Annotated in this window: 85 protein-coding genes and 2 pseudogenes (1 of these 87 running past the window's edge); 37 read left to right on the top strand and 50 right to left on the bottom strand. The window is 56.0% G+C overall.

Annotated elements, in window-relative coordinates; genetic code table 11:
- Positions 1-347: the start of a helix-turn-helix transcriptional regulator gene (locus tag P0D96_RS27605; RefSeq protein ID WP_408316588.1), read on the bottom strand. It extends 601 nt beyond the left edge of the window; the window shows 347 of its 948 coding nt (coding positions 1-347); the start codon lies at positions 345-347; its stop codon lies beyond the left edge, outside the window.
- A gap of 184 nt (positions 348-531) precedes the next feature.
- Between P0D96_RS27605 and P0D96_RS27600 the strand changes: the two genes are divergently transcribed.
- From P0D96_RS27600 to P0D96_RS27580, 5 genes and pseudogenes are all read left to right on the top strand, one after another.
- Entirely contained in the window at positions 532-999 is a 468-nt protein-coding gene (locus P0D96_RS27600) for a DUF4863 family protein (protein ID WP_408316586.1), read from the top strand.
- Positions 1000-1008: 9 nt separating this feature from the next.
- Positions 1009-2606, top strand: a pseudogene (locus P0D96_RS27595) (3,4-dehydroadipyl-CoA semialdehyde dehydrogenase).
- A 1023-nt stretch (positions 2607-3629) separates the two neighbouring features.
- Complete coding sequence (locus tag P0D96_RS27590; protein WP_408316584.1) at positions 3630-5084, top strand: hypothetical protein; 1455 nt, start codon at positions 3630-3632, stop codon at positions 5082-5084.
- A gap of 2 nt (positions 5085-5086) precedes the next feature.
- Positions 5087-6568: a hypothetical protein gene (locus P0D96_RS27585; protein ID WP_408316582.1), complete on the top strand. Its 1482-nt coding sequence runs from the start codon at positions 5087-5089 to the stop codon at positions 6566-6568.
- Positions 6569-6651: 83 nt separating this feature from the next.
- Positions 6652-7245: a hypothetical protein gene (locus tag P0D96_RS27580; protein ID WP_408316580.1), complete on the top strand. Its 594-nt coding sequence runs from the start codon at positions 6652-6654 to the stop codon at positions 7243-7245.
- A gap of 288 nt (positions 7246-7533) precedes the next feature.
- Here the strand turns inward: P0D96_RS27580 and P0D96_RS27575 are convergent, their stop codons facing one another.
- The 3 genes from P0D96_RS27575 to P0D96_RS27565 all read right to left on the bottom strand — a co-directional run bounded on the left by P0D96_RS27575 (position 7534) and on the right by P0D96_RS27565 (position 10165).
- Positions 7534-8205 (bottom strand): hypothetical protein, encoded by a 672-nt coding sequence (locus P0D96_RS27575; protein ID WP_408316578.1) that lies wholly within the window; start codon positions 8203-8205, stop codon positions 7534-7536.
- A 15-nt stretch (positions 8206-8220) separates the two neighbouring features.
- Positions 8221-8607 (bottom strand): DUF4430 domain-containing protein, encoded by a 387-nt coding sequence (locus tag P0D96_RS27570; protein WP_408316576.1) that lies wholly within the window; start codon positions 8605-8607, stop codon positions 8221-8223.
- 1360 nt (positions 8608-9967) lie between these two features.
- Positions 9968-10165, bottom strand: coding sequence for a hypothetical protein (locus tag P0D96_RS27565; RefSeq protein ID WP_408316574.1), 198 nt, complete (start codon positions 10163-10165; stop codon positions 9968-9970).
- Between the two features lie 784 nt (positions 10166-10949).
- Here P0D96_RS27565 and P0D96_RS27560 point away from each other — a divergent pair.
- Genes P0D96_RS27560 through P0D96_RS27550 form a run of 3 tightly spaced genes read left to right on the top strand, consistent with a single transcriptional unit; the run spans position 10950 to position 14187 of the window.
- Complete coding sequence (locus P0D96_RS27560; RefSeq protein WP_408316572.1) at positions 10950-11792, top strand: HTD2 family dehydratase; 843 nt, start codon at positions 10950-10952, stop codon at positions 11790-11792.
- Between the two features lie 37 nt (positions 11793-11829).
- Positions 11830-12993 carry an acyl-CoA dehydrogenase family protein gene (locus P0D96_RS27555; RefSeq protein ID WP_408316570.1) on the top strand — a complete coding sequence of 388 codons (1164 nt, stop codon included), beginning with the start codon at positions 11830-11832 and terminating at the stop codon, positions 12991-12993.
- 15 nt (positions 12994-13008) lie between these two features.
- On the top strand, positions 13009-14187 hold the full coding sequence (locus P0D96_RS27550) for a CaiB/BaiF CoA transferase family protein (protein ID WP_408316568.1): 1179 nt from the start codon (positions 13009-13011) through the stop codon (positions 14185-14187).
- Positions 14188-14560: 373 nt separating this feature from the next.
- Here P0D96_RS27550 and P0D96_RS27545 read toward each other — a convergent pair whose 3' ends face one another.
- The 5 genes from P0D96_RS27545 to P0D96_RS27525 form a co-directional block, all read right to left on the bottom strand.
- Positions 14561-15511, bottom strand: coding sequence for a LysR substrate-binding domain-containing protein (locus tag P0D96_RS27545; RefSeq protein WP_408316566.1), 951 nt, complete (start codon positions 15509-15511; stop codon positions 14561-14563).
- Positions 15512-15692: 181 nt separating this feature from the next.
- Complete coding sequence (locus P0D96_RS27540; RefSeq protein ID WP_408316564.1) at positions 15693-17369, bottom strand: electron transfer flavoprotein-ubiquinone oxidoreductase; 1677 nt, start codon at positions 17367-17369, stop codon at positions 15693-15695.
- Positions 17370-17636: 267 nt separating this feature from the next.
- Complete coding sequence (locus tag P0D96_RS27535; protein ID WP_408316562.1) at positions 17637-18455, bottom strand: HpcH/HpaI aldolase/citrate lyase family protein; 819 nt, start codon at positions 18453-18455, stop codon at positions 17637-17639.
- 37 nt (positions 18456-18492) lie between these two features.
- Positions 18493-19437, bottom strand: coding sequence for an electron transfer flavoprotein subunit alpha/FixB family protein (locus P0D96_RS27530; RefSeq protein WP_408316560.1), 945 nt, complete (start codon positions 19435-19437; stop codon positions 18493-18495).
- 13 nt (positions 19438-19450) lie between these two features.
- Positions 19451-20200 carry an electron transfer flavoprotein subunit beta/FixA family protein gene (locus P0D96_RS27525; protein WP_408316558.1) on the bottom strand — a complete coding sequence of 250 codons (750 nt, stop codon included), beginning with the start codon at positions 20198-20200 and terminating at the stop codon, positions 19451-19453.
- Positions 20201-21323: 1123 nt separating this feature from the next.
- Between P0D96_RS27525 and P0D96_RS27520 the strand changes: the two genes are divergently transcribed.
- On the top strand, positions 21324-22088 hold the full coding sequence (locus tag P0D96_RS27520; protein WP_408316556.1) for an SDR family NAD(P)-dependent oxidoreductase: 765 nt from the start codon (positions 21324-21326) through the stop codon (positions 22086-22088).
- Here the strand turns inward: P0D96_RS27520 and P0D96_RS27515 are convergent.
- The 13 genes from P0D96_RS27515 to P0D96_RS27455 all read right to left on the bottom strand — a co-directional run bounded on the left by P0D96_RS27515 (position 22032) and on the right by P0D96_RS27455 (position 39328).
- Complete coding sequence (locus P0D96_RS27515) at positions 22032-23024, bottom strand: AraC family transcriptional regulator (protein WP_408316554.1); 993 nt, start codon at positions 23022-23024, stop codon at positions 22032-22034. The genes P0D96_RS27520 and P0D96_RS27515 overlap by 57 nt on opposite strands.
- 78 nt (positions 23025-23102) lie before the next feature.
- Positions 23103-24131 (bottom strand): zinc-dependent alcohol dehydrogenase family protein, encoded by a 1029-nt coding sequence (locus P0D96_RS27510; RefSeq protein ID WP_408316552.1) that lies wholly within the window; start codon positions 24129-24131, stop codon positions 23103-23105.
- 32 nt (positions 24132-24163) lie between these two features.
- Entirely contained in the window at positions 24164-25081 is a 918-nt protein-coding gene (locus P0D96_RS27505; RefSeq protein ID WP_408316550.1) for a LysR family transcriptional regulator, read from the bottom strand.
- Positions 25082-25156: 75 nt separating this feature from the next.
- Positions 25157-25948 carry an enoyl-CoA hydratase-related protein gene (locus tag P0D96_RS27500; RefSeq protein WP_408316548.1) on the bottom strand — a complete coding sequence of 264 codons (792 nt, stop codon included), beginning with the start codon at positions 25946-25948 and terminating at the stop codon, positions 25157-25159.
- Positions 25949-26038: 90 nt separating this feature from the next.
- Positions 26039-27631, bottom strand: a complete 1593-nt coding sequence (locus tag P0D96_RS27495) for a class I adenylate-forming enzyme family protein (RefSeq protein ID WP_408316546.1) — start codon at positions 27629-27631, stop codon at positions 26039-26041.
- Between the two features lie 184 nt (positions 27632-27815).
- On the bottom strand, positions 27816-29240 hold the full coding sequence (locus P0D96_RS27490; protein WP_408316544.1) for an aldehyde dehydrogenase family protein: 1425 nt from the start codon (positions 29238-29240) through the stop codon (positions 27816-27818).
- Positions 29241-29349: 109 nt separating this feature from the next.
- Positions 29350-30849: an aldehyde dehydrogenase family protein gene (locus tag P0D96_RS27485; protein WP_408316542.1), complete on the bottom strand. Its 1500-nt coding sequence runs from the start codon at positions 30847-30849 to the stop codon at positions 29350-29352.
- A 14-nt stretch (positions 30850-30863) separates the two neighbouring features.
- Positions 30864-31775 carry a 3-hydroxyisobutyrate dehydrogenase gene (mmsB, locus tag P0D96_RS27480; RefSeq protein ID WP_408316540.1) on the bottom strand — a complete coding sequence of 304 codons (912 nt, stop codon included), beginning with the start codon at positions 31773-31775 and terminating at the stop codon, positions 30864-30866.
- Positions 31776-31835: 60 nt separating this feature from the next.
- Positions 31836-32936 (bottom strand): CaiB/BaiF CoA transferase family protein, encoded by a 1101-nt coding sequence (locus tag P0D96_RS27475; RefSeq protein ID WP_408316538.1) that lies wholly within the window; start codon positions 32934-32936, stop codon positions 31836-31838.
- Between the two features lie 12 nt (positions 32937-32948).
- Positions 32949-34154, bottom strand: a complete 1206-nt coding sequence (locus tag P0D96_RS27470) for a CaiB/BaiF CoA transferase family protein (protein WP_408316536.1) — start codon at positions 34152-34154, stop codon at positions 32949-32951.
- A gap of 88 nt (positions 34155-34242) precedes the next feature.
- Entirely contained in the window at positions 34243-35103 is an 861-nt protein-coding gene (locus tag P0D96_RS27465; RefSeq protein ID WP_408316534.1) for a patatin-like phospholipase family protein, read from the bottom strand.
- Positions 35104-35182: 79 nt separating this feature from the next.
- On the bottom strand, positions 35183-37246 hold the full coding sequence (locus tag P0D96_RS27460; protein WP_408316532.1) for a flavin-containing monooxygenase: 2064 nt from the start codon (positions 37244-37246) through the stop codon (positions 35183-35185).
- A gap of 903 nt (positions 37247-38149) precedes the next feature.
- Positions 38150-39328, bottom strand: a complete 1179-nt coding sequence (locus P0D96_RS27455) for a porin (protein WP_408316530.1) — start codon at positions 39326-39328, stop codon at positions 38150-38152.
- 659 nt (positions 39329-39987) lie between these two features.
- On the opposite strand from P0D96_RS27455, the gene P0D96_RS27450 reads away from it, so the two are divergent.
- The 9 genes from P0D96_RS27450 (at position 39988) to P0D96_RS27410 (ending at position 49005) form a co-directional block, all read left to right on the top strand.
- Positions 39988-41094 carry a Zn-dependent alcohol dehydrogenase gene (locus tag P0D96_RS27450; protein WP_408316528.1) on the top strand — a complete coding sequence of 369 codons (1107 nt, stop codon included), beginning with the start codon at positions 39988-39990 and terminating at the stop codon, positions 41092-41094.
- Between the two features lie 55 nt (positions 41095-41149).
- The gene (locus tag P0D96_RS27445; RefSeq protein WP_408316526.1) at positions 41150-42307 is read left to right on the top strand and encodes a 4Fe-4S binding protein; all 1158 of its coding nucleotides are present in this window, start codon (positions 41150-41152) and stop codon (positions 42305-42307) included.
- Between the two features lie 244 nt (positions 42308-42551).
- Positions 42552-42791 carry a hypothetical protein gene (locus P0D96_RS27440; RefSeq protein WP_408316524.1) on the top strand — a complete coding sequence of 80 codons (240 nt, stop codon included), beginning with the start codon at positions 42552-42554 and terminating at the stop codon, positions 42789-42791.
- A gap of 98 nt (positions 42792-42889) precedes the next feature.
- Positions 42890-44086, top strand: coding sequence for a cytochrome P450 (locus tag P0D96_RS27435; RefSeq protein WP_408316522.1), 1197 nt, complete (start codon positions 42890-42892; stop codon positions 44084-44086).
- A gap of 52 nt (positions 44087-44138) precedes the next feature.
- Positions 44139-44990, top strand: a complete 852-nt coding sequence (locus P0D96_RS27430) for an enoyl-CoA hydratase/isomerase family protein (RefSeq protein WP_408316520.1) — start codon at positions 44139-44141, stop codon at positions 44988-44990.
- Between the two features lie 120 nt (positions 44991-45110).
- Complete coding sequence (locus tag P0D96_RS27425) at positions 45111-45938, top strand: enoyl-CoA hydratase-related protein (RefSeq protein ID WP_408316636.1); 828 nt, start codon at positions 45111-45113, stop codon at positions 45936-45938.
- A gap of 139 nt (positions 45939-46077) precedes the next feature.
- Positions 46078-47271 (top strand): CaiB/BaiF CoA transferase family protein, encoded by a 1194-nt coding sequence (locus P0D96_RS27420; RefSeq protein WP_408316518.1) that lies wholly within the window; start codon positions 46078-46080, stop codon positions 47269-47271.
- 42 nt (positions 47272-47313) lie between these two features.
- Positions 47314-47526, top strand: coding sequence for a ferredoxin (locus P0D96_RS27415; RefSeq protein ID WP_408316516.1), 213 nt, complete (start codon positions 47314-47316; stop codon positions 47524-47526).
- 216 nt (positions 47527-47742) lie between these two features.
- Complete coding sequence (locus P0D96_RS27410) at positions 47743-49005, top strand: MFS transporter (RefSeq protein ID WP_408316514.1); 1263 nt, start codon at positions 47743-47745, stop codon at positions 49003-49005.
- 173 nt (positions 49006-49178) lie between these two features.
- Here the strand turns inward: P0D96_RS27410 and P0D96_RS27405 are convergent.
- Positions 49179-49778 (bottom strand): annotated as a pseudogene (locus P0D96_RS27405) (GntT/GntP/DsdX family permease); the annotation flags it as partial.
- Positions 49779-50302: 524 nt separating this feature from the next.
- On the opposite strand from P0D96_RS27405, the gene P0D96_RS27400 reads away from it, so the two are divergent.
- The 3 genes from P0D96_RS27400 (at position 50303) to P0D96_RS27390 (ending at position 54891) form a co-directional block, all read left to right on the top strand.
- The gene (locus P0D96_RS27400) at positions 50303-50770 is read left to right on the top strand and encodes a tripartite tricarboxylate transporter TctB family protein (protein WP_408316512.1); all 468 of its coding nucleotides are present in this window, start codon (positions 50303-50305) and stop codon (positions 50768-50770) included.
- Positions 50771-50773: 3 nt separating this feature from the next.
- A complete protein-coding gene (locus P0D96_RS27395) occupies positions 50774-52339 on the top strand; it encodes a tripartite tricarboxylate transporter permease (RefSeq protein WP_408316510.1) in 1566 nt (521 codons plus the stop codon).
- 1130 nt (positions 52340-53469) lie between these two features.
- On the top strand, positions 53470-54891 hold the full coding sequence (locus P0D96_RS27390; RefSeq protein ID WP_408316508.1) for an MFS transporter: 1422 nt from the start codon (positions 53470-53472) through the stop codon (positions 54889-54891).
- A 15-nt stretch (positions 54892-54906) separates the two neighbouring features.
- On the opposite strand, the gene P0D96_RS27385 is transcribed toward P0D96_RS27390, so the two are convergent.
- Entirely contained in the window at positions 54907-55950 is a 1044-nt protein-coding gene (locus P0D96_RS27385; RefSeq protein WP_408316506.1) for a hypothetical protein, read from the bottom strand.
- A 571-nt stretch (positions 55951-56521) separates the two neighbouring features.
- Between P0D96_RS27385 and P0D96_RS27380 the strand changes: the two genes are divergently transcribed.
- The 5 genes from P0D96_RS27380 to P0D96_RS27360 all read left to right on the top strand — a co-directional run bounded on the left by P0D96_RS27380 (position 56522) and on the right by P0D96_RS27360 (position 63638).
- Positions 56522-57388: an enoyl-CoA hydratase/isomerase family protein gene (locus tag P0D96_RS27380; protein WP_408316504.1), complete on the top strand. Its 867-nt coding sequence runs from the start codon at positions 56522-56524 to the stop codon at positions 57386-57388.
- A gap of 223 nt (positions 57389-57611) precedes the next feature.
- Complete coding sequence (locus P0D96_RS27375; RefSeq protein WP_408316502.1) at positions 57612-58178, top strand: MaoC family dehydratase; 567 nt, start codon at positions 57612-57614, stop codon at positions 58176-58178.
- A 1494-nt stretch (positions 58179-59672) separates the two neighbouring features.
- Entirely contained in the window at positions 59673-60473 is an 801-nt protein-coding gene (locus P0D96_RS27370) for an HpcH/HpaI aldolase family protein (protein ID WP_408316500.1), read from the top strand.
- 322 nt (positions 60474-60795) lie between these two features.
- A complete protein-coding gene (locus tag P0D96_RS27365; protein ID WP_408316498.1) occupies positions 60796-62217 on the top strand; it encodes an MFS transporter in 1422 nt (473 codons plus the stop codon).
- Positions 62218-62744: 527 nt separating this feature from the next.
- Complete coding sequence (locus tag P0D96_RS27360; RefSeq protein ID WP_408316496.1) at positions 62745-63638, top strand: helix-turn-helix transcriptional regulator; 894 nt, start codon at positions 62745-62747, stop codon at positions 63636-63638.
- Positions 63639-64748: 1110 nt separating this feature from the next.
- Here the strand turns inward: P0D96_RS27360 and P0D96_RS27355 are convergent.
- The 5 genes from P0D96_RS27355 to P0D96_RS27335 all read right to left on the bottom strand — a co-directional run bounded on the left by P0D96_RS27355 (position 64749) and on the right by P0D96_RS27335 (position 70254).
- Positions 64749-65990: a porin gene (locus P0D96_RS27355; protein ID WP_408316494.1), complete on the bottom strand. Its 1242-nt coding sequence runs from the start codon at positions 65988-65990 to the stop codon at positions 64749-64751.
- Positions 65991-66252: 262 nt separating this feature from the next.
- Entirely contained in the window at positions 66253-67203 is a 951-nt protein-coding gene (locus P0D96_RS27350; RefSeq protein WP_408316492.1) for a TauD/TfdA dioxygenase family protein, read from the bottom strand.
- A 200-nt stretch (positions 67204-67403) separates the two neighbouring features.
- The gene (locus P0D96_RS27345) at positions 67404-68207 is read right to left on the bottom strand and encodes an SDR family NAD(P)-dependent oxidoreductase (protein ID WP_408316490.1); all 804 of its coding nucleotides are present in this window, start codon (positions 68205-68207) and stop codon (positions 67404-67406) included.
- A 146-nt stretch (positions 68208-68353) separates the two neighbouring features.
- Positions 68354-69406 carry a hypothetical protein gene (locus P0D96_RS27340; RefSeq protein ID WP_408316488.1) on the bottom strand — a complete coding sequence of 351 codons (1053 nt, stop codon included), beginning with the start codon at positions 69404-69406 and terminating at the stop codon, positions 68354-68356.
- 26 nt (positions 69407-69432) lie between these two features.
- The gene (locus P0D96_RS27335) at positions 69433-70254 is read right to left on the bottom strand and encodes a UGSC family (seleno)protein (protein WP_408316486.1); all 822 of its coding nucleotides are present in this window, start codon (positions 70252-70254) and stop codon (positions 69433-69435) included.
- 1059 nt (positions 70255-71313) lie between these two features.
- Here P0D96_RS27335 and P0D96_RS27330 point away from each other — a divergent pair.
- A complete protein-coding gene (locus P0D96_RS27330) occupies positions 71314-71595 on the top strand; it encodes a helix-turn-helix domain-containing protein (protein WP_408316484.1) in 282 nt (93 codons plus the stop codon).
- 253 nt (positions 71596-71848) lie between these two features.
- On the opposite strand, the gene P0D96_RS27325 is transcribed toward P0D96_RS27330, so the two are convergent.
- Positions 71849-73525 (bottom strand): GMC family oxidoreductase, encoded by a 1677-nt coding sequence (locus P0D96_RS27325; RefSeq protein ID WP_408316482.1) that lies wholly within the window; start codon positions 73523-73525, stop codon positions 71849-71851.
- 1059 nt (positions 73526-74584) lie between these two features.
- On the opposite strand from P0D96_RS27325, the gene P0D96_RS27320 reads away from it, so the two are divergent.
- The 4 genes from P0D96_RS27320 to P0D96_RS27305 all read left to right on the top strand — a co-directional run bounded on the left by P0D96_RS27320 (position 74585) and on the right by P0D96_RS27305 (position 79385).
- On the top strand, positions 74585-75829 hold the full coding sequence (locus P0D96_RS27320) for a cytochrome P450 (RefSeq protein ID WP_408316480.1): 1245 nt from the start codon (positions 74585-74587) through the stop codon (positions 75827-75829).
- A gap of 7 nt (positions 75830-75836) precedes the next feature.
- Entirely contained in the window at positions 75837-77066 is a 1230-nt protein-coding gene (locus tag P0D96_RS27315) for an NAD(P)/FAD-dependent oxidoreductase (RefSeq protein WP_408316478.1), read from the top strand.
- Between the two features lie 14 nt (positions 77067-77080).
- Positions 77081-77449: a 2Fe-2S iron-sulfur cluster-binding protein gene (locus tag P0D96_RS27310; RefSeq protein ID WP_408316476.1), complete on the top strand. Its 369-nt coding sequence runs from the start codon at positions 77081-77083 to the stop codon at positions 77447-77449.
- Between the two features lie 436 nt (positions 77450-77885).
- Positions 77886-79385, top strand: a complete 1500-nt coding sequence (locus P0D96_RS27305; RefSeq protein ID WP_408316474.1) for an aldehyde dehydrogenase family protein — start codon at positions 77886-77888, stop codon at positions 79383-79385.
- Positions 79386-80140: 755 nt separating this feature from the next.
- Here the strand turns inward: P0D96_RS27305 and P0D96_RS27300 are convergent.
- The 4 genes from P0D96_RS27300 to P0D96_RS27285 all read right to left on the bottom strand — a co-directional run bounded on the left by P0D96_RS27300 (position 80141) and on the right by P0D96_RS27285 (position 84680).
- Entirely contained in the window at positions 80141-80950 is an 810-nt protein-coding gene (locus tag P0D96_RS27300; protein WP_408316472.1) for an enoyl-CoA hydratase/isomerase family protein, read from the bottom strand.
- A gap of 196 nt (positions 80951-81146) precedes the next feature.
- Positions 81147-82295: an acyl-CoA dehydrogenase family protein gene (locus P0D96_RS27295; RefSeq protein ID WP_408316470.1), complete on the bottom strand. Its 1149-nt coding sequence runs from the start codon at positions 82293-82295 to the stop codon at positions 81147-81149.
- A gap of 410 nt (positions 82296-82705) precedes the next feature.
- Positions 82706-83485, bottom strand: coding sequence for an enoyl-CoA hydratase-related protein (locus P0D96_RS27290; RefSeq protein WP_408316468.1), 780 nt, complete (start codon positions 83483-83485; stop codon positions 82706-82708).
- Position 83486: 1 nt separating this feature from the next.
- Entirely contained in the window at positions 83487-84680 is a 1194-nt protein-coding gene (locus tag P0D96_RS27285) for a CaiB/BaiF CoA transferase family protein (protein ID WP_408316466.1), read from the bottom strand.
- A gap of 1115 nt (positions 84681-85795) precedes the next feature.
- Between P0D96_RS27285 and P0D96_RS27280 the strand changes: the two genes are divergently transcribed.
- Positions 85796-86827, top strand: coding sequence for a Bug family tripartite tricarboxylate transporter substrate binding protein (locus tag P0D96_RS27280; protein ID WP_408316464.1), 1032 nt, complete (start codon positions 85796-85798; stop codon positions 86825-86827).
- Positions 86828-87020: 193 nt separating this feature from the next.
- On the opposite strand, the gene P0D96_RS27275 is transcribed toward P0D96_RS27280, so the two are convergent.
- From P0D96_RS27275 to P0D96_RS27255, 5 genes are all read right to left on the bottom strand, one after another.
- Positions 87021-87791 (bottom strand): FadR/GntR family transcriptional regulator, encoded by a 771-nt coding sequence (locus P0D96_RS27275; RefSeq protein WP_408316462.1) that lies wholly within the window; start codon positions 87789-87791, stop codon positions 87021-87023.
- A gap of 539 nt (positions 87792-88330) precedes the next feature.
- Complete coding sequence (gene trxB, locus P0D96_RS27270; RefSeq protein WP_408316634.1) at positions 88331-89362, bottom strand: thioredoxin-disulfide reductase; 1032 nt, start codon at positions 89360-89362, stop codon at positions 88331-88333.
- A 73-nt stretch (positions 89363-89435) separates the two neighbouring features.
- Positions 89436-90197 carry an SDR family NAD(P)-dependent oxidoreductase gene (locus P0D96_RS27265; protein ID WP_408316460.1) on the bottom strand — a complete coding sequence of 254 codons (762 nt, stop codon included), beginning with the start codon at positions 90195-90197 and terminating at the stop codon, positions 89436-89438.
- A gap of 603 nt (positions 90198-90800) precedes the next feature.
- A complete protein-coding gene (locus tag P0D96_RS27260; protein ID WP_408316458.1) occupies positions 90801-91565 on the bottom strand; it encodes a FadR/GntR family transcriptional regulator in 765 nt (254 codons plus the stop codon).
- Positions 91566-92436: 871 nt separating this feature from the next.
- A complete protein-coding gene (locus P0D96_RS27255) occupies positions 92437-93603 on the bottom strand; it encodes a CaiB/BaiF CoA transferase family protein (protein ID WP_408316456.1) in 1167 nt (388 codons plus the stop codon).
- A gap of 274 nt (positions 93604-93877) precedes the next feature.
- On the opposite strand from P0D96_RS27255, the gene P0D96_RS27250 reads away from it, so the two are divergent.
- Positions 93878-94138 carry a hypothetical protein gene (locus P0D96_RS27250; protein WP_408316454.1) on the top strand — a complete coding sequence of 87 codons (261 nt, stop codon included), beginning with the start codon at positions 93878-93880 and terminating at the stop codon, positions 94136-94138.
- Between the two features lie 501 nt (positions 94139-94639).
- Here P0D96_RS27250 and P0D96_RS27245 read toward each other — a convergent pair.
- The 7 genes from P0D96_RS27245 to P0D96_RS27215 all read right to left on the bottom strand — a co-directional run bounded on the left by P0D96_RS27245 (position 94640) and on the right by P0D96_RS27215 (position 104694).
- Complete coding sequence (locus P0D96_RS27245) at positions 94640-95782, bottom strand: porin (RefSeq protein WP_408316452.1); 1143 nt, start codon at positions 95780-95782, stop codon at positions 94640-94642.
- Between the two features lie 273 nt (positions 95783-96055).
- Positions 96056-97156: a CaiB/BaiF CoA transferase family protein gene (locus P0D96_RS27240; RefSeq protein WP_408316450.1), complete on the bottom strand. Its 1101-nt coding sequence runs from the start codon at positions 97154-97156 to the stop codon at positions 96056-96058.
- A 91-nt stretch (positions 97157-97247) separates the two neighbouring features.
- Entirely contained in the window at positions 97248-98447 is a 1200-nt protein-coding gene (locus P0D96_RS27235; RefSeq protein ID WP_408316448.1) for a CaiB/BaiF CoA transferase family protein, read from the bottom strand.
- 80 nt (positions 98448-98527) lie between these two features.
- On the bottom strand, positions 98528-99442 hold the full coding sequence (locus P0D96_RS27230) for a patatin-like phospholipase family protein (RefSeq protein WP_408316446.1): 915 nt from the start codon (positions 99440-99442) through the stop codon (positions 98528-98530).
- A gap of 26 nt (positions 99443-99468) precedes the next feature.
- Positions 99469-101538, bottom strand: coding sequence for a flavin-containing monooxygenase (locus tag P0D96_RS27225; RefSeq protein WP_408316444.1), 2070 nt, complete (start codon positions 101536-101538; stop codon positions 99469-99471).
- Between the two features lie 833 nt (positions 101539-102371).
- Positions 102372-103046: a TetR/AcrR family transcriptional regulator gene (locus tag P0D96_RS27220; protein ID WP_408316442.1), complete on the bottom strand. Its 675-nt coding sequence runs from the start codon at positions 103044-103046 to the stop codon at positions 102372-102374.
- A 700-nt stretch (positions 103047-103746) separates the two neighbouring features.
- Positions 103747-104694 (bottom strand): AraC family transcriptional regulator, encoded by a 948-nt coding sequence (locus P0D96_RS27215; protein ID WP_408316441.1) that lies wholly within the window; start codon positions 104692-104694, stop codon positions 103747-103749.
- Positions 104695-104941: 247 nt separating this feature from the next.
- On the opposite strand from P0D96_RS27215, the gene P0D96_RS27210 reads away from it, so the two are divergent.
- Together P0D96_RS27210 and P0D96_RS27205 are read left to right on the top strand one after the other, a co-directional pair.
- Positions 104942-105679: an SDR family oxidoreductase gene (locus P0D96_RS27210; RefSeq protein WP_408316440.1), complete on the top strand. Its 738-nt coding sequence runs from the start codon at positions 104942-104944 to the stop codon at positions 105677-105679.
- Positions 105680-107139: 1460 nt separating this feature from the next.
- A complete protein-coding gene (locus P0D96_RS27205; protein WP_408316438.1) occupies positions 107140-107988 on the top strand; it encodes an EAL domain-containing protein in 849 nt (282 codons plus the stop codon).
- Positions 107989-108653: 665 nt separating this feature from the next.
- On the opposite strand, the gene P0D96_RS27200 is transcribed toward P0D96_RS27205, so the two are convergent.
- Both P0D96_RS27200 and P0D96_RS27195 read right to left on the bottom strand, forming a co-directional pair.
- Positions 108654-110114 (bottom strand): ammonium transporter, encoded by a 1461-nt coding sequence (locus P0D96_RS27200; protein ID WP_408316436.1) that lies wholly within the window; start codon positions 110112-110114, stop codon positions 108654-108656.
- 43 nt (positions 110115-110157) lie between these two features.
- On the bottom strand, positions 110158-110496 hold the full coding sequence (locus P0D96_RS27195; RefSeq protein WP_408316434.1) for a P-II family nitrogen regulator: 339 nt from the start codon (positions 110494-110496) through the stop codon (positions 110158-110160).
- Between the two features lie 963 nt (positions 110497-111459).
- Here P0D96_RS27195 and P0D96_RS27190 point away from each other — a divergent pair.
- Together P0D96_RS27190 and P0D96_RS27185 are read left to right on the top strand one after the other, a co-directional pair.
- The gene (locus P0D96_RS27190; RefSeq protein ID WP_408316432.1) at positions 111460-112749 is read left to right on the top strand and encodes an EAL domain-containing protein; all 1290 of its coding nucleotides are present in this window, start codon (positions 111460-111462) and stop codon (positions 112747-112749) included.
- Positions 112750-112980: 231 nt separating this feature from the next.
- A complete protein-coding gene (locus tag P0D96_RS27185) occupies positions 112981-114018 on the top strand; it encodes a methyl-accepting chemotaxis protein (protein ID WP_408316430.1) in 1038 nt (345 codons plus the stop codon).
- 592 nt (positions 114019-114610) lie between these two features.
- On the opposite strand, the gene P0D96_RS27180 is transcribed toward P0D96_RS27185, so the two are convergent.
- Both P0D96_RS27180 and P0D96_RS27175 read right to left on the bottom strand, forming a co-directional pair.
- Positions 114611-114880: a hypothetical protein gene (locus P0D96_RS27180; RefSeq protein WP_408316427.1), complete on the bottom strand. Its 270-nt coding sequence runs from the start codon at positions 114878-114880 to the stop codon at positions 114611-114613.
- Positions 114881-115180: 300 nt separating this feature from the next.
- Positions 115181-115343, bottom strand: a 163-nt coding sequence (locus P0D96_RS27175) for an aspartate 1-decarboxylase (RefSeq protein WP_408316631.1), incomplete at its 5' end; no start/stop codon positions are given.

Raw genomic sequence — 115343 nt, 5'->3', positions numbered from 1 at the left:
GCCCGCTGTAGCGCGGCCTGGTCACGCCCGCGCAGCAATTCGCGAATGAGTAACCATTCAGCAGACGCAGTGGTTTCGTCGCCGATCACCTCGGCAAGTGGGCAATTCAGCGTACTCGCAATCTGCCGCAACACCAGCACAGAAGCATTGCCCAAGCCCGTCTCAAGATTCGCAAGATGTCGTTCGGAAAGCCCAGTCTCGGCCGCCAACGTCTTGCGGGTCATACCGCGGCGCGCGCGCAGAAGTCGCACGCGCTCACCCATTGCTGTCAGGAAAGGATCACGCTCAACCCGCGTCGCGTCGTCGGGACGTTCGTCCAATGGTGCGCCGGCGTCACTTTGATTCATGTTTTCTGACCTATAACATCGATATATGTACTATAGTGCTTGACACACACTCGCTGAACGGTTAATTTTCGCCAAATATCGACCCCAGTCACAAACGCCGTCCAGGTTTTTCCTGCGGTATGTCGGAACAGCGGGCAGCCGCGCATGAAGTAGTGTGCCTGCCAGGCCTTTTTTTGAGGCTAGCATGACCCCACAAGACTTCCAGCGCCTCGTTGCAGGCGTTACCGAACAACTCGTCGATCGGGCGTTGAACAGCGAATTGGCGAGATGGTTGAACGACACTTTTCCCGCCAACGGTACGACTTTTCGGGAACTTGCCGGCGCCTGCCGCGATGGCGTCGCCCAAGGCTGGTTGTGCAATCGCGAAGGCGGCGGCATTCGCTACGGACGCATCTTCAGGGCGCTCCCCGAAACACACGGCTTTTCAGTCGACGTGGTCGATATGAAAGATATTGCCGGGCCACACCATGTGCATCCGCACGGCGAAATCGACCTGATTATTCCGCTTACCGACGGTGTGACCTTCGACGGTCACCCAGCTGGCTGGTGCGTCTATGGCCCCGGCAGCGCGCATCGCCCAACGGTCGCGAACGGCCAGGCGCTAGTCTTGTATCTGTTGCCGCAAGGCGCCATTGAATTCACCGCTGCTTGAGAGCCCACCATGACTGAATTGCTGAAGAACTACGTTGCGGGCCAATGGGTCTCAGGAAGTGGCGAAGGCAGCACGTTGACCGATCCGGTGACAGGAGAAGCGCTAGTACGCGTCTCGAGCCAAGGACTCGACCTCCCGCACATCTTCGATTTTGCCCGCGAAGAAGGCGCCACCGCGCTGCGTGCGCTAACTTATACGGCCCGTGCGGCCCTCCTTGCTAACATCGTCAAGTTGCTGCAATCAAAACGTGACGACTATTACGCAATCGCCACGTCGAACGCGGGGACCACCGGCAATGATTCGGCCGTCGATATCGACGGCGGCATTTTCACTCTCTCTTACTACGCAAAACTTGGCGCGGCGCTGGGCGATGTCCACGCGCTGCGCGACGCGCCGCCCGCCTCGCTCAGTAAAGACCAGTCCTTTAGCGTCCAGCACGTGCTCACGCCCACGCGTGGGGTCGCCCTTTTTATCAACGCGTTCAATTTCCCAGCATGGGGGCTGTGGGAGAAGGCTGCACCTGCGTTGCTATCCGGCGCCCCCGTAATCGTCAAACCGGCCACGGCAACAGCTTGGCTCACGCAACGCATGGTAAGCCGATGTGGTCAACGCAGGCATCCTGCCAACGGGATCGTTATCGGTCATCTGCGGCAGCTCTGCGGGCTTGCTCGATCAGGTGCACGCGTTCGACGTAGTGTCGTTCACCGGCTCCGCTGACACTGCTGCGATACTTCGTGCCCACCCAGCGTTCGTGGAGCACGGAGCACGCCTGAATGTCGAGGCAGACAGTCTCAACAGCGCGATCCTCTGCGCGGACGCGACGTCCTGAAACGCCGGCCTTCGAATTGTTCGTTAAGGAAGTCGTGCGGGAGATGACTGTCAAGTCAGGTCAGAAGTGCACGGCAATTCGCCGGGCATTCGTACCCCAAGCTTCCCTCGACGCCACGCTCGACGTCCTGAAAGCAAAGCTCGCGGAGATCACCGTTGGTAATCCGCGCAATGACGGTGTACGGATGGGCTCGCTTGTCAGCCGCGAGCAATATGAAAATGTACTCGCAGGTATCGCTGCTTTGCGCGAAGAGGCAGTTCTCGCTTACGATGGCTCGGCAACACCTCTGGTCGACGCCGATCCCGCTGTTGCGGCATGCGTCGCGCCACATCTCTTTGTCGTGACCGAGCCTGATAGCGCGACACAGTTGCATGACGTCGAAGTATTCGGCCCGGTTGCAACTGTGGCACCCTATCGCGCCGACAGCGACGCCACTGGGCTTCCCGAAGCACACGCCATCGCGTTGGCGCGACGCGGTCATGGCTCTCTCGTCGCCTCGGTTTATTCGAACGACGAGGCACACCTTGCCCGTGTTGCATTGGAACTCGCTGACACGCACGGCCGCGTCCATTTGGTATCGCCGTCCGTGCAAGCCAGCCATACCGGGCATGGCAACGTGATGCCGATGTCGGTGCATGGCGGCCCCGGCAGAGCGGGCGGCGGAGAAGAACTGGGAGGTCCGAGGGCGCTGGATTTCTATCACCGCCGCGCGGCAATCCAGGCCCCGTCAATAGCTATTGAAGCATTGGCCGGCGTGACAGCCCAACCGGCGAGTTAAGCAGGTCGCGCACTGTAAGTCCGGGTACCTTGACCCATCGCCTGTCGCGGCGCACCCAGGAATGACATGGATCACGAGGCGACCCGCGAACCCAATACAGATCGAGCCAATGTCGCCCCACTGTCGGAGGAGACATGGAAGTCGTCCCGGAAACGCGTCTAAATCAGCCGGCAACGAACGCCGAACTACCGCCGTTGCAATTTAATTTCGCTTCTTGGCTACTTGACCTCAACCAGCACCGAGCGAGCGAAGCCGCATATATCGACCATCTTGGCACGGCCCTGTGGCCAACTCCAAGACAGCGTGCGCCGCTTCGCATCTGTGCTGCGCAAGCTAGGCGTGCATGCGGAAGAACGCTTCCTCTCGTGATGCTCGACAGGCGGCCCATCGGCAACGTGCTCCATTCGGCCGGCACGCCATTCAGTGCATCGCGTGCTCGCGTGGAAGCTTTACGGCGGAAGCCGTGCTTCTGGAAAAAATTGTTCAGCCAAGTCATGTCGGCCTGGCTAACGTGCTCACGCCACCGATCTGTTCCCCGAACCATCGGGCCTCGGACTCCACCAGACCGTAGCGCGCTCCTTGAAACAAACCTCCTCCAATAGAGTTGTGTCTACATCTTCCTGCGTTCGTCCTTCTTGATTTCTTCAAACATCGGCATTTTCACCTGTCAGTAGGCATGCCAAGGTGATTGTTCAGTGCGGCAGGGGTTTCATACTATGTGCGCTAACGAACCAACGACTACACGGACCGCTGCCAATTGTGAAACTTGGTTCTATGATGATTCTGGTATTGGGATGTGCGTTCATGTCAATCTTCTTTCCGCAAGGCCGGGCGATCGGATAAGCACTACTCCTCCTAGCCTGAAAAGGTAAAAATTCTGTGCCTTGATTACCGACGATTTATCGCGTTTTGCGTAACTTTTGGCGGTTCGCAAAGTCTGTTGTCGTTGTGAAAATAACAGTGAAATAATGCTGTTACTTAATAGACTCGGAACATTTTCGATCCGCGCAGCCGAGACAAGATATGCCGAACATCCCAGTTTCTATAGTTGGGTTGAAGAAGAATATCGATATTGTCACTCCGATATTTCCAGTAATAGCCGGGGCTTTTGCGCCATTCGGGATTACGCTCACGCGCGTGATCGGCGAAGAACTCGATAGCGATCCAGAGACAACGACGGGCGGCTGGAGAGATCTCATCGCCCGGCTACAAGAAAAGTCGAAGGCACAATCAGTTGTTCATCTGGTTCTTACAGATGATTGTCCTGATCGAATCTGGACTATCAATGGGCAATTGCGTGATCCCGATTTTAGAAGCATCGCCGCAGTCTACTTTGGCGCAGATCTGTTTTGGAAAGATGGCGATCCCTTGACAAACATCAACCTCGTTACCCAAGTCTGTATTCACGAGATCGGCCATCTTTTCAATCTCATCCATGACGACGCCACCCCTCTCAAGTATTCCAGCGCGATGCTCCAGGCGACGCACAGGAATGATGAGGCATCGACCGTGGCCTGGCACGCAGCCATCGCAGAAGCCGCAGACAATCACGAAGCACCGCTCATCATTCCAGACCCAGTCACTTACTACCCCTTTAGCTCCATCTGTCGCGCAAATCTTCGCAGTGCGACGACCGGATCTCCATGGTTACCGTTTCAAAAAAATTTCAGAGATATGGGCGACGATACCGACGAAATTGGCGATGAGTACGTTAAAGTAGATGTCGCACGAAGAGATCGACACTCACGCATTCATATCGGTGGCGAGATTTATTTTACCCTGTCGATTACGAACCGCCGTGAAACCGCAATCGAAATCCCCTACGATATTGGACCTCAATACGGATCGCTGCGGGTGTGCGTCAAGCACAGTGATGGCAGTCAGACATACCATCGGCCGGCAGATTACTGCTGTAGCGGCGCGAGGCAAATCCTAAAGCCCGGGGAATCCACATTCCGGAGCCTGGCGTTGAGCGGACCGCTGACAGGCGGCCTTAGTCCCGGTTCTCACACGTGCGTGATCAAACTAGTTGATCCTCGCGCACAAGGCAACGCGGTGTTGGGGCGCACAGTGTTCAATGTAATCGCAACTGCCGATGTGAGCCTCGCGAAAAAGAGCGACGCGCTGCGAGGTTTGATGGCCGGTAAGCGAAAGTCCGCCTCGTACTCCAAAGACATCCGGGGTATTCCGAAGGAATGCCCTCTAGCGGCGCACTTTGCGCTGGAACATGCGATCAGGCTGAAAAGCAACAGGCGGCGACGGACGCTGCTACGAGATTGTCAGCGACCCATCGTGCCTCGAGCGATCCGTCACATGGCAGCCCGGCATGAATACAATTTGCGTATGCGCGACGGAGAGAACCGGGAGGAGATCTTGAGGGAGATTCGAAGCCGGTTTCGTTCGAAGCGCGACCTGGAACTGTTCGACCTGATTCAGCGCATAGACCGACCGGCGCGCGAAAAAAACCGGGAGCAGTAGCGATGAGCATCATGCGAGTCTTTCTCGTAGTGACACCGCTTGCGATGTGCGCTTGCGGAAACCTCAGGACACAAACGATTGATCTGTCGCAAGCAAGCGACGGTCGCGAGATCGCGGGTCTGCCGTTCATCCTGAATAAGCCGCAGTTTACTATTGCGCGCGTTCCCGCCGACGGGACTAGTGGCGCAGATACGTACCAGATGGCGATCGCCTATGTGCCCGACCCGGCCACGCGATATGCAGTCAACCTTCACCCTTCGCCAACGTCTTCGGTCGACTGGACAGTGCAATGGGACGAGAACGGAGCCCTTAGCGATACCAACGCGAAGACCACCGATCAGACGGTCGCCATCCTGACCAGTGTGGTAAAGCTCGCGGTGGCGGCAGCAGCATTCGATGTCAATCAGCCGTCTCAGAAAGATACGGTGGAGGCGATTGACAAGAGACTGACGGACAACCTTGCACTGCCCCAACCGAAAGTTTGGGACGAAACCGCGGGAGGATGGAGTATTGCCACCAGTGCCGAAAAAATCGATCTTTCACGCACATGGGCGCAGATGAAGCCGGCGCTTGAAACGCTCGCCAGTAGTGGCAAGCTCTCAAGCTACTTGTACGATACCGCAAGCGAAAGAAAGGTATTGGAAACCGCGCTTCATCTAGCAACGCCAAATCCGGCTCGACTCAATCGTGCTACCGACTATAAGGATCCAAAAGATTTTCCCGATCCGGTCCCGAATCCGGATCCAGTGGCAACCAAGGCTCTGAAAAAAAAGCTGTCGGAGAGCTGGAACAACACAGCTGATCATATCGAAGCCGCATACAAGATCCTTGACATCGACAGTCTGAACAAGATCAACGCCGATGCAGCAAAGGTGCGTCAGAAGAGGGAGTCGGACTTTGCTTCGTCAAATACCGTGCCGCAAGCGTACCGGAAGGATTACAACATCATGCTGCAAACTCAGGTCATCAAACTGTCCTTGGTCGCGCTGGACCTGTTGAAGACACCACCGAACGATTTCCTCCTCGGCAACGTCAACCTGACGCTTCAGCAATGGGAGTACAAAAAGATACAGGATCTGAATCGTCGAATCGACAAGGCGGCGCTGATCCAGCCCTCTCGATACGACACTCCCGGCGCCACGAATGCGGAGCTTCAGAAGCTCTATCGGATGAAGGCAGCCGTGCTCGGACAAGGCAAGACGTACGAGGATATCGTCGCGCTACAGAAGATGAAACCGGACGACCCGAAGCGCTTTCAGGCTGCACAGCAATCGATCGACGTACTCGCAAAGAAGCTTGCAGACGCCGAAGCTGCGGTCGCAACTTTGAATCCGGCAAAGAAGCCAGATGCGCCCGTTGTCGCCGATTTCTTCGTGGCATCACCTGAAGAGGCGATCGACGGCGCGTGGGTTGCCAGCCACGTACCCGGACATCCGAAATACATTGTGGTGCTGAAACAGGCCAAAACGAACTTGAATCATTAGCATTATGAGGCGCGCAGTCCCTGTGCCCTCCCAGTGCTGCGCGCCGCCCACGAGCAAACGGCTTCATCTGTCGGGGAAAGAAAATGAAAACCTCCCTTGGTCTATCGGTAACGCTTGTCATGGCCTTGGAGCTGGGCTGCTCGGCTAAACCAGCCATTGTGCGAGTGTCCAATGCGCCCGAGATCGGTAAACCATTCGACGGCGTGCCAATGAGAATCAGGACGCCCCAGGTCGCGCAGATTTATCAGCTCAACCTCGAAACGGACAAGTACGAGCTCGTCGCCTCTTCCCCGCAGAACATTGCTGATCAGGAGCATCTCTACGCTGTCGACGTAGTCGCCGGGCCATTCACCTCCCCTAGCTTGCACATCGCCGAGTATTCGGACAACACGCCGAAATCCATTCAAGTGACAAGTTCGAACAATTCCTCTGGAGCGATCGACGCTGCCACGACCGGCCTGACCAGTCTCGAGACCGCACGCAACACCCGAACGAGCAGTTGTCAAAGTTCCAATTCGGCGGTGCTCAGCGCCGATCAAGCATTGGCGTCCGCGCGCGCTTCGTACGACGGTTTGAGTGCCACTGCATCACCGCAATTGCGGGCGGCTTATCTGCAGGTAGTGACGAACGCTCAGGCCGCTGCGGACTACGCGCACAAAAATCCCTTGTGCGACTAGCACAACCACTCACGTCCAACGTTGCCTCGAAGTTTGTCGCGTTGCTCGGTAGCGTCCCGGGAATCCAATCGCTCCAGTTCAGACGACAAGTGCTTGCTTCACTGTCTTCGTCGACGGACCTGCATCGTCCTGCACGTCGGCGCTTACAACGCATGTACGCCGCTGTACTAAGGTGCTGGCAGAAAAAAATGATCAGTCGCTCATGCCCTTGCCGTGCAAAGCGGTAAGGCTGAAGCCGGTGTGCAAAACTCACTTTGGGTCTGATTTTCTCGGCTGCGCCGACGCAAATCACTCTAGATCATGCTCAAGTGGCGTGTCGTGTGCATAAGAATCGATTCTGCTGGGCCAAGCATCTGTGTGTTCATGAAAAGATTCACTGATGAGAAGGTCCGAGCAGTTCACGTGTCCGGCTGCGCATACATGCGGCTCCAGTTCGACAATCGAGGCCGATCGGTCTGGCTCAGATACGGGGCCATCTCGTTGAATGATGGGGCGCAAAAACGCAATGTGACCAGGTAACGCCATCGGCTGTCCGGTTTTGTCGTCTACGGTGGGGCGCTGCGCGTAGGATGCCACGACTAGTTTCCCCTTATTTGCGGCCATCTGTGCCGAATTGGTCACGCCTGCGTCGCCGCTCCTCCCGATGCGCACCCAACCTGCTTCGCTCGCCGTCTTCCCCTGGTAGCGTCTATAACCTCGCAGCCAATGATCCTGCGCACTCGCAAGCAAGACTTCGTTGTGAAAGGGCGGTCGCAGTATGTAAATGTCAAGGCGCATGCATGCCGCAGCGGCGAAGGCGCTGCAATGCGTATACCGGACGCGGCCAACGTCGATGGCAGCGTTTTGTTGCCCGGTTTGCCAAACGATGTGATGGCCTTTCAGCCAGTACCGGTCGACTTGAAGCCCATCTAGAAATTCGACCAATCTTTCAGCACCTGCGGGAATGTATTCTGCCGGCACGATGACACTCCATGGTCAGAGCGCATTGGTTTTGAGCGGCAAGGAGACTGACACCTGAGAACTCATGTCGGTATATTTCCATTCGACAAGCGACGACCGTTTGCTGGGATTTTCCAGGATTATTGCCTCACTGGCGCCGACCGACGACTCAACACCATCCACATACAGCAGCCAGTAATGATTTGGCTGGTCACCGTCTGCCAACCCATCAATGAGATCGATCTGTGCGCCGTAGATCGAGCGATACTCAACCCGGAACGAAAAATTCTTCGCGCAAAGTGCCTCTCCTATTATCATCGCCTGAAGCGCGGTCAGTCCTGCATACCAAGGGACTGGCGGCAACTTAAGCGATGGGGGTTTCGCTGGATCGGCATAAACGTTGATTTCAACTGTGTAGTTCATGCGATTCTCCATAATCGAAGTTTGCAACATGCGCGCGACTGACCGAACAAACAGTGTAACTTTTCGCGTCGTCTTCGGACTACGCGAGGTCTCTAATGGTAAGACCAAGACCCGGGCGAGGAAAATGGGCAGGCAACCAACGTGACAGGGGACATGATTGTTACCTTTCGGCTGACCGCTACAAACATGATAGCAGTCGCGCTCGCGACTTTTTCGAACATCGGCTACGCGAAATCGGTCTACCATGGCTTGGGCAGTCCGACAGCCTTGCGCACCTCTCTAAAGCAGTCGTTCGTTGTCGCGTGGACGTAGCAACGCTACCGATCGCGCGGACACACAACAACCAGGGATGCTGCTGTCGTCTCGAGATTCGCTGTCTTAGCAATCAGCAGTCGAAGACACCACACGCCAGCCACAGGCCGGCGGCCACTAAGGTAACCGCTCCCCCAAAGGCATCGCAAACATATCGAATCGCAAAGTGTTTATGACGAAGCGTTTTTGTTGCGAGCCGCCAACGGATTTAATTCCGCGTCGACGATAGCGTGTTGCGTATCGAATAACGCGGGCATCTGAATATTACAAAACCTTCAAAACCATACTTCTGCGCCAGTCCACACAAAGCAGACAGAAAACTCAGCTTTGCACACGCATGATGGCCGCCGCAACTGGGCTGTGGAATCTTCGCGGCACTTCCGCTCTGCGACGCGCTTCAAACCGCTAACTTAATGGTGCACAAATCTGTACGTGCAGATTTTTGTCGCAGGGGTAACGGTAGCCCCTGCTAAGGGGCATGGCGTTTGCGCCATGCCAGCGGTACGTTTTGCACTCCGGTGCGGCTCGCCACCCCGGGTGGCGAGCCAACGCTCGCGCACCACACCTCTGTACGCTGCATGAACACTGCGCCAGGCGGCCACACGCGAATCCCGGCTTTTCCTTGCAGGTAGCTCGAGGGCGTGATGACCTCCCCGCACCGGAACACGGAGAACCGTGCCGGCGCGTGGCAGACGTTCAGTCAACTTCTGTCCGCGACGGGCGATGACACGCGCTGCGGCAACATGCACACTCCAGCCCCGTCGCGCTGCGTATTTCACCGCACCGATGGTCGACGTATAGGCCGGGTCAATCAGGATCAGTTCGGCACCTGCCCGGAAGCACTTCGCCTCGCGCAGTTGCCTCGGCCGGGGTCCCTTTCGTATGAATAACCGGCGACGCGGCGGCCGCCCGGCGACGCGACGTTGAAATCCGGGCACGCGAGCAGACCGCTTGTCCTTAAACGGCGCGTGCCCGGCGATCGTGAACACATCGGTGCACAAAGCGGCACCAACTACATCAGCGCCAAACTGAAGCAACCGGCTGACGGCTATCGTCTCGGTTCGACCAAGTCGAAAAGTTCCTCCAGAGTCATGTCACCGACCAGATCCACAAGCAATCCGTAGAACACGCGATCGAAAAGTGCTTCCGCCTCTTCTTCCGTGAGTTTGTCGCCATGAGCCCTGACTATCGCCTCAGCTGCGGCGTCCGCCGAATCGAGCACGGCTTGCGCTTGTTCCTTGTTCATACAACGGATTTCGGCTTTTCACGCGATTACTTTAGGGTCGCCGCAGTCAGCTACAGAAGCCGGACCATGGGGCGAGGCCAAGCATGGAGTCACGCATTCGCATCGCTTTAGCCTTCTCCTACATACACGGAGCGTGCGGCCGCAAGCATGACTGACAAAATGAAAGACACCTGAGCAAGCTAGCAGACTTCGTGTAGCCAGGCTTTCATGCTGCGGTATGAGGCAGCCTTGAAACTTGCATCTCCAAACGCGCGGTTCGATATAGTGAAAAAAGGGCTTTGTGGGCCCTCAGCTACGTCGTCAGGTTACGAGACTTCTTGCAGTCCGGTTGCAGTCGCAGTTGAAGTCTGGCGCAGCCGTGGCAAACAGGTGTCGGAGACACCACCCGCCGGCCGAAGGCCGGCGGCCCCTTGAATAACAGTTCTCCCGCCAAAGGCATAGCAAACATATCGACCGTAGAGTTTCTATGAATGAAGAGTTTTTGATATGAGTAGCTACCAGATTTATCTTAAGACGTGCATGAGATGCGAAGCGGCTGGCAGCTCAATCCGCTCTACGGCAATGCCGACATCATCTGATTGAAGATAAATCATAACGCGCCGCAAAGGCAAGCCAGTCTTTTCTAGAAAACTCTTCCCGACCACCGCCGCCACACGCCTCGCGCCGGAATAGGTTCACCCTATGGCGGGCACATGTAACTCGTATTTCCGGCTCGCTACACCTTTCAAATAAAGTCCACGTACTGGATAAATGTTTGCTGGCGTAGCCAGTGACGGAGATGAGCATGACCGATTTCACCGCCCCGCCGACCAACCGCACCGACAGCGCAGCTGACTTTGTCACCCCTACATCGGTCGCCGCGCTCGCAGCAACACTTGACTACGATGCAGCCCCGGACGTTGGCAATCCAGTGCCGCACCTTTGGCATTGGATTTTTTTCCGTCCTGTAGTCCGTCAGTCGCAAATCGCGACGGACGGACATCCGGTTAAAGGTGGTTTCCTTCCCGACCTTGGCCTACCGCGGCGCATGTGGGCTGGCGGTCGGTTACGTTTCCACTCTCCATTGACGGTGGGAAGTCCAATCACGCGTGATTCGACCATTGCCAATGTGAGTGAAAAAGAAGGGCGAAGCGGCAAGCTCGCGTTCGTTACAGTCAAGCACGAAATTCGTTCCGGCGGTGCTTTGGCGATTCAGGAGGAGCAAGATATCGTCTACCGCGAGCCCGCAAGTCCCGGTGTTGGAAACCCGTCACCAACAGCGGCGCCAGCGAACGAGCTTTGGCATCGTGAGGTCATGCCAACAGAAGTGTTGCTCTTCCGTTACTCCGCCCTTGCTTTCATTGGACACCGCATTCACTACGACAAGTCTTACACAACCGAGGTTGAGGGCTATCCGGACCTCGTGGTCCATGGCCCGCTCATCGCGACATTGTTGATGGACCTCCTTCGCAGGAATCAGCCACAGGCCACGGTGCTCAATTTCTCCTTCAAGGCGGTACGCCCGAGTTTTCTGTGCAACGCACTACATCTCTGCGGACGCCCATCTCCGGACGGAAAGACAGTAGAACTCTGGTCGAGAGACCACGAGGGGTGGCTCACGATGTCTGCCAGCGCCACGCTTGCCTAATGCCCCATACGCTCATATAGCCAGGAAAAAACTTCTCATGATCAACATCTCAGCAGATCCGTATCAGGACATTCGGGAAGCGGTGCGCGACCTGTGCCAACAATTTCCCGCAGAGTACTTCCGCAAGATAGACGAAGAGCGCACCTACCCCGAAGCATTCGTCGAAGCGCTGACCAAGGCCGGCTGGTTATCCGCTCTGATCCCCCAGGAATACGGCGGCTCGGGCCTTGGCCTCACAGAAGCGTCTGTGATCATGGAGGAAATCAACCGCTCTGGTGGTAACTCTGGCGCATGTCACGGGCAAATGTACAACATGGGAACGCTGCTTCGTCACGGGTCGGCCGAACAGAAGCAACAATACCTCCCAAGAATCGCGTCAGGCGAGCTGCGTCTGCAATCCATGGGCGTTACCGAGCCGACGACTGGTACTGACACAACGAAGATCAAAACAACCGCAGAGCGCAAAGGCGACCGCTATGTCGTCAACGGACAGAAGGTCTGGATCTCCCGCATCCAGCATTCGGATCTGATGATCCTGCTCGCTCGCACAACCCCGCTTGCGGACGTGAAGAAGAAGAGCGAGGGTATGTCGATTTTCCTCGTCGACCTACGCGATGCAATTGGCAATGGCATGTCCGTCAGTCCGATTCCCAACATGGTGAACCATGAGACCAACGAACTGTTCTTCGACAATCTTGAAATCCCCGCCGAAAACCTGATCGGAGAAGAGGGCAAGGGTTTCAAGTACATTCTCGACGGCCTGAACGCTGAAAGGACATTAATCGCCGCTGAGTGTATCGGTGACGGATATTGGTTCATTGACAAGGTTTCCCAGTACGCGAAGGATCGCGTGGTGTTCGGGCGTCCGATCGGCCAGAACCAAGGCGTGCAGTTCCCGATTGCCCGCGCCCTCGTCAATGTCGAAGCAGCAAGCCTGATGCGATACAAGGCGTGCGAATTGTTCGATGCCCATCAACATTGCGGCGCGCAGGCGAACATGGCCAAGCTGCTTGCGGCGGATGCATCGTGGGAAGCTGCCAATGCTTGCCTCCAGTTCCACGGTGGTTTTGGATTCGCCTCCGAGTACGACGTCGAGCGCAAGTTTCGCGAGACACGTCTCTACCAGGTAGCGCCCATCTCGACGAATCTGATCCTGTCGTACGTCGCCGAGCATATTCTCGGTCTCCCCCGCTCGTTCTAACTGGGGAATTCCATCATGCGCCCACTCGAATCAATCAAGGTCATCACGTTTGAACACGCCATCGCAGCGCCGTTTTGTACGCGGCAACTCGCCGATCTCGGCGCACGCGTCATTAAAGTTGAACGACCCGGCACTGGCGACTTCGCTCGCAGTTACGATGAGCGCGTTTCCGGCCTCGCTTCACATTTTGTCTGGACGAATCGATCCAAGGAAAGCATCACGCTGGATGTAAAGCAGGATGAGGCAATTGATGTCGTGCACAGGTTACTGGCTGACGCCGATGTGTTCGTTCAAAATCTGGCACCCGGAGCAACTCAGCGTCTGGGACTCGACTACGAGACCCTGAGCAAAAAATATCCCCGCCTGATCGTCTGCGACATCTCCGGTTATGGTCTGAACGGTCCGTTTCGTGACAAAAAGGCCTATGACCTGCTGATTCAAAGTGAGTCCGGCTTTTTGAGCATAACCGGCTCCGAGAATCAGCCCGCCAAAGCTGGCTGTTCAATCGCCGACATCGCGGCAGGAATGTACGGCTATACCAACATTCTCGCCGCTCTTCTGGAGCGTGGGCGAACCGGTCGGGGAAAACACATCGACATCTCCATGCTGGAAAGCATGGTCGAATGGATGAGCTATCCGCTGTACTATGCAATTGACGGTCAGACGCCACCTCGCCAGGCAGGAGCATCGCACGCGACCATATTTCCGTATGGACCGTTCAAGGCCGGTGACGGAAAGACAGTCATGCTGGGTTTGCAAAATGAGCGCGAGTGGAAGAGCTTCTGCGAGACGGTCATCCAGAAGGCGCAACTTCAGACCGATGAGCGCTTCAGTTCAAACAGTCGTCGGGTCAAGAACCGCGATGAACTCTCGGACCTCATTCTGGAAGCTTTTTCATCCCTGAGCGCAGCGCAGGTCATCAAGCGTCTGGAAGAGGCGGGCATCGCTAACGCTAGCATGAACGACATGCAGGCCGTGTGGAATCACGAACAGCTCGCGGCCAGAGGAAGATGGACGAAAATTCAGACTCCGGCGGGAGAAATACCTGCGCTCTATCCACCCGGCGTGGATCCGACGGAAGAGCCACTCATGGGCAGTGTGCCGGCGCTTGGCCAGCACTCTGAAACCATTCTGCGTGAGCTCGGTTTCAACGATTCCGAGATCGTTGCAATGCGTGAGGCGGACGCAATCTGAGCCGAAAAAGCTCTCGTGTCCCGTGCAAGAAGACTCCACATATGTCGATTGCACAATAATCAACGGTCATACGCAGTGCGGGCGGGCGTCGGAACAGCCCCGCCCTCCTCCTCTCAAGTGCCAGCGTTTGATCTCAAGACGCCTTCCGATGGCCTGGCCCCGCTCTTATCCTACTCCAGCGAGTAGCGCCGATCGTGACGCCCCTGCCCGCATCCGGATCCATGTCACGGCGGCACGTCTCCTTAGATCGACACCCGGAGAAAGCGCATGCTGAACGCTGTAGGACGCGCAATGCCGGCATACATTGAAGAGGGCTTGGGGCGGTGGTATGCCAAGTGCAACACGCCTGCCTATGATTCGCCGCGAAGGATATTCAACCGGAAATACGTGCAACGTCCCGCAAAGTCACCCCCTTCCAAAGATCCAGCGCGACTTGCTCCGAAATTAGCTTGATCATTGTCTGGCGTACAGCGAACGTCGCTGCGTGGATGGGCGAGCCGTTCGGCCAGCATATGCTGGCCGGGCGCTCGATCGTCGGCTCGGTGATGCGTCGCATTTTGGGTAGTCGGGCCGTATCCCATTGCGCCACAGCCGACGCAGGCAGAATTGTGCAAGCTTTTCCTGAATGCGCAATCGCTATCATCGTAGGCAACGAATCGATGTCAGCTACGATATTTAGATCAAGGTTTTCCCGGAGAAAAGTGCGCTCTAGTAGAAGCCGTAGCCCATTAGATACCCCGGGAGCAACGAGCCGCACGCCGGAAAGCTTCGACAGCTTACAGGTCGTTGACCGAGCCGAGACCTCGCCGCCAGGTTCGCCCATGAGGTACAACGCTTCGTCGAGGACTGGTAACGCGGTAATACCGGGAGTATCGGACTCGCGAAAGAGGATCCCAAGATCCAGACGGCCATTAGCCAGCAGCTCGTTAAGATAGCCGCTCATACTTTCGAAAAATTGCAGCCTGATCCCTGGATATGTTTCCTGGATCCGGTCAAATAGAGGCACCGCCAGTACCGACGCCATGGTTGTCGGAAGGCCGACCGCCACTGTGCCTGACTCAGCACCAACGCCTTTGGTCACCTCTTGCTTAAGCTGTTCCATCTGGCGCAACACGAGCCGCGCGTGACGATACATCGCGTCTCCGGCAGATGTTGGAGTAACACCATGATTGCTGCGCAGCAAAAGAGGCACGCCTAGTTCCTCCTCGAGACGTGCCATTTGCTGGCTGAGCGAGGGCTGAGCAATGAAAAGCTTTTCAGCTGCTTTTCCAAGGCTACCGTAGTCGACAATACTGACGAAATAGCGAAGCTGCCTGACGTCCATAATGGAGCAATATTTTGTATGTCTTCATAGGATACACCTATGGGTGTTTATCCAAAGCTATCTCGCCCCTTATTTATCAGCATAGTTTCTGACCTGCTCACGTCGTGGCCATGCCAGCCGCGACAGGTTCACCGTGTTGACTTTAGGCATGACTCGCATGACAGTGGCGCCATGCGGCCGCTTACATGTTCGGATAGTTCGGACCGCCGCCACCTTCAGGCGTCACCCACACGATGTTCTGCGTCGGGTCCTTGATATCGCAGGTCTTGCAATGCACGCAGTTCTGCGCGTTGATCACGAGGCGCTCGTTGCCGTCGTCGTTCTTCACGAACTCGTACACCGCTGCCGGGCAATAGCGCGACTCCGGCCCGGCGTAGGTCTGCCAGTTCACGTTCACCGGCACCGACGGATCTTTCAGCGTCAGGTGAGCCGGCTGGTTCTCTTCGTGATTCGTGTTCGAGATGAACACGGAAGAAAGACGGTCGAACGTGAGCTTGCCATCGGGCTTTGGATACGTGATTGGCTTGCACTGCGACGCGGGCTTGAGCATCTCGTGATCCGAATGCTGGTGATGCAGCGTCCACGGCACATTGCCGCCCAGCAGCTTCTGCTCGATGCCGACCATCAGCGTGCCGAGGTACAGGCCCTTGCTCATCCACTGCTTGAAATTGCGCGCGCGATGCAGTTCAGTGTGCAGCCACGACGTCTTGAAGCTTTCCGGATAGGCGGTGAGTTCGTCACTGGTGCGTCCTGCCTGTACGGCTTCAAAAGCCGCTTCAGCAGCCAGCATGCCGGTCTTGATCGCCGCATGCGAGCCCTTGATCCGCGATGCGTTCAGGAAGCCCGCATCGTCGCCGACCAGCGCACCACCGGGGAACACCAGTTTCGGCAGCGACATCAGGCCGCCGGCGGTAATCGCCCGCGCGCCGTACGATACGCGCTTGCCACCTTCGAGCACCGCGCGAATCGCCGGATGCGTCTTGTAGCGCTGGAATTCCTCGAACGGCGACAGGTACGGGTTCGTGTAGCCAAGGCCCACCACGAAACCCACCACCACCTGGTTGTTATCCATGTGATAGAGGAACGAGCCGCCGTAGGTGTCGTTCTCCAGCGGCCAGCCGGCGGTGTGCATCACCAGACCCGGCTTGTGCTTCGCCGGATCGATTTCCCACAGTTCCTTGATGCCGATCCCGTAGACCTGCGGATCGGCGCCTTCGCGCAGCTTGAATTTGTCGTTCAGCTGGCGGCCGAGGTGACCACGCGCGCCTTCGCAGAACAGAGTGTACTTCGCGTGCAGCTCCATGCCGAGCTGGAAGTTCTCGGTCGGCTCGCCCTCCTTGCCGATGCCCAGGTTGCCGGTCGCAACGCCTTTGACCGAACCATCGTCGTTGTAGAGGATTTCAGCAGCAGGAAAGCCCGGGAAAATCTCGACACCCAGCGCTTCAGCCTGCTGACCCAGCCAGCGCGTGACGTTCGCGAGACTGATCACATAATTGCCGTGGTTCTTGAAATTGTCCGGCAGCGCCCAGGTCGGCACGCTCTTCGAACCGGTTTCCGTCAGGAACAGGAACTTGTCCTCGGTCACATCCACCGTCAGCGGCGCGCCTTTTTCTTTCCAGTCCGGGATCAGTTCGTTGATCGCGCGCGGATCCATCACTGCACCGGACAGGATATGAGCCCCGATCTCCGAGCCTTTTTCCAGTACGCACACGCCAATCTCGACGCCTTTTTCCGCTGCCAGCTGCTTCAGGCGGATCGCCGCGGACAGGCCAGCCGGGCCGCCCCCGACGATCACGACGTCGTATTCCATCGACTCGCGTGGACCGTATTTTTGCTGGAGAGTCGTACTATTGTTCATCAGCTTCAGGGAAAGAGATGGGGTTTGAGAGACGTCTGATCAGCAATCTCGGGGATTAGCATAGCATTGGCAAAATAGACGCGATGCACGCAGCGACGATGAGCACATCGATTAGTGCGTGAGGTCCTACACAACCTAAGCGTGGGGAACTGTCAAAGCTGCTGCTAACATTGAAAAATACGATGAGCAGACACCAAAAGGCTGGCGTGGAACGCTTCAAACAGGTCATTGGCACGACCTCCATGGCCGCCCATTGAGCGTCTAACGTCAGGCTCGTGCCAGGTTCATCACCCGCTGTGCCTGCAGGACAACGGGTCGGTCAACCATCTTGCCGTCAATCGAAATGGCTGCGCCATTTGCTTTCGCGGATTCGTCGAGGACACGTTGGGCCCACACTACCTCCGAATTGGATGGCATGTAGCACGCGTTCACGACCGATACCTGTTTGGGGTGAATGCACAGTTTTCCGCCAAAGCCCCATCGCTTTCCTGTCGTCGCCTCGGCAGTCAACCGATCGGTGTCGTCGATACTCGGCGTCACTCCGTCGACGGGAGGCTGGATCCCTGCAATTCGAGAAATCATGACCAACTGCGCGCGGAACGAGTCCAGTTCATGTCCGTCGGACGCCATTCCCATGTCAGCGATAAAATCAAGAGTACCGAACATGAGCTGCTGTACAAAAGGCGCTTTAGCAACTTCTAACGCGTTCCACATTCCTTTCGCAGTTTCTATTAACGGAAAAACGGGTAACTTGGCCCGAGTCACCGAAAGCAAGGCAACCACATCCGATGCACTTTCAGCTTTGGCCAAGATCACACCCGCGACGCCGCGGAGCTTTAACAATTGCGCATCCTCAGCAAACCACGGTGTACTCCGTGCGTTGACCCGGATGAGAATCGGCCGCTCCGGGCCTACCCATTCTGCCACTGCGTGACGGGCTTCCGCCTTTGCATCAGGTGCGACGGCATCTTCAAGATCGACAATTACAGCATCTGCACCGCTCCCAAGTGCCTTGTTGAAGCGATCCGGCTGGCTACCGGGTACAAACAGAAACGACCGGTGTTGCGGCTGATTCAACTGTGACATTTTTGGTTCTCATAGAGCAAAGTGGAGTGCACGCGCATCAGATCGCGTCAGCGAGTTCCGGCACTACCGCAAACAGATCGCCCACCAGACCATAATCGGCAACGCTGAAAATCGGCGCTTCTTCGTCCTTGTTGATCGCGACGATGACTTTGCTGTCCTTCATCCCGGCCAGATGCTGGATAGCGCCGGAGATACCGACCGCAACATAGAGTTGCGGTGCGACAATCTTGCCTGTTTGCCCGACTTGATAGTCGTTCGGTACGAAGCCGGCATCGACCGCTGCGCGCGACGCACCTAGTGCCGCATTTAACTTGTCGGCCAGTGGCTCGAGAACCTTCGTATAGTTCTCGCCGTTGCCCAGGCCTCGACCACCCGAGACAATAATCTTCGCCGAAGTCAGTTCCGGACGGTCCAGCTTCGTCACTTCACGACTCACGAACTGTGACAGGCCGGTGTCTGCTGCAGCTTCGATCTTTTCGACCGGCGCGCTGCCACCTTCGGCCGCGACCGCGTCGAAGCCGGTCGAACGGACCGTGATGACCTTGATCGGGTCAGACGATTGCACTGTAGCAATCGCATTGCCTGCGTAGATCGGGCGTTCGAACGTGTCAGCCGAGTCCACTGCGGTGATGTCGCTGATCTGCGCAACGTCGAGCTTCGCTGCGATACGCGGCGCGATGTTCTTGCCGTAGGCAGTTGCCGGTATGAGGATATGCGTGTAGTTCGACGCGATGTTCATAACCGTCGCTTCGACGTTCTCTGCTAAGCCCGCTTCGAGTTGCGGCGCATCGGCCAGCAGAACCTTGCTCACGCCTGCAATCTTTGCCGCAGCATCTGCTGCACCTTTTGCGTTGTGCCCTGCTACCAACACGTGAACGTCCCGAGTGCTAAGTGTGGCAATCAACGCAGCAGCAGCCACTGTATTAAACGTCGCAGGCTTCACCGACACGTTGTCGTGTTCCGCAATTACCAGAATCGTCATTTCGTCCGTCTCCTTAAAGCACCTTGGCTTCTGTCTTCAGCTTCTCGACCAGCGTCTTCACATCCGGCACCTTCACACCGGCGGAGCGCTTGGGCGGCTCGACAACCTTCAGCGTCTTCAGGCGCGGCGTGACGTCGACACCCAGATCTTCCGGCTTGACGACTTCCATCGGCTTTTTCTTCGCCTTCATGATGTTCGGCAGCGTCACGTAGCGCGGCTCGTTCAGGCGCAGGTCGGTGGTGATGACTGCGGGTAGCTTTAAAGACAGCGTTTCAGCGCCGCCATCGACTTCGCGCGAAACGGTCGCCTTGCCGTCAGCGACGACGACCTTCGAGGCAAACGTCGCCTGCGGCAAACCAGCCAGCGCAGCCAGCATCTGGCCGGTCTGGTTCGAATCGTCGTCGATGGCCTGCTTGCCGAGGATGACCAGTTGTGGCTGTTCCTTGTCGACCAGCGCCTTCAGCAGCTTCGCCACGGCCAACGGCTGTAGCTCTTGCGAAGACTCGATCAGGATCGCGCGATCCGCGCCGATCGCCAGCGCCGTGCGTAGCGTTTCCTGCGATTGCGTCACACCCGCCGACACAGTGATCACTTCTGTCGCCACGCCCGCTTCCTTCAAACGCACCGCTTCTTCAACCGCGATTTCGTCGAACGGATTCATCGCCATCTTCACGTTCGCGATGTCGACGCCCGTACCGTCCGACTTCGCACCGACCTTCATATTGGCATCGGCAACTCTTTTGACTGGGACCAAAATCTTCATCGTCTACTCCATATTTATTGGCCGCGCCACACAACCCGTGGCGCGATGATATTTCGGCCCGTCTACGATGGAAGCGGCATTTCGATCAGCCTTTAGCATAACGTCCCATCACCCGTGGGCGCTGCGATCCCATCGGTGAACCCACATTGGAACTGCAGAAGCCCAACGCTGCAAATACGAGTTAGCTTTGCCTGCCATAAGCTGCCCCTATGGCCGATGAAATCGGCATTTGCCGAAATCAAGCCAGAAGCGGGAAAGGCTTACCTAGGAATCGGTGAATGTCGCCCTGGTAACGAACCTAGAGTCTCTGAGCGGTAAAGTAGGTCAAAACTGTGGAGCCGTTCAGCGCGTTCGTACAATCTTGCTTCAACGCGAGAGTTTAGATCGATACTCACACCAACCATCACTGTGCGGTTCGTGCTGCAAGTGAAACGACCGAGTTCCCGGAACCAGAGACGCATCAAAAATGCGCCGTACGCTGAAAATCTTGTGGTCGGACGAACGCCGCGTGCCAAACGCGAGCCCCCAACAAGATCTTTGAACGAATACGCAGAATTTGTGAATGTTCGAGCATTCCCCCCCCGGGTACCACGACCCTATACTTTTCGTACCAGGCTGAGGCCCGCTGGAGAACTCCCAGCCCCCCCGATTCATACTATCGAAAGGAATTTCTTCATGTCGACGACTCGGGGTCGCTGCTTCGTTGCCTCTCCTTCGAAAGCACAGGCTCCGGACACGTCGAGAACACCACATCGACGGGCTTAAATGGTGGTGGCGAATCAAAAGTTCTAGTCTGGCATCAAGTTTGCATGCCATCTCCACACACTTACTGTACGAGGCCAATGACAACGTGCTCGTGACGCGAATCCTTTCCCGTGCTCGGTCCACATCACCTTCGCCGACCGCGTGACAAGCACCCAAGCAAAGCCTCAATCAGCGACCTAAAAGGCAGCTTCGCGATTCGCAGAGGCCTTCTTTTGTGCCGTAGAGTCCGCAGCCAAGCAAGCGTCCGTTGTCGAACTAGACAAGATTGTTATCCGCCTCATAGCGCAGGGCTAATTGCGCAACCCCGGGCGATACGTCGCCGAACAACTGGATTTCACCAAATCCATAGGAGTCTAAAATGAATTATTCACTGGAAGAAAAGGTCGCTGTGATCACAGGCGGCACGACCGGTATCGGCTTGGCGATTGCCAAGATGTTCATTGAACAAGGGGCCAAGGTCGTTGTGACAGGGCTCGAGCAGGAAGAGCTTGACCGGACCATCGAAGTACTCGGGCCGCACAGCTTCGGCGCCAAGGCGGATGCCGCAAGCCTCACCGAGATGGATGCGCTGCTCAGCGATGTGAAGGCAAGGTTTGGAAGGCTTGACGCCGTAGTCCTCAACGCCGTCAAGGACGAACACGCCCCACTGGGTAAGATCACCGAGGCACAGTTCGATAAGATGGTCAGCATCAACTTGAAGGGCGTGTTGTTCACAATTCAGTCTGCAATGCCGCTGATGCAAAACGACGGGTCGATCATCCTCATCGGATCGACCGCTTCCGTCGCGCCGCCCGCTGGCATGAGCATTTATGGCGCGATTAAAGCGAGCTTCCGCGGCATGGTGCGAGCCCTGATTCAGGACGCAAAGGGTACTGGTGTAAGGATTAACATCCTGAGCCCGGGTGCGGTCGACACGCCTTCGCTGCGCAGAGCGCTTGAAAAAGCAGCTGGCGGTCCGGAACAGGCCGACGCCATCGTCAAATCGATTTCGCAACGGAGCCCGTTGGGCAGAATCGGCGACGCGAGTGAAATCGCCAAGGCGACGGTGTTCCTCGCCAGCGATGCATCAAGCTACGTCAATGGTGTGGAACTGTTCGTCGACGGTGGGTTGACCCAGGTGTAAATCTGAGTCCGACCGATCCATCTTCGCAAAGATGGATCGGTAGCGCTTCGGCGCCATTCCCGCCGCCCGCTTGAACGCATTGCTAAACGCGCTTTCAGATGAGTAGCCCAAGGACCGGGCCAACTCAGACATCGACATGGCGCCATCGCGTAACTCATGCTCCGCATGGCGCATCCGCAAGGTCTGCAGATAGGTAAGTGGCGGGACACCTGCAATCGACTTGAAGCGAGTGGCAAAGCTGGTGCGCGACATCGCCACCTCTTTTGCCAGTTCACTGAGCTGCCACGCCCGTCCAGGCTCGCCGTGCATGAGACGCAGGGCCGGCGCGATGCGCTCATCTCCGAGGGCTCTGATCCATCCCACTACGTCAGGCCCAGAGGCCTCAAGGTACGAGCGAACAAACTGAACGCACAGGAGCTGCGCCAGTTGTCGCGATGCCAACATAGCTCCCGGCCGATCGGCAGCAACCTCGTTCACTAGCTGATCCAGCAGCCAGCGCATTGCCGAGGCTTCAGACGAGTCACTTCCGATGTGTATGAGGGGCGGCAACACCTCCGACAGGAGCTTGCCACGCTGCGGATCTAGTGCAATGTGGGCACCAACGGCGAAGAAATCGTCACCAATACCTGCGGTCGCCATTCCAGCCGTCGCATCCGCGAAGACTCCGAGACCGTCGAATTGAGGGGCGTTCAGATCACCGGCGAGCACGAAGACGCTCTTGGCCGGCAGCACGAATACATCGCCCGTCTTAACCCGAAGCGCTGCAGCCTGACCGTCAAGACGAAGCCAACAGTCACCTTTTACAACTGCAACGAGTTTGATCTTGTTTGGCGGAGGGAATCGCAGCGCCCAGGATCCGCCAGCCGCTAAGCTGCCGACCTCCACGCATCGGGCGCTGGTCAAAGTCAGGATGTCAGTAAGTGGGTCGTCCTGCATCCGTAAACTATGAGGTACATCTTTAGAAATTGCAAGCTGCCGTAGTCTGAGCTGCGAACGCAGGAGCCGCAGTCACATTCAGATCACGACACCTATTTTGCCGAAATGCTGGCCGCTTTGCTGATAGCGAAATGCCGCCGCCAACTGTTCGAGCGCGAAAGAGCGATCCAGTACCGGGCGCAACCGAATAGTTTCGATGGCACGGATCATGTCAAGTTGATCTCTGCGGCTACCTACCGTCAAGCCTTGCAATCGAATCTGGTTAAGCATTATGCGCGCCGTTGAGACCTTGCCCGCCAGCCCGGCAAGCACGCCGATCATCGCTATGTGCCCACCCATACGGCACGCGGTGATTGATTGGTCAAGGGTGTCCGCACCGCCGACCTCCACTACATGGTCCACTCCGCGGCCGCCAGTCCAGACCTTCGCCGCTTTACCCCACTTGGGCTCTCGCTTGTAATTGATCAAATAGTCTGCACCCAGCTCGCCCAATCGCGCCAGCTTCTCGTCAGAGGACGAGGTAGCGATCACCGACGCGCCTATGGCCTTCGCGAACTGCAGCGCAAATACCGAAACACCGCCGGTACCCTGCACAATTACTGTGTCGCCGGGCTTAAGTGCGCCGTTGCCAACAAGCGCGCGCCACGCCGTGAGGCCTGCGCAAGGCAGCGTGGCTGCTTCGGCGGGTGACAGACCGACGGGTGCCAGTGTCAGCGAAGTAGCGGGCACGACAGCAAACTCACGCGCGTAGCCGTCTACATGTTCGCCGGACACAATCGCCGCCTTCCAGTTCGTTGGATGACCTTCCAGCCAGCGACGAAAGAACGTGCCAAGCACCGCATCGCCGACGTTGAACTCGGTTGATGGCTCATGCACATTATTCAACGCTGGCGGTCCAACTTCGACCACTTCGCCCGCGCCGTCAGACATTGGCACTCGTCCCGGCTCCGTTGGAATGGCACCGACAGCAACGAGATAGTCGTGGTAGTTCAACGAACTGGCCCGCACGCGCACCAACACTTCGCCGGGCCCGGGTCGGCCGGGGTCGCACTGATCTATTCCGAGTGTGTCCAGGCCCGCCGGTGCTCCCATACGCATCGCTCTCATTCACTTCTCCAAGGACGTAGAGCAGTTGAGGACTACGCGGGCGGATGAGACGGGTCTTCAGTCCCCCCTTGCGGCAAAATTTCCGTGAGAAACTGAACGAACGCCCTTACCTTCGGATTCCTGCCTTGTGCCTGTGGGTAAACCGCCCATACAGTCTGCCCTTTGGCAACGTAGTTCGTGAGGACCTGTTCAAGACGGCCGCGTCGCACGTCAAAATCGAACAAGATCGAAGTGCCTTGCCCAAGCCCGAGACCAGCAAGGACCGCCTCACGATAATTGTCGCCGTTGTCTACCAGCAGATTGCCCTGGATGGGGACAAGACGCTCGCCTTCGGGCATCTGAAAAAGCCAGGCCCGGCCGCCGTGAAAGACTTCCGCTCGTAGGCAATTGTGAGCGGAAAGCTCTTCGATACTTTCGGGTCTTCCATGGCGATCGAGGTAAGCAGGCGTTGCGCACGTAACGCGTACATTGCGGGTCAGGGGGCGCGCCACGAGGCGTGAATCGGGAAGATCGCCGCCCCATACCGCCAGATCGATCCCCTGACTCACAAGATCCTGCAACCCATCTCTTTGAGTAATCCTGAGATCAACCCGTGGGTAGCGGCTCAGGAACATCTCCAGTCGCGGCACGACATGCAATCGAGCAACGACGACCGGCAGTTGAACGTGCAAACGTCCGACCGGCTGCGCGTTGCTCTCGGCGAGATCGAGTTCGACGTCCTCCAGGGACGAAAGGACCTCACGGCACCGAGCCAGATACGTTTGGCCAGCTGGCGTGAGCGCAAGCTGGCGCGTGTTACGCGCGAGCAGGGTCACATTCAATTCGTGCTCCAAACCAGCAACACGTCGTGTCAAGATCGAAGCAGTCACTCCGAGTTGGCGCGCGGCAGCAGCGAAGCTACCTTGCTCGGCGACGACAATAAACGATTGAATAGCGGAGAACTTGTCCAAGATAGGCGAAGTAATCGGAGTTAGGCTTTATCTCGGGAGATGCTCGAGAAACGATTGTGGGTTGCCTCGAATGCTTCATCGCCCCTTAAATACTGGCGCCCTCTTCTCTGTAAAGGCGTTACAGCCTTCAACGAAGTCTTCGCTGGCGAAGCAAGCCGCGATCGCATTGTCCCACAGTTCCACGTTCCGCTCGGCAGGATTTCGGTCCAGATCTCGATCAATAAGTTTGATGGCCCTCACGGTAAGCGGTGCAGCCTTGACAATGCTCGCAGCCATGCTCTCCGCCCGTTCAGTTAGCTCAGAAGTCGGAACGACCGCATTGACCAATCCCATGTGCAATGCCTCTTGCGCCGAAAACTGTCTGCCGGTAAGGAGAATCTCCTTCATGAAGGCGGGACCGACCAACGACCGGATTTTATACATGCTATCTGCAGGATAGCCCACGCCAAGCTTCACTGCGGGAATACCGAAAATAGCGTCGTCAGCCGCGATCCTCAGATCGCAACAAGTCGCCAAGGCCAAACCACCTCCCAGGCAATATCCGCGGATGACAGCAACCGTTGGTATGGGGCAGTCCCAAACAGCCCGGTACGCCTCAAGCGCGCTCCTTTCCACTGTGCGTACGGCGTCCGACTGCGACAGCCGGCTACGGAATTCGCGAATGTCTGCCCCAGACATGAAATCCCGGCCGCCATCGCCTTCAATCAGGATTACGCGAGCTTCCGGGTCGGCAACGAATTCAGCCAACGACGGCGAGAATGCCTGCCACATCTCGTTGGTACCTGCGTTGTGCCGGTTCACGTTGCTGACCAAAATTCTACCAACTGGACCGTCACGTTGGACAATCAGTTGTCCGCTAGTATCCATGTTGCCTCTGAGTAATAAGGTTCTTTAAAAAAGCGCACACACAATGCACCATTGCGACACTCCGCGCGCAACATCGAATTTGAGGTCGAGCTAAGCCTTCGAGCATTCAGTCTTCTGCCATTGCTCCAAAACTTCGCGCTTCGAAATCTTTCCTGTCGCGTTCGTCGGTAACGGTTCCAGGCGCAACCACCAGCGCGTCGGGACTTCGTGGCGTCCAAGGAGGCCGTTCGCGTGCGCACGCAACACATCTACCGTCACGACCATTCCCGGTCGGATTACCACTACGGCACCAACCTCTTCGCCAAGGTCAGGATGTGGCAATGGCAAAACCGCAACCTCGAGCACGCCTTCGTGTTGCAGCAGGCAGTGTTCGACGTGAGCACATGCAATGTTCTCGCCGCCGCGAATGATGATGTCCTTGGAACGCCCGAGTATATAAAGATACCCGTCAGGATCCAGCCGACCGCGATCACCAGTGCTTAACCAGCCGTCAGAGTCTACTATGGGTGTGGGATCACGAAAATAGCCACTGGTGATTGTCGGAGTGCGCACTTTTATCTCCCCGACGCCGTCCCCATCGGCATCGGCGACTTGCACCTCCACTACTGGCAAAAGTCGGCCTACACAGCCGGGACGACCTGCAACGTCTTCGCTCGAACCCGCCGCAAGCACACCCCCAGCCTCAGTCATTCCATACAAACTTCCGACGCGCTTTTTAATTGCTGGAAACGCTTTCTGCACTTTGGCCCGCAACTCGAGTGAAATGGCTGCCCCACCCATCGGTATCGAACGCACGCTGGACGTATCGAACTCCGCAAAACACTCATGCTCCACGACTCGCGAGACCATCGTCGGAACGCCACCCCACACACGCACCTTCTCTTTTTCAATCAGTTTCAATATGGACACCGGGTCAAACCGGCCTTCCAGTAAAACCAGCGTCCCGCCCGTCAACAAGGTGAGGATACTGATCTGAATTCCCCCCAGATGAAACAACGGCATGGACAAGAGGCTTACAGTACCTGCGGCGGAGAGCGAAAGCTGATCAGGCAGCCTTCCGGTCAATACCAGGAGATTCTGAATGTTGGCAATAATGGATCGATGCGAGATAACCACGCCTTTGGGGGCGCCTGTAGTACCTGACGTGAACATGATCAGCGCAGGCTCGTCCTCCATATCGCTTAAAGGCACTGGTGGCAAGAGCGGAGCCTCCGCACTCACCAGTTGCCGAATCTGCTCCATGCCAACGACTCGCTCGGCGCTTTGAATAGCAACCGAACTTTCGCGGTCGGTGATCACCATGGCTGGTTCAATAAGCTTCATGCAATTGCAGATTTCAGCTTCACTCCACATCGAGCTGCCCAGCACTGCGACAGCTCCAAGGCATTGCAGGGCCCAGAAAGAGACTAACCACTCGAGTCGGTTATAACTCAGGAGCATTACGCGATCGCCGCGGACGATGCCGCGTGCCGCCAGGAAATATGCCGTCCGGCTCACCGCGGTCTCAAACTCGCGATTCGTCAGACGCAACTCCCCTTGAACGACGACGGTCCGATCAACCCATCGCCTCGCGTCGACCAGGAGCTCAAAAAGTGACTTGGGGCGGTGCGAATAGACCAGCGAATTGTGATTCGCTACTCTTGCGCCAACGATCTCCCGAGACCAGCGTTGTGAAGTTTTCATGATTTCCGTGGTACTGACGAGCGTGGAATAGCATGTGAAAGACAACTGTACTATCTCCTCCGAGGGTGGCGCGCACAGGCGTCGACAAAAATAGCCGGCTCGGCTCAAATGACCAAAGGAACTCGGCCAATGAACTCACTCTGGCCTCTCCAGCCTCAATTGATCGGCCCGGCACCCGATAAAGTCACGTTGGAAACTGCATTGCCTTGTACTCGAGGAATTCCTCCATGCCGTAGATGCCATTCTCGCGCCCGCGACCGGACTGCTTATAGCCACCGAAGGGAGCGAGCGGATTCCAACGACCCCCGTTCACGTCGACCTGACCTGTGCGCAGTTGGCGCGCCACCTGCATGGCACGCTCATCAGTGCCCGCCCACACTGCGCCGGCAAGCCCGTAGATGGAGTCGTTGGCAATACGTACTGCGTCGACCTCGCTGTCGTATGGAATAATCGTCAGTACCGGACCGAAGATCTCCTCTTGCGCGACGGCGGCTTTCGGATCGTTGACGATGAAGACCGTCGGCTTGACGAAATAGCCGTTGCCGACGCCGACCGGCGGCTCCAAACCACCGGTAATGAGTTCAGCACCGTCGTCGATACCGCGCTTGATGCAGCCAAGGACGCGATCGCGTTGCGCGGCGGACACCAGGGGTCCCAGCTTGACACCATCGTTGAACGCCCCCCCGACGGCGTATGACTCGGCCACTAACTTCGCCATGCGACCAGCCTCTTCGAGCCGCGTTCGCGGCACAAGAAGTCGCGTCCAAGCCGCGCAAGTTTGCCCCGAGTTCAGATAGCAGCTCGACACCGAGGACTTCACCGCTCTCTCGAAATCCGCATCTTCAAGCACGAGTGAAGCACTTTTCCCCCCGAGCTCGAGTGAGATACGCTTGACCGATTGCGAACCGACCTCACTGATCCGCTTTCCAGCGGCCGTCGAACCAGTGAACGAAACCATGTCGACGTCAGGATGGCGAGCGAGTGCCTCACCAACAACGGGGCCGAACCCGGTCACAAGATTAAATACGCCCGGAGGCAGGCCAGCCTCGTGAATCACGTCAGCTAGCATGAAGGCGTTGATCGGCGCAACTTCGGACGGCTTGAGCACTACGGTACAACCGGCCGCGAGCGCCGGCGCAACTTTCATCGTAATCTGGTTCAGAGGGTAGTTCCAAGGCGTGATTGCGGCGACGACGCCGACTGGCTCGCGTACAACGACAGAGTTGCCCACTTGTTCCTGGTACGGAAACTCGCGCGCAAGTTTCGCGTAGTGGGACCACGACGCGATCGGACCTCCGACCTGGACCATGGTTGAGAACCGGAGCGGCATCCCCACCTCGGTCGCGATCGCCCGAGCCAATTCGTCCGTGCGCGCTTTCAATCCATCGGCAATCTTCTGCAGGAATTCGGCACGCCGCTCGGGAGGCATCTGCGACCAGTCGGCGAACGCGCTACGAGCTGCGTCGACCGCAGCATCAACATCTGCGGCCCCGCCCGCAGGGATCGTGGCATACAGCTCGGCAGTACTGGAGTCAGTGACCTCTGTCGTGTCAATGGATGAAGGCGCAACCCAGCGCCCGTCGATGTAAAAGTGCTTCCGTTCGATCACTGCGTGCCTCGTACAATCAGTCAGAGAGTAAATGGTGTGCCACTGCGGGGCGCGCTCAGCGCTTCGTCACGCGTTAGCGGGGGCAATAACCGCAGTGCCCCCCTCCTTGTTATTGCATGTTGAAGATCACTGTTTTCTTCTGCGTGAAGTGGTCGAGCATCGCTTCAAGAGATGCTTCCTTGCCCAACCCCGAGTTTTTTACTCCGCCATACGAGAGCCCTGGCTGGGCGACGATGTTCTGGTTGACCTGGACGAATCCTGCCTGCAACTTCTGGCTCGCATCGAGTGCGGTTTTCAAATCACGCGTCCATACCGACGCAGTCAAGCCATAACTGGTATCGTTGGCCAGACTCAAAGCCTCTTCGTAGTCGGAAAACTTGATGACACAGACCACCGGTCCAAAGATCTCTTCTCGCGCAAGCCGGCTATCGTTGGTTAGCCCAGTGAACATCACAGGTCGCACAAAGAGTCCACCACCCAGACCCGGATCCGTCGGCAACGTGCAACATTCGACGGCAGTCGCATCGGCGGTCGCACGGCCCGCTGCTATGTAGCTGCTCACCTTGTCGTACTGACCGCGAGATATGATGGTGCCAATGTCGGTGGCTTCGTCCATCGGATCACCGATTTTCATCGCGTCAACCAGCGCCTTCACCTTGGCGACGAACTCGTCATGCACGCTGCTATGCACAAGCATGCGACTGGATGCCGAACAGCTCTGCCCCTGGCGGGTAAAACGCATACCCGCCACCGCACCTGCCGCCGCTTTGTCGAGGTCGGCGTCAGGCATGACGATCATTGGACTCTTACCGCCTAGTTCAAGCGTCACGGGAATCAACTTATCCGCAGCCGTCCTGTAAATAATCTTTCCGGTCTCCACCGAGCCTGTAAAGGTAATTTTGCCCACCGCGGCATGAGCGACGAGCGGAGCTCCGCATTCGGGACCGTAGCCGGAGACAATGTTGAGCACACCTTTGGGCAGCACCTGATTCAGGATTTGGCAGACGCGCAGAACGGCCAGCGGTGCCTCCTCCGCGGACTTTACGACGACGGTATTGCCTGCCACCAGCGCCGGCGCGATTTTCATCGCCAGGATGTACATGGGCGCGTTCCACGGAAGGATGGCCCCGACCACACCGATCGGCTCTCGCAAGGTGATAGTGAGCATATCTGGGCGATGAGGGATTGTCTCGCCCTTCAACTCAGAACCGAGGCCACCGTAGAAGAGCAGCATGTCGGCAATGCCGGCGGCCTCCGTTCGGCTTTCCGTTCGGAGCGCCTTGCCCGTTTCAAGAGTCACCAGACGCGACAGTTCTTGGACATGCGCCTCGAGCAGACGCGCGCATTCCATCACCAATGCTCCACGCCTTCTCGCTGGCGTTCCGGCCCAATCCGGTTGAGCTCGTTGCGCTGCTTCGACCGCAGCATCCACGTCCTGCACAACGCTGAACGCGGCGGTGCTAATTTCCAGACCCGTAGCCGGGTTGACTATGGGAAAGGTGCGACCGGATAGAGCTGGGACGAGCGCTCCGTCAATGAGGTTGAAACCGCTCAGATTCTGCGCCAGCTTCTGGGCATCGAGAACGGGTACCAGTTTTCCATCGACCATGGTTGTCTCCATTGTTAATCGTATTGTTCAAGCGAGGGAAGCCCCTCTTCCAACACCTTACTGACGACGGTCCAGTCGTGTGCACCGTGCCCCGACGAACTCAGATGCCGGTACAGAGCTACCGCCTTGGCGCCAAAGGGTGAAGACGCGCCCACCTCTTCAGCCGCAGACGCGACCAGTTGCAGATCTTTCAACATCAGATCGGCAGCGAACCCTGGCATATATCCACGGCTGGACGGCGCGGTCGGCACGGGGCCTGGTACGGGACAGTTGTGGGTCAACGTCCAGCACTGGCCGGTTGATTGGGTAATAATGTCGTACATCGTCTGATACTCGACACCCAGCTTCTTGCCGAGGATGAACGCTTCGGAAACCGCTGCGCTGCTTACGCACGCAATGAGGTTATTGCAGAGCTTTGCGATTTGCCCGTTGCCGGAGGCGCCTGCATAAAGGACCTTCGTGCCCATTTGGAGCAAGACCGACTCGGCTCGATCAAAAGCCTCCCGCTCCCCCCCGACAATGAAGGTCAGCTTCGCGGCCTCAGCGCCGGCCTGTCCACCGGCTACTGGGGCGTCCAGCATTTGAAATCCGGCTTGCGAGACTTTCGCTTCAACGGCTCTTGCCCACTGGGGTCCGATGGTCGAACAGTCGATCAACAAAGCGCCTGGCGGCGCAAACTCAAGTACCCCGCCCTCGTCGCAATACAGGCTCATGACTTCGCCGCCCGATCGCACAACCGAAATTACAATGTCTGCTGATGCCACGGCTTCGGACAGAGCCTTTCTTGAATTACCACCTTTCGCCCGGAATACGGCGAGGGCTCTGTCGGAAATGTCAAACCCAGACACCGTATGTCCTGCTAGGACCAGGTTTGTGGCCATCGGCAAACCCATATTACCCAGACCGATGAATGCAATATTGCTCATAAAACCACCCCCTTTGTCATGACCTCTTCGCCCGCAATCAAGGGGCACATTACGACCCGGTCACAAGATGCTCGCAAACACCGCATCGCGATCATCCTGATTCGGAGTCAACATTTCAGGAACGCTGTTTGCCGTGCGCGAATATCTTGGTGCCGGACGGGGCTGCACCACGCCACCAATGTTCAGAAACACTTCACGAGCGACATTGTGAGGATGGTTCGGTGCCTCGCTCATGGAGAGGACCGGGGAAAAACATGACTCGCTGTTTTCGAAAATGTTGGACCATTCCTCTCGCGTCTTGGATCGGAATACTTCCGCCAGCTTTTCCTTCAAGTCGGGCCACGCAAGTGGGTCACGCTGACGTTCGAACTGGCTATCCCCGGTAATGCCGAGCTTTCCGAGAAGTACGGAATAGAACTCCGGTTCGACCGCTCCAATTGCAACGTACTTTCCGTCCAGCGTCTCGTAAGTCTCGTAGAAATGGGCACCTGTATCGAGAAGGTTGACCCCTCGTTCATCACGCCACACGCCTGCGGCACGAAGCGACCAGAGCATGCTCATCAGAAGCGCGGATCCATCGAGCATGGAACAGTCGACCACCTGACCCACGCCCGTTGCTCGCGCGTGGAGGATGGCGCTGACCATTCCAAACGCAAGCATCATTCCGCCGCCGCCAAAATCTCCGATTAGATTTGCAGGTGGGGTCGGTTTATCTCCGGCACGACCAAACGCATGAAGTGCCCCGGACAGTGCGATAAAGTTGATGTCGTGACCAGGGGCCTGCGAGTATGGACCATCCTGTCCCCAGCCTGTCATCCTCCCGTAGACGAGTTTCGGGTTGTCCGCGAGCAAGACATCCGGGCCAAGTCCCAGACGCTCCATCACTCCCGGCCGAAATCCTTCGACAATTCCGTCCGCTGTCCGCGCTAACGCCCTAGCCTCGTCAATACCGGCTGGCGTCTTCAGATCGACGTACACCACGCGACGCGACCGAGCGAGGATGTCTTTACTTGAATCCATAACGCCTTCACGCCACGCGGGGGGCCGGCGGGTAACCCTGATGACGTCTGCGCCGTTATCAGCGAGCATCATGCAAGCGAAAGGCGCCGGTCCAATCGCTCCAAATTCGATAATCCGCACGTCTTTCAAAGGCCCAGACATAACTCGTCCTCGCTAAGCAACCACGTTTGTTTTGAAGGCATCCGCTACCTCCTCCTCAGTCTTGCCAAATTCCTTCAGGATTTCGCGCGTGTCCTCACCGAGCGATGGCGCGCGTCGGCGGTACCCCACCGGAGACTTCTCGAATCTCACCGGATAGCTCAGTTGTCGGATCGTTCCAAGCCCCAAGTCCTCTGAGTCAAAATAAGTTCGGTTGTGTTTGACTTGCGGGTCATCAAAGAAATCGCCCATGTCGTTGACACGACCGATTGGCACGCTGAACTTCTCGGCCAACTCCACAATAAGCGCTGTTGGCATCTCGCTTGCCGTGGGTTTCATCTCTTCCCACATAGCCCCGTAATTAGTTCTTCGCGACTTGGTATCCGCAAAGCGCTGGTCATCAAGCAGATCCTCGCGCTCGAATAGTCGACACAGCCCCCGGAACTGCGCATCTGTATGGATATGGCCCATGACAAATCCATCGGCTACCGGGACTGAATAGTAGGTGTGGGGCACGGGGGCGGTCTCACGCGCACCATCCCCATCCTGGAAAAAGTGGTCTACCATCAGGTCGGGGAGCATAAAGGCCGAATATGAGTCAAGTAGTGACAGCGACACTTTCTGACCTTGACCTCCTTGGCGCTCCCTGCAAACGAGAGCAGCAAGAACCGCATTGGCGGCGGTGATCGCAGTCACCTTATCGGCGATCGAGTTACGGATCGGCGCAGGCTGCTCCTTGCTGCCGAATGCCGGCATTGTGCCGCTCATCGCCTGGATAACATGGTCGTATGCCGGGCGTGCAGCGTATGGCCCATCGACTCCGAAGCCGGATATCGAAACATATATGAGCCTGGGATTGTCTTTGCGAAGGTTTTCATAATCGAGTCCCAGGCGCTGCATCACGTCAGGGCGAAAGTTCTCGATCAGCACGTCTGAGGCCAACGCCAACTCGCGCGCCAGAGCCGATCCCTTCGACGACTTGAGATCTATTCCAATGCTCTTCTTGTTCCGGTTGAACTGGGCGAAGCCGGCCGCAACACCTTTGCGGCTCGGCTGGACCCCGCGCAGTGGATCCCCCGTTGTAGGCTCTACCTTGATGACCTCTGCACCAAGATCGGCCAGCATCTGGCCTGCGAATGGCCCAGAAACCATGGTGGCGAATTCCAGAACCCGTAATCCGCGACAAGGCCCTGACGATGACTCTCCGATCTCGATTTTCATTTCCATGCTCCAAGTGGTCGCCGTACGCTAAGTTCGCGTCGCTCAGGGTGCCGGTGTATACGTGATAGCTTTGTCGTGCGATTGCGCGTCAGCCGTCGCCCGCGGCAAGGTCCCATAGCGCGGCCAGATGCCGCGCAAAGCCTTCGCCTTGAACTCGACCGGCTTCTGCCGCCAGACTGCGCCTGCTCGGGTCAAAATGGTTTTCGCCGATTGCGGCCATGCTCCTCTCGTCGGGGACGATTAGAGCGCTAGCAGTTGTCCCCGAGAAGCTGTCCAGCTCTTCTTGCACGGAGACCCCCGAAAGACCAACCGGCATAGGAGATATGACGAGACATCTGTCAAAGCGCGAGGCGAGATGGGCATTCGTTGCCGACACGCTGCCTCCGTCTACCCAGCGCCTTCCGCCTGCCTCAATCACCGGCCAGATCCCCGGCGCCGCGCCACTTGCTCCAGCAGCGTGAACGATGTCGATGCCCGATGCCTGATCCAGTAGATAAAGGAGACCCGTGTCAGCATCAATCGCAGTAAATCGCAGCCGCTCTGACGGCCAGTCAGTGCGGTCCAGGCGCTGGCCAACCACCGCAAGACGGGTTGGCACATCAATGGTCAAGGCTCCGAGAGCGAACTTGCCTATCCGCCGTGCAGCCTCGACCTTGTTGCCAGCGCACTCCTGAAGGATCGTTGTCAACGTATCCATCACACCTGCAGGTGAAGCGATGGGGACCTCCTTGACGCGCGCAGATACCTGCCGCTCGTACGCCCAGGCGATTCCTCGCTCATCCATCAGGGCAGTGGCTGCGAAGGCTCCCGCCGACGTACCGATGACCTCGTCAACATCACAAACATCGACACCGTTGGAGACGAGCCCGTGAAGCACTCCGATCTCCCACGCCAAGCCGATGACGCCTCCACCCCCCAAGACAAGCCCACGACTTCTGCATTCGCTCATGATTAGCTCCAGCTATTGCCACCTATACGAATGCGCAAGATACCGGCCCTGCGCATCCGGCGATTCCTGGTCAATCGCGTTAGCGAATGACGAACGCCTCTTTCTTCGGTTTCCGAGTCATCTTCCAGAATTCCACGTGACGGAATGGCGTAGGCAAAATCGGGCGGCCTTTCTGATTTCGGTAGTAGGTATGCGCGCGACGCTCCCAAGCCCAGATCGATCCCGCCAATTTCTCATCGAGGAGTTGGTTGTGCTCGTCATAGGCCTCCTGTGTGACCTCGAGAGACTTGGAATCCTCTTCGACCAGCAACTGCAGGCACTCCATCGCAAAGTGGTTCACAACTTCCGCCATGAAGTTATGCCCCCCCGCGTGCCCCGCACCGGTATGCGGACCAGAATTGACGAACATGTTCGGAAACTTGGGCACCATCCCGCCGATGTATGAGGCCGGATTGTTGTCACGCCAGACGTCCGAAAGACGCACCCCATCACGGCCAACGACTTCGACAGGCGAGAGCCAGTCGAGCGTCAGTCCGGTTGCATAGATGATCACGTCCAACTCGACCAGCGTCCCATCGGCTGTGAGGATGCCGTCGGGGACTACTCGCGCAAGCTTGCTCGTTTCGAGCGCGACGTGGGGAAGCGACAACGCGTGATAGAACCCGCCGCTCTCGAAATCGTAGGGATCGCGCACACTGCGCTTACCCATCGGGGCGTAGTCAGGAGTCAACTTCCGGGCAAGTTCACTTCCCTCGCCAAAGCAGGAGTTGATGTAGTTCACGCAGAACTGCATCAGGCGGTCGTTCGCTGGGGAGATAGAAACATGGCTCTTGGCCCACTCGGGGTCGGCTCGAACAACCGGGTAGCCGAAATTGTCGCTGTAGGTCCAATAAGCCTTCAGGCGGTCCCAATGCAAAAAGTAAGGCAAGTGCTCCCGAGCCCAGCGCTTATTTGCAGGAATCTTTCCGTCACCGGCCTGGTTAGGAATGATCCACATGGGCTGGCGCATGAAAACAGTCAGATGACCAACGTCTTTTGCGATCTTCCCAATCACCTGCACGCCCGTTGCGCCCGTGCCGATGATGCCGACGCGCTTGCCCCGAAGGTCCACGTCGTGCTTCCATCGATTCGCATGGATGGAAGTGCCCTTGAAGGTCTCACGCCCTTGGAGGTCAGGATAGTTGGGCCGGTTCAGGTGGCCAAGGCAGGTCATGACGGCAGTGGCCCGAACCTTCGATGCGTCTCTACCATTCTTGACAACCGTAAGTTCCCACTCCTGGTCCTCGTCGATCCACTGCACTCTCAACACTTCGCTATTAAACTCAATCTGGTCGTGAAGCTTGTGTTTTTCGACGAGGCTTTCCAGGTAGAGGAGGTATTCAGAGCCAACCGGATAGTAGTTACTCCACGACGGATTCAATTCGAAAGACAATGAGTAGTAGGTCGCGGGCGTATCTACAGCGACACCCGGGTAGTCGTTGACGCTCCAAACTCCGCCTACCTTGCTACCGCTTTCAAAAATCCGGAAACCGAATCCGCGATCTTTAGCTTGAATTGCGGCTGCAAGCCCGGTCATCCCCGCCCCGATGATCGCAAGCTCAATGCGCTCCGTCGGGTACCGCCCGCTCTGCGGCAGCACTGGCATATTACGAACGAAACCCGCCTGTTCGAGAAACATGTCCGCGTACTCCGGGTCGATCGTCTCACCGGTCAGGACACTTGCCATCTTGATGAAGGTACCGACGTCGAGATCATATCCCGTGGTGTACTCCGTCTGCTCCTCCGGCGCCCTGTCCAACACAGCAACCGCGAGTTCCACCATCTCCTGCCGAAGCGCTGGGGCGATGGTGGGTACTTTTGCGAAGCCCTTGATAGTCTCTACGACCTTCACGCCGGGCCGCAGTTCAGCCTTGTCGGCGAACACCAACTCAGGGCCATAGCGATCAAGGAGGCTTGTATCGCGTGTGATATGAACGAGTGAGGCCAGCAACAGTGACGGGTCTACATCCGCCAGCTGCGCGCGAAGATCGTCACCCGCGACCCGATGTCGAGGAACGATATTGGTGAAGGTATCGCGAAGAGTGCTCTTCTTCAGAGGTTCGGTCCCACCTGCGACCGTTTCGAAATCACCTGTCCTGTACATTTTTGACTTTTCCTGGTTGATCTACATAGCGGGCTGATGTGATAGCCACATCATTCCGTCCAAGTGCAGAGTCAGTCTAGAAAGGGTGACGCTCTGATACAAGACCGAATCGTGAAGATTAGAACTTCGAAAACTGCACTGCTGTGACCTGTTCTCCTAAACGTTGCCCGTCTCGCTTCCACCGAGACATTGATTTTAATTGGAGAGACCACCTTGTTTGACGATGAGCATGAGAAATTGAGAGCACCGGGAATAGTCAACGGACGGCCGAGAGACGCACTTCTAGCCGATTCTAAATTGCAGAAATCGGTCTTGAGCATTCGACAGCTGGTCGTCGTAGACAAACACGACGTAGGCGATGAGAAAATGTCTATCATGGTTAGCCAAACGAAGTGCGTGGGCACATCGACGGTGGCCTCGAGACTGTATTGCGGCATGATTCAGGCCATCACCGCAGAATATGCGACCCAGTGCAGGCAGGATTTGATGGCAAAGCCGAAATGATGTCCGTCAGTTGGACGGGCGGCAGCCGCACGGATACCGTCCAATCCGAGGCTCCGGTATGCTGCCGGCACAGGCAACGACCACCGATTGTCCGGCCGAGCAATCGAGGAGATGCCGGGTGTAGGTTTCCGAATTGACAATGCGGCAGCGCAACCAAGCATGCTCTGGTGCGCTTCGGCGCTAGCGCGAACAGACGTGACCGGGGCTGGTCGCATACGCCCACCTTGAACGAGATCAGCAGACGTTGTGGTTCGCCAGCTTGGTTGCAGCGAACGAGGTGTCGCTGATGGCTGAGAGTGACACTCGCGTCACTCTCGCCAACGCATACGCCGCACGGCATCCGGCGCTCGTATCACGCCAGAGATCGACTTCGTGGTACTCCAGCCATTAAGTGCCTTTTCAGAACCGGTGACGGATTCCCACGTGGATGGTAGTTTGTGAAGCGGTCGTCGAAGGCGTCAAAAGGTTGATTGCCGCAACGGCTGGTTTATCTCTTGAATCGGTGCCCGTTGCGTGCTGGTAAATGCCTATCATGTAAAGAATGGTGCGCTTGGACAGGGAGTAATTGCATCCCAGCGAAGCCTGACTGTACTTCGCACCGCCGTTGCCATTGACTGAACTGCCCTTTGTATAGTCGTAGGCCACGCCCATCAGAAACGCTGGTGTCAATTGATATTTGAAGTTGACTTCAGCATTGTTAAAGTTGGCCGTTCCGCTATAGTGCAGCGGATTTGGGCCGGACGTGGTGTCACCCAAATCCCTGAACTGCGTATTCGCGTAGGTCGCGCCGACGGTTGCCGCGCCAAAAGCATAGGCGCCTCCAACGCTAATAATTTGCTCCGAGTGGGCGGATGCATAGCCGGAATAGACTGGCGAGCTCGTATTGTTGCCCGGCACCCCGCCAACGGTTGCGGCAACGGTACCGCCTGAGCCGAAGAACGACGCGTTCGGATTGTTGATATGTTCGTAGGCTGAAGCAAGCGTCAGCGGACCGTTTGTGTAGCCAGCGCCTAACGACCAGATTGCGTTGCGCGAGAAGTTGCCAGGGGTACCACCCAGGCTGTACAAGCCGCCAAAGGACAAGCCCGCATACGTAGCGCTCGTGTACTTCACTACGTTATTCAGACGGTTCAGGTTGTTGAATCCGTCCAGATCCCCCGGGTGGGCAGCGATGTATCCTCCCCATTGGTCCCCCACTTCCAACGGCCCGAGATAGTCAGCCTGGGAATCGTACTGGCGACCAAACGTCACCGTGCCGAACCTGTTCGACGATAGTCCAACAAATGCCCTGCGGCCGAACAATAGGCCGCCCTGGCTCGCCTTACCGCTGTTGACATCAAATCCGTTTTCCAGGGTGAAGATCGCTTTCAGACCGCCACCCAGATCCTCACTGCCCAGCAGCCCGAATCGGCTTCCAGAAAGTACTCCGCTCGACATGTTGTATTGATGCGAACCACCCGCATTGCTGGTGTAGCTCAACCCATTATCAACAATGCCGTAGAGCGTAACGCTGCTTTGAGCGTTGGCCACCCCAGCAAACGCACTCATGGTTGCGCATGCAAGAATCGACTTCTTCATTGACTTCGTCTCCTAAACGTTTTTCACCCTTGCGATATCGCAGTGTGCTTACGCATTTAAATTTGTAATTTGTATATTCGTCATCCCGAGCCGTAACACGGGATTTAACAAAAGACTTTGTTAGCCAGTAAAACTGGCATGGTTGCCCATGCATCCGCCTCCGTCTTCCGGTGCAAATTCGAACTCCGTCCTTATGGAGTGCCTGCTTCAGTACAGGACCGGAAATGCAGCCGGCGGCCACACCGTAGTCCATGGCGCGAGACCAATGGCGGCATATTTTTACGTTTTGTCAGACAGATTGTGTTTGTCCGTTATCGTCTTCGTGGTTATCAGCTTCATGAGCTAGTCCACCCTTATGTTTTCTACGCGCTCGATAGATTTACAACTTGCTTATGCGCAACCAGGACCGGTGGGACGAGCCGCAGCGAATTGCGCCGCCTTCGCGTTAACCCCATAAAAAAAACTGAATTTCGACACAGTCCAACTTTCGGTTCGAGGTGAAATTCGCAATAGTTCCCCTAGCGCACAGTCAATCTAGAAAGTCGCGGACCACAAGGCAAGGCTCGAATCGTGAAGGTTAGAACTTCGAAAATTGCCGTAAATGACTATCAATAGCTCCACTAGACTTCGAGAACATTCATGCATCAGGACACGGTCAAATGACAATCAAGGTCAAAGCCGCAGTAATGGTTCACGCTCGGGAAATCCAGGTGGAGTTGATCGATCTAGAGGAACCGCATGCGAATGAAGTGATGGTAGAAATCGCGGCCACCGGCGTTTGTCACTCCGACCTCTCGGTCTATCAAGGGGTATTGCCCACTCCATTGCCGGTAGTCTTGGGACACGAGAGCGCAGGGGTCATCGTCGGTATCGGGTCAAACGTATCTGGCCTGGATGTAGGCGACACCGTCGTGCTCAGTCTGCTTGCACAGTGCGGTTCCTGTTTTTACTGCACGCATGGTCAGCCAGTGCTTTGCGAGTCCGGTCAACCATCTATGCTGCGCGGCACAATGGCGGATGGGACGACCCGCTTCGCCTGGAATGGCACCCCGGTATTTCAGATGGCAGGTCTTGGCACATTCGCTCAACGGGTCGTGGTACCCGCGACGGCCGTCGTGCGCATACCATCAACGCTTCCGCTTGATCAGGCTGCGTTGTTAGGATGCGGCGTCATGACAGGATGGGGTGCCGCCGTCAACACAGCCAAAGTCACCGTCGGAGAAACGGTTGCCGTGCTTGGGTGCGGCGGTGTTGGACTGCACGCCATTCAAGGAGCTCGCATCAGCGGAGCCAGCACAATCATCGCGATCGATCCAGTTGAAGATCGCCTCGAGTTAGCTCGCACGCTGGGAGCGACGCATTTAGTCACGCCAAGCAAGGGTTTGGTGGAAAAGATACGCGAACTCACAGAAGGTCGCGGCGTAGACGTAGCTTTGGAAGTAGCCGGTCGACAACAGTCAATCGACGATGCAATCAGGATGACGCGCCGCGGTGGCCGAGCCGTCATCGTCAGTGCACCTGGCAAGGACGTGGTCGTCAATATCCCGGCATTCGGAGGACTGGTCCTGACCGAGAAGACGATCCGGGGCTCCCTCTATGGCTCTGCGCATGTTCGGCGAGATGTCGGCCGACTGGTCGACTTGCTGCAATCCGGCCAGCTTCGGCTCGATAACCTGGTTTCGCTTACTTATCCGCTGGAAGCCATAGATGAGGCCATGGCTCATTGCGCGACCGAGCATGGTGGTCGTGCAATCGTGCGGCCATGAATCGACGAGCAATTTTCGAATGCGCGGTATCTCTGCGCAGTAGCGAGGCACGCAAATGAATCCAATGAAATCGCAACGGCTGACGCAGCATCTTATCGATCCGGAAGACTGCATCCGCTGCAACACTTGCGAGGAATCGTGCCCCATCGAAGCGATTACTCACGACGATAACAACTACGTTGTCGATGCCAACATTTGCAATCGTTGCCGTGCCTGCGTATCTCCATGCCCTACTGGCGCCATTGACCGTTGGCATACCGTCGATCAGCCATACACATCGGCTCAACAGCTTTCGTGGCAAAAACTTCCGGCGCAGTTATTTCCCCCGCTTGCGCCAACCGAAGAGGTAGTGGCAGACGCCGCGCTCAAAGCAAAGGCCCCTCTTTCCGCGAGCAAACCGGTTCTCCATCTCTATCACCGGAATGCCCCTGCATTAGGTGTCGTACGCACTATTGAACGCGCGACCAAAATGGCGGCGGAGGACGACGTATGGCACATCGTGCTTGATTTCGGTAACCAGGCAATGCCCGTACTCGAAGGTCAGAATATCGGGATTGTTCCTCCAGGCCTTGATGCGAACGGGCGTCAGCACGTCGAACGGCTCTATTCAGTTGCGAGCGCACGCAGCGGCGAAAAGCATGGGACTAACACAATTGCATTGACAGTTAGGCGGAAACCGGGTGGCAACTGCTCCAACTATCTGTGTGACCTGTTACCCGGACAAACGGTGAATACTGTCGGTCCGTTCGGTTCCACATTTCTGATGCCGGAAGATCCGAACGCTAACCTCATCATGATCTGCACCGGTACAGGGGTGGCGCCGTTTCGCGCCTTCATTCAGCACAGACTTCGGACTATGCGAAACGCAAAAGGACGCCTCCTATTGTTTTTCGGGGGTCGAAGTCCCGCTGAACTGCCCTATTGCGGGCAAGAGAAGTCCTTACCCGAAGACTTCCTTGACCATTATTTTGGTTTCTCGCGTCACCCCGACGAGTCCAAGACATATGTGCAGGACCTCGTTCGCCTAACTGCCGATCGCCTGAGGCAACTTCTAGTCGATGCTGGCACGAATGTATTCCTTTGTGGACGCCGAGGCATGGAATCCGGTGTTGAAGAGTCCTTCCGTTTCGTCCTCGATGGCACGGACGAGGCATGGCCAACCCTTCATCAAAAGATGCTGGAGAGCGGTCGGTACCACGTCGAAACCTATTGAAAATACAACGCGGAGAAAGCGCGAAAGTCAGAGCAGCGACACATCACACAATCTCCGAAAGGGCATAGAGATCGTGAAGTCACGACAACATTTTGATTTGGTAACGCGTAAGTGAGTTTTTCTTGATTTCACCGATGGACGAATAGTCGGACCAGCTCCACCGAGTCTTGCACGAAAACCCTGATCCCTTGTGGGCAGTTTGGAAACGTGTGTCCACAAAACGGAAACTGGTTGGAAGGAGAAGATGATGAATATTGCCGAGAATTCCCTGCGCTTTCTGGTCGAGAAATGGCTAGTGCCAACTCGTTCGATGCCATTTCGGGTAACCGAATTCAGCCGCGCGCGGTCAAATCAGAGACGCTACGTATGTGTCGAGGTGATGCGCGCCGCCGGCCCGGTCGGGATCTTCTTTTTTCGACACTCCGATGGTACATGGAACGTGTTTCCAGATGAGGCCGAGCGTTTGGCGATGCGGGCCTGCTAGTGTGCATGGCATTTGGTTCTACACGGCCCGTAGCAGTACAAAAAGCATGAAACGAGTAAATCAACAATATTTCAATTCATAACACTAGGAGATCCGCGATGACCGATCCAAAAGGCCCAGAATTGCCGCATGATGGATACGATCTTCACTCGGAGACATACGTCCAGAATGCTCACGCAGTTTGGAAGGATATCCGGTCCAGTGGGTGCCCGGTAGCCCACAGTGACCTGTGGGGCGGCTCCTGGCTGCCGACTACGTATGAAGACATCCACAGCGTGGCACAAGATCCGGCTCGCTTCACGTCACGGGCGCCCGAGATCGCAGGCCAGATTCCAGCCATTGGTGCTGGGCTCTATCTCCCGCCGCTTACAACCGATCCGCCGGATCACAAGATACACCGTGATCTGCTTGAACCGTACTTTACGCCTGCGCGCATTGTGGCGATTGAGCCGTATGCAAGGAGCAAAGCGCGGGAGTTAGCTGAGAAGCTAGCTGCAAATGGAGGCGGCGACATCGGAGAAGATTATTCGAAGCCGTTTGTCCTATCGCTCCTGACCCGCTTTCTCGATGTGCCTGATGACCGTCAGGACAAGTTCATGGATTGGGCAATTCGCGTCCTGAAATACGGCCCGTTTGACCAGGAACTGCGAAAGGCCGCCTTCGACGAAGCCTTTTCCGATCTGGCCCAGTTGCTTGAGGAGCGCGCAGAAAATCCTGGTGAGGATTTGGTTAGTCATATCGCACGAGCCACAATTGACGGTCAGCCGGTTTCAAGGAAGCACAAGATCGGAAGTCTGTTGCTAACCATCCTGGCCGGAGCCGACACGACCTGGAACGCACTGAACGCCAGTCTGAATCATCTTGCCGAATATCCTGCAGATCGAGCGAAACTCGCCGGGGAGCCGGGCCTGTTACGCACCACCGCTGTCGAAGAATTGCTGCGGGTGTACGCACCGCTGACAATTGCGCGCGTCACTACCGAAGACACTTGCTTGCGTGGTCGTCACATCGGCGCCGAAGAGCGAGTCATCCTGGCCTACCCTGCCGCCAATCGCGATCCCGCTGTGTTCGAGAATCCCGATGAGGTGCAACTCGAGCGCAAGCGAAACAGACATCTCACTTTTGGAACTGGCGTCCATCGATGTCTTGGATCCCACTTGGCGCGCATGGAAATGCGGGTCGCCATCGAAGAGTGGCTTAAGGCCATTCCCAACTACGAGCGCGTGTCGGGAACAGTCAAGTGGTCGGCAGGCAACGCCCGCGGTCCTGAAAACGTCCGGATTCGTGTGCTCTAAAGACAGAGTCCAAGGCCGGCGCACCCATTCAACATCTTTTGGAGCGATATACGTGGAAAGCATTGTCATTCTTGAGAAGGACGGCCCCGTTGCGAGGCTTGTCCTCAACCGCCCGGAAAAGCACAACGCTATCCGGTTTGACGAAATGGACGATCTTGTGGCGGCCCTGAGGGAGGCGGAGTACGACGACGACATCAAAGTCATCATCCTCAAAGGCAACGGACCGTCATTCTGTGCTGGCCATGACTACAACGACGCCGTCAAATCGTACGGGCTCGAATTGACGGTGGATGGGAAGAAGCCGAGGCGTCCCAGCCAACGCGCTCGTCTCGAGCGTGATCGCCGGTTGGGCATGAGCTACATGGCGTTCCAGAACTCCGCGAAACCTGTGATCGCCCAAGTCCATGGCCACTGCACCGGCGTGGGTATCTACCTGGTCGAGCTGGTCGATTTGGCTATCGCCGCCGCTGACACCCGTTTCAGCCACGCTGAGCAGCGTTTCGGGCTCGCCGGGAACACATGGCACATGAACTCACAGATTCTAATGTACGGAGCCAAGACAGCGCGCGAGTTGATGCTGTTAGCGGAGTCCTTCGATGGCGTCGAGGCCCATCGAATGGGCCTGGTAAATCGAGCTGTCCCACTCGCGGAGCTTGAATCGACGGTGGAGGACTGGGCGCAACGCATCGCCAAGCACCCGCGCGACGCCTTGGTCACCGGCAAGGCGATGCATCAGATGGCACTAGAAGGTCTCGGATGCGGCGCTCAGTTCACGCGTGGATTCGTTGGCCACACGCTTGGTACAAATTTGCGTTTCGAAGAAGACGAGTTCAACTTTCTTCGCGAGCGCAAGGACGCCGGAACGACTGCGACGTTCAAGAAACGCGACAAGAACTACGACTGATGGCACGCCGCTTGAGCGGACCACGCCCGGTCGAGTGAGAGTGCTGCAAAAGGCGCTCTTGTTTCGGATGGGCTTCAGAACGAAATACCGGAGACTTGCGTGGAACTACACGTTACCCAAATGACCATCGACAGCGGGGTCGGCATAATTCGACTCAACCGGCCGGGAAGAGGCAATTCCTGGACCACTCGAATGAACGCCGAGTACCGCTGGCTGATGGCGGAGTTTGACGCCAACCCCGATGTGAAGGTAATCGTTGTCACTGGGTCCGGAAACCAGTTTTGTGTCGGAGCTGACACTAAGGCGTTGGACCACTACAGCGAATCTGACGAGAACTACATCGACAGCTTCAAGAAAGATCACATGGCCACGCCCGGATTCGGCGTTCGTCCCGAGTACGATCACGAGCTGATCTGGCAGTGGGGACTCCAGAAAACTGTCATTGCGGCCATCAACGGGGCATGTGCTGGCATAGCGGTCGCCTTGGCCGCGTATTGCGATTTGCGATACGCAGCGGAAGGCACAAAGCTGACTACCTCGACCCCTCGTCTCGGGTTACCCGCAGAGTTTGGTTTGTCGTGGATCTTGCCACGCATCGTTGGTCTTACCCACTCAGCCGACATCCTGCTCTCGGGTCGGGTGTTCCTCGCTAACGAGGCTCACAGAATGGGCTTTCTCAATGATGTGCTTCCACGTGAAGACTTCGAGACGCGGATTCTCACGATTGCGCGATCGCTAGCCGAATCTACATCTCCCCTAGCAACGAAAACCGCCAAGCGCCAACTCTACGCTGACCTGATGAGGCAAGACCCCGGCGCTGCTATCGAAGATTCGCGTGAACTGATGGGACAGCTGATGAGAGAACCGGATTTTGCTGAGGCCTTACTGTCTATGAAGGAAAAGCGTCCGCCTGCGTTCAAGTCGCTCCGGGGCACGGGCGTCACCTGACACAACGATCCTCCGCTATGAACATTCACCTTCCGCCGCAGTGCTGTATAGTTTTTTGCGTCCGGCATGACAGTCGCCTTGTCGTTCGTTGCGGCCATTATTTTTTGGACCTGCGCATGTGCTCCCGAGGAAAATTCAAATGAACAACTCGATTCGCCGAGGTCCTCTTGAAAGGTTCCGCGTGTTGGACCTTTCTCGGCTGCGTGCCGGTCCGACAGCCGTTCGCCAACTGGCAGATTGGGGGGCGGACGTCATCAAAATCGAAAGCCCTGAGTCGCTCGACGTAAGCGACGGCTGGATTGGCAATCGCTTGGGATCCGATTTTCAGAACCTCCATCGGAACAAGCGTAGCGTGACCCTCAACTTGAAAGATCCCGAGGGTATTTCAATTTTTAAAAAACTTGCCAATGACGCTGACGTAGTCGTCGAGAATTTTCGCCCCACGGTGAAGTTTCGGCTTGGTATCGACTATGAGACCTTGCGTCAAAACAACCCGAGGTTGGTGTATGCAAGCATCTCAGGATTTGGTGAAGATGGGCCCTACGCAGATCGTCCGGGTTACGACCACATCGTCCAGGGTATGGGAGGCCTCATGGCGATCACCGGCGAAAAGGGCCAACCGCCCCTTCGAACTGGCATCTCAGTCGCCGACACGGCCGTAGGCTTGTATTCCGCGCTGGGCATTCTCACCGCACTTCTGGAGCGTGATGAGTCAGGTAGGGGACAGTGGGTGCAGACCTCTCTTCTACAAGCAATGATTGCGATGACTGATTATCAGGCCGCGCGGTGGCTTATCGATAAAGAGGTACCGGAGCAGGCTGGCAACGACCATCCTACCGCGATTCCAACAGGCGTCTTTGCCACCGCCGACGGACACATCAATATTGCTACTGCGGGCGATGAAATGTGGAGGCGTCTTTGCACCGCCATCGATGCACCTCACCTGTTGTCGCGCCCCGAGTACGCGAACAATGACGCAAGATCAAAAAACAGGGACCAGTTGAAGTGCGAGTTAACTGAGTACACCAAACGCAAAACAAGTAGCGAATGGATCAAGATCTTCGAAGCGAGCAGTGTTGCCAGTGGCCCGATCTATCGAATGAACGAGGTCTTTGCCGATCCTCAAACCCAGCACCTTGGCATGGCAGCCTCCCTGCACCATCCCGCTCTCAATGAGATCAAGGTGGTCGGGCAACCTTACTCGTTATCACGCACGCCTTCCGAGATGCGGGCACCAACGCCAAATCGTGGAGAGCATACAGAAGAGGTGCTGATGACTCTGGGCTACACGCTAGACCAAATCGCCGATTTGCGCCGGCGAAGGATAGTTTGAGGCGCAGTCGTCTCAAGAGTTTCATTCACCAAGGGAATACGTATGAAAATCCGGATTGAAGCTGAACGATGCAAGGGTCATCAGAACTGTGTTCGCGCGGCCCCTCAGTTGTTTGAAGTGAGCGAAGATGGTTCTACGCAGCTGAAAGGATGTGGTGAAGTGCACGAATCACTCGAGGAATCCGCCCTGCTCGCTGCGGACAACTGTCCCGAGTTTGCGATCGAAATTGAGGATGACCTTCCGCCCAGCGAATGATGTGGCGCATTCAATTAGATGTCCCGTTACGAGACTATCGTCATGAGTGGCGGCTTCGAGGATGCATGCGGTTAGCTCATGAGAAATTGCAAGTGTGGGCGGATGATTGACCTCAAGCCGCCCCCGCCCGAGCAGTTACGCGCTGTGAGATTCTGCGACCAATAGTCGCGGTGTTGTGCCAAATATTCTTCCAATCAGGACGTCAGGAGACAAGAAGTGTTCAATCAACCTATCAATCGGTGGTGGACGGTAGTGGCCGGCGCAATGGGCGCAGCGGTCGGATCCGGAGTGGTCGTAGTCTTCGCGCTTGGCGTGTTCGCAAAATCTATCGCTAGCGAATACGGATGGTCTCGGTCGTCCGTGTCTTTGGCCCTGACGGCGTTTGCCATCACCTCGGGGTTTGGCATTTTTACCCTTGGAATGGCGATCGATCGACTAGGTTTGCGCCGGGTGGCCATTATCTATGTCGCGCTTTTCGGTTGCGCCATCGCAACGGTCCCATTTGTCGGCCCTCATCTTGGCCGTTTCATTGCCACGTTCGCAATCATGGGCTTGTTTGGATCTGCCGCCACCGTCATGCCGTACGCCGTTGCCGTCTGCGCCTGGTTTAACCAAAAACGTGGTCTTGCACTTGGGCTGGTGAATGCGGGTACCGGTGTCGGTGCGGCTTTGTTGCCTTTGTATGCACAATTTCTGCTCCGAAACTATGGATGGCGAGTTGGATATTGGGGCGTCGCGGCAATGGCGGCAGCAGTGGCGATCTTCGGTGTCTTGGCCTTTGTGCGTTTACCAGAAGCCTACGAAGAGGAGCGCCGCGCGATGAGAATGGAACGTGGACACACATCAGATTCGCTTCGAACGATAATGACAAAAAACGGCACCTTCTGGTTGATCGCATTTGCCATATTCGTAGTCTCAGTCGCAACGTTCGGCGTAATATCCCAGATTATTTCATTGGTAACCGACCGCGGGCTTACGGCAATGGAAGCAACAACCATTCTTTCCACCGCTGGCATCGGCTCACTCCTGGCCAGACTGGTGGTCGGGTATACATTGGACAGAGTTTTCGCATCCTATGTTGTGACTGGCGTTTTTGCAATTGCGATGGGTGGCATGGCACTATTGATCGGCGCAAAGTCAGTAGCGGTTCTGACACTAGGTGCAGTGATGGTTGGCATTGCCGCGGGTGCAGAGGGAGATATTCTGACTTTCCTTGTCAGCCGCTATTTTCCGCTCCGCTCGTTCGGCAGTGTCGCTGGCGCCATTTGGCTCACATGGGCGTGGGGCGGCGCGTTGGGCACCTACCTTCTTGCGCTGAGCTTCGACCTGACACACACCTACACCATTGCAATAGTCGCCTACATTGCGGCACTTGCCGTCGGCATTGGAGCGATTCTTCAGCTTGGCCCATACGTGTTCCCGCAGGAGCGCGGGGAAGTCAGACCGAGGGAGAAGATGGCGCCTCAAAAAGGCTTCTGATGGCAGTTAGTCTGAATGTGCACAAATCTGCACATTCAGACTGTATTTGCGGCGGCAACGCCCCCACCGCGGGGCGCAACTTGCCGCCACCAAAGGTACCTTTCCTACTCCGGGTGGCGCGCCAATGCTCGCGCACCATCTCTCTGCACGGTGCATGGCCGCCGCACGCGGCCAAACGCCGTCACGCCGACCAGCACCAGCGGTGCGACCGCGAGCAGCGGATGCGGCAGTTGCTTCGATTCGACGCGTTCCGGTTCGTTGAACAGATTCGTGCCGTAGCCTTCGTCGGTCGCCATTGGCGCGCGGCGGCGCCATCCCAGATACGTCAGGCCGACCACGATGATGAACAGCGAACCGATCACGCCGAGCGCGGGCGCAGCCCAGGAGGTCGTCTTGAAGAAGGTGGTCGGGATGATGTTCTGGATCTGCGGCGTCCGCGGCAGCGAATCCATCGTGAACGAGAACGCGCCGAGCGCGATCCCACTCGGCATCAGGTGTTTCAGAATATTGCTTTGACGGTACAGCTCGGCGGCGAACGGATAGACCACGAACAGCGAGACGCCGCCATAGGTGAGCAGCGCGCACACCGCGGCGATCGCCGCATTGGCGCGCGAGCAGCCGATATAGCGAATCGCGGCGGCCACGATCGATTCCGAGAAGCCTGACAGTTCGATGACCTTACCGAACACGGCGCCCAACAGGAACACCGGGAAGTAGAGCTTCACGAAGCCGACCATCTTCTCCATGAATATGTCGGAGAAGACCGGCGCTAGGATCGGTCAGCAGCAAATGTGAATAGCCGCTTGAACACTTAACCTGCTTCCAGGCCGGCGGGTGACGGTGGTACATGTTTACCCGAAAGAGCACTCGAATGCTTGATACCCTCCACGTTAATGCACTATTGTACATGGAATCTAGAGTGCGCATGGAGAGGTAGGGCCAATCGCGGAACAGGTTGGACCGGTCGGAACAATGGCTTTCGGGCCGGCCAATCGCTCGCGATAACATCCGAACATGAATGATCAAAACGTAGCAGCGTTCGACGCGTCGAAGACCACAGGCAATGAGTCGCTCCTCAGGTAGCGGTCGTTTCTGGTGCCGCAGTCGCCGGCGAGATCTACGCAGGCATCCTTCGATCGTCAGAAAAAAGCCTTGATCGGTGATGCGGACGTGTGTTCGAAAAAGCGTGCCAGTGTGACGATTACAACGACAGTCACCGAAACAAAAAGAATCCATGGTGATGATGGAGTCGATGCACTAGCGTATGAAAGCGGTAGCGGTGCGAGGAGACATCAATATGCAAAAGTTGGCGAACAAGACCCGTAGAGACTATCTCGCGGGGGCCTTGATGCTCTTGATCGGATTGGGCGCGATGCTGCAAGGTACGACATACCACGTCGGCACGTTGACCGACATGGGACCTGGTTTTTTCCCGGTTGCGCTCGGGGTGATCATGGCGTTCGTGGGAATCTCCATCGTTATCGTAGCGAAGGTTGGCACAGCCCCAAAAGATGAAGAAAAAAGGCAGCGTCCAGAGTGGACCGCTTGGGCTCACATCCTCGCCTCCATCGTCGCATTCGTTGTACTTGGGAAATACGGCGGTTTGGTGCCAGCGACGTTCGCTCTGGTGTTCATCTCCGCCTTAGGAGATCGCAAGAACTCCTGGAAGAGCGCACTCGCCCTCGCCCTCGCTATGGTGTTGCTGGCCGCGGTTGTGTTTCGATGGGCACTCCAACTGCAATTTCCGCTGTTTTCCTGGGGCTAAACGATGATCGGACAGTCTCTCATTGACTTGTGGCACGGGTTTGGTGTTGCTCTCGACATCCATAACATCGCATGGTCTTTCTTCGGCGTGTTAATGGGTAACCTGATTGGCGTCCTACCCGGCATGGGCCCCCTCTCAGCCATCTCGATCCTGCTACCGCTAACCTATGCGATGCACCCAGTTCCGGCCATTCTGATGCTAGCCGGCATTTTCTACGGCTCGCAGTATGGCGGTGCGATCGGCGCGATTCTATTGAACTTGCCATGCCATCCGCCGCACGCGGTGACCTGCCTGGACGGTTATCCACTGACCAAGCAGGGCAAGGGTGGAACGGCGTTGGGCGTGACCATGATATCGTCATTCTTTGCCGCTTCGTTCGGCATCCTGATAATGATCTTCGCATCGCCACTCCTGGTGAAAGTCGCCTTTAAGTTCGGGCCAACGGAGCTCTTTTCCATCATGTTGCTGGGCCTGATTGCTGGCGGAACGATGTCGCGCGGTTCGCCGCTGAAAGGTGTTGCGATGACCGTCTTCGGGCTGCTGCTGGGAGTGGTTGGTACAGACGTCAACAGTGGAGTCATACGCTACACGTTCGGCTTGGGTGAGCTCTCAGATGGCATCGAACTCGTGGCAATGGCCCTCGGTTTGTTCGGCGTGGCCGAATTCCTGCGCAACGTGAACCGTATGCAAGAGGTGGGCAGCGACAGCAAGCTGAGTTTGCGTGACATGCGCCCAAGCAAGGCTGAGCTCAAGCAATCATTTTTCCCAATGTTACGTGGCACGTTGATGGGAACCTTGTTCGGCGCGATGCCCGGTACGGGGCCCACAATCACCACGTTCCTTGCGTACGCGGTTGAGAAGAAAGTCTCCAAGACTCCCGAGCGATTCGGCCATGGCGCCCTTGAAGGTGTGGCCGCACCAGAAGCGGCCGCACACTCGAAAACCCAGGTGGACTTCATCCCGACCATGAGCCTCGGCATTCCAGGTGACCCGGTAATGGCGCTGATCCTCGGTGCATTACTTATTCAAGGAATCCAACCTGGCCCTCAGTTAATTACCGAGCATGCGGACTTGTTCTGGGGGCTGATCGCCAGCTTCTGGGTCGGTAACATACTTCTGGTGGTGCTCAACGTGCCGTTGATCGGCATCTGGGTAAGACTCCTGCGAGTGCCTTACCGATACCTGTTTCCGTCTGCATTGTTTTTTATCGCGGTCGGCGTGTACAGCACCAACAACAGCCTGTTCCAAGTGGCAGAGGTGCTTGTGTTCGGTGTGATCGGCGCAATCTTCCTCGCGCTCGAATTCCCAGTCGCGCCCATATTGCTCGGCTTCGTGCTTGGTCCGCTTGCCGAGGGATATTTCCGACGCTCGCTGCTGCTTTCACGGGGCAGCCTCTTGGTTTTTGTCCAGCAACCGATCAGCGCAGTCTTCATCGGGATATCCGCGCTGCTGCTGCTCGCCCAGATCGGCTTCGCCCTTCGCCGCGCCATCCGAAACAAGCGTGCCACGAAACAGGCGCTGGCTGCGACACGGGCACGGTACACGTCAGGAACGCACCGGCGAACCTGAACCATATTAGATCCCTGGGAACGCGCAATAACAGGACCGGCTTTGCCCGGAACAGGTTGCAAAATGTGCGACTTTCGGACACCGCGAAGGCGTTTGAAGTTAAAGTCGGTGCCAACGGCGCCGTGCGTGACATCTAACGTAGTCGTCTTCGCCAGCTAGTTGACGAACTGCACGAATGCCCGTCAACGATCCCTGTCGCAGCGCAACCGTTGGCTCAATGCTGCGCTAGACACCGAACAGCCGTCCCCCGGAGCTCCAACTCAATACGCGGCAGGGATTAGCAATCTGATGAGTGCTGCGGCGCAGCTTCGCTTCACGCTCGGGATGCGCAAACGGTCCGCATAAATTTTCGCAGGCCGGCTTGCGCCGGGAGTTGACGTGCCCACCTCTGACGGCGAAGGCCGCTCCCGAAGTTCCGGCTCTCCTAGCCAAGTGCGTTCCTAAGTAGTGGAAATTTCGGTCAACAGCCTCGCAAAAAAGAGCAGGCGTCGCCCTCGTCAATACCAGCGACGCAAGGTGCCCACCACGACACCCGGTTGGCCCACCGCTTTGCCAACCGATTGTGACCCAACCAGCATCCGCAAAAATGCACCTAGTGTAGAAAATCCTCATCTGACCATCAAGCCTGGATTTCCTCCCTTCTACAACTCGCCGCCTAAACCCGTCGCGCCCCCCGGGCCCGAACAACGGTGTGCGGCGACGGAAGCAGCAAAGTAGATCGGTACATGTTTGAGTTCGCTGTTATGAAGGGCGTGCCGTCGGAACGAACGGATTCAGCGTCGACTTCAATTCAGTAAAGATTTGTCCATCGCTGCAGGTCTTTTTCGCTAAGACGCCTTCTGACTAGTCCCCTCTCTAGGGGTACTTCTGGACAGACTGGCGCTTGACAAGCATAAGCCAGCGCACGAAAATGGGTCATCCATTAGATTGTCTACAACAACTGTTAAGGATATCTATGAATTATCATTTAATTCCAGCTGGCCCTCGGTAAAAACCCTTTCTTCTGTCCCGCGCTCGCGCGGCACGCACCGCCCTATCCTGGAGAAATTATCCGGTTGTAAATCAAGTCCTGCCCCTCTAATTCAAGAGAAATCCCCGCCTCTCAGAGGCTCCTGCCGTGGATATCATTTATGGTAACTGCATACGCAACCGCCGCTAGCACGCAGCATGTTGTCAACCCGATTGCTCGACTAGACCGGCTTCGCACCACCCGGCACCACCTACTCTGGATTCTACTTTTGGGACTCGGCTGCTTTCTCGAGACTTTCGACAACATGGTCTTCGGTTACCTCGCTCCATCAATCCGGGCGCAATGGGGTCTCTCGATTGCACAGGTGGGCGTAATTAGTTCGGCAGCATTCCCTGGGATGATGATCGGTGCACTCCTCGGCGGACGGCTTTCCGATCAGTTCGGTCGAAAGCCCACGCTAGTTGGGGCTACGGTTTTGTATTCTGCCGCTAGCCTATTGTGTGCGTTAGCCCCCACAACTGGAGTTTTGTTCGTTGGACGATTTCTGACCGGAATCGGAGTGCAAGCTACCATCTGCACTGTCTTGGTTTACACCAGCGAAATGTTCCCGCGACTATCACGAGGTCGCTTCTTTACCACCCTCATCTTTTGCGCCGCTGTGGCTATACCCGTGACAGGGTTCACAGCTGCCGCAATAGCGCCGTCGAGCGCTGGCGCTTGGCGTTGGGTCTTCGCCTTGGGTTCCACAGGTTTAGTCATAGCGATCGCCATCGCAGTCCTTCTCCCTGAAACAGTCCGGTGGCTCACGATGAACAACAGGGAGAACGAAGGCGAAGCGATAGTCGAGAAGCTGGAGGAACAGGACCGTCGTCGAGGCGAACTTGCTCCTGTCCTACCGATTCCAGCCGAAGTCAAGCATGGAACGTTTCGGGAGCTATTCAAGCCGAGGTACGCGAAACGCCTTGTCGTCTTTACGCTAGCCTTCAGCGGGTCCTGTTTCGCTCAATATGGTTTTCAAGCTTGGGTGCCAACTATTCTGGTGGGTAGCGGAATGAGCCATTCGCTAGCTCTCCACACCGCGAGTGTTATTTCTCTTGGCACTCTCTTGGGCAGCCCTGCTCTATTTTTTGTGTCCGACCGGATCGAGCGTAAGACCGCCATACTCCTTGGGGCTCTTTTGACGGGCGGCGCATACGCAGCCTTTGCTCTTGCGAACAATCCGACGGCAGTCATCATCTCCGGCGCGATCGCATTTATGGGGCTGACTGCCTTGGTAACCAGTTTCTACAACATCATTCCCGAAGTCTTTCCCACTGAAGTACGAGGAGTCGCGACAGGCGTAGTGAATGGTGTTTGCCGGCTTGCGGGCATCGCCTCCAGCCTCGTCGGTGCATCCATGTACGAAAACCTCGGAACCGGACCAATGTTCCTTATTCTCGGTGCGAGTGTTGCTCTTGCCGGGACTCTGGTTTTCGTTTTCGGTCCGCGCACCACCGGCTGCTCCCTCGAGCACATTTCCGCAGAGCCGCCAGAGGCGATGACATGCGCCATCGGGCATCCGCCCCATGTCGAACGCCGATGAGCTTACCTTTCCCCGCTAACTTAATGGCGCACAAACCTGCACAGGCAGATTGTTATCGCAGGGGTAACGGTGGTCCCTGCTGAAGGGGACGGCATTGCCGCCGTCGCCCGTGGTACCTGTCGCACTCCGGCGCGGCTTGCCGCCCCGGGTGGCGAGCCACTGCCCGCGGACCACACCTCTGTACGCTGCATGAACGCTGCGCCAGGCGGCCACACGCGAACCCCGGCTTTTCCTTGCAGGTAGCTCGAGGGCGTGATGGCCTCCCCGCACCGGAACACGGGGAACCGTGCCCGCGCGTGGCAGACGTTCAGTCAACTTCTGTCCGCGACGGGCGATGGCACCCGCTGCGGCAGCGTGCACACTCCAGCCCCGTCGCGCTGCGTATTTCACCGCACCGATGGTCGACGTATAGGCCGGGTCAAACAGGATCAGTTCGACACCTGCCCAGAAGCACTTCGCCTCGAGCCGTTGCCGGTATTTCGCGTAGAGCAGCCCCGAGCGCATGCGCGCTCCCTTTGGACTGAGCTGCGCCATCGCTTTCTTCTTTGCCGTGAAGTCGAGATCCTCCGCGACGATGGGTTTCAGTTCGTCGTTCGCCCATGCCACGGCCTTCTTCAATGCATCGGAGAGCGCGGCCTCACGCTGGCCCGACGTGGCGTCTTCGCGAAGCAGCGCAAAGCGTTGCGTACGGCGCAGGTTGCCAGACGGGTCGGTCTCCGTGACTGCCAGATGATCGACATTAAAGTCGATCCCGACGACGCCGTACTGCGCGCCCAGCGTGACGCGGCGCGCCCGCGCGTGGTTGAACGAGACGAATGCCCGCCAGTGGCGTCCGTCCCAGTGCAGACGCCAGCTCAGGGCGGTATTCGCGGCGAGCGCCTCATCCAGCGCTGCACGGTCGTGGTTGAATGTCACACCGCTGATGACAAGATGTTTCCGCTCGCCCCTGTGACGCAGGCAATCGGGCACACGAACCTTGAGCTGGTAATGACCGTCTGCCGTTTGCCGCAGCTGGCACAGCTGGTTTCCCGTCGTCTCGTCCTTCGAACCGACGCTCAAACCTGGCGAGCTTCGCCAACTTTTAAGAGCCGCATCCGACATATCCACAAAGATACCGGCTGTAGAACGCGTTTTTAAACGCGATTATCAAGTTTACACAGACGCGGCGCTTACTGCTGCAAACCACGGGCAGTGACCTAGACTACTCACAAAAAAGGGCTGTAACGGCCGCCACACACTGGAACGGCTGCCCGCGTTCCGGTGCGGGTTTGTCGCCGCCCCTCGGGCTACCTCCACGAAAAAATGCGGTATTCGCATGCACTTGTCACTGTTGCCCGGCACGGCGTTCATACAACGCACAGACGCGTGTCTCACGAACACTAGCTCGTCACACGGAACGTCCAGGCACCCCCGGAGTGCGACGAGGGCACCCTTCGTCACGACGGCAACGTCGCCCTCAGCAGCAATAGCACCACCGCGAATACAACTCACCTGCGCAGATTTGTGCGGCATACAGCTGTCGATGGTCTATTCAAACGCCTACCGCTCCCCCTGGCGCTTGACAAACATACGTCATCGCACGACAATGGGTCACCCAATATATCGCGCACAAAAACTGCAAGGGATACCTATGAACCAGCTCAGCCCACTCGTCACGTATCTCGCTCGAGACGGTCGCGCTTACATCACACTCAATCGCCCCGATAAGCTCAATGCGCTAACGCAAGAGATGATCGATACGCTCGTAGCTCATGTCGCGACAGCTGAGCGCGATGACGATGTTCGGGTAATCGTCTTCCGTGCCGAAGGAAAGAACTTTTGCGCTGGTCACGATCTGACCCAGGTCGACGCTGAGTACGGATTTACCGGAAAACCGGGTGAACGTCGTCCCAGCCAGCGAGCTCGCCTTCACGCAGACAAACGGCATCTGGAGCAATTTCGCAACCTCTTCTATTGCGTCAAACCAACGATTGCACTCGTGCGGGGCCACTGCGTAGGCGCAGGTTTGCATCTGGTCGAAACTACAGACCTCGCGATTGCATCAAGCACGGCTCGCATAGGTCATCCTGAGCAAAAGATGGCGCTTGCCGGTGCAGCGTATATGACAGCATGGAATATCCTTGCTGCCGGTCCCAAAAAAGCACGCGAACTCCTGTTGATTGCAGAGCAGCTCACCCCAGAAGCTGCCATGGGAATGGGGCTTGTCAACAAAGTGGTTCCTGATGAGGAATTGGAGGCGGCCGGTGAAGACTGGGCCGACCGCATCGCACGCCTGCCGAGGGACGCGATTGCAATCGGCAAGGCCGCAACGCATCTGGCTCTGGATTCACTGGGCATGACAAGCCAGTTTGCCCACGGCTACGTTATGCATGCGCTAGGAACAAACATTCGATACGAGTCGGATGAACTGAACTTTGCAAAGGCGCGGCGTGACAAGGGCGTGCGCGCAGCGGTTCATATCCGGGAAGATCGTTACGACGAAAAGAAGGAGAGCTAGTTCGCAACGGTGGTGTTAGGTCGGTCGTGGCATCTGACCACAACTAACAGGGTCTGTCGAATCTGACGGCGTTGCGGTGACTGGTGAAGGTGCCAACAACATGCATAGGCGCACGAGCCATAAAGCCACTCGCCGAGACGAACTACTGATACGGACCCTCGGGACCCCTGAGAATGACGCCTTAGCGGCATTGCTTAGCGCCCCGTGCAGAACAGCGCACTGAATGCCTGAAGCGGTAGATGAGAACGGTCGCCCAAAGAACCGCAATACCCACGAAAAGGATGCGACGATGATCACGGTAGAAACCCTTTCCGATCTAAAAAGTCATGTCGGAGAGGATCTCGGATCCAGTGATTGGATGTTGATCAACCAAGAGACAATTAACAGGTTCTCGGAGATAACTGGAGACCGGAATTGGTATCACATCGATGCGGATCGGGCGCGACACGAACTTCCAGGGGGACGCACAATCGCGCACGGCCTGCTTACCCTATCGTTGATACCGGGCCTCGCTTCACAGATTGTGCGGGTCTTGAATCACGGAAGAGCGTTAAATTACGGTCTAAACAAAGTCCGCTTTCCGACAACCGTTCCAGTAGATTCGCGGTTGCGATTGAAGATGACCGTCGCCGGAGCCAGATCGGTTACCAATGGATTGATGCTTACCCGTCTCTACACGATGGAACTTGAGGGCTCGCAAAAACCAGCGATGATTGCAGAAATGCTCACTCTAATTTTTGACCAACCGATCTCGCGCTCCCACGAGCGCTTGCCCTTGCGGAGACCTTGACCGGCAAGAATGTTATCGGCGCACCAGAGCTGACGTTATCGCCATTGTCGCTGCCGCGGCAAGCACGGAAGGGACAGCGATTACTTGACATCGGTGTCGTTGCAAGCGCCGCGGAAAGCCTTTGTAGCTGGAGACCCGGTCGTAGCGGTTAAGTCGCCACTCTGCGGACGCAATCGCTTCCCCTGTGAAAGGCAATCCACAAGCGCAGATTTTGGCGCCTTGTTGACGGTAACAGTTACAGAATGGCGGCATCAACGTCGAAACCGGTTCCTGAGCAATCTCGTCGCCAAGTCTCACGATCGCAACGGTTTGACTCGTGCACAGGTCCCCCGCCAGGGGGACTGACTGAGCCGCAATTGACCATTATCCTAACCCTTGTCTCTTATCCAGACGCAGTCGTATGAGTTCGGTTCGGAGGAACTCCAAACGAATTGCTGCGCGGATACGGACATCGAAATTTTTAGCGTCATGCTGGTGAAATCGACAATTGAGACCATAGATTGAAATGGAAGATTGTGTCGATGGACAAGAAACTGACCGTCGAAAGTGCGGGCGAACGAATACTTAATGCGAGACAAGTCCCCGAACGTGCTATGAACACCGTGAGAGCGGGGTAAAGACGCCGCCGATTGTCTCACAACAGGCAGCATTCTTTCACATCTACTCGCGACATAGGCTACGAAACGTATCGGGCGATTATGAACCGAACCCGTGAGGGATCGGACATACGAGTTCATCCCACACTCGGCGCGTCCGTCCAGCGCACCGAAAGATTGTTCCAAATTGGTTTCGACGGACCGGCTCAAATCCGATGTTTCACCATACGAATACTGGAGGCGGTACAGCTCGCGTTCTCGACGAGGCTGGAATTACCTTCCTTATGGAAGAAAGCGCCCCGCTTGGCCCTATCGAGACACGGAGGTGCTTTGGATAAAGGCTTAATGCAATTCCCGTCAAGCCTTATCGGAATGTGCCGCAGACCGGATTCTGCAGGAATTTTCATCATATGCGAATGCTGGAGGGACCTGCATGAACAACCTTTCACACAATGGCAACCCTCATCTACCACGCAACACTTAATGGATTTTAGGAATACCTAAGGCACAAATCCACAATCAGTGTCTGTCGAATAGTCAGCAAACGCATATGCAGAAAATTCGCTCATTCTGTTCAGGGTTTATCCGGATGGAGATCATATCTTAATCAGAATTGGTGATTGTGCGTATCCCGGGTTCGCTGCTCCCGAGAACACCGAGTTGACTAGCCAGCTCTTGAAGATGGACTAGAAACCCGGTCGCGAGACGGCGACCATCGATAAAGCTAGGGAGATGCTTGCCATGTAGTTGGTCGAGTTGACGTGTAGCCTGTGAGAACTGCTTCCGGGGTCCGCGTTCTCGGCATGAGCTAACTTGTACTCCAGCCAAATTCGCTGTAAATCAGGATCAGTTCGCTGCGCACCAAGTGTACAAACCGCATCAAGAGGACTGCTAGAGCATGAGAGCTATTCAACGCAACATACGCGGGAAACTATCCAATAACGAGAGGTCCTACGGTATCGCTATTCAGCTGCCGTGCCCAGAGATCGTCGAGATCGTCGGCGCGACGGGGTATGACTTCGCGTGGATTGACGCGGAACATGGATGTTTCAGTCTTTCCGAAATTCGTGACCTCATCCGGTCAGCAGATGCTTTCGACATCGACTCCATCGTGCGTGTACCGAGCCACGACGTGACCTTCATACAGCGAGTTCTCGACCTTGGTGCGACTGGAATTCTGGTGCCGCACATTCGTACCGTAGAAGACGGCATTGCGGTCGCGGCTGCCACGCGGTACGGGCCGTCTGGTACGCGTGGTGCCTGCCCCGGCACGCGCGCGGTCGGACACGTGACGGAGGATTGGGTTTCGGACTATCAACGCGCTGACCAGGACGTTCTTATCTTCGGACTGATCGAGGACTTGGAAGGGATGGAAAATGTCGATGCAATTGCTCGGGAATGCGGCTTCGATGGATTGATGTATGGCCCTTTCGATCTCTCAATGGCGCTAGGTCTAAAGGGAGATGTAACACATCCCACGGTGCGAAAGATGCACGATCGTGTGATCGAAGCTACTCGGGCGGCCGGGATCGAGTATGTTGCATCCAACGCCTCATGGGAATCGGATCTAGAGGCAAGCGGCGCTCGCATCATCGCCGTTGCCGGTGATCGCTTCGCCCTTTTCAATTCCTTCCGACAAGGCCTCGCAGATGTCAAGTGCCGGTTTTCGACTGAAGGTAATGACACCAGTCAGGTCTGAAATTTAGGCGCAGGCTTGACGGGTCTGCAGAGGCTTCTTAACTCACGCGTGAGCACTGGCGCTTATACGGATGCATTGGACGCCGTTTTCCGGTGTACTGACCGAATGAGAGGCGACGGAATTCAGAATTGCTAGCGAATTGTTCTGCACAGAGCCAACCGTTTTCTTCAGCTCGTTACTCTTGAAACCTATAGTGCAATCTCGTGCTCACGAGGCGCGCGCTGTCCTGGACGGACAAATAGTACGTTTTTGAATCAAGTCGTCACCTCGGATTCGAGAAAAATCCCGCCTCTCATAGAGGCTACTGCCGTGGATATCATTTATGGTAACTGAATACGCATTCGCCGCCAGCACCCAGCAAGTTGTCAACCCGGTTGCTCGACTAGACCGGCTTCGCACCACCCGGCACCACATACTCTGGGTTCTAATCCTGGGACTCAGCTACCTCATCGAGACTTTCGACGCCACGGCCTTCGGCTACCTCGCTCCGTCGATCCGGGCGCAATGGGGCCTCTCTATCGCTCAGGTTGGCGTGATTAGTTCGGCGGCGTTCCCTGGAATGATGATCGGTGCGTTCCTCGGCGGACGGCTCTCCGACCAGTTCGGTCGAAAACCCACGCTAATCGGTGCCACGCTTTTGTATTCGACAGCTAGCCTGTTATGTGCGTTCGCTCCAACATTCGAAGTTTTGTTTGCTGGTCGGCTTCTGACCGGCATCGGAGTTCAAGCGGCCACTGGCACTATCTTGGTATACGCTAGCGAAATGTTCCCGCGGCTGTCACGAGGTCGCTTCTTTACTACTCTCATCTTTTGTGGCGCTGTAGGAGCACCCGTAACAGGATTCACAGCCGCAGCAATTGCGCCGTCGAGCATTAGCGCCTGGCGCTGGGTCTTCGCACTGGGATCCGGTGGTTTTATCATAGCAATTGCTATCGCAGCCCTTCTTCCTGAAACGGTCCGATGGCTCACCATGAACAACCGGAAAAACGAAGGCGAAGCGATTGTCGAAAAGTTGGAAGCGCAGGACCGACGACGAGGCGAACTTGCCCCGGTCCAACCGATTCCAGCCGAGGCCAAGCATGGAACGCTTCGGGAGCTATTCAAGCCAAAGTACGCGAAACGCCTTGTCGTCTTTACGCTAGCATTCAGCGGCGCCTGTTTTGCTCAATATGGTTTTCAAGCTTGGGTGCCGACGATTCTGGTCGGCAGCGGAATGAGCCAATCACTAGCTCTGCGCTCGGCGAGTACGATTTCCCTTTTTTCTCTCGTGGCCAGCCCCGTTCTCTTTTTTGTGTCCGACCGGATCGAGCGTAAGACCGCCATACTCTTGGGAGGTCTTTTGACGGGTAGCGCGTACGTAGCCTTTGCCTTCGCGCACAATCCGACCGCAGTTATCATCACCGGTGGGATTGCGTTTATGGGGCTTACCGCCTTGGTGACGAGCTTTTATAACATCATCCCCGAGGTCTTTCCCACTGAGGTACGAGGAGTCGGGACAGGCGCAGTGAATGGTGTCTGCCGGCTTGCGGGCATCGCCTCCAGCCTCGTCGGTGCATCCATGTACCAAAACCTGGGAACCGGTCCGATGTTCCTTATCTTCGGTACGAGCGTTGCCCTTGCCGGGATTCTGGTATTCGCCTTCGGTCCGCGCACCACCCGCTGCTCCCTCGAGCTAATTTCGCCAGAGTCCCCGGAGGCGACTACACGCTCCATTGGGCACCCGCCTCGCGTCGAAAGCCGATGAGGTTGCTCTCACGGTTAGTTTAAAGGTGCACAAATCTGCGCATGCAGATTGCCTGCGCTGGGCCAACGATCGCTCCTGCTGAGGGGTGCGGCGCGAACGCCGCCACAATGTGTACCTTCCGCACCCTTAGAATTCACAAACCCGCGGCTGCGCCGTCTGTCTTTCATCCCAGGAGCGAGGGCCGAGGTCTTTGAGCCACGCCATCGATAAGCCAGCCACCTTGATCCTCGTTCTCCCGCTCGATATACTTCGCTGAGGGTGTCTGCGCGTCAAAATGACCTTCGCAATTTCTCCATGCGTCAAATGGGGTGGAAGCGCTCCGCCGTTTAATTAGCCGAGTTTTTTGCGGTCACGGCCCTACTCGCTCGCCGATCGATTCCCGGACTTTGACGGCTGCAGACACGCTGTCGCGATAGCGCGAGGTGTAGTGCGCAGAACCGGGACAAGTCAAGCTCAGTCGGGCGTCCGTTGGCTGAATCAACGTCAAAAATCCGGCCGACTACGATGCAAGTTTAGAGATCGAAACCATGAAGCCAACCGAGCAACGACAGAAGATCTCCGCTGATGAATCGCGGGGTAATCTGGCGGCTGTGATCGAGGGCATAGGAACAGAGCGCTTCGGCACCGCCTTGGCCGAATTTCTCCGGCCTCTCTCCGGAGTAGATCATTGCACGGTCTTCCAACTGGGCGGCGACGCCATTGACGTCGTTGCCCTCAGTAGTTGCGATCCGCGCCATCCCATGACACTTATGGTCGAGCACTTTGTCAACGAAGAAATCTGGCGCAAAGATCCGGTATTTTCGAAGGCTCGGACGTTGTTAGCTACAACCTCCAGGCTCATTCGCCTGGATGTTAATGACATGAACGATCGGGCATATCTTAAACTGCGCACCCTTATCTATCCGCAAGCCGGGGATGGGATAGTGGTTTGCGGCCGCCGCGATAGTGCTGACTTTTGCCTAAGTGTCGTGAGAGACAATCCTAACCAACCGTTTGGTCCAGAGGCGACCAAGCAGCTGTCCGCCGTTGCAGATACGCTGATCTCGGCAATAGCCAAGCACGTTAGCGTTCTCGCGCATAGGCCCAATGTAAAATTTGCTCTAACGGATCTTTCAGAAATCGAGAAATGCTTGATCGCGCGTAGCGACCTGCGGCGACGCGAAGTGGAAGTCTGTGCACGTATTATCGTAGGTCTGTCTGCTGCTGGCATATCGCTGGATCTTGGAGTCGGCGAAGAAACTGTGAAGACGTATCGAAAGCGAGCGTACAGCCGACTAAACATTGGCTGCGAGCGGGAATTATTGCACTGGTACGTATCGCAGTGGAGCACCTGGCGCGGGTACCTAAATGCCCCGCAGCATTCTATTAGTCACGAGCCTCAAAGGGCTACAAAATCAGGACGGAGTCGCCCGTCACATTGACTCCCGCTGTAGAAGGCGAACATGGTCATACTTCTGCCCCGCAAAAATCCAACTGTAATCGCATTACCTACGCCCTCGCGTGCCTTCGGACCCCCGGGTTTCCGTAGTTAGGGTCGTTCCTCAGCAGTCACCACGACTGATGGCAAGCGAGGATGTCGATTTCAAATTTTCGTTGCGAAACTATACCGATATGCTGAAGGTGGACAGGAAGATTGTCTTCACAAAGGAAACGGATTCACACCTGAAGGACGCAACGTTTCCGCTGCACTTCTACTTCTGCCTCCGCCGTGCACGCACGCCCGTTTTCATTAGCACGCTCATCGACCCGCAGCAATTTCGTCACACCGATAGTCGACGTATAGTGACCGCATTGCATTGGACGAGCAGTCACCTAGCTTCCAACCGAATCTGCACGTCCCAACAACGGACAAACTCAAAGAATTAGCAGTCGTGTACTTCATCACATTATTCAGCCACTTAAGCCGGTCGGACTTCGCGAGTCTTTAACTCATCAAGTACCTTGTCCATAGGACCATCCCGTCACCATTGTAGGCATTTGATATAGCACGTCTGTGGCGGCGGAAAATTAGTCGGTAACCTGTGCCACTTCTCGTTGTGGGTCGTGACCCAAAGGAATCGCATCCAATACGTCCCGCGGATCCCGCGCGGGGCGGTCAGGCCGCCGCCTCGAATCTCGGTACAATAAATGACTGACACGCTGCCAAGCAGCGTCAGAAAGTGAAATATCGATCAAGTTGCCCCCTCTTCAATTGTAAGCACGATCGGGTGGTATCTCGCTGCGTATCCGCACAGCCCTCAGGCCGGATCCGGCGCGTAACGGACAGGGCCAAGGGCGTGGTAGTCCGATGATGCTCTCGGCACGGCCTTTGATCTCGATCGGGAGGTGATCCAAATTCGGCCGCCCACCGTTCAATCAATTTCTGATATTACCGTCCCTCTCAACGATGAGCATCCTGAGGAATCCGCTTTATCTAATAACTGTTACCCAAAAACGTCGGTACGCCACAGTCGGAACAACGTAGTGCCAAGTCAATCCTCAAAAGCGAGCCTCGGAAACCATAGTGAATTAGCGAGGCCGGCCCGTTCGCATCAGAAGGCGTGTCGAAGCGAAAGTGACGTGACCACCTGATGATTGTTTGCCGACGGGCTCTGGCCGCTGACATAGGCAACCGCCGGCTGGTCAAGAGAATCGATACCGCTTGCGTGCTGGTAGGTGACAACAGCTGAGAGCGCTGTCCGCTTTGAAAGCGAATAAACTGCGCCGATGGTCACCTGATGATAGGTCGCTCCCGTGAATCCGGCAGCTCCAGAATTGTGAGTATAGTTATAAGCCACTCCCGCAAGCAGCGCCGGGGTAAAGTCGTATCTTAGACTCGCTTCCGCGTCGTTGAAAGTCGCGGTGCCGCTGTAGCCTAAGGGATTTGGGCCAGACGCTCCTGTATTGCCTAGCCCCTTGAACTGGACATTCGAATAAGTTGCCCCAATCGTAAACCCGCCGATAAAGTAATTCCCTCCCACGGCGATGATTTGTTCTGTACTAGCCGATGCATAACCTGCGGCAATTGGGTTCGATTCAGCACTCGTAGTACTGCCGGGCGAACCGAAATTGTTGCTCGTGAGACTGGTTCCAGCGGACGGATTCGTACCGTAAAAGGAGAAGTTCGGGTTCCGTGCATTCAGGTAGGCTGCGCCAACCGAAAGGGACCCAGTGCTATATGTGGCGCCGAAAGAATATACCTGATTTCTTCCGATGCTCCCGGGCACTCCCCCAAGACTGTAAACGCCGCCGAACGTAAGTCCATGATAAACCGGACTCTCGTACTTGATAGAATTATTCAGGCGGCGGGTGTTAATAAGATTGTCTACGTCGCCAGCGTGGCCCCCTAAATATCCTGCCCACTGCGCGGCCACGTCAAATGGCTCGACAAAACTAAAAATAGAATCATACTGACGCCCTAACGTAACGGTACCGAAGGAGGCTGATTTCAATCCAACCCATGCCTGGCGACCGAATTCAGCACCTCCCTGGCTTAGAGTGCCGTTATTCAGAGAGAATCCGTTTTCGATTTTAAAAATGGCGCTTAATCCCCCGCCAAGATTCTCCGACCCGAATAGCCCCCACCTGCTACCTTGCAACCCTCCAACACCCCCGTCCTGCATCGCAAATTGCGAGTGACCAACCGGACCGCTACGGCCTCTACTGGTTTGCGCGTTGCTGACGTAGTTAAGTGCAGCATCCACAACCCCAAACAACGTAACGCTACTTTGGGCAAACGCCTGACTAGCCACGATCATACCCGTCACCGCTACCACTGTCGTACGAACTGACATACACATATCTCCTCCTGGTATTAATTTAGTTATCCTATATATATAAACGAAACAGGGTAATCTATTGCATACTCTCTGCTATGGGAGACAGTAATATTTCCGTACGCAGAACAACCAACAGCAACGGCATTTCATCACATAGCCTTCCGAACACAAAAACGACTTCAGATATCAATCTCCCATTGCATGTTTGAGTTCGCCTGCCGTGACGGCGAGCGGCCACCATCTTTGAAAAAAGACTAGCTAACAAAAAAATTGTTATCTATTCCTGCGAATGCAAGTGAAATCTAGGGTGGTACGCGCGGTTGAGTGCGTCGTTTGCCTCATAAGGTCGATGCCCTGTCAATTGAGACGCATAGAGAATTCGGCGAGCGTTGGAATCGAAGGCGCTTCGCCGGTGCATCGTACAGCGGTTGTCCCATAGCACCAGGTCTCCAACACACCATTGATGCTCGTAACCGAAACTAGAGCGGGTACTGTGCAACCACAGTTCATTGAGTAGATCTTCTGAGTCTGGCAATGACATGCCGTTCACATATGCGCGACTTCGCCGCCCCAGAAACAACGAGTTGCTGCCCGTTTCTGGATGAGTGGAGATTATCGGATGACTTGGACCGCTTGACTCCAAAATGCTCTCCGCCGGGTTGGATCCCTCTCGCGGTTCCATCGTCACGCTGATTGCATTGTCATGCTTAATTGTCCGACCGCTCACCGTTCTCTTTAGGTCGCACGGCAATTCATCAAAGGTTGCGTACGCATTCATGAAGAATGTGTTGCCTCCCAACGCAACTGGCGGCACTTCAACGGCATACAGCATTCTGGCAGCGGCTGGTTCTTCGGTGTATGAATGGTCTGAATGCCATACTACCTCGGCATCACCCAACACTCCCAATGGCTTGCCTGCGTCTTTCACGTTCGATATTACGGTGATCTCTGGCGGAAGATTTTCCTGATCATAGCCAGCGTCCTTGATTCTTCCCTTATTCAGATTGTGTGATGTAATCGGCACTCCGAACTTGGTCGACAAATTAACGATGTCATCAGGGGATAGAGATTGGCCACGGAAAACCAGCAGGAGATTCTCTAGCCACGCCCGGTGTATCAGCCGAAACGCCTGTTCGTCCAGATGGCGAAGGTCGGCGCCAGTTACCACAGCGCCCAAGGCTGCCGCTATCGGCTGAATTTTTATCGCATAAAAACGATTTTCGCTCATAGCATCATTCACCCTTCTATCTCGCGACTGTGAGTGGACCGGCATCAGCAATCCAGACATAGCGGTATAACTGCGCGTCGCTCACCCTGAAGCGAGAGAACGATCGTACCTAAATTAATAATCTTCCACGCTCGCAATAGCCGTGCAGATGATTAACTTCAGCAGCATCGGACATGTTTCCTGTTAGAGCGCCGGCCCCCTCACACAGATACCTTTAGATAGGACGACCTCCCTCCATCAGCGGCCATAGTCGCACCGTTGACCATGCTCGCCTCATCGGAGGCCAGGAAAACAGCCACGGATGCGATTTCGGATGGGCCGCCTATAGAGAACGGATAAAGGGTTTTTAAGGCGTTGCGCTCAGCAGCAGCCGGATTTGGCTTACCCGCAAGACGCCGATCCTCGGTTTCGCGCTGCTCAATCAACCGTTCGGACAGCACGGTTCCGCAGGCGATTGCGTTGGCGCGTAAGCCATGCCTGGAGTATTGGGCCGCTAACGTTCGAGTGAACGAGTTGATACCTCCCTTAGCCGCTGCATAAATAGGTCTCACAGAACCGATCAGGCTGACGTGTGACGAAACATTGATAATGGAACCGCGGCCCTGCTGCAACATATGTGGAATTCCGTGCCTGCAGCAAAGGAAAGGGTGAAGCAGGTTTAGCAAAATTGTACGTTGCCAGACGTCGAGACTCATTTCGTGCACCAATCCGTCACCAGATTCAGATCCCCCGGCACAGTTGAACATAACGTCCAATTTCCCGAACCTTTCGACAGTCGAATCTATGGCATGTTTTACGCTTTCGTCGTGGGTAACGTCCGTTTCTATGAATATGACGTCATCACTGAATTCCCGCACCGCCTGCTCAGCCTTTCTTCCGGCATCCCTATTAATTTCGATTACAGCGACCTTCGCGCCTTCTTTGGCAAATGCAATGGCGGTAGCCTTCGCAATGCCCGACCCTGCACCAGTCAAAAAAGCTACTTTATCTTGTAGTCTTTGCATGGTCTCCCTCGCGTTAGTTGAAGTGCGTGCAATGCACACTCCTTAATGGAGTCCACATTTCGCGAAGCATCAAATCCCCGCTACCACATCCTTCTGTCCTTACCGGGTGGTAGCCCCGCAACCTAGACCGCGGAGGGAGTGCTACGTCACATTTCCCGCTTACCGAACCCGACCGTGGAAGGTACGCACGACGAGAAGCCGTGCAATGCCAATGCATGATGGCCTGTAAGTCCACCGCAAACCATAATGAGCAACCTGTCCGGATCTTTCACCAGAGGTACACGGCCATCCGGGGCAACCATCCCGGCCTCTTCAAGGAGAATCTGATGCTCTTTCGGCCATGATTCGATCGGAAAGCTGGCGAAATCCCACAAACGCTTCTGGACATCCGCAATATTTGGGTACGCCTTACCGATGATCTCCGCCCAGATCGGATTGATGCCGACGCCCACAGTAGCGAATTCTGCGTGCGGCCGAAAACCGTTCGAGCCGGGATATGCCAGCGACCGTCCGATCCGGTCGAGCAGCAAATCAGCAGTTTCCGATGTGTTGTCCACGATGTTCATGGTGCCGTTCGTGCTCAGTGCCGTGACAGAATTGCCGCTAACACCGCGTCGTTCGCCAAGTGGAGGCCATGGAGATTTCTCCTCCCACTCACCAATCACGATGCCTGTGACGCGTGCGGGCTGTCCGAAACAGGTCTCACAAGTCTTACCAACACGCTGGCCACCAACATTTCGAATTACCAGTCGCAGCGCTCTGCCGATTGCCAGGTTGGGGCCATCTGCGCCGCCGACGCAGCCTGCACCGCAGGAGATTTTGAGTTCGTGGCGAATTGAGCCGTTCAGAATCAACGCAGGAACAACCGGAGCACTAGTCGCGTTCATCGGATGCAGACCAAAGTCGCGCTTTGTGATGGCCGTGACGGCGGCCATTAGCAGAGGCATCGCATCTGCGGGGGCACCGGCCATAACGGCATTGATCGCAAGCCGCTCTACCGTGCAGTCTGCGTTGTGCGGCGGGATTTGACCCACCACGAGGTCTGCAGATGCGCCGGAGGCCAAAACATACGCTTCGACCAACTCAACGGTTGGATGCACAAGAGGAAGGCCGTCTCCCCAACCTCGCTCCGCAGCAAATTGCGCGAAGCCAAACGCATCCGGGGCAACCTCAACTCTATCGCTCATTAGAAGCATCATGGTTCCTTTCAGATTTTTTAGCTGTGTTACAGGGTCGCGCCCAGCGCAACCAACATACTAGGAAAGTTATCCCTTGCGATCTGCCGCACTTCGTCTTCCGGACGCTGACTTAATGGATGTGGCAGTTCGAATATACGAAGCGCGGGCCGTCCAGAATTCTCAGCCAAATGGTGCGCTAGTGTCGCGAAGTATGTGGTCACAACGGTGAGTGTGGGAACGTCCAGAGTTAGGCCAGCAAGGGCATCACTGACCGTAGAAACGGAGCATGATCCACAATTGCCGAGGCCCGAAATCAACGCGTCTGAAGATTGGATCAACGAGACGTATTCAGCTTGTAGGCGCTCCGCTTCGCCGCCCCACGAACCCTGAGAGCGTCTCCACGTCAAGACCTTGACATTAGCGTCGCCGAGCAGTCGGGACCATTCGTCAACGATCCAATCCCACGACTCCCATAACACATCAATCCGAAACAGAACCGTCTTGCCTCTAAGCCTGCCGGCATCAGGCCCCGGACTTACGTTGCCCGCGAGCGTGGATGTCGTCGGGTCCAACACAATCACGCCGGGCACGCTGATCGGTATTGCTGTACTCCCCATCTTCGACTCAACTCGCGGATCATGCAGCTTGATCTCAACCGGAACATCGATCTGCTTCTTCAGGCTGGAAGCAATCAATCGCTCCAGATGCTCAGCCGGCATCACACAATCCATACATTCGACGCCTTCGAATTCGAGAGCGAGCTCGATACGCCGACCCTCGTTATCAAGGTTTAAAAGCCGAAAGCTCAGGCCATCCTGGCTATATTGATTGCAGACTTCCTCGACTAACTCTGTTGTGACAGTCGCCATCGCAGGCACTCCTTTATTAAGTTGGACCTATTGTATTTTTGGTCCAACCAACTGTCAACGGCATATTTGGCACGACAGCGTGCCGAGCATGGATGTTTGGATCAGCGGTCAATCCTGTCGACTTAGGCGCAAAGGCCTGTAAACGCGGGACTGAGCGGCAGGAGCCCAGTCGTCGCGGTCCTGACTATTTCACAACACGAACTCGGGTAAGTCCTATATTGAACAAGTGAATCTCGTCATCTCATTTTCCCCAACACTGCACAAAGAGGCGCACGGCCGCTCGCACAAAGAAGCGTATTGATGCCTTCTGAGCCGTTGGTTTGGAGATGCAGAAATCTGCTCATGCAGACTACTTTCGCAGGACAAACGATCGTCCCAGCAAAGGAGCGACGCGGCCGCCGCGACCAGAGGTATCTTTCGCACTCCGGGGCGGCGGGCAACCTTAGGTGGCAAGCCAGTGCTCGCACACCACGCGTCTACACGCTCCCACCAGCCCTACGCGAATCCAGGCCTTTCCTTGCAGGTAGCTCGAGGGCGTGATGGCCACGCCGCACCGGGACTCGGATAAGCGTGTCGGCGCGCGTTGCACGTTCAGAGTCAACTTCTCCCGCAACGGACGATCCCGCCTGCCGCAGCGGATGCGCATTCCAGCTGCATCGCGATGCCTGCTTCACCGTACAGATTGTCGGCGTGTTGGCTCGGTTAATTCTGATCGGATCGCCCCCTGCCCGGAAGCATTTCGGCTCGAGCATCGTTTCGGGCTGAGTTGTGGGCTTGCTCTATTCTTTGCGGTCAAATGCAGGGGCCGGCAACGACGGACTTACGCCTCTCCTTCGACCACATCACTGCTTCCTTCCGCGCGTCAAAAATCTCGGCGTTGCCGAAGAACTGACGATACATCCTCGCGCAGCGATCCAAATTGGTGCGTGCACAGCACGATACTGCTGCCATGAGCGACGGAATGTGGTGGGTTTGCAGTAGTAAGCGCTGAGTCTACTGAAACCTGATCATCGCGTTTAAAAACGGGTTCTACACCCGGTATCTTTGTGGAGACATCGGATGCGACTCTTATCAATTGGCGAAGCGGCGGCGGAACTGGGCGTAGCGGTGGGCGCGCTGCGTCGCTGGCATCGGCAGGGTCTGTTGATGCCCTTTGGCCGGACTGCCGACGGCCATCGGCGATACCAGCGTGACACGGTGCGCGCCACCCGGGGCGGCAAGCCGCGCCGGAGTGCGACAGGTACCGCGGGCGACGGCGGCAACACCGTTCCACTCAGCAGCGACCACCGTTACCCCTGCGATAGCAATCCGCTTGTGCAGGTTTGTGCACCATTAAGTTAGCGGTGACGCAGTATTCAACCTACTCGGCGAAGGACTTCGCAAAGGTGTGGGTGCCCGACGCGCGTCGGCACAGCTGACCGCATCCGTTGCGAGGCTGCCACTATGCCCTCGTTTGCGAGGAAGTGCCGCGCTTCGCCTGATTACCTGCTCGATGTTGATGCGGTGTACAGAGCTGATTGTGTGGGCACGGGTTCGCCGCCTCGCGGCGACGCAAAAAATCACCTATGGTCGCGGCGCGCAGCCTCGCACTCCTTTAGCGGGAACCACCGTTTCCGCTGCAAAGACAATCCGTATCTGCAGATTTGTGAACCTTCAAACTCACCGTCGATGGCGAAAGCCTCCACGATGCCTTGATCATGTCGGCCCCTTTTTCGGCGATCATGACGACAGCGGCATTAGTATTACCCGACACCATTGTGGGCATGATCGAGGCGTCAATGACTCGCAACCCCGCGACTCCGTGCACTCGCAACTGGTCATCGACGACGGCAAGCCGGTCATCTCCCATCTTGCAGGTTCCAACGACGTGGAAGGTCGTCTGTCCGTTTTGCCTGGCAAAGTCAAGCCACTCAACGTCCGACGCAAGAGACCCTGAAGGATTCATCCGATAGGCACGATACTTGTCCATCAGGCGGTTCGCCATGATGGTATCGCCGATTTTCATGCCTTTAACAAGCACGTCTCTATCAACTTGCTCCGCCAGAAAATTGGGACAGATTCTCGGTGCGGCCATCGGATCGCTGGAGCGGGCGTGGATGGTTCCCCTTGATTCGGGTCGGCATTGATACAGTGTTAGAGTCATTCCCGGCTCACGGTCCAAGACGCGCTTAGTCCCGGGGGCATAGCTGGCAGGGGTGAAACAATACTGCACATCCGGCTCCTGCAGTTCCGGGGAGGTCTTGACAAAGCCGTAGACCATACCGGGAGCGTTGGTCAGGATACCCTTCCGTTGCGTGTAGTACTTGATGACCTCTCTGGCCAGCGGAAGCCCGCGTGACAGCTCATTTAATGTTATCGGTTGCGTCACGCGCCAATTCATTCTGGGTGCGTAGTGATCCCGGTAGTTTTCCCCTACCCCCGGCAAGTGATGATTAACCGGGATACCGAGTGAACGAAGCAGATCCGCTTGCCCGATGCCGGACAACTCCAAGATGTGAGGGGATTTCACCGCCCCAGCGGCAAGTATTACTTCCCGATTGCAATGCACTTCGACGATGGCACGGTCACGGGTATAGGCGACGCCAACCGCGCGCTTTCCATCCAATAGGACGCGAGTTGCCACCGCCTCGGTGATTACGGTGAGGTTGGGCCTACTCCTCGCTGGCTCGAGGAACGCGCGAGCGCTTGACCACCGCTCCCCGTTCTTTTGATTCACCTGGAAGTACCCAAAGCCTTCCTGGTCACCGCTGTTATAGTCGACGTTGCGAGGGAAGCCTCCATCAACCGCTGCTTCGATGACTGCGTCCATCAGTTCGTCCCGCTCCCTCATTTGAGTGACGTTCAGCATGCCGTCTCTGCCTCGAGTGGCATCACGGGCTTGCTCAAAGTTTTCGGACTTGTTGAAATACGGAAGCACTTCAGCGTACGACCATCCACGATTGCCAAGTCGGTCCCACGTGTTGTAGTCCAGCCGATTTCCGCGAACATAGAGCATGCCATTGACCGAACTCGAGCCACCGAGAGTTTTGCCACGAGGGACCGGAATCACACGACCGTGCAGGTAGGGTTCCGGCTCAGATTCAAATTGCCAGGTGTATTTCGGATTATTCAGAAGCTTGAAGAATCCCGCCGGCATGTTGATCCACATGGAGTCATCTTTCGGCCCCGCTTCCAGCAACAATACTGTGTTGCGCGAATCTTCCGTGAGGCGGTTTGCCAGAACGCAGCCGGCGGTACCCGCACCGACAATGATGTAGTCGTAGTCAGTCATGTAATCGGCACCCATACAGTGGTGAGAATGTTCTAGTGTGATCGTGGGAACTGTCTCGGCCTCGCCCCGCGCGCCGTACATATTCAGACGCGACGAGTCCGTCAAGCTTCGCGTTGGCCGCACCAATCCGCCCCCTGCCGCGCTGCGTCTTGTCCCCATAAGCCCAACCTTTCCGTGTTCTGAAAACAGAATGCTGCATCTGTGATATCCCCGAACATCCAGGTCATTCTGATGCATGCCAAGCCAGATTCCTTTCATGCAGTTGATTCACATAGAACCATACTTTCCATTAGGTCCAACCTATTGTCAAAAGCGTTTACCCTAAGTCGACCAGATCGCGATGCGGCGGAACAAGCTTTCTTATCCGAAGCAAAATGTACGGTCATTCGCCAACTGCACGGGTCTCTCCCGACCAGCAACTCCGCGCTCTGCCCGACGGCAGATCCCTATCAAACGTTTCTTTTTCCCGCCAGTCTGCGCATCTATTCCTCAATGCTTGCGTGATATCAGCGCAGAAATGCGGTCTCTAGTTCTGAAAGCCCCAATATTGAGGCGTGAAAAGTGTGTTTATTATTTACCTCAGTCTTTGAGTCAGTCCGCTCGCCGGGACCTAAACGAGCAGCATGACAATCATGCCCCCGCTTGACATTAGGTTCTACCAATATTAGCATTGGTCCAACACAATTAGGAGACAGCCCGATGGGAGAACGGCCAATGGTTTGCTCAAAAAGAGGGCTGCGCCGTCGACCCGGGATCGACAGGCGGCCGCCCTTTCTCAAGCGAACTGGCAATGAACGCCGCAGCGGCGCCGGGCCAGCGCTCGACGAATGGGATGGATTGGCTGTGCCTTGCCTATTGCTCTCCTTGACTGTTCCTTGGGGAACCAGCGCCGGCGATTTTTTTGATGCCAACACTATTCGCAAATGCAAGGGCTCTCATTTTGGGCGTACCAGTCCCGGCGAATCTCACTTGGAGCGCTCTCGCCTTGTCGCGCTCCAGATGAAACAGCAAGACGGACCTACGGCAACGCCCCTTCGGTCTTGAAAGGAGGAACACCGGATGTCAAATTCCACGGGCAACAATGCATTGCCGCCGTATTCACACGAACTCGACTGGCCCGAAGGGCTGGAACCGTATCGGATCATTGATGAAACAGGTAGCCAGAGTGAACCCTACGAGCACTACAAGTGGATGCGGAAGAACGCACCAGTTCTTCGGGTAAAGCATGAAGATAGCGACGTTTGGATGATCTCTCGATTTGAGGACGTCCGAAACGCTTTGCGCAAGCCAAAGTTGTTCCGGTCCCAGGTGCACGAGGTCCAACCTCTCGCATTTCTCACGTTAATGGACAACGCGGATCACACACGACTTCGAACCGTGGTCGCCGCAGCCTTCACGCCGAAGAACATTTCGGCGACCGAGGATCTAATCCGAGAGATTGCCGCCGAAAGGTTGGACGCAATGATTGCTTCACGCGGTGGCGAGGTGATAGAAAACTTCGCTCGTCCGCTGACGATGGCGATGATCAGCAGCATTGTTAAGATACCAATCGATGATATTGATCAGGTCAGTTTTTGGGCTGACCAGATGTTCACCTATTTCGCTCGAATCGCTCGCAACGCGCCGGGGTTACCCAATGACGAACAACATGCGAGGGACTTTTTCAAGTATCTGAATGAAAACCTGCGACGTCTTTACGACGAGGGTAGCCAGTCAGTTGGCGGAAATATTGCTCGCTCCTGGCTTGACGATGGCGCGCTGACCGAACAAGAAGCAACCGAGTTGTGTGGGTTTGTTTTTGTCTCCGGTTTTGAGACAACAGCGCGACTGATTGCTGGCGCGTTCCGAGAGCTTCACTACAATCCCAGCCTACTCGGCCGACTTCGGAATGAACCCGACGCACCCGCGCGCTTCGTTGAGGAGCTCGTTCGGATGCGCGGCCCTGTCCACCGCGTAGTCCGCCGGACAACCGAAGACACAGAGATGCAGGGCATCCCTATTCCGGCGGGATCCACGCTGCGGTTGCTGATCGCGTCGGCAAACCGCGACGAGTCTGTCTGGCCTCATGCCAACGAGTTTGATATCGACCGAAAGGCCGATGGACACTTTGGCTTTGGTTACGGCATCCACACCTGTTTGGGGGCGCCGCTCGCACGGTTGGAGACCCTGGTTACGACACAACTGCTCGGACAAAAGGTTGCGTCGATTACATTCGATCACGAACTGGACATTGTTTACCTCAAAGGCAACAGCATGATTGTTGGACCTGAAACTCTTCGGGTCGATCTAGTTCCGTCGAAGTGAGCGAACAATGTCGGACAAACCAGTTGTAATAGTCGGTGCGGGGCACGCCGGCGTCCAGGCGGCAGCCCACCTGTCGGAAATTGGCTTTAAAGGGGGCATAGTTCTTGTCGACCAGGAGAACGAAATGCCCTACGAGCGTCCCCCACTTTCGAAAGAGATGCTGACGGAGAGTGAGCCGCCCCCAAGTTTACTGCGAAAGAAGGACTATTACGCGGACAGAAACATTAGTTTGATCACGGGGGTCCACGTTAGTCGGCTTAATCGGCTGGAGAAAGAGATTGAGCTTGAGGGCGCACCGTCGATCCTGTACTCGAAGCTAGTCGTTGCCACAGGTTCCAAGCCACGACAACTGAACGTGCCAGGAAGCCATCTTCGCGGCATCCACGTGTTGAAGACCTTGGCGGACTCACGCGCAATTAAACAGGCGCTATGCGATGCGCGTCGTGTCGTTGTAGTTGGTGCGGGCTACATCGGTCTGGAGGTTGCGGCTGCCGCTTCAGAAGCCGGTTGTGAAGTCACGGTTCTCGAAGCTCAAAACCGCGCAATGAGTCGGGTGACATCCGGGGTGGTGTCCCGTTACTTCGAGGAGCTGCACCGATCCTTCGGAACCTTGTTTGAGTTCGGGGCTGGGGTTATCGAGTTCCAGGGCGACTGTCATGTAGAGCACGTTTTGACAACGGCCGGAAAGGTCCACGCGGCCGATCTGGTCGTGGTGGGTATCGGCGTACAGCCAAACCAAAGCGTCGCGGAGGGCGCCGGAATCGCCTGCGCTGATGGGATTCTTGTTGACCACCACTGCAGAACATCGGATCCCAATGTCTACGCAATTGGCGATGTCAGTCGGACTGCATCGTTAGATGTCCCGGAGGGAATCCGTCTGGAGAGCGTGCAGAGTGCTCTGGCGCAAGCGATGACCGCGGCAAACCACATTGCGACCGGCTCGGAGACCATACCGGAAGTGCCGTGGTTTTGGACGATTCAGCATGAAGTGCGACTTCAGACGGCAGGGCTCTGGCGCGCCGATGATGAGGTGGTCGTGCGAGGACGGCCGGAGAGCGGCCGTTTCTCTGTTCTCTACCTCCGCAACAGCAGGCTCGTCGCCATCGACACCGTTGGAACGCTGAAAGACTTTATGCCGGCCAAGCGACTGATTGCCGCCAAGGCACAGATCGACCGCGCGCTGGCAGCTGATGAAACTGTCAAACTGGCGACCACATGTGAAATGCCACCCCAATGAAAGGAAAGCAACATATGACTGCAACCTCCACAATGCACCACGCTGCCGCCAGCGTCACTGCGGGCACCCGCATTCATGTTATCGACCGCGATGGCCGCGAACATCATCTCGAATGGTTACCCGGTCAGTCACTCATGGAAGCGCTGAGAGACAACGGGCTGCCAGTGCTCGCTTCTTGCGGAGGCAGAGCTGCCTGCGCCACCTGCCACGTCTTTCTTGATGCCAATCTAGTCAAACAACTCGGCACCAGACATCAGGACGAGCAGGAGTTAGTCGAGGAAACCCAGGCCTACGATCCCGAGACATCACGACTTTCCTGCCAGGTCCACCACGACCTGGCGCTTGACGGAATCACGGTACGTATGGCGCCTGAGGAAGAGTAGATCACTTGCTTCCTTTGGTGTGAATTCTGGTGAGCAAGCCAAATCCTGACCGGGTGATGCCATTCGTTAAATCGCCGCGAATAAGACCTTACGCAAATACAGGCCAGGTGGATGATTATCGAAAATCAAGACGTTACGAGCAGACACGCTCAGATAACCGGGCAAGGATTGCCCATGGCCCCGGTAATTCGAGTGTCGAGGTACCGAGGATCACCGTCTTGATCTTTCTGACGTTAGCACGACAAATTCTGAGCGGGATGCAGGCACTATTTCGCTCGTTCATGCCGTATATCACCGTGCTGCACCGAAACGCTGCTCGTCTAGTTGGTTTTGTCAACTAGAGGTGCGTTGAAGCGACGAACCGTCGCGTCGACGACCCGCTACCGAGGAAACGAACACGTTCGGACTGTCAGCGACACACACTGGAGAACAACTCATGTCAATTAGTCTAGCCCCTATGCGGGATGAACTGGGCGTTCGTCCTGGACGGTTATTCATCGCAGGTGCATGGCACGAGTGGGAAGGCGAGCGCTTCCATCAGCGCCATCCTGCAACCAACGAGATCATGATCGACTGTGCCGAAGCTGGCACATATGGCGTCGATCTCGCTGTCGCGGCTGCCCGTAAGGCTTTTGACGAAGGCCCCTGGCGGCGTATGGCCGCGGATGACCGTAAGCGCGTGTTGCAACCAATCGTCGAGCGTCTCTACAAGGCCGAGAAGGAACTCGCGCAGCTGCAGACTCTCGACAATGGCGTGCCCTTCACCTTTAGCCGCCAGTCGCGCGTATCGGCCAAGGGCGCCGCGAGCGTTTTCGATCACTATCTAGGGTGGATCGACAAGATTACCGGAGAGACCTTTCCACAGTTCTCAGACGCGTCGAACATGCACTACATGACGTTCCGTGAACCGGTCGGCGTAGTGGGCGCGATCCTGGCCTGGAATGCGCCGTTGCTGACGTTCGCGATGAAAGTAGCCCCTGCACTCGCCTGCGGATGCACGGTCGTAGTCAAGCCTTCCGAATACACCAATATGGCGGTGCTCAAGCTCGCCGAAATCGTCGCCGAATGTGATCTGCCTCCGGGCGTTTTCAACCTTGTGACCGGTGCAGGCGGCACGGGCGCGGCTCTCGCGTCGCATCCGGGCGTCGACAAGGTGACCTTCACCGGCAGCCCGGCTGTCGGTGAAAAGATACTGTTGGCGAGCGGCGCCAACATGAAGCGTCTGTCCCTTGAACTCGGCGGTAAAAGCGCGGGCATCGTCTTCCCTGATACCCGCAGCGTCGCGGCGACAGCGACGACACTAATGGGCCTGTGTTCCACCTTCCTGTCTGGTCAAGTATGCTCAACGCCGAGTCGCGCCGTAGTGCACCGTTCGCTCGTCGACGAGTTCGTGCACCATGCCCGCGAGCAGGTAAAGTCCGTCCGCTTCGGTGATCCGTTCGATCCAGCTACGACGTCGGCTCCGGTAATATCGCGCCTGCAGCAGGCGCGTATCCTAGGCTATATCGAGAGCGGCAAACAGGAAGGCGCCGAATTGGTATTCGGCGGCGACACGCCAGGGGGCGACCTTAGCGGTGGAAACTGGATCAACCCAGCTCTATTCTTGAACGTGAACAACAAGATGAAAATCGCACGCGAGGAGATCTTTGGGCCTGTACTCAGCGTGATCGCTTTCGACACGGAGGAAGAAGCGATCCGGATCGCCAATGACAGCGAATACGGTCTCGCCGGATGCATCTATACCACTGACGTCAGCCGCGCCTTCCGCGTCGCACGCGCCATCCGCAGCGGCTCGATTGGCGTGAACGCCTACGCAAGCACTCCGAACGCACCAATGGGCGGCGTCAAGCGCTCGGGTATCGGACGCGAAGGCGGCTGGTCGTCCATTGAGGCATTCACCGAGTTGAAGACGATCAACTTCAATCTCGACGCCTGATCATGCCGCTCCCGGAACCGATTTCCGGTTCCCCACCAAAAAAGTGCCCGGCTGTGCGGCGCGAGTACCAAGCTGACCGGCTTCTCTGGTTTTTCACAGTATCTGGAATCGCCAGATTGGTGAACAAAAATGTCCGGCAGTACAACGATGAAAACGCGACGCAAACCAGTCATCTGACCGAAGGCTCGCGGCGAGTGGCGCAACAACCGCCACGGCGAATATCGATGGCAGACAATTCGCCGCAGTGGCCGACGATCTCGAGATAGTGAGCGGCAAGGCCCGCGGGTGTCTCGGCCGATCTGTCCGACGAACGAAACGCACACGTTCTGACCGAATCCGTTGACTAACTCGGCGACTTCACTGTGCTCCCGGCACAAGCCTCCCGGCCCCGGCCGGCCCTGATCGAGCCGACGTATCAAGAAATACAAGTTTGCGATTCATCTGAATCTGCCTTCTCGGCCGCGATCTTCACCGGCGCCGCGACACAGATGCAAGCGTGGCGCCGGCGCTATTCTGCTCAATCCCGATCGATAGCCTAGTGGGCTCGATGCGCACGCCGCCCTATACAAGCGGTCAAATTCAGCAATCGGTTCGACAATGCCGCCTGCGCAGCGCTATACGCCGGATCACCTTCACACCAATGCAGTGCGGCCGGACCAATTCACACGTCGATATTTGCCGCCGTACTTCCGGCAAGCTGACGGCCCACTCAACGAATGACCCGTGCTTGCCGGATCCGACGCTATGATTTCCGCTTATGCGCCGGTGAACTTCGGCCTACGTTTTTCCTTGAACGCAAGCGTAGCTTCACGATGGTCCGCCGTTTCGAACGTCACGTTCTCCAACGCCATCGATGCCTCCATCAGATGATTCACGCGGTCCTTCAGAATCTGGTTGACAGACAGTTTAGTCCACCGAATAGCCCATGTGGGTCCATTTGCAAGTTCCTCAGCAATTTGAACGGCAGTCGACAGCACGTCTTTCTTGGGCACGCAGTGATTGACCAATCCGATCCGTTCTGCTTCGCGGCCTGTGAGTAAAGTCCCTCGGATCAGAAATTCCTTTGCCTTGTTCACACCGAGCAGCAATGGCCAAATTACTGTTCCACCGTCCCCCGCCACCAGCCCCACACGGCTGACGTGCGTATCGCCAATTCGGGCTTCCTCCGACATGACGGGAATGTCGCATAGAAGAGAGATTGTCGCAGCCAGCCCAATGGCATCGCCGTTGATGGCACTGACAATCGGCTTGTCCAGCTCGAGCAGGCGGGTAACGATGCGCCGCATTACCATCGGGTCGTGAACTTCCCCTTCCTCGAGTACGTCGCCACCGGGCCGCTCGGACATTGCCTTAACGTCCCCGCCGACGCTGAAGTAGTCACCGGCGCCCGTAAGTACGACTGCGTTGATGGTTGGTTCATCTGCCAAGTCGATCCAAATATTGCGCAGTTCATTGATTAATCGTTGATTGATCGCGTTGCGCACCTCTGGCCGGTTCAACGTTACAGTCGCCACTCGATTTTGGACTGTGATGACGAGGTCCTTATATTTCTCAAATCTTGACATGATTGGTTCCGTTTTCGTACTGGGTTTAAAGAATCTGGATCGATCGGAAACTTGATTTCGAATACAAACTGCCCTCCCAAGAACCACGTCTTTGAGTCAAGGTTCTGCGTGGTTGGCAGGCGCACAGAGAACGCATTGGTCCTTCTGAGTGAGTACCTAAAAAAAAATCAGACCGCCCCTTATAGATGCGTTGGCGCTACCTGCTTTCGGCGAGCAGTTGCCGGGCCACGACCAACCGCTGGATCTGATTAGTCCCTTCGAAGATCTGCGTCAGCTTGGCATCGCGCATCATGCGTTCTACAGGGTAATCTCGCGTGTAGCCGTATCCCCCCAATACCTGAACGGCGTCGGTTGTGACTCGCATCGCTACGTCGCTGGCAAAACACTTGGCCTTGCTGGCCAAGACGTTAAGGCGAGACCAATCTCCGTCTTCGCTAGCCTGTGCACATTCATAAATCAGGGCGCGTGCGGCCGAAATCTGGATGTCCATATCGGCCAGCATGAACTGGATCCCCTGGAATTCAGAGATGCTTCGATTGAACTGCTTGCGCTCCTTGGCATATGCAACAGCCACATCCAACGCGCCCTGCGCGATGCCGACGGCCTGCGCGCCGATGGTTGGCCTGTTCAAGTCTAGTGCGCGCATCGATGCCTTAAACCCCTTGCCTTCTTCCCCAATAAGGTTCTCAACCGGTATCCGTACGTTATCGAGGAAGATCGGTGTGTTAGGTGCGCCGTGAAAACCCATCTTCCGCTCATGACGACCGAATGTGACGCCCTGCACTTTCTTGGGCTCCAGGATGAAAGCACTGACGCCCTCTGCGCCTGAATTTCCGCTGGTTCTTGCCATGAGAATGATGTAATCGGCCTCGACGCCATAACTACACCACTGCTTTCGGCCATTGACCACATAGCTGTCGCCATCACGGACGGCGCGCGTATTCATGGCACCAGCGTCAGAACCAGCCTGAGGCTCAGATATCGCAGTTGCGGTAACCACACCGCCTTCTGCGATCACGGGCAAGAATCGTTGACGCTGTTCTTCTGACCCGAAATGGAGCAACGGCAATACAAACATACTGTTAAGGGCAGCAATCGCACCGCACGCCGCAGAAACCCGTGAAATCTCCTCTCTTACAAGACACACGGTCGCCAAATCTGCCTCTGGACCACCATAGCGCTCCGGCACCCAAAGTTGCATCAAACCCATTTCGCCGAAAAGTTTGACAATCTCAGTCGGGAACCGATCGGTTTCGTCGATCTCAGCGGCAATCGGAGCCACAGCTTTTTCCACCATCTTGCGAATACTGTCGCGAAAAGCGATCTGTTCCTCAGTAAATTTCATTCTTCCAATCCCTTTCAAATAGCTCGCTAATTGAAAAAAAACGACTAGATCAGTGGAAACTGCAAAAATCAGGCAACACATACGCTCCGCGAAACAGGCTGCAACCTAGTGGTCGCTTGTCGACCATGCGAACGCGCGGTGAGCACCGTTGATCTTCTTGGTTTTGGAGATCGCCGGTCTCTCTCGCTAAATTATTCTTCGGTTCTGGTAACTCTTCAAAATGTACTCTGGCAGACAAATGCGGTGCATAGACAGCGTGTTTTCGGTCATGAATTTCCGATACGAGCAGCCATCCTTGCACGAACTCAGGCGTCCGTCTGGCATCAGTTCCCGAACTACTGAATTGCCTAGGGTGACGAACTGTTGCGCGTGCAGTCTGGCGAAGAATGCGCCCGTCGGGGGGACGCATCCTATCGCCCTAGAAACTGAGGCTTCCTCTTCTCCATGAACGCCAAGCGGCCTTCTTTCTGATCGTAGCTCCCGAAACACGCGTCGATCCTTGTTTGCAAAGCAGCTGTATCGCGCTTACCCGGATCGTTCAGCGCTTCCCGTATCGCGACTTTCGCGGCGCTGATTGTCAAAGGCGCATTTTCGGCGACCAACTCGCAATAACTCTGCACTACCTCGTCAAGGTCAGCTCCGGCAACGGTGCGATTCACAAAGCTGAGGCGCATCGCCTCTTGTGCATCAAATTTTCGGGCTGAAAAGAATAGATCGGCCGTATTGGAAGCTCCAATCAATGCCACGAAGCGTTGAATTCCCTCAAATCGATAGCCGGCACCGAGCCGAGCGGCGGGCATACGAAATACCGCATCGTCCGCCGCAATGCGAACATCACATCCCGCTGCTAGTTGAAGCCCCCCACCCATGCAAATCCCGCGAATGCTAGCAATCACGGGCTTGTTGCAACGAGTCGGAGCAGTCAACGCTCGATCGACTGCAGCGACAAAGTTTCTCTCGCTCCCGCTGTCCGTGCGCAACTCTTTGAACTGTGAAATATCCCCACCCGCGGTAAACGTCGCCCCGTCTCCCGTAAGAACAATAACTCTCGTCACGGGGTCGTTACTGAGTTCATCAAATACACGCGATATGTCGACGAACATCTCATATGTCATGGCGTTGCGGCGCTCGCGGTGGGATATGACGATGCGCGCCACCGGGCCCGATTTCTCGACAAGGATTTCTGGCATCTCAGATCACCTGCCGCACACGCAAATCTTCGATCTCATCCTTGGTATACCCAAGATTCACTAGCACTTCGTCGGTATGCTGACCGCGTCGAGGCGTCGGTGCTCGCATCTGGCTTGGTGTACGCGAAAGCGCATACGCTTGCCCAACAACATTGATCTCTTTAAGCTCTGGGTGGGGAATGGCGACGGCCATTCCGAGATGCTGGGTTTGGGGGTCCGCGAAGACCTCGTTCATCCGATAGATCGGACCACTAGCGACGCTGGTTGCTTCGAAAATCTTGATCCATTCTTCGCTTGTTTTTTGCTTTGTATAGGCGGTCAGCTCGTCATGGAGCGCATCTCTGTTTTTCGACCTTAAGTCGTTGGTCGAGTATTGAGCGGAAGAGAACAAATGGGGCGCATCGATTGCTACACACAGCCGCCTCCACATCTCCTCTCCCGCAGTGGCGATGTTGATATATCCGTCGGATGTCTGGAAGACGCCCGTCGGTATTGCAGTGGGATGGTCATTGCCGGCCTGCTCGGGAATCTCCCCGTCCATCAACCAACGTGCAGCCTGGTAATCGACCATGGCAATCATCCCCTGCAGCAATGAAGTCTGCACCCACTGTCCCTCACCGGAAACCTCTCGCTCCAAAAGTGCGGTGAGGATACCGAGCGCCGCGTACAAACCGACCGCTGTGTCTGCCACGGAAATTCCCGTACGAAGTGGCCCCTGCCCTTTCTTCCCCGTGATGGCCATCAGACCGCCCATCCCCTGCACAATGTGGTCGTATCCAGGGCGATCTGCATAGGGGCCATCCTGCCCGAATCCGGAAATGCTCGCATACACCAACCGTGGATTTCGCTGCCGCAGCGTCTCGTAGTCGATGCCAAGTCGAAACTTCACGGCGGGGCGGAAGTTCTCAATAACCACGTCCGCTTGTTCGGCCATCTTCTTCAGAATCTCAATCCCCTCAGGACTCTTGAGATTTACGGTGACGCTGCGCTTGTTTCGATGCATATTCTGAAAGTCGGACCCCAAGCGCTTACCGATCCAACCATCGCTGACCTCCAAGGATTCTGGACTCTCGACCTTGATCACATCTGCGCCCCAATCTGCCAGCTGCCGGGCCGCTGTTGGGCCTGAGCGCAGACGCGAGAGATCCAGCACACGAAACCGCTCGAGCGGACCTTGACGGATTGCATCACTCATCGGCTAACCTTCACAAAAAAGTCGGTAGGTACGTAGCATCAGTGTTCAACCTGATGCCAATCCTCGGTTTACGCTTTACATTGTAGCCATGTATAGGTTGGTTTTATATTAGTGTTGGTCCTACCTATTGTCAACTCATCGGAAAGAGGACCATCCAGAAACATGCCGGAACAGCCCCTCATGAGGAGACATCTCAAGCAGTTCTCGATCGCATTCTGACCCTGCGCCGTCTGGGCGACGCCCGTTCAGAACGCGTTGTTATAAACGAACTGGAAGGTTCGAGCCCCTCGGACCTACAGCCCCGCATGGAGGGCTGAACGCGAAGTTGGTCCGCAACAGGGTCCGACTCGCAAAACGGCGGAGAAACTGAGTCAATTACACTGCCAGACTGGAAATTGGAGATTGAATGACGGAGATCGGAGGACATCTCGACCAAGTCTGCGCGGCAAGTCAGGGCTTGCGTGAGAAGGAACCGAAAACGTGAAAGCAGATCAGTCCACGAGGTCCGTTGCTGCCGCGGCGCTCGTGCTGGGAGACTCTCCCACCGGCTTACGTCGTCTGCTCACGCGGATTCCGTCAACGCAGGTACCTTGCTTTGACGCCCAGCGCACGCAATGCACAGCGCGGATCTACCTGAATGCATTCCTACTTTCAACATGCGCTTCCGCAGCTCGTTTTGGATACCACATACCCGCGCTGAGTCCAGCGCACAGACCGCTTTCGTTATCAGCAAGTGAAGCAGCGAATGATTGGGATGGCGGCTCGCGCGACGTGTGCCGGCCGTGTCTGCTTCGCATTTGGCGCCCGTTCAACACGAGCCCCGCAACGCAGTTCGTGCGACGCCCGCTTGGGAGACACACATTGAATCAAGTAAGGATTGCCGATGGCCACCACATGGTCACTCGTTCCGCAGACCTCTGCGCGCCGAGCGAGCGCCCGAGCTTTGCTGGCCAGTGGCGACACCCCAAACAAAAAAATCACCCATTCACACGTAAATGAATCATCATCCATCGAGGCTAGGTCGCACCATTAAAACTTAACCGATGAAATTGTAGATTACGTGGGACGGGGGATCATGGGACCCTCTCTAATCCAATCAATCGAGCCAACAAATCATGAAAAATTTTCTTGTAGGCAGTATGGGCCGCCTTGCTAGCTTCGTAACCTGCGAGGGCGATACGAGCATCTCTGCCAAGCGGATGCTTGACTATCTGCTCCTTATATTCGGGCTTTTTCTACCGCCAATTGCCTTTGGAGGAACCTATCCCGATCGGCCAGTCACTCTGATTGTCGGTTCCAGTGCCGGAAGTTCGATTGACTTTGTCGCTAGAACATATAGTCAGTACCTATCCGAGCATCTTGGTCAAGCTGTTATTGTGCAAAACCGACCAGGTGCAAACGGAGAGATTGCGACGTCAGTCGCCGCCAGATCCAAACCAGATGGCTATTCACTTCTCATCATGGGCAACAACAATTTAATCCAGCAGGAGGTTGGCCGATCCCAATACAATGTTTTAAAGGACTTTTCTCCCATCTCTCTGTCAGGCAGAGCGCCTTGGGTACTGTCGGTTTCGGCGACCTCTCCCTTTCACTCAATCAAAGACGTTGTTGACTACGCCCACAAAGAGCCTGGCAAATTGACGTATGTGAGCATTGGAGGGGGATCCATACCCGAATTTCTTGGGGAGGCGTTCGCAAGGAGTGGAAATTTCCGCCTCCTTCCGGTTCCCTATTCGTCCACTTCTGATGCGAAGACGGACGTGCTGACGGGACGCGTTGCTCTGTGGTTTACTTCGCTAGCGACCGTTCTCGCAATGCAGAAATCAGGACAAGTGCGCGCGCTAGGAGTCGCTGGAGAATCGCCGCCGGATGAGATGAAAAACGTCCCCACCATGAAGCAGGCAGGCTACGAGTCGCTGGACGTTGAGTCGCTGTACTTTTTCCTGGCCCCGACAGGGACGCCACCAGAAGTCATCAGCCGTTTGAACAAAGAGATCAACAATGCCCAGACAGACCAGACTGTAATAAAGAGGCTCGGACTCCAAGGGGTGTTTCCACGCGGAGGCGACGTAAGTGAGACCATTCAAGCGATCAAGAATGACATTTCCAGATGGGACACGGCGATCAAAGCTGCTCCGAAACATTGACCTCCGTCGCCCGATGATCCGCCAGAACCCACTGGTGCCCATGCGGATGCGACACGCGACACACCGGGGGTACTACGGACGGGTGCCTGTCCGTTTGAGCACTGTCAACGGAGCCGGAAAAATGCCAGGCGGTATCCGTTGCCACCAAGCTTGCAGTTATCCGTCGCATCAAACAAGATCGGGAAACTCGCGCTCAATCGTCACTACGGCTGGTTCGAGGCTGGCCCGCTTGCTTAAGATAATAACGTTGCAAGCGTAATAAATGAGTGTGCATTTCAGCGGCGGCGGCAACTGCATCGCGTGCTCTCAGGTGCGCCAGAAGGTGGCGCCTGAGAGGCATTACAGAGCGGTCCGTCATTGGAACCATGTCCTTCCCAAATTCGTGCGTCAAGTTAATCACCGTCGCTGTGAGTGTGGCGAGTAGCGGATTGCGCGTCATGCGAGCCAGCTTGCGGTGAAACTCGAGATTGAGTTCCGTGCGTAACTTGGTATTGCCCTGTCGAACCGCCTGTTCCGCAGCGACAACATTGGCTTCAAGGTCATCGATTTCTTCCTCAGTAGCACGCAAGCACGCTAGGCGCGCCACTTCGACGCCAATGATGACACGTACCTCAGTCAGATCCGATGGCGAAATTGTGCTCAAATGGAAAAGGTCACTCACCGCAACATTGATTGCGTCGCTACCGCCGCCTTTAACAAAGGCCCCACCGGCTTGTCCCTTCCGTATTTCCAGCAACCCCATATGGGCGAGCGACTTGAGTGCTTGTCGAATGCTGTTCCGGCTGACCTGAAATTGCGATTCCAGTGCACGCTCTGACGGCAATCTATCACCGATTTTAAGCAGTTGGGATGAAATACGTTCGCGGATTTGCGCCGCAATTTCGACTGCTGGACTGTTGCCCATCACGGGTTCGAACTCGAGCGAACTCTTCGGAACCGTTTCTGGTTTGTGTTTCGGAGACATGATAACTTTGATTGAAGCACTAGCATTAAATGGGTAAATCAGCCCCGAAAAACTGATTTCGCTCACCGAGAAGAGGGTAAGACGCCTTTGATCATGATCATATTGCTTTGACGGGTATCCGCATCATCTGCCGAAGGCTCCAACACTGAGCTGGATCCCCAAGCAAGCTATCGCGCGCGGCATTTAGTAGGATATTGAAACCTACCGCACACGGCAACAGGTTGAGTGTATCGCCTTCCTGACCTTTGGGTCAGCGCTGCATTCTGGGATCGATTGTCCGCACCAGGCGTGCGCAGTAGCGACCACCTCCAATTGTATTGGACAAAGTGGCAGCAACGGGGACGCCTCGGAGGGTGCAGACCGCTCGTAAACTACCTGGTGTCGGTACAGACGTGAAGACGTGTTCGCCAGCACACCCGGGCAGACGAAGCCGGATGGGCCTGAGCTAAGCCAGAAGTGCTTCGCAAGTCCTGAAAATCTGTCGCAAGGACATTCGCCAGAATCTACGGGAAGACGGCAGTCTGAACGATGTCCTGCGGTTATTTTGCTGACGCCAACTGATCAAAACCGGCTTCACGATTCGCTTCCGGGCTTGTCAGATGCTCGCCAACCATTTCGTCGATGGTTTCCAGGTAGCGTTGCGCGTCGAGCGCGGCCATACAACCCGTGCCGGCGCTGGTGATCGCCTGACGGTACACGTGGTCCTGCACGTCGCCCGCAGCGAAGACGCCCGGCACGCTGGTGGCGGTCGCGAAACCGTTCAGGCCGCCCTTGGTGATGATGTAGCCGTTCTTCATCTCCAGTTGGCCCGCGAAAATGTCGGTGTTCGGCTTGTGGCCGATCGCAACGAACAGACCCTGCAGCGCGAGGTCCGTGGTTTCAACGGTTTGCGTGTGCTTGATGCGCAGGCCGGTCACGCCGGACTGGTCGCCGGTGACTTCGTCCAGCGTGTGGTTCCACTTGATCTCGACGAGGCCTTCTTTCTCTTTGGCCAGCAAACGGTCGATCAGGATCGGCTCGGCGCGGAACTTGTCGCGGCGATGGATCACCGTCACCTTCTTCGCGATGCCGGACAGATAGAGGGCTTCCTCGACTGCGGTATTGCCGCCGCCGATCACGGCCACATGTTGTTGCTTGTAGAAGAAGCCGTCACAGGTGGCGCAAGCGGACACGCCCTTGCCCATGAAGGCTTCTTCGGATGGCAGGCCGAGATACTGAGCCGATGCGCCGGTCGAGATGATCAGCGAGTCGCAGGTATATTCGCCCGAGTCGCCGATCAGGCGGATCGGCTTCTCATCCAGCTTGGCCGCGTGGATGTGGTCGAAAATGATTTCGGTGTTGAAGCGCTCGGCGTGCTCCAGGAAGCGCGCCATCAGTTCCGGGCCTTGCACCCCGTTGGGGTCCGCCGGCCAGTTTTCAACGTCGGCGGTGGTCATGAGCTGACCGCCCTGGGCTAGGCCCGTGACGAGCACCGGCGACAGGTTGGCGCGCGCTGCGTAGACCGCCGCCGTGTAGCCGGCGGGACCGGAACCGAGAATAAGAACTTTAGCGTGTTTTGTGATCAAGGAAATATCCAGGAGGTCAATGTCAGATCAGCGTCCTCACGGCTAGGGATCGGTAACTTCGTGAGTTCGCTCGTATTCGCTAGAGGCCGCCCGTCACGTCGAGGGTAGTCCCCGTTATGAAATCGGAGTCCGACGAGGCAAGAAAGCAGATGACCCTTGCCTGGTCCTCCGGTGTCGCAATCCGTCCCAAAGGGATGGCACTAACCACTGCTTTTCGCCCCTCCTCGCCTCGACTATTCCATGATTCCTGCATGCGCTCCGTGGCGGTAAAGCTCGGCGCGACGGTGTTGACATTGATGCCGAATTCGGCGACCTCGAACGAAAGTTTCTTCGTGAAGGCGACAATCCCTCCCTTGGCGGCAGCGTAGGCAACGCTGCTCGGCGCCAAACCGCGCCAGGCGATGGACGAAATGTTGACAATCTTTCCGCCCCCTTGCCGTTTCATGTGTGGCACCGCCTCATGACAAAAGAGAAAAGTAGCGTCCATATTGAACGCGACCAGCTTTTGCCACTCCTCGAACGCCAACTCCTCTACTTTCGCCAAAGGCTTGGAAACGACCGTGCTTCCACCCACGCCATTGACAAGGATATCGATGCGGCCAAACCTGGCCACGGTTTCTTGAACCGCCTCCTTTACTGCCTTGGGATCTAGTGCATTGCATGCAATACCCATTGCCCGTCCACCGGACGAATCAAGACTAGCCGCAACCGAACATAATCGCTGCTCATCGCGGGCCACCAAAACGACCGACGCACCTTCCCGGAACATAATCTCGGCTGTTGCTTTCCCAATTCCCGCACTGCCAGCCGTGACGAGCGCAACCTTGCCCTTGAATCGCATTGACTCATCCGAAGTGTTGTTAGCGTTCCAAGCAAGCACTTCGCGAACGCCTAGCGGTAGACCCAAATTGGGTGACCCATTCATTGAACACCAGAGCGGCGGCGATTGTCAAGCCTGGAGGAGTCGATTTGCTTTGCGAGACAAACAAACCTACCGCGGTTGGGCGATGACCGGGAATCACCGAACATCGGCATCAAGGCTTGCAGGGCGCGAGCATGAGCTCACGCGCAAGTGCATCGAAACAGATAACTCGGGATGGTGATCGCCGGTTACGCTAGATCTGGTCGAGCGAAATTTTTCCGCGAGTTGCCTGAATACCTCAGCCTTCAGGCAGATCGCAGGCAAACCCCGGACCTGTAGTGTTGTAACAGATGCACTGGCTCGAAGGGCCTGGAAGGTTTGCGAATAAGGGAGTGAGTGGACCGGTCCCGAGTACGGCGCGCCTCATCATCACGACAGCAACGTGGCAGTCAACATTTTCGCGGCACGACGTCGCCGTCTAGCAGTACGTATCCCCGTCATTTCCGCACTCAGCACGGCAGCCAAAGGCTGAGGGCGCAGACAACGTCAAGAAGTAAAGGCATTTGCCGTTTTTAATCAACCTCAGCCCAATTTGGCCTGATAGTAGCGTCGAAGCATATCGAGATATTGCTCCATCTCCGTCACCGCGCTGTCCGCGTCACGGGCTTCGATATGCTTGAACATTTTCTTCCTGAATAGCGCGCTCTGCTTTGGATTCCGCAAGCCGGCCGCCTTGACCATCTGGTCGTTCAATTCGATAACTGCATCAGTCAGAACGACCAGCGCGGGGTTCTGCGTGGCCTTCGCCAATAAACGATGGAACTCGAAACTCAGTCGCGTCCAGCGTTCAACTTCTCCCGCTTTGACCGCAGCTTCGGTTTCTTCCATATTTCTGGCTAGAGCTTCCAGATCCCCATAGGTGCGCCGCTCTGCGGCAAACCGAGCGGTAGCCACGCCGATCACAATTCTGGCTTCGCCCAGATGTTGCGCCTTCACAAGCCCGAGAGAAACGAGATCGGACATGCCCGTACGTACCACACCACCATAGCCGCTTGCCACAAATGCGCCGCCACCTGGCCCCCGACGCAAAACTAGAAGTCCCGCGTTCTCCAGCGAACGAAATGCCTCACGCACGGTGTTTCGACTCACGCCGAATTGCTCGGCAAGCTCTCTTTCGCTTGGAAGGCGGTCACCTGCCTTGCGCCGACCATCGGCGATACTAATTCGAATATCGTTAGCTATCCGCTCGAAGAAGCGCTTGTGAGCTGAAGGGTCAGCAAACGCAGCCTCACCCGCTTTTGCAGTGCCTGTTTCTTTGGAAGTTGTCGGAGAGGAAGTTCGTGGCATTTAATCATGATACCTGTGGCTTGGGTATACCGCAAGATGCTAACATGAAGCTGCGAAAACAAACGTATTGTGCCCTTCCTATATATCCTCTGTGACGGCGTAAAAAGTCGAACAATCTCTCGATAATCCCTCTGAGAATTACTCAAAATATCTCAGATATTAAAGACATACGATAAGAGAAGATTTGGCATTTCCCATTTATATCGGTTTGGTGAAATCCATCGGAAAATCGAAAAACATATTAGTGAGTATCAAGCATTTATCCGCATCGCACTTGTCGCCGCTCTGCTGCATCCATTTCGTCGCAAGAAAACTCCACAAGATGCAATCCAACATAATTCCCCAGATAGTGGAGCCATTTTCCTTTGCGACGCATAGTCACTTCCTTGCGAATATCAGGCAACATCGCCCCTAAACTGTAATTTGCTATCGTCGTGCACGCCTCGGTCGAAACGCTATACCACTCTATGGACCAACGGCTGACCCAGCACTTCATTTCCGAACCTATCCTTAAGGTGGAGAATCCATACCGGCACGGTACCGATTCGCAACCACGCGCGACACATGCCGAACAAATGCTCTCATCCAACGCTGCGATAATCGGGAACAGCAACTACTCGTCCAGATCTCGACAGGATTGCCCGTTACCGTCCGCGCCTGAAACGCAAGGTCAGCCCCACCAAATGACGTCGACATCAGCGCTCGCCCACGCTCTCTGTTGGCACCCCACCCCTCCAAAGTTCACCATTGCCAGCAAACGTGGCTGCCGAACGGATACACTGTTTTCTGGTGTCGCGGTAACTTTCACAACAAGTGGGCCCTGCAGTGCAACACCCTAGTGCACAGCCCGAGATTCAATACAGAGCCCAGACTACGAGACTGCGAGTTCAGCCCGGATTTGGGCCGCATGTTCATCAGCGAGCGGAGGTCGGCCCGCAGGCGCAATGTGCATATGATCGAACCAGGCCGGATACCGAACTGCGCGCATAGGACCAACAGGAGACGGAATCTCACTATAGATTCCGTTATGCAGAACCTGTGGGTCGCAAAGATGCTCATCCAAGGTCTTAACGGGCGCGACCGGCAGATCGAACGATTCGAACAATGCTAGCCAATGTGCACTGGGCTTTGTCGACAGAATCGCGTTAAGCTGCTTGTAGAAAAAATCAATCATCTCGACCGAGCTCTTCATTGCAAGCATCTCTGCCTTGATGTCCGGACGTTCGAGCGCCTTGAGCGTGCGTGAGAGTTGTGCGCCGCTGACCGGTGTAATCACAAGATATCCGTCGGCCGTCCGAACCAGGGGAGAAATGATAGGCGCCCAAGGGGCGACATCGCTCACGAAGGTGCGATGCTGGAACATGTCAGGGAAATTGAAGTACGCCATCACGTCAAGCATAGGCAGACTGACGTGGCTACCCTTGCCCGTGCGCTCGCGCTGATAGAGCGCGGCGAGCACCGCCTGGGCCCCGAATGCGGCTACAACCTTGTCTACCACCCAGTACGGCGCGACATCAGGCCTGCCATTGGGGCTGAGGAGATCAATCATTCCCGTATGCCCCTGAATCAGAGAATCGAACGCTGGCGCCTTGGCGAGAGGCCCACTTTCGCCAAAGCCGCTGATTGAGAGACGTACAAGCTGCGGATTCAAGGCCTGCACGACATCCTGCCCAAGACCCAGCGAGGCGGCCACATGTGGCCGCCAGTTCTCCACCATCACGTCCGCCTGCGTCAAAAGCTCACGCATCGTAGCCAAGTCGCCGGGATCCTTCAGGTTCAATACGATGCTACGCTTTCCTCGATTGGTGCTGGACCAAAGGGCACTCCAACCTCCGACCTGATGACCAAAGGTCCGGAAGCCATCGCCACCTGGCGGTTCGACCTTGATGACTTCGGCACCAAGGTCTGCGAGCATCGTGGACGAATACGGTCCCGAGACATAGCTCGACGACTCAACGACCCGGATGCCTGTCAGAGGGGCGACTCGGGACACTAGCCCCGCTTCATCGCCCGGCGTCTGTTCATTTGATGTATCCATTACCACACTATATGGGTCACCCAATGAATTGGTCAAGGAATTTTATCCCGGCGCAGCCTGAAATCCCTGGCCTTCAGGTCGGGGATGAAAGGCTCATGTAGACAGCGCAGCGTAAATCTTGTGTTTTTTAGGGAGATTGAAGGTGTGCCCATACGGACAAACAACCGTATCGACACATGACCTTCACCACTCGAGTCGGTCGCTTCAGACTTAAAGACAACCAGGCAGCGCTAATGCAGGAGCTTGCGCGTGAGGTCAATTTTGTCTGAACTTCGTGAACGAGCTTTCACTGAAGGGCGCGGAGCGCGAGCGCCGCCTCCTGTCGGACTACGACTTTCATCCGTTCACCAAAGGCGCGGGTAGGGCCGGACTAAGGCTGCATCCCCAGACGATCCAGGCCATCGACGATGAGATACGCGGTACTCGCAAGCAGGCGCGCAAAAACGAAAATGCGCTGGCGCGTCTCGTCAGGCGCACGTCGCTCCCTCGCCTGGATCCCGTTCAAGGCAAGCGCCGTCCACCATCGGTGCAGTGAAGTATGTATCGCGACACCGCCGGAGCAAGCATGCTGCTGCGGCGGGCGTTATTGCCCGTCGCGCGCAGAAGCTGACTGAACGTCCGCCACGCCCGAACGCGGTCGTCCGCTTTCCAGCGCACGGCAGTCATTACGCCCTTGAGCCGTCTGCAAGGAAAATTCGAGATTCGCGTGTGATCACCCTGCGCGGCATTCATGCAGTTGACAGAGGTTTTGGTGCGCGAGCAATAGATTGCCACCCAGAGTGGTTCGTCGCCCCACAGTGCGAGAGGCATCTCCGGTCGCCGCCGTAATGTTGCCCCTTAGCAAGAACAACCGCTCCCTCTCGCAAACACATCTGCATGTGCAGACTTGTACATCCTTGCGATAGCGGTCAATGTATAGGCCGGATCAATCCTGGCAGTGGTAATGTCCGCGATCAGCCGCCCAAAGCGGAGGCGGCTCTGCCCGCCAAGCCCATGGCCTGCTCGTGCACAGCATCGCCTCCCTGTTTGGCTGGCTTCAGAACAGGTGGTTCAAACCGATCGAAACGCCAGTGCTACGTCCTTTGCCGTAAGGGGACGTGCCAGGATTGGCAGCCGTGCCCCCCAATGTGGCGCTGCCGACGGACGAACCGCTGTACTTAACGGTGTCTACGTCAGCGTACAAATTGGTGCTCTTGGACAAGGCGTATGACCACGTCAAAATCAACAGATCCTGCTTGCCGTCAACGTCAGCGAGCGTGGCCGTGGTCACCGGCGCCGTCGTTCTGGTGTGGTACCAGCCGGCGCTCAGGCGCGTGTATGGCGTAACGTCACAGCCGCCACCTACCCAGAAGTTTTTGATGCGGGTTTCCGCCAGCGGGTCGTTCTTCTGCTGTTCATCCGAGTAACCGGCTGCTATCCGGACGATACCGAACGTATACGCTACACCTGCCGTCCAAGCCTTGTTTGTCTGGAAAGTACCCGCTGGAATGGCTAACGAGGCCACGTTGTAGGGGCTTGCACCAAGGTTACTCGAATTCGCACCCATTTTGCGCAAGGTATAGGCAGCACCCAACACAAGCGTGCCATCGGTATAGCTTAGTCCAGCTGCAGTTTCGGAGCCGCTACTGAGACTGCCGGCCACCCCACCCAACGCATGTTCCGCGCGAATCGTAAATGGACCAAATACACCGGTGTACTGAATATCACTGTCGTACCGGATTCCAGCAGATGGGCTAAATAAGCCAGTCGGTGTGAAGTTCGTGAACTTGTAGTTGATTGGTTCGTAAAGGCCGACCGTATACACCGCGATGGAAGCGTTGCGCCCTAAATCCAGAGAACCCCATGAGCCGCCAAGACCGACGAATGCTAACCGGTTGAACAAACGAGTTGGGTCTGCAGTAGCACCGTTGCTGCTATTCAAGCCCCCTTCCAGTTGGAAGTGCGCATTCATTCCGCCACCAAGATCTTCCACGCCCTTGAAGCCAAAGCGGTTAGGCTGGTATGTGCCGATCGAACCCAAGCTGACTTTACTCGCATCCGCTGTGGCAGCCGTTGTGCCAACGTTGTTCTGGAAGCGCAAACCAGCGTCAAATGTGCCGTAAAGAGTGACGCTGCTTTGTGCATGTGCGACGCCTTCGACGATTCCCCAAACTGCAAGTACGAGCGACGATTTTTTCATTGACTTATCTCCTATATATACATGACTACGAGCTACTGCCCGAAGCTGCCGCACCGCTCTCACTAAAATCGTCCAGTTAAGACTCGCTCGGAAATACTAAGACCAACCACGACTTGCCCCGACTGGACCACGTCGCACTCCTTGAGCCATTGCTTTCACTATCGACCGATGATTGCGGCTTTTCTTATTGCTGCCCCTACCTTCCAAAATTGACCAATAGGTTGCGGACAGAGGCAGTGTCGTCCAGACGCAGACGCAGTCCGCTAAATTCGGTCATCGGATACCCTGAAATACTTCCTCTCTGTCATCCTGGCTCCGAACCAGCATCTTGGGTGCACTATTGACAGTGCGTGAGTATCGTGGCGCCGGGGCGGGTTGTACTACGCCACCAATTTCAAGAAACAGATCACGAGCGACGTTGTGCTCATGAGTTGTCGCCTCACTCATCGAAAGGACCGGGGTGAAACACGTTTCGGTGTGTTCCAGGAGCCTGCACCACTCTTCTCGCGTTTTAGACTTAAAGATTCCGGCGAGCTTGAGTTTCATGCGAGGCCATGCACCTGAATCATGCTGGTTGTCAAACTCCGGATCTTCCGCAATACCGAGTCGCTCCCGAAGCAATGCATAGAACTGCGGTTCCACCGAGCCAAGTGCAATGTGCTTGCCATCCAACGTTTCATATGTCTCGTAAAAATGAGCACCGGTATCAAGAACGTTGACACCTCGTTCGTCACGCCAGGCGCCAGCAGCTCGAAGCGACCAGAGCATGCTCATCAGAAGAGCCGAACCGTCAATCATTGCGCAGTCGATCACCTGCCCCTCGCCGGTTGATCGGGCGTGGAGAATAGCGCTGACCATTCCAAACGCCAGCATCATGCCGCCGCCACCAAAGTCTCCAACAACATTGGCAGGAGGAGTTGGCTTCTCCCCTTCTCGTCCGAAAGCGTGAAGTGCGCCAGCGAGTGCTATGTAATTAATGTCGTGCCCGGGCGTGTGCGCATAGGGACCCTCCTGCCCCCAACCGGTCATCCTCCCGTAGACCAGTCTTGGATTGTCAGCGAGTAACACGTCCGGTCCAAGCCCGATTCGCTCCATCACTCCAGGGCGGAACCCCTCTACAATGCCGTCCGCCGATTGCGCCAACGTTCTTGCCTCTGCGACCCCCTCCGGAGTTTTCAAGTCGAGATACACGATACGCCGCGAACGGGAAAGTACATCTTTGCTCGGGTCCATCACTTCGTCGCGCCAGTCTCGCGTGCGGCGTGCAACCCTAATAACGTCAGCTCCGTTATCAGCGAGCATCATGCAAGCGAAAGGCGCTGGTCCAATCGCTCCAAATTCGATAATCCTGACGTTGGTCAGAGGACCAGCCATACGATTTTCTCCGGTTGTATATTCAATCCTGCATCGTGTCCGTTGGACAGAAACATCGCAGCGGCAGCTGACGAATCAGCACCGATTCCACTCATGCAACGACTTTCTTTTCGAACGCCGCGGATATTTCCTCATCGCTTCTCCCAACGCTCTCGAGGATTCGCCGAGTGTCCTCACCAAGTTTCGGTGCACGTCTGCGATATGTCGCCGGACACTTTTCAAACCTAATCGGGTACTTGAGTTGCCGTATCGTCCCTACATCCGGGTCGTCAAAGTCAAAAAAGGTCTGATTGTGCTTGACTTGAGGATCATCAAAAAACTCCGTCAGGTCATTGATGCGTCCGATCGGCACGTTGTGTTTCTCCGCCTCTTCTACAACGACGGCTGTCGCCATGCTTTTCGCGTTCGTTTTTACCTCTTGCCACATGGCTTCGTAGTTACTTCTGCGCGATCCGATATCCGCGAAACGCGGGTCGTTGAGCAGATCCTCTCGCCCGAAAAGTCGGCAAAGGCCCTCGAACTGCGGATTGGTGTGAATGTGGCCCATGACGTGACCATCCGACGTCTGAATAGGATGGTAAGTATTGATGGAGCGGTCACGCTCGACACCGGGTGCCTGAAAAAAATCGTTCACCATCAGGTCCGGGAGCATGAAAGCAGCATACGAATCTAGCAGCGACAGGGAGACCTTTTGCCCCTGACCTCCGTTTCGCTCCCTAAACACCAATGCAGCAAGAACCGCATTGGTAGCTGTGATCGATGTGACCTTGTCGACAATCGAATTGCGCACCGGCACAGGCTGTGCCTCGCTCCCCATTCCGGGCATCGTGCCGCTCATCGCCTGAATCACATGGTCGTAGGCGGGACGCGCCGAATACGGGCCGTCGACCCCGAAGCCGGATATGGACACATAGATAAGCCTAGGGTTCTCTTCGCGAAGGCTATCGTAGTCAAGCCCCAAGCGGGTCATCACGTCAGGGCGAAAGTTCTCGATAAGAACGTCCGAAGACAGCGCCAGTTCTCGCGCCAGCGCCTTGCCTTCGGGCGATTTCAGGTCGATCCCGATACTTCTTTTATTTCGATTGAAGAGAGCGAATCCTGCAGACAATCCGTTGTGACCCGGCTTTACCCCGCGCAACGGATCACCGGTGATTGGTTCGGCTTTGGTGACCTCTGCGCCAAGGTCGGCCAACATCTGGCCGGCGAAAGGGCCGGAAACCATTGTGGCGAACTCTACTACGCGAAGTCCACGGCAAGGTCCTGATAAAGTTTCTTCGGTGCTGATGTCCATTTCCATGCTCCATTCACTAGCAATCTGCTAGTCTTTCGTTATCTAGCATTCCTTACAGTTTTATTCGTAACTTTCCGGAACTAGCTTTCACCGTCAGTAGGTCGCCGCCATTCCACGCCGAGAGTTTCCGCCGTATGCTCACCTTGAGCACGTCCGGCCTCAGCGGCCAACCGGCGTCGGTCTGGGTCAAAGGGGTTGTTGCCGATTGCGTCCAGACTGCGCTCGTCGGGTGCGATGAGGAAGCTGTCAGTCGCCGCTGAAATCATGTCCAGTTCCTCACGGACAGCAATCCCTGACAAGCTTATCGGCATCGGCGAAATGACCAGACATTGGCCGAAGCGCACGGCAAGGTTCGCGTTCGTCGGTGATACACTGCCCCCGTCAATCCAGCGCCTGCCTCCCGCCTCAATGACAGGCCAAATTCCAGGAGCGGCGCCACTGGCGCCGACAGCATGAACGATGTCAATGCCGGACGTTTCGTCCAGTAAGTGCAGGCTTCCTGTATCTGCATCCACCGCGGTAAACCGCAGACGGTCGGACGGCCAATCGGTGCGGTCGAGGCGGTCACGCACGACGGCAAGACGTGTCGCGACGTCTATGGTTGACGCGTGAAGAGCAAATGCACCCATGCGTCGACCGGCTTCGCGGTCATCTCCTGCACATTCCCGAAGTATGGCGGACAAAGTTTCAATGAGGTCGGCCGAGAACACCGCAGGGACTTCCTGCACCAACGCAGAGAATTGGCGATCATACGCCCAAGAGATACCGCGCTCATCCATCAACGCGGTTGCCGCGAAAGCGCCAGCAGACGTGCCGATGATTTTGTCAACGCCACGAAGGTCAATGCCTTTTGAAATCAGACCGTGAAGTACGCCAATCTCCCAGGCGAGGCCGGTAACGCCCCCGCCCCCAAGAATCAGCCCACGAGTCTTCCCAGTGATCATCGGTGTCTCCTGCATCTCTTTTGTGAACGAGCGCGACGAACCGTGATTCAACGCGCTCGCGGAACATCGTTGATGAATTATTTGAGAATGAAGGCGTCCCGCTTCGGCTCGCGTGTCATCTTCCAGAAATCAACGTGGCGGTAAGGCGTAGGCAAGATCGGTCGACCCTTCTGATTCGTGTAGTAGGTGTGCGCACGTCGCTCCCAAGCCCAAACCGAACCTTGCATCGTCTCATCAATTTTCCGGTTGTGGTCCTCAAATGCTTCCTGAGTGACCTCGATGGACTTGGCGTCTTCCTCGACCAACATCTGCAGACACTCCATCGCGTAGTGGTTCACAACCTCCGCCATAAAGTTATGCCCACCGGCGTGTGCTGCCCCAGTATGCGGACCACAGTTCACGAACAGGTTCGGGAATTTCGGCACCATCCCACCTAGGTAAGTGGACGGGTTGTTGTCACGCCACTCGTCCGAGAGGCGCACGCCGCCGCGACCGATGACTTCGATCGGCGACAACCAATCCAGTGTCAGACCAGTTGCGTAGATGATGACATCCAGCTCGATCAATTTCCCGTCTGCGGTGAGGATCCCGTCCGGTACCACTCTGACAACCTTGCTTGTCTCGACGTCGACGTGCGGGAGGGTCAATGAATAGTAGAAACCTCCCGGTGCGAAATCGAACGGGTCCCGCACAATCCGCTTTCCAAGCGGCGCGTAGTTGGGCGTCATCTTGCGAGCGAGTTCAGTCCCTTCCCCAAAGCATGAGTTGAGGTAGTCCAGGAAGAACTGCATGGCCCGGTCGTTTGCCGGCGAGATGGACACGTGTGTCTTTGCCCATTCTGGTTCTGCACGTACGACGGGGTAGCCGAAGTTGTCGCTAAAGGACCAGTATGCTTTGAGACGGTCCCAATGCTGGAAGTAGGGCAAATTTTGTCGAGCCCATCGTTTATCCTCGCTCACGGCGCCATCACCAACCCGGTTTGGCGCAATCCACATTGGCTGGCGCATGAAGACGGTCAAATGACCGACTTCCTGAGCAATCTTGCCGATGACTTGCACGCCCGTGGCACCCGTGCCGATAATCCCAACCCGCTTTCCGCGAATATCGGCGTCATGCTTCCAGCGATTTGCGTGAATCGAAATGCCTTTGAACGTATCACGCCCCTGAAGGTCCGGATAAAGCGGGCGATTCAGGTGACCCGCGCAGGTCATCACCGATGTGGCACGGTATTTGGAAGTGTATCGGCCGTTCTTGACGACAGTGAGTTCCCACTCCTGCGCTTCGTCGATCCATTGAACCTTCAGCACCTCGCTATTGAACTCGATTCGATCAAGCATCTTGTGCTTGTAGACGAGACCTTCCATATAGTGGAAGTATTCGGGTCCTTTGGGATAATAGTTGCTCCACGACGGATTCATTTCGAAGGAGAGCGAGTAGTACATCGCCGGCGTATCTACTGCAACGCCGGGATAGTCGTTCATGCTCCACACACCTCCGACCTTGTCACTACTTTCAAAGATCCGGTACTTGAAGCCTCGGTCTGTGGCCTGGATGGCGGCAGCCACACCGGTCATTCCGGCGCCGATAATGGCAAGCTCAATGCGCTCAGTCGGATGCTTTCCGCTCTGCGGCAGCACTGGCAGAGGACGCACAAACCCTGTCTGTTCCAGAAACATATCCGCGTATTCAGGGTCGACAGGCTGACCCACAACGAGCGTCGCCATTCGGATGAACGTATCAATATCAAAGTCGTAACCCGATAGATACTCTTCCTGATCTCGTGTGTCCTTATCCAATCTCGAGACAGCGAGTTCAATCATTTCCTGACGAATATCTGGTGCAATCGTTGGCACGGTGGCTACACCGACAATTGTGTCGATAACCTTAACACCGCGTGCCAGTTCGCCTTTATCAGCGGCTTGCAAATGCGAACCATATCGATCGAGGAGTCCAGGATCTCGCGTGATGTGAACGAGCGCAGCCAACAAGAGCGACGGGTCGACATCGGCTAGGTATTTACGCAGTTCATCTGAGTCCAGGCGACGTCTCGGAGCGATGTGGGTAAAGGTTTCCTTGAGATTGCTCTTTGCGGACGTTTGGGGAACAGCAGCCATCTCGATTTCCTCTATACAGTTAGATCGGTTCATAAGGTTTCCTGCAGACGCATGGAAGAAGAGTCAAGATCACAAGGTACGCTTCGCGAATTGAAAGCCAGCTAATTCGCCTGCATACTGCGGCAAATCAATTAAACTCTTCTGCCATTTTTCTAGACAAAAATTGTAATTAGTACACCTGAAACTAATTTGCAAGCCATAGAGGGCTTTTCTTGGTAGTGAGATCGACCATCTAACCTTTTAGCAGGTCACCGCAACAAAAAAACCTACGATCTGCACTACTAAGGTGATTGCAGCAACGAAATAGCTCACAACTCTCTCCATTGTCTAGAGTCCCTATCCCGCGTCGGCTTCTTCGCAGTGACGTGAATCTCTTTCAATTCAGACAGCCCCGCGACCAGATCGAGGCGGCCGCATCTTCGCCGCATCCGATAGGTAGTGAGCTAGGCGATAGTCCTGAACATCGCAAAACCGCGGTCGATATGATCGGCCTGCGTTCCGACGTCGCCTGGCACGTTGCACTCGGACGTGACAGCGGACGTCACAACCATCTATCGTCTAGCTTTACGTGGCAACGGGCCAACCCGCTACACGCCCAGTTGCTGCGGCGCGAAAAAAACCCACGCCGAACGGCGGCACTTCCAAACAAGCGACACACTCCATAGTCCCGCCGCAGCCTCGGCATGTCCCCCGCACGCTGAACATCGGATCGGCGGCAATCCCTCCATCTCCTCGCCTGCCTGTCCCGGCGCGCGTCATTGAGATTCAGTTGAGCAAACTCAACCACCGCTCGGTATGCCGACTTAAGCGCCAATGCGTCACTCGAATTGCCAGAGCAAGTGCAAGACGCGGGGAGTTTGCAGATGCTATGGCAACGCCGGTGCTGGTGCCTTGAAGCCCGCGACGATAAACGGAACAAACTGTGCAAGTGAGGTGTTTACATCAAAGATGTCGCACAGACCTTCGGATAGCGTCCGAAGTCGCCCGGTCTGAAGCAAAAGGCTGGTATATGCGCCACTCATGAAGTACACCCGCCAGTAGATGACATCAGCCGGCAGATCCGGAAGCGCCTCGCTGAAACATTTCACAAACTCTTGCGTACTTTCATCAAACATCTCCTTGAACAAATCTGCGGAAACTTCCTCCGGCTCGGTATGCAACCGTGAATGCATAGCCAGGAATGCGGCGTTGCCCGGATTCTCCCGAGATTGAAAAAAAGGAGCCACAAACGTAGTCACAAGAGTTTCCAGCGACAGGGGCTTGCCGTGCTGCGCCTTCTGGGCTGCCTTTAAAAGATTAAAGCGCGCTTCCACGACGGGAGCGGCCCGCCGCTGGTATGCCGCCCGGAACAATTCGCGCTTCGAGCCAAAAAAATAATGCAACATGCCCAAGTTCACGCCAGCGAGAGTAGCGACGGCCCGCGTCGAAGCACGCGAATAGCCTTGTTCTGCAAAGATAAGCTCCGCTGCATCGAGAATTTTCGATCGCGACGGGTGTTCGGAGGCCTTGCCCTCTGACTCCAAATTAGTTTCCATCAACATGCCCATTCAAGTTAGTCACTCGACTGACTGAACGATAGCAATGCTGATCGCGAATTGCAAGCCCGTTTCAAGTCGGTAATTACCCTTTGTTGCCAGCCGCGCCGCAACAGCGGGAGTCCGCGTGCCAGATCAACCGTGCGATATATATGACAATCGCGCCGTCGCGCGGCCGCTGCTAGCCTCGATTCAGCCCGTGTCGGGCCTGAATCGCGTGCGCCCATCCGCCGTGACCTGCAGATGGCCACGCACGCGAAAGGCTGCAGTGTTTCGCAGTGGGCCAGCGAGCCGCCCAGCTTCGGTCCGGTAACGTAGTTGGGTAGCGAGCGAATTCAATCTCGATGGAGGATAAGGGAGCGACAGTAGCTCGCCCTTAGATTGAAGGGAGCGTTACCTATACCCGACGTTCGCTAATGGTTTAGGGCCGACGAAAACCGTCTCTTGCGAGAATTTCGACCTCAAACAACCGATCGCATCGTTCGACTTATCCATGTGCGATGGTCAGGGAGCCTGCAGGGGCAAATACGCTGCTCGTACGCTAATTGCAATGGGCAGCAGGTCAAACTGAGCATGAGGTCAAACTCGCACTCGCAGATCTCGAAATCGACCGTTCGCCACAGTGTGCTTCTTGTGTTTGGTGCGGTGCTGGGATCATATTCGACAGCATGTCTGTCGATTTGGCGGTTGCCTAGAACCCCGACAGTCAGTCCGAACAAATCAGGTTGGCATCGTCCTTCCATCGAGAAATATCACGAAGCGGAGGAGCACCGAACAGGCGGCCATATTCGCGACTAAACTGCGACGGACTTTCATAGCCGACCCGATGGGCCGCCGTGGCGGCATCCACGCGCTCCGTAAGCATAAGTCTGCGAGCTTCGTGCAGGCGCAATCGCTTGTGATACTGCAGCGGGCTCATCCCAGTCATAACCCGAAAATGGTGATTGAAAGTCGAAAGTGCCATCGGAACCTGTGCGGCCAGCTCCCCTACTTTCAGCGGCTGTGCGTAGTTGTCTTTCAGCCACCCAATCGTCTTGCCGATGTGATGACAGTGGCTTCCGACATAACTCATTTGCCTCAGTCGCTGACCCTGTTCGCCAATAAGCAGGCGATAGAGGATTTCCCGTGTAATTAACGGGGCAAGCACAGGGATGTTCTCCGGTTCATCCAATAGCCCGACAAGCCGGCACAGCGCATTCAACAACGCCAGCGAAATGTCGCTCACTGCCATACCAGCCTCCGGCGAACTGCCGGAGTCGTTCGGCAATTTGGTATCGACCAACATCTGCGCGATGTCGCCAGGCTCAAGCGTCAGCATAATCGAGAGATACGGCCGGTCTACGCTCGCGTCGATGATCTGGGCAACAGTGGGCAAGTCGACAGCAGTTACCAGATAGCGATCAGCGTCGCAAATGTATGTGCGTTCGCCCAAAGTTATGCGCTTGAGTCCTTGCGCGATCACTGCCATGCCCGGTGGATACATGCCGCTGCGCGGCGCCGTTGGCGCAATCCGTCGATACAGCGTGAGGCCTTTGATCAAGGTCGGAAAATTTCCGGCTACAGGTGCCCAACGGGCAATGAGCATCGAGAGATCTGCCTGTGCAGAGGCGAACCTCGTCGCAGTCTCCGATTCCGCAATGGCCTCTTTCTTCATCGCTTGAGCACCGCCATGTAAAACCGGCAGCTTACTCCTATTGGGTGATTTGGCTTACAGCGATTTTCATTGAAATTCAGCGGAATAGGCAAGAAATCGATTTGATCTGTCTACCAGCTTCGTGACGGCGACTAACAAACTAAGTGCAGCGCAGGACCTTTGGCAACGCGCCTGAGGAAAACATCGGCGCCTCTGGAAAACTGGGGATCCGACAGCTCAAATCGCTGAGAAGCAAGGAGAAAACGTCATGTCAGGAATTAAGGACAAAGTCATAGTAGTAACGGGTGCGAGCAGTGGAATTGGTCAAGCGACTGCGATTCTGCTTGCCGAGCGTGGTGCGAAGGTCGTGCTGGGCGCGCGCGGAACGGAGCGACTTGAGGCTCTGGCCGCCCGCATCGGTGATGCGGGCGGCGAAGCCGCTTATGCACGCACGGACGTGAGGCAGCGCGACGACCTTTCCGATCTAGTCAAGTTGGCGTGTGAGAGATACGGCAAGCTTGACGTGCTGGTCAATAATGCCGGAGTTGGGCCGATCTCTCCCCTCGACGACCTGCGGGTAGACGAGTGGGAAGAAATGATTGACGTCAACGTCAAGGGCGTTCTGTACGGCATTGCTGCAGCGCTGCCTGTTTTTCGGAAACAGGGCTTCGGCCAATTTGTCAACATCGCGTCAACGGCTGGGCTCAAGACGTTCCCGGACATGTCGGTTTACTCTGGCACTAAGTTCGCAGTACGTGCCATTTCTGAGGGTCTACGTCAAGAAGCCGGCGATAAACTGCGCGTGACGATCGTCTCGCCCGGTTTTGTTAGAACGGAGTTCCTGGGAACTGTGACAAACCAACAGGTAAAAGCCAAGCTCACCGAATCCATGGACAAGTTCGCGATGTCGCCAGATGCGATCGCCCGTGCGATTGCGTTTGCGATCGAGCAGCCTGCCGACGTTGATGTGGGCGAGATCGTTGTCCGCCCCACTGCACAAGCGTAAGTTATTTTACTTGACTGATTGATTCAGCAATAACTGAGACCAGCTATGAGCCTCATTTCTTTGTCCACCACTGCCCATGACAGGCGGATGTGAGCGAGCATCTAATTTTAATGCTTCTGCTAACAGTGGCGGATACAGCAAAGGGGCTCGTGTTGGTCGAATAAACAGCGTCCTTTCAGCGTATTGGGATAACAACGTCGCCGCTGCCTGACGGATTGTGTTGAGAGCCCTATCTCGCGCTCATATTCAAGCCCAAACCTGAAAAACATTTTTGAATTTGATTGAGCATCTCATTTTTAGACTATTGAAAGACACATCCGCAGTCTTTACGAGTGCCCAAGGTTCGCTACGTATTGACACAGAAGATTTGCAGCAAGCATTTGATGACTTCGGCGCCCCTTTGTTGCAGCACTGTCGTGTTTGAGGGCAAGAGCGGAGGCGCACGCCTACCTTCTTTTTCATCAATGCATGCGCGAGGAGCGAATTTATAGTGGCCGAACTACCCCGTTCAAGGCGGTCAAGGGGCGGATCTGCAATTCGTCAAGCGAGTGTTCTGAGTTAGCGAATTGACAAACCGGCCCGTAGCCGAAATTTCGGCTTCTCGAGTACAACAAGGCGAAGCTTAACCGACAGGAACGCGGTTGAAGGAAAAGCGGATGAACGCAGAAAATTCTTTACGCTTGCAGATTGAAAAGTGGCTGACACCGACGATGGCGACGAGAGTTCAGGTAACCCGATTCAGTCGCACCTGTCCCAACCGAAGGCGTTATGTACGGGTTGAAGCACTTCGACCAGAAGGCCCGGTTGCGATCTTCTTCTTTCAGCACGATGACGGTACATGGCGCGTTTTCCCACCAGAGACCAAGCGCCCAACGTTACATGCATATGCAGTTGCCGGCTGACTGCAAAATCTGAGGCCTGAATAGCAGCGAAAACGCCCAACAAACTTTCAGAGGATCACTTGGATGGACGAGTCGAAATGCGAAACGCTCGCGTACTTGCGGGAACTAGAAAGGTGGGCGTGCGCCTGGTATGACGAAGCGGTCAAAGCAGGGGCGATTGGCGCGTCTTATTGTCCAGACACCGCGACGCTGGACCGTCTGCGCGGCTATTTCAAGGCTGGGCTGTCGCCCACAGAGGCAGCTCTCGCGTGCTTCGGCAGCAGGCACTAAAGCAACATCGGTCATCGTCCAATCTGTAGCGGTGGCCATAGCAAAGGCAAGCCCATGGATGATTCGACGAAAGTCTAACTCGCGATACAGGTCTATCGGTGAACCTTCATCTCACCGTTGATTCGTTTCAGGACGATCGTCGATTTGCGGAGATCCGCCTCCTCCCGGCCTACAACAGGTGTAGCGGACGTAAAGAACATGTCTTAACTTTAATGTAAAGCGTTGTTCATTGCTGTAGCGCCGTGCGTCACCGCAAGGAGCGACCCCACCATTAGGGCGATCATTCAAATGGAATCCCCACATCTTCTGCATTTTTCCGGAAGCGATGTTCCGCTCCTGCCTTCCATTGCGAGCTTCGGAGACTTGACACTTTCAAGTGTATTTCAACCGATCTTCAACTTGTCGCACAGTTGCCCGATCGGGTACGAGGCGTTGCTTCGGGCACACGATCCGGATGGCAACGATGTCCCGCCGATGGCGGTACTGAATCGTTCTTTTTCGCGGGGATGTTGGAATAATCTTGAGCGCGGTGTCCAGTTGCTACATACATCCAACTTCACTCGAATGGCGAATGCCCGGGACATGCTATTTCTTAATACTCAGCCAGACGGGTTCATTGCCTCAGACGCCTATCGCCGCCTAGTAGAAGGAACCTTGAAGCGTCTACAGCTATCACCTGATCGCATTGTCCTTGAAGTGCTCGAGACGCCGAATGGAAATATGCGGCAACTGGTCGAGGGCATCGCCTTATTTCGAAGTCAGGGGTTCTTGATAGCACTAGATGACTTCGGAGAGGGGCATTCCAACATAGACCGGGTATGGCAACTACAGCCCGATATTGTCAAGCTCGATCGTCGTGTAATAGAACAGGCTGCCCGGAATCCACGCTTTGCCCCCTTACTTCGGCGATTGGTGTCGCTGCTCCACGAAACCGGTGCCGCAGTGCTAGTCGAGGGCGTGGAGACGCAGCAGGAGGCGCTGCTTGCAATGGAATGTGGTGCGGATTTCGTGCAAGGTTTTTACTTCGCACACCCGGCCATGAATAGAGTCGATGAAGTCTCCTGTCGCGTGATTATGAACTCCCTGCACGAGTTGTTTCGATCCCGCACCGAGAAGTGTGCACAGGAGCACGTCTAGCTGCTGTCGGTCCACACTAGCGCGCTGCAACAAGGCCGGCGACAAATTTGACGCCAACTCCGCTTCTCGTGTGAACTGACGTGAGCATACTACGTCTTGAGGTGGAGACGATCGAAAATTGCGACTCACATATACGTCCACGCCGGCGAAGTCCACGCGAAGAGTAATCATGTGACCGCGCCTCACAAAGAGGTCGCCGTGTCACACTTGATTTTCTGACCCATACGAACAAACAGTGCCTGATGATGCGAGGAGAAACGCGCGCGCGGAGACCGGCGACGTTTGAACTCCTGGGCGATTGCCTGAAATTGAGCACTCTCGGGCATTAGATTTGAATCGTCCACTTTATATGTCTACGTCGACACCGCATTTTTCAGCTATTCGCCATAGAGGAAAAACCGGGGGCGCGCCGGGACGTTTCTCATCAAAAAAAGCCCGCCATAAAGGCGGGCAAAACTCGCTTCACTTAGATTCTAATTGACACTAATGTCGCCGGTTGCCATCGCTCACCCGCTCAGCCCGAATGCATACTTAGGCCAACCATCTCGCGTGGCTGTGCTCCCATTCGACGATTGGTTCTCGCGGTCAACACTCTTACATTACGACATTTCGAAGAAGTGCGGACCGCACGCGTTGGCTGCTTTGCGGCGCACCTTGTGCGTTTTTCATACAACAGCTTCACCGTGGAGGACCACGTCAAGACCTTCCTGCTCCTGTTCTTCCGTTACGCGGATGCCCATCACCGTGTCGATCACCTTCAGCAAGACGAAGCTAACAACGCCGCTGTAGATCAGCGTCGTCAGCACGCCCTTGGCTTGCAGGATCACGCTGCCGTCCGCGCCGCCGATGTCCTTGACCGCGAATACACCAGTCAGCAGCGCACCCACGATACCGCCGATGCAGTGCACGCCGAACGCGTCGAGCGAATCGTCGTAACCGAGCTTGTGCTTGAGCCACGTTGCCGACCAGAAACAGACCACGCCAGCTGCGATACCGATCACCAGTGACCCGGTCGTACCGACGAAGCCCGAAGCCGGCGTGATCGCCACCAGACCCGCCACTGCGCCCGACACGATACCGAGCACCGACGGCTTACCCTTGGCAACCCATTCAGCGAACATCCATGCGAGTGCTGCTGCGGCGGTTGCCACTTGCGTGGCGAACATCGCGAAACCGGCACGGCCGTCAGCCGCCACTGCCGAGCCCGCGTTGAAGCCGAACCAGCCCACCCACAGCATGGACGCGCCGATCAGCGTGAGGGTCAGGTTGTGCGGCGCCATTGCTTCCTTGCCGTAGCCGACACGCTTGCCGAGTACCAGACAGCAGACCAGACCCGCGACACCGGCGTTGATGTGCACCACCGTGCCGCCCGCGAAGTCGAGGATGCCGGCGCTAGCCAGCCAGCCGGTCGGTTCCCAGACCATGTGAGCGATTGGCGAGTAGACGATGATCGACCACAGCGTCATGAACACCAGCATCGCCGAGAACTTCATACGGTCAGCAAAAGCACCCGTGATCAGCGCTGGCGTGATGATCGCGAACGTCATCTGATAGACGAAGTAGACCGTTTCCGGGATCGTCGGTGCGAGGTGGCTGACGGTCAGCGTCGTGGCCTTGTCGCCCTTGATGTAGTTCATGCCCGACATGAAGACGCGCGAGAAGCCACCGATGAACGAACCGCCCGGCGTGAAGGCCAGGCTGTAGCCCACCACTGTCCAGACGATCGTCACCACGCAAGTGATCGCGAAGCTTTGCATCAGCGTAGCGAGCACGTTCTTCTTGCGGACCATACCGCCGTAGAACAATGCCAGCCCCGGGATCGTCATGAACAGCACGAGCGCGGTGGAAGTCAGCATCCAGGCGGTGTCGCCCGAATTGACCTTCGACGAATCGACCGAGAACGGTGCGGTCGGGGCAGTTGGTGCAGCGGATGCATCAGCGGCCGCCGCCGAAGCCGTAGCGGTAGCGAGTGCTGCTGAACCGCCAGGCGCCGTGGCACTCGCTGTCGCATCAGAAGCAGCGACCGAGGTCGCCGTCGGGGCAGAAGCGTCGTCCGCGACGGCGGCACCGACGCCGCCCGCGAGTAGCGAACTGGCCATCAACAATGACATCAATAATTTTCGCATCTTCATTTCCTCTTATCTCTATAAACGTCGCTATCTCTTGGTGTTACAGAGCGTCCGAGTCGGTTTCGCCGGTACGGATCCGAATCACTTGTTCAATCGCCGCGACAGAAATCTTGCCGTCGCCGACCTTTCCGGTGCGTGCCGCGCGCCCCAACGCCTCAATCGCCTGGTCGACGATGTCGTCCGAGACAGCGGCCTCGATTTTCACCTTCGGTAGAAATTCAACAACATATTCAGCGCCTCGATACAGCTCCGTGTGGCCCTTCTGGCGACCAAATCCCTTGACTTCCGTCACGGTGATGCCTGAGACGCTTATCTCCGATAAGGCTTCGCGTGCATCATCGAGTTTGAACGGCTTGATGATTGCGGTAATAAGTTTCATGGACTCCTCAGTTAGTGCATACACAACGCAGAATCCATCATCGGATCTGCGCTCCTTTTCTTCCCGGGGGCAATCAAGAGCAACTGCCATGCCAGGCGGATCGCGTTCGATGGAAGAGGAGTTAGCAATAAGTCGTGGCGAGGCAATGGACCATCCGCACATCTGCGGCAAGCCCTGCACATACGCGTAGAGCATCCGACTCAATACGCTGGTTAGGCGGATGCAATCCTAGAACATTCAAGGCGATGGTGTCTCATTGAACATTCATCTCGCAGTACATAATGGTGTCTGAAACGGTGCGCCCGCACCGCAACTAACCATAGCGAGAACACGATGACCTAAGAAGGGGCGTTTGTTACAACAGAATCTTTGCAATCACCTTTCGTATCGAGTTATTTGAACTGTAACTTCGACTAACGAGGATTCGAAGCACGTCGACTTCGTCATCACTGACGCGACTGCACGCATAGTAAAAAGATGATGACGGTCGCTTTAACGTTGCCGATTCGAGGCACCTGTTTCAGTCGGATCCCTATTGCAAGTTCGTGCGCGTTGAAGCATCACGTCTGGCAGGTGCAGTTGCACTTTTTTTCTTCCAGAACGATCATCGAACGTTCCACGCGTCCCAGCTTGGGGGAACAACGACTAGCAATAGATGCGTGCGCAAACGTGGCATGTCAGACATGGGACAGGAGCTAATAGCGGCGACTTTGTCTAAAGAACTACGAGGAGATCAGCACGTCGTGCATGGTCCGAAATGCAAGCCACTCCGAAATTCAAGCGACCTTCAATCAATGCATTGGTTGACGCAGTCAACAGTTGACCGGTGCGGCAGGGCTGGTCAAGATTTGCGACGAATGACTGTGCGCAAAAGTCGCACACTCTCCCTAACCGAAGATCGGTTTCACTCTCTTGGCGCCCCATCGAAGAGAAGCGCGCCACGATTTTTTAGCGAGTAACAAATTGGGACCTCCAGATCTCCTGCAGTTTTTCGAAAATGACGAGACGTTCCAGCCATCCTTCGCCCGACTCGGTGATTTGACGCTTTCAAGCGCGTTCCAACCGATTTTCAGCTTTTCACACCATCGTCCGATCGGATACGAGGCTCTGCTCCGAGCATGCGATTCAGCTTGCGACGAAGTTGAGCCTCTGAAGGTACTGAACCGTCCAACCGAACGGGGATATTGGAAAAATCTCGACCGCGGCGTTCAATTGTTACACGCGTCTAACTTTGCACGAATCGGAAATTCACAGCAACGGCTCTTTCTCAATGCACATCCAGACAGTTTCATCGTCTCGGGTGCCTATCGCCGTCTCATCGCAGACACCTTGTCCCGCTTACAATTGACGCCCGACCGTATTGTTCTCGAAGTTCTTGAAACGCCGGACGGGAATCTCGAACGACTGATCGAAGGCACCGCTTCATTTCGGAAGCAGGGATTTCTGATAGCGCTCGACGACTTTGGTGCAGGTCATTCGAACATCGATCGGGTCTGGCAGCTTCAGCCCGATATAGTCAAACTGGATCGCAGTGTCATCGCGCAGGCAGCTCGGGAACCTCGCATTGCACGAATGTTGCCGCGCCTAGTGTCACTATTACATGAAACCGGCGCATTGGTTCTGGTCGAAGGCGTCGAAACACAATCTGAAGCGCTTCTCTCGATGGAATGCGATGCGGATCTCGTGCAAGGATTCTACTTTGCACGCCCTGCTCCGGGGCAAGTAGATGAGGAGTCGTGCCGGGCAGTCATGGACTCGATATCCGAAATGTTCCGCGCCCGCGTCGAACTGAATGCACGCACGAAAAACAGACTTCTATCGGCCTACACTGTCGCTCTGCAGACAGCAGCGGAAAGGTTTTGCGAGGGCATCGATTTTCCTCATGCTTCCGATGACCTCCTTCGCCTCGAGGGCGCGGCCCGCTGCTTCTTGCTAGACGCTCAAGGCTTTCAGGTCGGAGACGACATCAAGGCACCCCAGCCTTACATTTCGGCGCAGAATCTGTCTCGATCTACGCACGAAGCATCGGGATCTTGTTGGGACAGGCGCCAATACTTTCGCAACGCCATCGGTGAACCTGGAACGGTGCAGATTACCGAACCCTATCTTTCTATCAACGGGGCACACCTTTGCGTCACGTTTTCAATCGCGATCTCTGCTAAAGGATCAATGTGGGTTCTGTGCGCGGATACTGACTGGCAACACATCGCGGGCCGCTACGACCTGGGCAATGCGGTTAGCTGGAATCGGTGATAAGGAGGTCAGCCCGCCGAAGCAAAAAATTTCTCACCGCCCCCGCCATCGACATTCTATTCGGCATGGCGCGAGCTCATACGCGAAATTTCCGACCGTTTATCCTAGGCAGGATACAACGACGCGATCAACCTCAGCTAGTCCGAGACATATCCGCGATCAACACTACGTCGATAGGCCCGATCCTTGCATTCCTGGATCGACATGTAACCATCTATCGAGGCACGACTAATGTCGAACCCACAAGAAATCGTTGAACTAACACATCGCGTTAAAAAACTCGCGACGGTAAAAATATCTGACATTAACGACATCAACAGAGAGACCACGTTTCTGGCACTCAACGCGTTGATTGAAGCGGCGCGCGCCGGCGATGCTGGTAAGGGTTTCGCCGTCGTAGCGAATCAGGTCAAGCACGTCTCAACTCGAATCTCTGACATCACAACAGTACTCAACAAGGAACTCGCAGGTTCCTTGTCAACGCTAACGGAACTGGCCGACGACATGATCGAGCGTCTACGCTCGCACGAGGGGCAACGATGCACCGATCTTGCGCTGAATATGATCGATATCATCGACCGAAACTTGTACGAGCGATCGTGCGACGTCCGTTGGTGGGCGACAGATTCGGCGGTGGTCGACTGCCTTGCAAATCGAAATGCTGCGGCCCAGGAATATGCTTCTCGCCGATTGTCAGTAATCCTGGATAGCTATACAGTTTATCTAGATCTCTGGATTGTAGACGCTGGAGGCACCGTGATAGCCAACGGTCGAGCCGGTACCTATCCGGTCATTGGCAAAAATGTCGCTAATGCCAAGTGGTTTGTGGATGCCATGAAGACCGCGTCCGGATCGGAGTTCGTAGCTGCGGACGTGGAAGCGCTCCCGCAGCTAGGTAACGCACACGTAGCTACCTATGCCACGGCGATCCGTGAACAGGGGACAGTCGACGGTCGACCATTGGGCGCCCTCATCATCTTTTTCGACTGGGCACCACAAGCCTCCGCAGTTGTACGTGGAGTGCGCCTTAGTGACGATGAGTGGGCACGGAGCTGCTGCATGATCGTGGACTCGACGTTTCGCATTATCGCAAGTTCCGATGCAAAGGCAATCTTCAACGAACCATTCCGACTCACAACCGAGGGAAAGCTTCGCGGCTTTTATCGGCTATCGGACGGTCGAACAGTCTCCTTCGCTGCGACACCCGGATATGAAAGCTACCGCGGACTAGGCTGGTACGGTGTCGTGATACAGACGCCGACTACCTGACGCTTTCTGTCGCATCATTGTTAAGATGCTCAGGCCGGTGGGCAAAATAGATGCTTGAAACACCGGAAGTTGTTTTCAATTGGCGCTGGCGTGGTTGATCGGGATTGCGCCTTAGCCTCCCCGACCTCGCCCTTTGGCCATCACGTCAAGCGCCGCAAGGCCGGGGACTCTTTCTGCAAGACAGTGACGCTTTCGACCATATGCCAGCCTGTTGCCCAACCCAAGGACGAGCGGAACGATTTCCACACTGTTCAATCGGATCAAACTTTACGCCAATGGCTAGGAATCCGTTTGCCACTCAGGTGTCGAACGCGAGCGACATGCAACGGGCTTTCTGGGTAGTTTCTCCTTGCCCAGGCAATCGCTTCTGCGTGTGTATCGCAAGTCGCGAGTGGCACACTGGTGTGTGCCGGCTCGACGGTGAATCCTGAAGCTTTTTCGTTGATGAACAGACTAGTACTCATATCACATGCCTCCAGGCTTGCTGGCAAACGGCCAGTACTTTGCGTCGCACACTAAAAGCGCGACGCGGACTCATCGATTGGCTTTGACGTTTTCAGAAATTTTCCCGCGACAGCTGTTGATTGCATGGTTACCGAGGAAGAAATTTTTCGAGCCAGTCATTTACATCCTTTGGCCCGATTCCCGCATAGGGACGCTTCAGATTGATGACGTATAGATTGTCATTTCCGTCAAGATAAGGTTTGAGTCGGTCGAAGACGGATTGTGCAGTTGCGTCCGTCGAGATGGCATAACAGGATTCTGAAAGGCGAGCCCAGCTATAGGTTTTTATTGTCTTCAGGACATCTGCATAGTCTTTTCCTGGCTTTCGTAGGTCATAAGTGATTTGTAGCACCGCCATCCTATCCTCCATGTGATTTGTGTGAATGACGAATCATAAGAACAACATTCTTTTCGCCGACTCAGGATAAATTTCCTCTAACGACTTCTCGAGAACCGGCGGTGCCGACGCAGGGCAACTACCGCTGCGTCGATTGAACCGTGCCGACAAAACTCCGTGTTTAGTGCGCCATTTGACTGTGCCTGATTGCGTTCTTTGTCACGCGGATGTCTCGACGATTAATAAGCCATCCGTAAAACAACCCGGAAGCGACTGCCCGTCCTTGGTCGAGCACGCCTCTGAATCAGCGGGCATAGTGCTTCATCTTTGAATTGGCACGTAGTTTCGGTGACACAAGGTCTTGTTGTTGTCGTCCACGAATACCAGGTCCGGCTTCCAGCCGGCATTCAGTTCCGCTTCATCCACCATCGCGAACGCCGCGATGATCACCAGATCGCCCAGCTGCGCGCGCCGCGCGGCCGAA

The organism is Paraburkholderia sp. RL17-347-BIC-D (assembly GCF_046027915.1).
Taxonomy (GTDB): domain Bacteria; phylum Pseudomonadota; class Gammaproteobacteria; order Burkholderiales; family Burkholderiaceae; genus Paraburkholderia.
Note: the sequence above shows the minus strand (reverse complement) of the source record. Positions and strands in the feature narration are given on the sequence as shown.

Excerpts from the sequence above, each read along its gene's own strand:
- P0D96_RS27235 (WP_408316448.1), bottom strand. The coding sequence starts at position 98,447 with ATGGACATCAGCACCGAAGAAACTTTATCAGGACCTTGCCGTGGACTT.
- P0D96_RS27470 (WP_408316536.1), bottom strand. The coding sequence starts at position 34,154 with ATGAAAATCGAGATCGGAGAGTCATCGTCAGGGCCTTGTCGCGGATTA.
- P0D96_RS27285 (WP_408316466.1), bottom strand. The coding sequence starts at position 84,680 with ATGAGTGATGCAATCCGTCAAGGTCCGCTCGAGCGGTTTCGTGTGCTG.
- P0D96_RS27540 (WP_408316564.1), bottom strand. The coding sequence starts at position 17,369 with ATGAACAATAGTACGACTCTCCAGCAAAAATACGGTCCACGCGAGTCG.
- P0D96_RS27380 (WP_408316504.1), top strand. The coding sequence starts at position 56,522 with ATGAACCAGCTCAGCCCACTCGTCACGTATCTCGCTCGAGACGGTCGC.
- P0D96_RS27330 (WP_408316484.1), top strand. The coding sequence starts at position 71,314 with ATGCGACTCTTATCAATTGGCGAAGCGGCGGCGGAACTGGGCGTAGCG.
- P0D96_RS27185 (WP_408316430.1), top strand. The coding sequence starts at position 112,981 with ATGTCGAACCCACAAGAAATCGTTGAACTAACACATCGCGTTAAAAAA.
- P0D96_RS27510 (WP_408316552.1), bottom strand. The coding sequence starts at position 24,131 with ATGAGAGCGATGCGTATGGGAGCACCGGCGGGCCTGGACACACTCGGA.
- P0D96_RS27280 (WP_408316464.1), top strand. The coding sequence starts at position 85,796 with ATGAAAAATTTTCTTGTAGGCAGTATGGGCCGCCTTGCTAGCTTCGTA.
- P0D96_RS27545 (WP_408316566.1), bottom strand. The coding sequence starts at position 15,511 with ATGGACGTCAGGCAGCTTCGCTATTTCGTCAGTATTGTCGACTACGGT.
- P0D96_RS27520 (WP_408316556.1), top strand. The coding sequence starts at position 21,324 with ATGAATTATTCACTGGAAGAAAAGGTCGCTGTGATCACAGGCGGCACG.
- P0D96_RS27325 (WP_408316482.1), bottom strand. The coding sequence starts at position 73,525 with ATGACTGACTACGACTACATCATTGTCGGTGCGGGTACCGCCGGCTGC.
- P0D96_RS27205 (WP_408316438.1), top strand. The coding sequence starts at position 107,140 with ATGGAATCCCCACATCTTCTGCATTTTTCCGGAAGCGATGTTCCGCTC.
- P0D96_RS27590 (WP_408316584.1), top strand. The coding sequence starts at position 3,630 with ATGCCGAACATCCCAGTTTCTATAGTTGGGTTGAAGAAGAATATCGAT.
- P0D96_RS27320 (WP_408316480.1), top strand. The coding sequence starts at position 74,585 with ATGTCAAATTCCACGGGCAACAATGCATTGCCGCCGTATTCACACGAA.
- P0D96_RS27580 (WP_408316580.1), top strand. The coding sequence starts at position 6,652 with ATGAAAACCTCCCTTGGTCTATCGGTAACGCTTGTCATGGCCTTGGAG.
- P0D96_RS27195 (WP_408316434.1), bottom strand. The coding sequence starts at position 110,496 with ATGAAACTTATTACCGCAATCATCAAGCCGTTCAAACTCGATGATGCA.
- P0D96_RS27395 (WP_408316510.1), top strand. The coding sequence starts at position 50,774 with ATGATCGGACAGTCTCTCATTGACTTGTGGCACGGGTTTGGTGTTGCT.
- P0D96_RS27455 (WP_408316530.1), bottom strand. The coding sequence starts at position 39,328 with ATGAAGAAGTCGATTCTTGCATGCGCAACCATGAGTGCGTTTGCTGGG.
- P0D96_RS27585 (WP_408316582.1), top strand. The coding sequence starts at position 5,087 with ATGAGCATCATGCGAGTCTTTCTCGTAGTGACACCGCTTGCGATGTGC.
- P0D96_RS27515 (WP_408316554.1), bottom strand. The coding sequence starts at position 23,024 with ATGCAGGACGACCCACTTACTGACATCCTGACTTTGACCAGCGCCCGA.
- P0D96_RS27215 (WP_408316441.1), bottom strand. The coding sequence starts at position 104,694 with ATGAAGAAAGAGGCCATTGCGGAATCGGAGACTGCGACGAGGTTCGCC.
- P0D96_RS27460 (WP_408316532.1), bottom strand. The coding sequence starts at position 37,246 with ATGTACAGGACAGGTGATTTCGAAACGGTCGCAGGTGGGACCGAACCT.
- P0D96_RS27500 (WP_408316548.1), bottom strand. The coding sequence starts at position 25,948 with ATGGATACTAGCGGACAACTGATTGTCCAACGTGACGGTCCAGTTGGT.
- P0D96_RS27210 (WP_408316440.1), top strand. The coding sequence starts at position 104,942 with ATGTCAGGAATTAAGGACAAAGTCATAGTAGTAACGGGTGCGAGCAGT.
- P0D96_RS27415 (WP_408316516.1), top strand. The coding sequence starts at position 47,314 with ATGAAAATCCGGATTGAAGCTGAACGATGCAAGGGTCATCAGAACTGT.
- P0D96_RS27310 (WP_408316476.1), top strand. The coding sequence starts at position 77,081 with ATGACTGCAACCTCCACAATGCACCACGCTGCCGCCAGCGTCACTGCG.
- P0D96_RS27300 (WP_408316472.1), bottom strand. The coding sequence starts at position 80,950 with ATGTCAAGATTTGAGAAATATAAGGACCTCGTCATCACAGTCCAAAAT.
- P0D96_RS27525 (WP_408316558.1), bottom strand. The coding sequence starts at position 20,200 with ATGAAGATTTTGGTCCCAGTCAAAAGAGTTGCCGATGCCAATATGAAG.
- P0D96_RS27345 (WP_408316490.1), bottom strand. The coding sequence starts at position 68,207 with ATGCAAAGACTACAAGATAAAGTAGCTTTTTTGACTGGTGCAGGGTCG.
- P0D96_RS27555 (WP_408316570.1), top strand. The coding sequence starts at position 11,830 with ATGATCAACATCTCAGCAGATCCGTATCAGGACATTCGGGAAGCGGTG.
- P0D96_RS27565 (WP_408316574.1), bottom strand. The coding sequence starts at position 10,165 with ATGAACAAGGAACAAGCGCAAGCCGTGCTCGATTCGGCGGACGCCGCA.
- P0D96_RS27530 (WP_408316560.1), bottom strand. The coding sequence starts at position 19,437 with ATGACGATTCTGGTAATTGCGGAACACGACAACGTGTCGGTGAAGCCT.
- mmsB (WP_408316540.1), bottom strand. The coding sequence starts at position 31,775 with ATGAGCAATATTGCATTCATCGGTCTGGGTAATATGGGTTTGCCGATG.
- P0D96_RS27265 (WP_408316460.1), bottom strand. The coding sequence starts at position 90,197 with ATGCGATTCAAGGGCAAGGTTGCGCTCGTCACGGCTGGCAGTGCGGGA.
- P0D96_RS27450 (WP_408316528.1), top strand. The coding sequence starts at position 39,988 with ATGACAATCAAGGTCAAAGCCGCAGTAATGGTTCACGCTCGGGAAATC.
- P0D96_RS27275 (WP_408316462.1), bottom strand. The coding sequence starts at position 87,791 with ATGTCTCCGAAACACAAACCAGAAACGGTTCCGAAGAGTTCGCTCGAG.
- P0D96_RS27335 (WP_408316486.1), bottom strand. The coding sequence starts at position 70,254 with ATGGCGACTGTCACAACAGAGTTAGTCGAGGAAGTCTGCAATCAATAT.
- P0D96_RS27370 (WP_408316500.1), top strand. The coding sequence starts at position 59,673 with ATGAGAGCTATTCAACGCAACATACGCGGGAAACTATCCAATAACGAG.
- P0D96_RS27390 (WP_408316508.1), top strand. The coding sequence starts at position 53,470 with ATGGTAACTGCATACGCAACCGCCGCTAGCACGCAGCATGTTGTCAAC.
- P0D96_RS27365 (WP_408316498.1), top strand. The coding sequence starts at position 60,796 with ATGGTAACTGAATACGCATTCGCCGCCAGCACCCAGCAAGTTGTCAAC.
- P0D96_RS27315 (WP_408316478.1), top strand. The coding sequence starts at position 75,837 with ATGTCGGACAAACCAGTTGTAATAGTCGGTGCGGGGCACGCCGGCGTC.
- P0D96_RS27200 (WP_408316436.1), bottom strand. The coding sequence starts at position 110,114 with ATGCGAAAATTATTGATGTCATTGTTGATGGCCAGTTCGCTACTCGCG.
- P0D96_RS27495 (WP_408316546.1), bottom strand. The coding sequence starts at position 27,631 with ATGAAAACTTCACAACGCTGGTCTCGGGAGATCGTTGGCGCAAGAGTA.
- P0D96_RS27340 (WP_408316488.1), bottom strand. The coding sequence starts at position 69,406 with ATGATGCTTCTAATGAGCGATAGAGTTGAGGTTGCCCCGGATGCGTTT.
- P0D96_RS27290 (WP_408316468.1), bottom strand. The coding sequence starts at position 83,485 with ATGCCAGAAATCCTTGTCGAGAAATCGGGCCCGGTGGCGCGCATCGTC.
- P0D96_RS27435 (WP_408316522.1), top strand. The coding sequence starts at position 42,890 with ATGACCGATCCAAAAGGCCCAGAATTGCCGCATGATGGATACGATCTT.
- P0D96_RS27485 (WP_408316542.1), bottom strand. The coding sequence starts at position 30,849 with ATGGTCGATGGAAAACTGGTACCCGTTCTCGATGCCCAGAAGCTGGCG.
- P0D96_RS27360 (WP_408316496.1), top strand. The coding sequence starts at position 62,745 with ATGAAGCCAACCGAGCAACGACAGAAGATCTCCGCTGATGAATCGCGG.
- P0D96_RS27550 (WP_408316568.1), top strand. The coding sequence starts at position 13,009 with ATGCGCCCACTCGAATCAATCAAGGTCATCACGTTTGAACACGCCATC.
- P0D96_RS27220 (WP_408316442.1), bottom strand. The coding sequence starts at position 103,046 with ATGTTGATGGAAACTAATTTGGAGTCAGAGGGCAAGGCCTCCGAACAC.
- P0D96_RS27240 (WP_408316450.1), bottom strand. The coding sequence starts at position 97,156 with ATGGCTGGTCCTCTGACCAACGTCAGGATTATCGAATTTGGAGCGATT.
- P0D96_RS27560 (WP_408316572.1), top strand. The coding sequence starts at position 10,950 with ATGACCGATTTCACCGCCCCGCCGACCAACCGCACCGACAGCGCAGCT.
- P0D96_RS27355 (WP_408316494.1), bottom strand. The coding sequence starts at position 65,990 with ATGTCAGTTCGTACGACAGTGGTAGCGGTGACGGGTATGATCGTGGCT.
- P0D96_RS27535 (WP_408316562.1), bottom strand. The coding sequence starts at position 18,455 with ATGTCACAGTTGAATCAGCCGCAACACCGGTCGTTTCTGTTTGTACCC.
- P0D96_RS27400 (WP_408316512.1), top strand. The coding sequence starts at position 50,303 with ATGCAAAAGTTGGCGAACAAGACCCGTAGAGACTATCTCGCGGGGGCC.
- P0D96_RS27295 (WP_408316470.1), bottom strand. The coding sequence starts at position 82,295 with ATGAAATTTACTGAGGAACAGATCGCTTTTCGCGACAGTATTCGCAAG.
- P0D96_RS27475 (WP_408316538.1), bottom strand. The coding sequence starts at position 32,936 with ATGTCTGGGCCTTTGAAAGACGTGCGGATTATCGAATTTGGAGCGATT.
- P0D96_RS27375 (WP_408316502.1), top strand. The coding sequence starts at position 57,612 with ATGCCTGAAGCGGTAGATGAGAACGGTCGCCCAAAGAACCGCAATACC.
- P0D96_RS27600 (WP_408316586.1), top strand. The coding sequence starts at position 532 with ATGACCCCACAAGACTTCCAGCGCCTCGTTGCAGGCGTTACCGAACAA.
- P0D96_RS27305 (WP_408316474.1), top strand. The coding sequence starts at position 77,886 with ATGTCAATTAGTCTAGCCCCTATGCGGGATGAACTGGGCGTTCGTCCT.
- P0D96_RS27420 (WP_408316518.1), top strand. The coding sequence starts at position 46,078 with ATGAACAACTCGATTCGCCGAGGTCCTCTTGAAAGGTTCCGCGTGTTG.
- P0D96_RS27225 (WP_408316444.1), bottom strand. The coding sequence starts at position 101,538 with ATGAACCGATCTAACTGTATAGAGGAAATCGAGATGGCTGCTGTTCCC.
- P0D96_RS27255 (WP_408316456.1), bottom strand. The coding sequence starts at position 93,603 with ATGGATACATCAAATGAACAGACGCCGGGCGATGAAGCGGGGCTAGTG.
- P0D96_RS27465 (WP_408316534.1), bottom strand. The coding sequence starts at position 35,103 with ATGAGCGAATGCAGAAGTCGTGGGCTTGTCTTGGGGGGTGGAGGCGTC.
- P0D96_RS27350 (WP_408316492.1), bottom strand. The coding sequence starts at position 67,203 with ATGAGCGAAAATCGTTTTTATGCGATAAAAATTCAGCCGATAGCGGCA.
- P0D96_RS27425 (WP_408316636.1), top strand. The coding sequence starts at position 45,111 with ATGACCATCGACAGCGGGGTCGGCATAATTCGACTCAACCGGCCGGGA.
- P0D96_RS27570 (WP_408316576.1), bottom strand. The coding sequence starts at position 8,607 with ATGAACTACACAGTTGAAATCAACGTTTATGCCGATCCAGCGAAACCC.
- P0D96_RS27180 (WP_408316427.1), bottom strand. The coding sequence starts at position 114,880 with ATGGCGGTGCTACAAATCACTTATGACCTACGAAAGCCAGGAAAAGAC.
- P0D96_RS27440 (WP_408316524.1), top strand. The coding sequence starts at position 42,552 with ATGATGAATATTGCCGAGAATTCCCTGCGCTTTCTGGTCGAGAAATGG.
- P0D96_RS27445 (WP_408316526.1), top strand. The coding sequence starts at position 41,150 with ATGAATCCAATGAAATCGCAACGGCTGACGCAGCATCTTATCGATCCG.
- P0D96_RS27245 (WP_408316452.1), bottom strand. The coding sequence starts at position 95,782 with ATGAAAAAATCGTCGCTCGTACTTGCAGTTTGGGGAATCGTCGAAGGC.
- P0D96_RS27260 (WP_408316458.1), bottom strand. The coding sequence starts at position 91,565 with ATGCCACGAACTTCCTCTCCGACAACTTCCAAAGAAACAGGCACTGCA.